Annotated in this window: 137 protein-coding genes, 1 other RNA gene, 3 pseudogenes and 2 other annotated features (2 of these 143 cut by a window edge); of the genes and pseudogenes, 20 read left to right on the top strand and 121 right to left on the bottom strand. The window is 38.1% G+C overall.

Annotation, left to right across the window (positions count from 1 at the left end; genetic code table 11):
• Positions 1-447, top strand: the 3' portion of a protein-coding gene (gene comER / locus GD441_RS02510; RefSeq protein ID WP_153123336.1) for a late competence protein ComER. Its footprint begins 381 nt before the window's first position; only the last 447 of its 828 coding nucleotides appear in the window; its start codon lies beyond the left edge, outside the window; its stop codon occupies positions 445-447.
• A gap of 137 nt (positions 448-584) precedes the next feature.
• Here comER and GD441_RS02505 read toward each other — a convergent pair whose 3' ends face one another.
• From GD441_RS02505 to GD441_RS02470, 8 genes are read right to left on the bottom strand one after another with little or no spacing between them, the layout of a single operon-like run.
• Positions 585-1,331: a class I SAM-dependent DNA methyltransferase gene (locus GD441_RS02505; RefSeq protein ID WP_153123333.1), complete on the bottom strand. Its 747-nt coding sequence runs from the start codon at positions 1,329-1,331 to the stop codon at positions 585-587.
• Positions 1,328-1,684 (bottom strand): ribosome silencing factor, encoded by a 357-nt coding sequence (gene rsfS, locus GD441_RS02500; RefSeq protein ID WP_153123331.1) that lies wholly within the window; start codon positions 1,682-1,684, stop codon positions 1,328-1,330. The genes GD441_RS02505 and rsfS overlap by 4 nt, the downstream gene beginning before the upstream one ends.
• Positions 1,681-2,256, bottom strand: a complete 576-nt coding sequence (gene yqeK / locus GD441_RS02495; protein WP_153123329.1) for a bis(5'-nucleosyl)-tetraphosphatase (symmetrical) YqeK — start codon at positions 2,254-2,256, stop codon at positions 1,681-1,683. Before yqeK ends, rsfS begins: the two co-directional genes overlap by 4 nt.
• Positions 2,257-2,280: 24 nt before the next feature.
• Positions 2,281-2,853 (bottom strand): nicotinate-nucleotide adenylyltransferase, encoded by a 573-nt coding sequence (locus GD441_RS02490; protein WP_153123327.1) that lies wholly within the window; start codon positions 2,851-2,853, stop codon positions 2,281-2,283.
• A gap of 12 nt (positions 2,854-2,865) precedes the next feature.
• Positions 2,866-3,156, bottom strand: a complete 291-nt coding sequence (gene yhbY, locus GD441_RS02485) for a ribosome assembly RNA-binding protein YhbY (protein ID WP_153123325.1) — start codon at positions 3,154-3,156, stop codon at positions 2,866-2,868.
• The gene (gene aroE, locus GD441_RS02480; protein ID WP_153123323.1) at positions 3,150-3,992 is read right to left on the bottom strand and encodes a shikimate dehydrogenase; all 843 of its coding nucleotides are present in this window, start codon (positions 3,990-3,992) and stop codon (positions 3,150-3,152) included. The genes yhbY and aroE overlap by 7 nt, the downstream gene beginning before the upstream one ends.
• A 17-nt stretch (positions 3,993-4,009) precedes the next feature.
• Entirely contained in the window at positions 4,010-5,116 is a 1,107-nt protein-coding gene (yqeH, locus tag GD441_RS02475; RefSeq protein ID WP_153123321.1) for a ribosome biogenesis GTPase YqeH, read from the bottom strand.
• A complete protein-coding gene (locus tag GD441_RS02470; protein WP_153123319.1) occupies positions 5,113-5,634 on the bottom strand; it encodes a YqeG family HAD IIIA-type phosphatase in 522 nt (173 codons plus the stop codon). The genes yqeH and GD441_RS02470 overlap by 4 nt, the downstream gene beginning before the upstream one ends.
• A gap of 379 nt (positions 5,635-6,013) precedes the next feature.
• Between GD441_RS02470 and sda the strand changes: the two genes are divergently transcribed.
• Positions 6,014-6,154: a sporulation histidine kinase inhibitor Sda gene (sda, locus tag GD441_RS02465; RefSeq protein ID WP_153123317.1), complete on the top strand. Its 141-nt coding sequence runs from the start codon at positions 6,014-6,016 to the stop codon at positions 6,152-6,154.
• A gap of 62 nt (positions 6,155-6,216) precedes the next feature.
• Here the strand turns inward: sda and GD441_RS02460 are convergent, their stop codons facing one another.
• The gene (locus GD441_RS02460; RefSeq protein WP_153123315.1) at positions 6,217-7,002 is read right to left on the bottom strand and encodes a phosphatidylserine decarboxylase; all 786 of its coding nucleotides are present in this window, start codon (positions 7,000-7,002) and stop codon (positions 6,217-6,219) included.
• A 120-nt stretch (positions 7,003-7,122) separates the two neighbouring features.
• On the opposite strand from GD441_RS02460, the gene pssA reads away from it, so the two are divergent.
• Positions 7,123-7,662 carry a CDP-diacylglycerol--serine O-phosphatidyltransferase gene (gene pssA / locus GD441_RS02455; protein ID WP_153123312.1) on the top strand — a complete coding sequence of 180 codons (540 nt, stop codon included), beginning with the start codon at positions 7,123-7,125 and terminating at the stop codon, positions 7,660-7,662.
• A 439-nt stretch (positions 7,663-8,101) separates the two neighbouring features.
• Here the strand turns inward: pssA and GD441_RS02450 are convergent.
• The 4 genes and pseudogenes from GD441_RS02450 to GD441_RS02435 form a co-directional block, all read right to left on the bottom strand.
• A pseudogene (locus tag GD441_RS02450) lies at positions 8,102-8,398 on the bottom strand (sigma-70 family RNA polymerase sigma factor); the annotation flags it as partial.
• A gap of 88 nt (positions 8,399-8,486) precedes the next feature.
• Complete coding sequence (locus GD441_RS02445; protein ID WP_153123310.1) at positions 8,487-9,134, bottom strand: hypothetical protein; 648 nt, start codon at positions 9,132-9,134, stop codon at positions 8,487-8,489.
• The gene (locus GD441_RS02440; protein WP_153123308.1) at positions 9,115-10,272 is read right to left on the bottom strand and encodes an FtsK/SpoIIIE domain-containing protein; all 1,158 of its coding nucleotides are present in this window, start codon (positions 10,270-10,272) and stop codon (positions 9,115-9,117) included. Before GD441_RS02440 ends, GD441_RS02445 begins: the two co-directional genes overlap by 20 nt.
• Positions 10,269-10,457 (bottom strand): hypothetical protein, encoded by a 189-nt coding sequence (locus GD441_RS02435; protein WP_153123305.1) that lies wholly within the window; start codon positions 10,455-10,457, stop codon positions 10,269-10,271. The genes GD441_RS02440 and GD441_RS02435 overlap by 4 nt, the downstream gene beginning before the upstream one ends.
• Before the next feature lie 363 nt (positions 10,458-10,820).
• Here GD441_RS02435 and GD441_RS02430 point away from each other — a divergent pair, with 363 nt between their 5' ends.
• The 3 genes from GD441_RS02430 (at position 10,821) to GD441_RS02420 (ending at position 12,067) form a co-directional block, all read left to right on the top strand.
• The gene (locus tag GD441_RS02430) at positions 10,821-11,030 is read left to right on the top strand and encodes a helix-turn-helix transcriptional regulator (protein WP_153123303.1); all 210 of its coding nucleotides are present in this window, start codon (positions 10,821-10,823) and stop codon (positions 11,028-11,030) included.
• The gene (locus tag GD441_RS02425) at positions 11,027-11,386 is read left to right on the top strand and encodes a hypothetical protein (protein ID WP_153123301.1); all 360 of its coding nucleotides are present in this window, start codon (positions 11,027-11,029) and stop codon (positions 11,384-11,386) included. The genes GD441_RS02430 and GD441_RS02425 overlap by 4 nt, the downstream gene beginning before the upstream one ends.
• Positions 11,387-11,821: 435 nt before the next feature.
• The gene (locus GD441_RS02420; protein ID WP_153123299.1) at positions 11,822-12,067 is read left to right on the top strand and encodes a hypothetical protein; all 246 of its coding nucleotides are present in this window, start codon (positions 11,822-11,824) and stop codon (positions 12,065-12,067) included.
• A gap of 16 nt (positions 12,068-12,083) precedes the next feature.
• Here the strand turns inward: GD441_RS02420 and GD441_RS02415 are convergent, their stop codons facing one another.
• The 23 genes from GD441_RS02415 to GD441_RS02310 all read right to left on the bottom strand — a co-directional run bounded on the left by GD441_RS02415 (position 12,084) and on the right by GD441_RS02310 (position 31,814).
• The gene (locus GD441_RS02415) at positions 12,084-12,776 is read right to left on the bottom strand and encodes an N-acetylmuramoyl-L-alanine amidase (RefSeq protein ID WP_153123297.1); all 693 of its coding nucleotides are present in this window, start codon (positions 12,774-12,776) and stop codon (positions 12,084-12,086) included.
• Entirely contained in the window at positions 12,776-13,186 is a 411-nt protein-coding gene (locus GD441_RS02410) for a phage holin family protein (RefSeq protein ID WP_191992079.1), read from the bottom strand. Before GD441_RS02410 ends, GD441_RS02415 begins: the two co-directional genes overlap by 1 nt.
• Before the next feature lie 80 nt (positions 13,187-13,266).
• Complete coding sequence (locus GD441_RS02405) at positions 13,267-13,962, bottom strand: hypothetical protein (protein WP_225434116.1); 696 nt, start codon at positions 13,960-13,962, stop codon at positions 13,267-13,269.
• Positions 13,963-14,423: 461 nt separating this feature from the next.
• A complete protein-coding gene (locus tag GD441_RS16955; RefSeq protein ID WP_191992078.1) occupies positions 14,424-14,573 on the bottom strand; it encodes a hypothetical protein in 150 nt (49 codons plus the stop codon).
• 16 nt (positions 14,574-14,589) lie between these two features.
• Entirely contained in the window at positions 14,590-14,982 is a 393-nt protein-coding gene (locus GD441_RS02400) for a hypothetical protein (RefSeq protein WP_153123291.1), read from the bottom strand.
• Between the two features lie 11 nt (positions 14,983-14,993).
• Positions 14,994-16,487, bottom strand: coding sequence for a hypothetical protein (locus tag GD441_RS02395; RefSeq protein WP_153123289.1), 1,494 nt, complete (start codon positions 16,485-16,487; stop codon positions 14,994-14,996).
• Between the two features lie 4 nt (positions 16,488-16,491).
• The gene (locus GD441_RS02390) at positions 16,492-17,637 is read right to left on the bottom strand and encodes a siphovirus ReqiPepy6 Gp37-like family protein (protein WP_153123287.1); all 1,146 of its coding nucleotides are present in this window, start codon (positions 17,635-17,637) and stop codon (positions 16,492-16,494) included.
• A gap of 3 nt (positions 17,638-17,640) precedes the next feature.
• The gene (locus tag GD441_RS02385) at positions 17,641-18,534 is read right to left on the bottom strand and encodes a phage tail family protein (protein WP_153123285.1); all 894 of its coding nucleotides are present in this window, start codon (positions 18,532-18,534) and stop codon (positions 17,641-17,643) included.
• Between the two features lie 4 nt (positions 18,535-18,538).
• Positions 18,539-22,951, bottom strand: a complete 4,413-nt coding sequence (locus GD441_RS02380; RefSeq protein ID WP_153123283.1) for a phage tail tape measure protein — start codon at positions 22,949-22,951, stop codon at positions 18,539-18,541.
• Positions 22,952-23,133: 182 nt separating this feature from the next.
• Entirely contained in the window at positions 23,134-23,586 is a 453-nt protein-coding gene (locus GD441_RS02375) for a hypothetical protein (RefSeq protein ID WP_153123282.1), read from the bottom strand.
• A gap of 75 nt (positions 23,587-23,661) precedes the next feature.
• Entirely contained in the window at positions 23,662-24,243 is a 582-nt protein-coding gene (locus GD441_RS02370) for a phage tail protein (protein ID WP_153123280.1), read from the bottom strand.
• On the bottom strand, positions 24,243-24,674 hold the full coding sequence (locus GD441_RS02365) for a hypothetical protein (protein ID WP_338091685.1): 432 nt from the start codon (positions 24,672-24,674) through the stop codon (positions 24,243-24,245). Before GD441_RS02365 ends, GD441_RS02370 begins: the two co-directional genes overlap by 1 nt.
• A complete protein-coding gene (locus tag GD441_RS02360) occupies positions 24,658-25,056 on the bottom strand; it encodes a hypothetical protein (RefSeq protein ID WP_225434115.1) in 399 nt (132 codons plus the stop codon). Before GD441_RS02360 ends, GD441_RS02365 begins: the two co-directional genes overlap by 17 nt.
• The gene (locus GD441_RS02355) at positions 25,049-25,399 is read right to left on the bottom strand and encodes a head-tail adaptor protein (RefSeq protein WP_153123278.1); all 351 of its coding nucleotides are present in this window, start codon (positions 25,397-25,399) and stop codon (positions 25,049-25,051) included. Before GD441_RS02355 ends, GD441_RS02360 begins: the two co-directional genes overlap by 8 nt.
• Positions 25,371-25,694 (bottom strand): head-tail connector protein, encoded by a 324-nt coding sequence (locus tag GD441_RS02350; protein ID WP_153123276.1) that lies wholly within the window; start codon positions 25,692-25,694, stop codon positions 25,371-25,373. The genes GD441_RS02355 and GD441_RS02350 overlap by 29 nt, the downstream gene beginning before the upstream one ends.
• 8 nt (positions 25,695-25,702) lie before the next feature.
• Complete coding sequence (locus GD441_RS02345; RefSeq protein ID WP_153123274.1) at positions 25,703-25,942, bottom strand: hypothetical protein; 240 nt, start codon at positions 25,940-25,942, stop codon at positions 25,703-25,705.
• 32 nt (positions 25,943-25,974) lie between these two features.
• Entirely contained in the window at positions 25,975-27,105 is a 1,131-nt protein-coding gene (locus tag GD441_RS02340) for a phage major capsid protein (protein ID WP_153123272.1), read from the bottom strand.
• 33 nt (positions 27,106-27,138) lie between these two features.
• Complete coding sequence (locus GD441_RS02335; protein ID WP_225434114.1) at positions 27,139-27,912, bottom strand: head maturation protease, ClpP-related; 774 nt, start codon at positions 27,910-27,912, stop codon at positions 27,139-27,141.
• Positions 27,912-29,075, bottom strand: a complete 1,164-nt coding sequence (locus GD441_RS02330) for a phage portal protein (protein WP_153123270.1) — start codon at positions 29,073-29,075, stop codon at positions 27,912-27,914. The genes GD441_RS02335 and GD441_RS02330 overlap by 1 nt, the downstream gene beginning before the upstream one ends.
• Before the next feature lie 15 nt (positions 29,076-29,090).
• The gene (locus GD441_RS02325) at positions 29,091-30,746 is read right to left on the bottom strand and encodes a terminase TerL endonuclease subunit (protein WP_153123268.1); all 1,656 of its coding nucleotides are present in this window, start codon (positions 30,744-30,746) and stop codon (positions 29,091-29,093) included.
• Positions 30,721-31,071, bottom strand: a complete 351-nt coding sequence (locus tag GD441_RS02320; protein ID WP_153123266.1) for a hypothetical protein — start codon at positions 31,069-31,071, stop codon at positions 30,721-30,723. Before GD441_RS02320 ends, GD441_RS02325 begins: the two co-directional genes overlap by 26 nt.
• A 112-nt stretch (positions 31,072-31,183) precedes the next feature.
• Positions 31,184-31,531: an HNH endonuclease gene (locus GD441_RS02315; RefSeq protein WP_153123264.1), complete on the bottom strand. Its 348-nt coding sequence runs from the start codon at positions 31,529-31,531 to the stop codon at positions 31,184-31,186.
• 43 nt (positions 31,532-31,574) lie between these two features.
• Positions 31,575-31,814 (bottom strand): hypothetical protein, encoded by a 240-nt coding sequence (locus GD441_RS02310; RefSeq protein ID WP_153123262.1) that lies wholly within the window; start codon positions 31,812-31,814, stop codon positions 31,575-31,577.
• A 138-nt stretch (positions 31,815-31,952) separates the two neighbouring features.
• Here GD441_RS02310 and GD441_RS16950 point away from each other — a divergent pair, with 138 nt between their 5' ends.
• The gene (locus GD441_RS16950) at positions 31,953-32,117 is read left to right on the top strand and encodes a hypothetical protein (RefSeq protein WP_191992077.1); all 165 of its coding nucleotides are present in this window, start codon (positions 31,953-31,955) and stop codon (positions 32,115-32,117) included.
• A 331-nt stretch (positions 32,118-32,448) separates the two neighbouring features.
• Here GD441_RS16950 and GD441_RS02305 read toward each other — a convergent pair whose 3' ends face one another.
• From GD441_RS02305 to GD441_RS02205, 25 genes are all read right to left on the bottom strand, one after another.
• Entirely contained in the window at positions 32,449-33,228 is a 780-nt protein-coding gene (locus GD441_RS02305; RefSeq protein ID WP_153123261.1) for a hypothetical protein, read from the bottom strand.
• A 169-nt stretch (positions 33,229-33,397) separates the two neighbouring features.
• Positions 33,398-33,604, bottom strand: a complete 207-nt coding sequence (locus GD441_RS02300) for a hypothetical protein (protein ID WP_153123259.1) — start codon at positions 33,602-33,604, stop codon at positions 33,398-33,400.
• Between the two features lie 87 nt (positions 33,605-33,691).
• Positions 33,692-34,234, bottom strand: a complete 543-nt coding sequence (locus GD441_RS02295; protein WP_153123257.1) for a site-specific integrase — start codon at positions 34,232-34,234, stop codon at positions 33,692-33,694.
• Positions 34,231-34,689 (bottom strand): ArpU family phage packaging/lysis transcriptional regulator, encoded by a 459-nt coding sequence (locus tag GD441_RS02290; RefSeq protein WP_153123255.1) that lies wholly within the window; start codon positions 34,687-34,689, stop codon positions 34,231-34,233. Before GD441_RS02290 ends, GD441_RS02295 begins: the two co-directional genes overlap by 4 nt.
• A 17-nt stretch (positions 34,690-34,706) precedes the next feature.
• Positions 34,707-34,871 (bottom strand): hypothetical protein, encoded by a 165-nt coding sequence (locus tag GD441_RS16945; protein ID WP_191992076.1) that lies wholly within the window; start codon positions 34,869-34,871, stop codon positions 34,707-34,709.
• A gap of 94 nt (positions 34,872-34,965) precedes the next feature.
• Complete coding sequence (locus GD441_RS02285) at positions 34,966-35,697, bottom strand: BRO family protein (RefSeq protein ID WP_153123253.1); 732 nt, start codon at positions 35,695-35,697, stop codon at positions 34,966-34,968.
• Positions 35,698-35,870: 173 nt separating this feature from the next.
• Entirely contained in the window at positions 35,871-36,071 is a 201-nt protein-coding gene (locus GD441_RS02280) for a hypothetical protein (RefSeq protein WP_153123251.1), read from the bottom strand.
• Positions 36,072-36,209: 138 nt separating this feature from the next.
• Positions 36,210-36,473, bottom strand: coding sequence for a hypothetical protein (locus tag GD441_RS02275; protein ID WP_153123249.1), 264 nt, complete (start codon positions 36,471-36,473; stop codon positions 36,210-36,212).
• Positions 36,474-36,743: 270 nt separating this feature from the next.
• A complete protein-coding gene (locus GD441_RS02270; protein WP_153123247.1) occupies positions 36,744-37,115 on the bottom strand; it encodes a hypothetical protein in 372 nt (123 codons plus the stop codon).
• 19 nt (positions 37,116-37,134) lie between these two features.
• Positions 37,135-37,299 (bottom strand): hypothetical protein, encoded by a 165-nt coding sequence (locus GD441_RS16940; protein ID WP_191992075.1) that lies wholly within the window; start codon positions 37,297-37,299, stop codon positions 37,135-37,137.
• A 186-nt stretch (positions 37,300-37,485) separates the two neighbouring features.
• Positions 37,486-37,695, bottom strand: a complete 210-nt coding sequence (locus tag GD441_RS02265) for an XtrA/YqaO family protein (RefSeq protein WP_153123245.1) — start codon at positions 37,693-37,695, stop codon at positions 37,486-37,488.
• 200 nt (positions 37,696-37,895) lie between these two features.
• Entirely contained in the window at positions 37,896-38,072 is a 177-nt protein-coding gene (locus GD441_RS02260) for an FmdB family zinc ribbon protein (RefSeq protein ID WP_153123243.1), read from the bottom strand.
• A gap of 16 nt (positions 38,073-38,088) precedes the next feature.
• A complete protein-coding gene (locus tag GD441_RS02255) occupies positions 38,089-38,277 on the bottom strand; it encodes a Fur-regulated basic protein FbpA (RefSeq protein WP_153123241.1) in 189 nt (62 codons plus the stop codon).
• Complete coding sequence (locus GD441_RS02250; RefSeq protein WP_153123239.1) at positions 38,274-38,468, bottom strand: hypothetical protein; 195 nt, start codon at positions 38,466-38,468, stop codon at positions 38,274-38,276. Before GD441_RS02250 ends, GD441_RS02255 begins: the two co-directional genes overlap by 4 nt.
• Before the next feature lie 16 nt (positions 38,469-38,484).
• Positions 38,485-39,180 carry a DnaA ATPase domain-containing protein gene (locus tag GD441_RS02245; protein ID WP_191992074.1) on the bottom strand — a complete coding sequence of 232 codons (696 nt, stop codon included), beginning with the start codon at positions 39,178-39,180 and terminating at the stop codon, positions 38,485-38,487.
• Positions 39,181-39,253: 73 nt separating this feature from the next.
• Positions 39,254-40,336: a hypothetical protein gene (locus GD441_RS16935; protein ID WP_191992073.1), complete on the bottom strand. Its 1,083-nt coding sequence runs from the start codon at positions 40,334-40,336 to the stop codon at positions 39,254-39,256.
• Positions 40,333-40,539, bottom strand: a complete 207-nt coding sequence (locus tag GD441_RS02240; RefSeq protein WP_153123235.1) for a hypothetical protein — start codon at positions 40,537-40,539, stop codon at positions 40,333-40,335. Before GD441_RS02240 ends, GD441_RS16935 begins: the two co-directional genes overlap by 4 nt.
• Positions 40,540-40,543: 4 nt before the next feature.
• Positions 40,544-40,714, bottom strand: coding sequence for a hypothetical protein (locus GD441_RS02235; RefSeq protein WP_153123233.1), 171 nt, complete (start codon positions 40,712-40,714; stop codon positions 40,544-40,546).
• Positions 40,715-40,743: 29 nt separating this feature from the next.
• Positions 40,744-41,130 (bottom strand): hypothetical protein, encoded by a 387-nt coding sequence (locus GD441_RS02230; protein ID WP_153123231.1) that lies wholly within the window; start codon positions 41,128-41,130, stop codon positions 40,744-40,746.
• A gap of 166 nt (positions 41,131-41,296) precedes the next feature.
• A complete protein-coding gene (locus GD441_RS16930; protein WP_191992072.1) occupies positions 41,297-41,464 on the bottom strand; it encodes a hypothetical protein in 168 nt (55 codons plus the stop codon).
• A gap of 41 nt (positions 41,465-41,505) precedes the next feature.
• Positions 41,506-41,748 carry a hypothetical protein gene (locus GD441_RS02225; RefSeq protein ID WP_153123229.1) on the bottom strand — a complete coding sequence of 81 codons (243 nt, stop codon included), beginning with the start codon at positions 41,746-41,748 and terminating at the stop codon, positions 41,506-41,508.
• A 16-nt stretch (positions 41,749-41,764) separates the two neighbouring features.
• Positions 41,765-42,277, bottom strand: a complete 513-nt coding sequence (locus GD441_RS02220; protein ID WP_153123227.1) for a helix-turn-helix domain-containing protein — start codon at positions 42,275-42,277, stop codon at positions 41,765-41,767.
• Between the two features lie 71 nt (positions 42,278-42,348).
• Positions 42,349-42,699 (bottom strand): hypothetical protein, encoded by a 351-nt coding sequence (locus GD441_RS02215; protein ID WP_153123225.1) that lies wholly within the window; start codon positions 42,697-42,699, stop codon positions 42,349-42,351.
• 26 nt (positions 42,700-42,725) lie between these two features.
• Positions 42,726-42,890 (bottom strand): hypothetical protein, encoded by a 165-nt coding sequence (locus GD441_RS02210; RefSeq protein WP_153123222.1) that lies wholly within the window; start codon positions 42,888-42,890, stop codon positions 42,726-42,728.
• 24 nt (positions 42,891-42,914) lie between these two features.
• Positions 42,915-43,133 (bottom strand): helix-turn-helix transcriptional regulator, encoded by a 219-nt coding sequence (locus tag GD441_RS02205; RefSeq protein ID WP_153123221.1) that lies wholly within the window; start codon positions 43,131-43,133, stop codon positions 42,915-42,917.
• A gap of 156 nt (positions 43,134-43,289) precedes the next feature.
• Between GD441_RS02205 and GD441_RS02200 the strand changes: the two genes are divergently transcribed.
• The 6 genes from GD441_RS02200 (at position 43,290) to GD441_RS02175 (ending at position 48,731) form a co-directional block, all read left to right on the top strand.
• Positions 43,290-43,631: a helix-turn-helix domain-containing protein gene (locus GD441_RS02200; RefSeq protein WP_153123219.1), complete on the top strand. Its 342-nt coding sequence runs from the start codon at positions 43,290-43,292 to the stop codon at positions 43,629-43,631.
• 180 nt (positions 43,632-43,811) lie between these two features.
• Positions 43,812-44,726, top strand: a complete 915-nt coding sequence (locus tag GD441_RS02195; protein ID WP_153123217.1) for a BRCT domain-containing protein — start codon at positions 43,812-43,814, stop codon at positions 44,724-44,726.
• Positions 44,727-44,947: 221 nt separating this feature from the next.
• On the top strand, positions 44,948-45,745 hold the full coding sequence (gene tcmP / locus GD441_RS02190) for a three-Cys-motif partner protein TcmP (RefSeq protein WP_153123215.1): 798 nt from the start codon (positions 44,948-44,950) through the stop codon (positions 45,743-45,745).
• A 58-nt stretch (positions 45,746-45,803) separates the two neighbouring features.
• Positions 45,804-46,526 carry a DUF5131 family protein gene (locus GD441_RS02185; RefSeq protein WP_153123213.1) on the top strand — a complete coding sequence of 241 codons (723 nt, stop codon included), beginning with the start codon at positions 45,804-45,806 and terminating at the stop codon, positions 46,524-46,526.
• A gap of 66 nt (positions 46,527-46,592) precedes the next feature.
• A complete protein-coding gene (locus GD441_RS02180; protein WP_225434113.1) occupies positions 46,593-47,120 on the top strand; it encodes an ImmA/IrrE family metallo-endopeptidase in 528 nt (175 codons plus the stop codon).
• Positions 47,121-47,189: 69 nt separating this feature from the next.
• Complete coding sequence (locus GD441_RS02175) at positions 47,190-48,731, top strand: recombinase family protein (protein WP_225434119.1); 1,542 nt, start codon at positions 47,190-47,192, stop codon at positions 48,729-48,731.
• A gap of 49 nt (positions 48,732-48,780) precedes the next feature.
• On the opposite strand, the pseudogene sigK reads toward GD441_RS02175, so the two are convergent.
• Positions 48,781-49,215, bottom strand: a pseudogene (sigK, locus tag GD441_RS02170) (RNA polymerase sporulation sigma factor SigK); the annotation flags it as partial.
• Between the two features lie 268 nt (positions 49,216-49,483).
• On the opposite strand from sigK, the gene GD441_RS16925 reads away from it, so the two are divergent.
• Positions 49,484-49,654 (top strand): hypothetical protein, encoded by a 171-nt coding sequence (locus GD441_RS16925; RefSeq protein WP_191992071.1) that lies wholly within the window; start codon positions 49,484-49,486, stop codon positions 49,652-49,654.
• 71 nt (positions 49,655-49,725) lie between these two features.
• Here GD441_RS16925 and GD441_RS17405 read toward each other — a convergent pair whose 3' ends face one another.
• From GD441_RS17405 to GD441_RS02140, 7 genes are all read right to left on the bottom strand, one after another.
• The gene (locus GD441_RS17405) at positions 49,726-49,851 is read right to left on the bottom strand and encodes a hypothetical protein (RefSeq protein ID WP_263862416.1); all 126 of its coding nucleotides are present in this window, start codon (positions 49,849-49,851) and stop codon (positions 49,726-49,728) included.
• 175 nt (positions 49,852-50,026) lie between these two features.
• Complete coding sequence (locus tag GD441_RS02165; protein WP_153123210.1) at positions 50,027-50,167, bottom strand: YrzI family small protein; 141 nt, start codon at positions 50,165-50,167, stop codon at positions 50,027-50,029.
• 564 nt (positions 50,168-50,731) lie between these two features.
• The gene (locus GD441_RS02160) at positions 50,732-50,986 is read right to left on the bottom strand and encodes a YrhC family protein (protein ID WP_153123208.1); all 255 of its coding nucleotides are present in this window, start codon (positions 50,984-50,986) and stop codon (positions 50,732-50,734) included.
• Positions 50,987-51,130: 144 nt separating this feature from the next.
• The gene (locus tag GD441_RS02155; protein ID WP_153123206.1) at positions 51,131-52,267 is read right to left on the bottom strand and encodes a bifunctional cystathionine gamma-lyase/homocysteine desulfhydrase; all 1,137 of its coding nucleotides are present in this window, start codon (positions 52,265-52,267) and stop codon (positions 51,131-51,133) included.
• 1 nt (position 52,268) lies between these two features.
• Positions 52,269-53,192: a cysteine synthase A gene (cysK, locus tag GD441_RS02150; RefSeq protein WP_153123204.1), complete on the bottom strand. Its 924-nt coding sequence runs from the start codon at positions 53,190-53,192 to the stop codon at positions 52,269-52,271.
• Positions 53,193-53,293: 101 nt separating this feature from the next.
• On the bottom strand, positions 53,294-53,992 hold the full coding sequence (gene mtnN / locus GD441_RS02145; protein WP_153123202.1) for a 5'-methylthioadenosine/S-adenosylhomocysteine nucleosidase: 699 nt from the start codon (positions 53,990-53,992) through the stop codon (positions 53,294-53,296).
• 18 nt (positions 53,993-54,010) lie between these two features.
• Positions 54,011-54,649 (bottom strand): class I SAM-dependent DNA methyltransferase, encoded by a 639-nt coding sequence (locus tag GD441_RS02140; protein WP_153123200.1) that lies wholly within the window; start codon positions 54,647-54,649, stop codon positions 54,011-54,013.
• Positions 54,650-54,809: 160 nt separating this feature from the next.
• On the opposite strand from GD441_RS02140, the gene GD441_RS02135 reads away from it, so the two are divergent.
• Complete coding sequence (locus tag GD441_RS02135) at positions 54,810-55,022, top strand: DUF2536 family protein (protein ID WP_153123198.1); 213 nt, start codon at positions 54,810-54,812, stop codon at positions 55,020-55,022.
• Positions 55,023-55,062: 40 nt separating this feature from the next.
• Here the strand turns inward: GD441_RS02135 and GD441_RS02130 are convergent, their stop codons facing one another.
• The 20 genes from GD441_RS02130 to cymR all read right to left on the bottom strand — a co-directional run bounded on the left by GD441_RS02130 (position 55,063) and on the right by cymR (position 75,934).
• The gene (locus GD441_RS02130; RefSeq protein ID WP_153123196.1) at positions 55,063-55,743 is read right to left on the bottom strand and encodes a DUF1510 family protein; all 681 of its coding nucleotides are present in this window, start codon (positions 55,741-55,743) and stop codon (positions 55,063-55,065) included.
• A gap of 75 nt (positions 55,744-55,818) precedes the next feature.
• Positions 55,819-57,570 carry a peptidoglycan D,D-transpeptidase FtsI family protein gene (locus tag GD441_RS02125; RefSeq protein WP_153123194.1) on the bottom strand — a complete coding sequence of 584 codons (1,752 nt, stop codon included), beginning with the start codon at positions 57,568-57,570 and terminating at the stop codon, positions 55,819-55,821.
• Positions 57,571-57,681: 111 nt separating this feature from the next.
• Positions 57,682-58,152 (bottom strand): transcription elongation factor GreA, encoded by a 471-nt coding sequence (gene greA / locus GD441_RS02120; protein WP_153123192.1) that lies wholly within the window; start codon positions 58,150-58,152, stop codon positions 57,682-57,684.
• A gap of 216 nt (positions 58,153-58,368) precedes the next feature.
• Positions 58,369-59,004, bottom strand: coding sequence for a uridine kinase (udk, locus tag GD441_RS02115; protein WP_153123190.1), 636 nt, complete (start codon positions 59,002-59,004; stop codon positions 58,369-58,371).
• Position 59,005: 1 nt separating this feature from the next.
• Positions 59,006-60,274 carry a peptidase U32 family protein gene (locus GD441_RS02110; protein WP_153123188.1) on the bottom strand — a complete coding sequence of 423 codons (1,269 nt, stop codon included), beginning with the start codon at positions 60,272-60,274 and terminating at the stop codon, positions 59,006-59,008.
• Between the two features lie 25 nt (positions 60,275-60,299).
• On the bottom strand, positions 60,300-61,229 hold the full coding sequence (locus GD441_RS02105; RefSeq protein WP_153123186.1) for a peptidase U32 family protein: 930 nt from the start codon (positions 61,227-61,229) through the stop codon (positions 60,300-60,302).
• Positions 61,230-61,239: 10 nt separating this feature from the next.
• Positions 61,240-61,881 carry an O-methyltransferase gene (locus GD441_RS02100; protein WP_153123184.1) on the bottom strand — a complete coding sequence of 214 codons (642 nt, stop codon included), beginning with the start codon at positions 61,879-61,881 and terminating at the stop codon, positions 61,240-61,242.
• Positions 61,882-62,152: 271 nt separating this feature from the next.
• Positions 62,153-63,280: an endolytic transglycosylase MltG gene (gene mltG / locus GD441_RS02095; RefSeq protein ID WP_153123182.1), complete on the bottom strand. Its 1,128-nt coding sequence runs from the start codon at positions 63,278-63,280 to the stop codon at positions 62,153-62,155.
• Between the two features lie 532 nt (positions 63,281-63,812).
• Entirely contained in the window at positions 63,813-64,100 is a 288-nt protein-coding gene (locus GD441_RS02090) for a DUF1292 domain-containing protein (protein ID WP_153123180.1), read from the bottom strand.
• Positions 64,101-64,116: 16 nt separating this feature from the next.
• Positions 64,117-64,536, bottom strand: a complete 420-nt coding sequence (ruvX, locus tag GD441_RS02085; RefSeq protein ID WP_191992070.1) for a Holliday junction resolvase RuvX — start codon at positions 64,534-64,536, stop codon at positions 64,117-64,119.
• Complete coding sequence (locus GD441_RS02080) at positions 64,536-64,805, bottom strand: IreB family regulatory phosphoprotein (protein ID WP_153123179.1); 270 nt, start codon at positions 64,803-64,805, stop codon at positions 64,536-64,538. The genes ruvX and GD441_RS02080 overlap by 1 nt, the downstream gene beginning before the upstream one ends.
• An 80-nt stretch (positions 64,806-64,885) precedes the next feature.
• Complete coding sequence (gene alaS, locus GD441_RS02075) at positions 64,886-67,522, bottom strand: alanine--tRNA ligase (protein WP_153123177.1); 2,637 nt, start codon at positions 67,520-67,522, stop codon at positions 64,886-64,888.
• Positions 67,523-67,871: 349 nt separating this feature from the next.
• Positions 67,872-68,951, bottom strand: coding sequence for an AI-2E family transporter (locus GD441_RS02070; protein WP_153123175.1), 1,080 nt, complete (start codon positions 68,949-68,951; stop codon positions 67,872-67,874).
• Between the two features lie 252 nt (positions 68,952-69,203).
• Positions 69,204-69,392 carry a hypothetical protein gene (locus tag GD441_RS02065; RefSeq protein ID WP_191992069.1) on the bottom strand — a complete coding sequence of 63 codons (189 nt, stop codon included), beginning with the start codon at positions 69,390-69,392 and terminating at the stop codon, positions 69,204-69,206.
• 14 nt (positions 69,393-69,406) lie between these two features.
• Complete coding sequence (locus GD441_RS02060) at positions 69,407-69,868, bottom strand: PRC-barrel domain-containing protein (RefSeq protein WP_191992068.1); 462 nt, start codon at positions 69,866-69,868, stop codon at positions 69,407-69,409.
• Positions 69,869-69,896: 28 nt separating this feature from the next.
• Positions 69,897-72,296, bottom strand: a complete 2,400-nt coding sequence (recD2, locus tag GD441_RS02055) for an SF1B family DNA helicase RecD2 (protein ID WP_153123612.1) — start codon at positions 72,294-72,296, stop codon at positions 69,897-69,899.
• Positions 72,297-72,346: 50 nt separating this feature from the next.
• Positions 72,347-73,009: a tetratricopeptide repeat protein gene (locus GD441_RS02050; RefSeq protein ID WP_153123609.1), complete on the bottom strand. Its 663-nt coding sequence runs from the start codon at positions 73,007-73,009 to the stop codon at positions 72,347-72,349.
• 202 nt (positions 73,010-73,211) lie between these two features.
• Positions 73,212-74,327, bottom strand: a complete 1,116-nt coding sequence (mnmA, locus tag GD441_RS02045; RefSeq protein WP_153123167.1) for a tRNA 2-thiouridine(34) synthase MnmA — start codon at positions 74,325-74,327, stop codon at positions 73,212-73,214.
• 22 nt (positions 74,328-74,349) lie between these two features.
• Entirely contained in the window at positions 74,350-75,492 is a 1,143-nt protein-coding gene (locus GD441_RS02040; RefSeq protein ID WP_153123166.1) for a cysteine desulfurase family protein, read from the bottom strand.
• Positions 75,493-75,514: 22 nt separating this feature from the next.
• Complete coding sequence (gene cymR / locus GD441_RS02035) at positions 75,515-75,934, bottom strand: cysteine metabolism transcriptional regulator CymR (protein ID WP_153123164.1); 420 nt, start codon at positions 75,932-75,934, stop codon at positions 75,515-75,517.
• 203 nt (positions 75,935-76,137) lie between these two features.
• Here cymR and GD441_RS02030 point away from each other — a divergent pair, with 203 nt between their 5' ends.
• On the top strand, positions 76,138-77,427 hold the full coding sequence (locus GD441_RS02030) for a replication-associated recombination protein A (RefSeq protein WP_153123162.1): 1,290 nt from the start codon (positions 76,138-76,140) through the stop codon (positions 77,425-77,427).
• Between the two features lie 171 nt (positions 77,428-77,598).
• On the opposite strand, the gene GD441_RS02025 is transcribed toward GD441_RS02030, so the two are convergent.
• The 5 genes and pseudogenes from GD441_RS02025 to GD441_RS17090 form a co-directional block, all read right to left on the bottom strand.
• The gene (locus GD441_RS02025; RefSeq protein ID WP_153123160.1) at positions 77,599-78,369 is read right to left on the bottom strand and encodes a tRNA threonylcarbamoyladenosine dehydratase; all 771 of its coding nucleotides are present in this window, start codon (positions 78,367-78,369) and stop codon (positions 77,599-77,601) included.
• Between the two features lie 189 nt (positions 78,370-78,558).
• A non-coding RNA gene (gene ssrS / locus GD441_RS02020) (6S RNA) lies at positions 78,559-78,747 on the bottom strand.
• Between the two features lie 62 nt (positions 78,748-78,809).
• The gene (gene aspS / locus GD441_RS02015) at positions 78,810-80,585 is read right to left on the bottom strand and encodes an aspartate--tRNA ligase (RefSeq protein ID WP_153123158.1); all 1,776 of its coding nucleotides are present in this window, start codon (positions 80,583-80,585) and stop codon (positions 78,810-78,812) included.
• Positions 80,586-80,601: 16 nt separating this feature from the next.
• Complete coding sequence (gene hisS / locus GD441_RS02010) at positions 80,602-81,870, bottom strand: histidine--tRNA ligase (RefSeq protein WP_153123156.1); 1,269 nt, start codon at positions 81,868-81,870, stop codon at positions 80,602-80,604.
• Positions 81,871-81,935: 65 nt separating this feature from the next.
• Positions 81,936-82,178, bottom strand: a binding site (T-box leader).
• Positions 82,179-82,247: 69 nt separating this feature from the next.
• Positions 82,248-82,431 (bottom strand): annotated as a pseudogene (locus GD441_RS17090) (hypothetical protein).
• 149 nt (positions 82,432-82,580) lie between these two features.
• Here GD441_RS17090 and GD441_RS02005 point away from each other — a divergent pair.
• Positions 82,581-84,341, top strand: coding sequence for an N-acetylmuramoyl-L-alanine amidase family protein (locus GD441_RS02005; RefSeq protein ID WP_153123154.1), 1,761 nt, complete (start codon positions 82,581-82,583; stop codon positions 84,339-84,341).
• Between the two features lie 90 nt (positions 84,342-84,431).
• Here GD441_RS02005 and dtd read toward each other — a convergent pair whose 3' ends face one another.
• The 7 genes from dtd to GD441_RS01970 all read right to left on the bottom strand — a co-directional run bounded on the left by dtd (position 84,432) and on the right by GD441_RS01970 (position 94,229).
• Positions 84,432-84,872 (bottom strand): D-aminoacyl-tRNA deacylase, encoded by a 441-nt coding sequence (gene dtd / locus GD441_RS02000; RefSeq protein WP_153123152.1) that lies wholly within the window; start codon positions 84,870-84,872, stop codon positions 84,432-84,434.
• Between the two features lie 10 nt (positions 84,873-84,882).
• Complete coding sequence (locus GD441_RS01995; RefSeq protein WP_153123150.1) at positions 84,883-87,081, bottom strand: RelA/SpoT family protein; 2,199 nt, start codon at positions 87,079-87,081, stop codon at positions 84,883-84,885.
• 387 nt (positions 87,082-87,468) lie between these two features.
• On the bottom strand, positions 87,469-87,981 hold the full coding sequence (locus tag GD441_RS01990; RefSeq protein WP_153123148.1) for an adenine phosphoribosyltransferase: 513 nt from the start codon (positions 87,979-87,981) through the stop codon (positions 87,469-87,471).
• Entirely contained in the window at positions 87,972-90,341 is a 2,370-nt protein-coding gene (gene recJ, locus GD441_RS01985; RefSeq protein WP_153123146.1) for a single-stranded-DNA-specific exonuclease RecJ, read from the bottom strand. Before recJ ends, GD441_RS01990 begins: the two co-directional genes overlap by 10 nt.
• A gap of 108 nt (positions 90,342-90,449) precedes the next feature.
• Positions 90,450-91,340 (bottom strand): cation diffusion facilitator family transporter, encoded by an 891-nt coding sequence (locus GD441_RS01980; RefSeq protein ID WP_153123144.1) that lies wholly within the window; start codon positions 91,338-91,340, stop codon positions 90,450-90,452.
• Positions 91,341-91,450: 110 nt separating this feature from the next.
• Entirely contained in the window at positions 91,451-93,706 is a 2,256-nt protein-coding gene (gene secDF, locus GD441_RS01975) for a protein translocase subunit SecDF (protein WP_153123142.1), read from the bottom strand.
• Positions 93,707-93,935: 229 nt separating this feature from the next.
• Entirely contained in the window at positions 93,936-94,229 is a 294-nt protein-coding gene (locus GD441_RS01970; RefSeq protein WP_153123140.1) for a post-transcriptional regulator, read from the bottom strand.
• A 151-nt stretch (positions 94,230-94,380) separates the two neighbouring features.
• On the opposite strand from GD441_RS01970, the gene spoVB reads away from it, so the two are divergent.
• On the top strand, positions 94,381-95,928 hold the full coding sequence (gene spoVB, locus GD441_RS01965; protein ID WP_153123138.1) for a stage V sporulation protein B: 1,548 nt from the start codon (positions 94,381-94,383) through the stop codon (positions 95,926-95,928).
• Here the strand turns inward: spoVB and GD441_RS01960 are convergent.
• Positions 95,925-96,575, bottom strand: coding sequence for a DUF421 domain-containing protein (locus GD441_RS01960; RefSeq protein WP_153123136.1), 651 nt, complete (start codon positions 96,573-96,575; stop codon positions 95,925-95,927). The two genes, spoVB and GD441_RS01960, sit on opposite strands and share 4 nt — an antisense overlap.
• A 203-nt stretch (positions 96,576-96,778) precedes the next feature.
• Between GD441_RS01960 and GD441_RS01955 the strand changes: the two genes are divergently transcribed.
• Positions 96,779-97,150: a TIGR04086 family membrane protein gene (locus GD441_RS01955; RefSeq protein WP_153123133.1), complete on the top strand. Its 372-nt coding sequence runs from the start codon at positions 96,779-96,781 to the stop codon at positions 97,148-97,150.
• Positions 97,151-97,222: 72 nt separating this feature from the next.
• Here GD441_RS01955 and yajC read toward each other — a convergent pair whose 3' ends face one another.
• The 11 genes from yajC to safA all read right to left on the bottom strand — a co-directional run bounded on the left by yajC (position 97,223) and on the right by safA (position 107,258).
• Positions 97,223-97,498, bottom strand: a complete 276-nt coding sequence (gene yajC, locus GD441_RS01950) for a preprotein translocase subunit YajC (RefSeq protein ID WP_153123131.1) — start codon at positions 97,496-97,498, stop codon at positions 97,223-97,225.
• A gap of 31 nt (positions 97,499-97,529) precedes the next feature.
• Positions 97,530-98,669, bottom strand: a complete 1,140-nt coding sequence (gene tgt / locus GD441_RS01945) for a tRNA guanosine(34) transglycosylase Tgt (RefSeq protein WP_153123129.1) — start codon at positions 98,667-98,669, stop codon at positions 97,530-97,532.
• Positions 98,670-98,702: 33 nt separating this feature from the next.
• Complete coding sequence (queA, locus tag GD441_RS01940; protein ID WP_153123127.1) at positions 98,703-99,731, bottom strand: tRNA preQ1(34) S-adenosylmethionine ribosyltransferase-isomerase QueA; 1,029 nt, start codon at positions 99,729-99,731, stop codon at positions 98,703-98,705.
• Positions 99,732-99,746: 15 nt separating this feature from the next.
• Complete coding sequence (locus GD441_RS01935) at positions 99,747-99,953, bottom strand: DUF2905 domain-containing protein (RefSeq protein ID WP_153123125.1); 207 nt, start codon at positions 99,951-99,953, stop codon at positions 99,747-99,749.
• Complete coding sequence (ruvB, locus tag GD441_RS01930) at positions 99,950-100,951, bottom strand: Holliday junction branch migration DNA helicase RuvB (RefSeq protein WP_153123123.1); 1,002 nt, start codon at positions 100,949-100,951, stop codon at positions 99,950-99,952. The genes GD441_RS01935 and ruvB overlap by 4 nt, the downstream gene beginning before the upstream one ends.
• 21 nt (positions 100,952-100,972) lie before the next feature.
• Positions 100,973-101,584 (bottom strand): Holliday junction branch migration protein RuvA, encoded by a 612-nt coding sequence (gene ruvA / locus GD441_RS01925; RefSeq protein WP_153123121.1) that lies wholly within the window; start codon positions 101,582-101,584, stop codon positions 100,973-100,975.
• 257 nt (positions 101,585-101,841) lie between these two features.
• Positions 101,842-102,414: a BofC C-terminal domain-containing protein gene (locus tag GD441_RS01920; RefSeq protein WP_225434112.1), complete on the bottom strand. Its 573-nt coding sequence runs from the start codon at positions 102,412-102,414 to the stop codon at positions 101,842-101,844.
• A gap of 195 nt (positions 102,415-102,609) precedes the next feature.
• Entirely contained in the window at positions 102,610-103,338 is a 729-nt protein-coding gene (locus tag GD441_RS01915; protein ID WP_153123119.1) for a YebC/PmpR family DNA-binding transcriptional regulator, read from the bottom strand.
• 135 nt (positions 103,339-103,473) lie between these two features.
• The gene (locus GD441_RS01910) at positions 103,474-104,175 is read right to left on the bottom strand and encodes a YhcN/YlaJ family sporulation lipoprotein (RefSeq protein ID WP_225434118.1); all 702 of its coding nucleotides are present in this window, start codon (positions 104,173-104,175) and stop codon (positions 103,474-103,476) included.
• 241 nt (positions 104,176-104,416) lie between these two features.
• Positions 104,417-105,391 (bottom strand): phosphotransferase, encoded by a 975-nt coding sequence (locus tag GD441_RS01905; protein ID WP_191992066.1) that lies wholly within the window; start codon positions 105,389-105,391, stop codon positions 104,417-104,419.
• The gene (gene safA / locus GD441_RS01900; protein ID WP_191992065.1) at positions 105,381-107,258 is read right to left on the bottom strand and encodes a SafA/ExsA family spore coat assembly protein; all 1,878 of its coding nucleotides are present in this window, start codon (positions 107,256-107,258) and stop codon (positions 105,381-105,383) included. Before safA ends, GD441_RS01905 begins: the two co-directional genes overlap by 11 nt.
• A 250-nt stretch (positions 107,259-107,508) precedes the next feature.
• On the opposite strand from safA, the gene GD441_RS01895 reads away from it, so the two are divergent.
• Positions 107,509-108,048: a transcription repressor NadR gene (locus GD441_RS01895; RefSeq protein ID WP_153123111.1), complete on the top strand. Its 540-nt coding sequence runs from the start codon at positions 107,509-107,511 to the stop codon at positions 108,046-108,048.
• Positions 108,049-108,098: 50 nt separating this feature from the next.
• Here GD441_RS01895 and pheA read toward each other — a convergent pair whose 3' ends face one another.
• The 8 genes from pheA to GD441_RS01855 all read right to left on the bottom strand — a co-directional run.
• Positions 108,099-108,977 carry a prephenate dehydratase gene (gene pheA / locus GD441_RS01890; RefSeq protein ID WP_153123110.1) on the bottom strand — a complete coding sequence of 293 codons (879 nt, stop codon included), beginning with the start codon at positions 108,975-108,977 and terminating at the stop codon, positions 108,099-108,101.
• A 318-nt stretch (positions 108,978-109,295) separates the two neighbouring features.
• Entirely contained in the window at positions 109,296-109,745 is a 450-nt protein-coding gene (locus GD441_RS01885) for an ACT domain-containing protein (protein ID WP_153123605.1), read from the bottom strand.
• Between the two features lie 78 nt (positions 109,746-109,823).
• Complete coding sequence (gene obgE / locus GD441_RS01880) at positions 109,824-111,113, bottom strand: GTPase ObgE (RefSeq protein WP_153123108.1); 1,290 nt, start codon at positions 111,111-111,113, stop codon at positions 109,824-109,826.
• 42 nt (positions 111,114-111,155) lie between these two features.
• Positions 111,156-111,704 (bottom strand): Spo0B C-terminal domain-containing protein, encoded by a 549-nt coding sequence (locus tag GD441_RS01875; protein ID WP_191992064.1) that lies wholly within the window; start codon positions 111,702-111,704, stop codon positions 111,156-111,158.
• A gap of 556 nt (positions 111,705-112,260) precedes the next feature.
• On the bottom strand, positions 112,261-112,551 hold the full coding sequence (gene rpmA / locus GD441_RS01870; RefSeq protein WP_153123103.1) for a 50S ribosomal protein L27: 291 nt from the start codon (positions 112,549-112,551) through the stop codon (positions 112,261-112,263).
• A 12-nt stretch (positions 112,552-112,563) separates the two neighbouring features.
• Positions 112,564-112,899, bottom strand: coding sequence for a ribosomal-processing cysteine protease Prp (locus GD441_RS01865; protein ID WP_153123101.1), 336 nt, complete (start codon positions 112,897-112,899; stop codon positions 112,564-112,566).
• 12 nt (positions 112,900-112,911) lie between these two features.
• Positions 112,912-113,220, bottom strand: a complete 309-nt coding sequence (gene rplU / locus GD441_RS01860) for a 50S ribosomal protein L21 (protein WP_153123099.1) — start codon at positions 113,218-113,220, stop codon at positions 112,912-112,914.
• A gap of 13 nt (positions 113,221-113,233) precedes the next feature.
• Positions 113,234-113,314: a sequence feature (ribosomal protein L21 leader region), on the bottom strand.
• A gap of 59 nt (positions 113,315-113,373) precedes the next feature.
• Positions 113,374-113,705, bottom strand: the end of a protein-coding gene (locus GD441_RS01855; protein WP_153123097.1) for an Rne/Rng family ribonuclease. It continues 1,105 nt past the right edge of the window; only the last 332 of its 1,437 coding nucleotides appear in the window; its start codon lies beyond the right edge, outside the window; it ends in the stop codon at positions 113,374-113,376.

Here is a 113,705-nt window from a genome sequence, read left to right as displayed (position 1 = left end):
TCATTATTAACATTTGGTGTAAATTGTAGCGAAGAGTGGAAATCAAAAGTTTTCGATCTTGCGGAAAAGATATCTGTTCCTTTGGAAATTGAGAATAAAATAACGCGTGTCTCATCAGATATTGTTAGTTGTGGACCTGCATTTTTTAGCTATTTGGCTCAAGCTTTTATTCAAGCAGCTACCAAAAGTACTGGCATTGATCAAAAAACTGCAACCATCCTAACAGAAAAAATGCTGGTTGGCTTAGGGGAATTATTAAAAAAAGAGTATTATTCTCTACCGACACTTCAGGAAAAAGTATGCGTCAAAGGTGGAATAACGGGAGAAGGAATCAAAGTAATGGAACAAGAGCTTGGGAATATGTTCATTCATCTTTTTGAAGCAACTCACAAAAAATTTGAGGATGAAATAAAAAGCATGGAGGGGCAGTTCGGAGTTCCGTATTAATGTATTCGTCGAACAAAAGTAAACTCCTTCTAATATTTTTAAAAAATTTCGAAGAAAATGGGGTTTTTATCTTAAGATAGACACTCTATCTTTTTACCATAAAAAAAAGCACATCCTAATGAAAGATGTGCCTTTTGTTATTTTTTCCGTGCAGCGAACAATATGCGTTCAGTCTTCTCATGAACCTCTTCATTTTCCAAATCTGAGAAGACCTCTAAAAGCTCAAAGCCGGTATTTTTTAACCAAGCCTCGTATTGCTCAATAGGAAAGGTGCGTTGATAATGAAGCTCGTCAAACCTTTCATAAAGGTCTTGGTCAGCTTTTTTCACAAAAAAAGTAAGCTCATGCTCCACACTTAAGGGTTCATCCCCTTGAAAACAATTCCAAATGTATGATACATGCTCTTCATTTATTGCATAGGTTTGATTATGGAATAAATGCTCCATTTTATAGACTGAATGGACATCGAACATGAATAAGCCGCCTGGCTTTAAATGCTTGAGAACGGATTGAAATGCGTTAACGACATCTTCTTCCTTTTTTAAATAATTGATGGAATCGCAAAAGATGACCACTGCATCAAAAGTACCCAATCCTTCAAGCTGTGTCATGTCTTGCTGGTAAAAAGGAATGTGATAGCCTTTTTGTTGTGCTTTCTCAGACGCGACCATCAACATTTCTTCAGAAAGATCCACCCCTGTAGGGTTAAATCCATTTTCCTTTAGGAGGATAGAGAACACCCCCGTGCCGCATGCAAGATCTAATACCTTCTCGCCTTCAATCCGGTACTTCTTTATCGTTTCAGAAAACCGCTCCAGCCACTTCTCGTATGGAACGTCTTTCATGAGTTCATCGTAAATAAAAGCGAATTTCTGATAGCTCATGAATTCAACTCATTTACGATGTTTTCGGTTGGGGCGTCACCCCATAATCTCTCTAGGTTGTAATAGCTTCTTTCATCTCGGTGGAAAATATGAGCCACTACATCCCCGAGGTCGACAAGCACCCATTTCGCCTCATCGAAGCCTTCCATTCTTTTTACCTCATAGCCTTTTTCTTCAACCTTTTCTTTTATTTCTCTCGCTATGGCTTGTACTTGTTTATCTGAATTCCCATGACAGATCATAAAATAATCCGCTACAAGGGAAATGCCTTTCATGTTTAAGACGATGATATCCTCTGCTTTTTTATCATCTGCCGCTTTCGCAGCCGTAATGAGCAAGTCTCTTTCACTCATGTATCAGATTCCTCCAGTTTCAGTAATAGATCATTATACGTATGAAAAGTATCAGGATAGATGCGCTGGTTTTTTTTCATTAAAAATAGGATGGTATTTTGCAACGACTTAATCAATGCTTTATCCAAGGATTGTTTAGCTAACTCCCTTACCTCTTCGACTCCAGGGAATTTTCTACCCGGTTCTATATAATCGGCTAAAAAAATAACTTTTTCAAGCAGGGTCATGTTTACTCTTCCAGAGGTGTGGTACCTGATAGCATCTAACACCTCAGGATCCTCAACGCCCGCTTCTTTTTCTACCAGATAGGCCCCGACAGGAGCATGCCATAATTCTTCATTATACTCCAATAAATCTTTGGGCATTTTCTCTCTAATGATGATTTCTTTCATTTCTTCCTTAGGACGAAATTTCGCATAATCATGAAAAATAGCAGCCAGTTCCGCCTTTTTTACGTCTGCTCCGTATTTTTCAGCCAGCCAGATTGACGTTTCAACCACGCCTAATGTGTGTTGATAACGATGCTCTGTTATTTGTTCTTTTACAAGCTGCAGTGCTTTTTCACGTTCCATAGAAAAAATACCTCCACAACTTCTTCATGTTCTGTATAATCGATTTTTCTCGATATAATCCAAGACCTTGTCATGAACGAGATATTTACAAGAAATCCCCTTTCGGATTCTTTCGCGTAATATGGACGATGAAAGAAAAATTTCAGGTGAATCTATTAGCTTTACATTGTAAGAAGTTTTTTCATTGTACGGAGGTCTTTTTACACCAACAAACTGAATGATTTTCATCAGCTCATCGATTCTATACCATTTCGGCAAATACTCAATCATGTCCGCTCCGATAATAAAGAAAAACTCATGATTAGGCTCTTGTTTTTTTAACAATTGGATTGTATCAAATGTGTATGACGGACCTTCCCGTTCGATCTCAATGGTTTCCAATTTAAAATGATCATGGTCTGAAATGGATCTCTTAATCATTTCAATACGATCCTCAATACTTGTACCGCTTTTTTTCTCTTTATGAGGAGGGACACGATTAGGCATAAACCTAACTTCATCTAAACAGAGTGCATGGAAAACTTCATTGGCAATAATTAAATGTCCTACATGAGGCGGGTCAAACGTACCCCCAAGAATTCCTACTCTTTTTTTCATAACACAATCCTATCAAGGAAGCTCAATTTGTTTATTTTCTTTAGATTCTTTATATAGCACAATGGTATTTCCAATAACTTGCACAAGCTCGGCATGCGTACCACTTGCTAATTCCTCAGCAACAGTATGCCGATCCTCTTCACAATTTTGTAAAACGCTAACCTTCATTAGTTCTCTTGCTTCTAATGCATCTGCTATTTGCTTGATCATATTTTCATTTACTCCACCTTTTCCGACCTGGAAAATCGGTGTCAGGTGATGTGCCTTAGAACGGAGAAATCTTTTTTGCTTTCCTGTTAACATATTGTACCTCCAAGTTTTTCCAGTACGATCTTTTTCATTCTCTTTGTATCAGGGAAGACCCCTGTCCAAATTTGAAAAGCCAGTGCTCCTTGATAAACAAACATCCCGATTCCGTTTTGGATTTTTGTCCCTCTTGTCTCCGCTTCCTGTAGAAAAGCGGTTTTGAGAGGGTTGTAAATAATGTCACTGACAAAAGCTTCCTGATTCACATTTTCAAGTGTCAACGGACTAGCATGAGTATTCGGGCTCATCCCTATTGACGTTGTTTGAATAATTAAATCATATTGTGACAGTTTTTCCGCTGCTGCATGCATGGATAATGCCGCAGATGTGGCTTTGTAAGGACAGTCATGAATCAGCTTTTCAGCTTTTTCTATTGTACGATTACAAATATCAATATGGCTTACTCCCTCATATACAAGTGAATAATAAATACCTCTAGCGGCTCCCCCGGCTCCGATTATGAGCGTTTTTTTGTCTCTAAGGGGAGAATTCATCTCTTCCTTTAATGCTGCAACATATCCTGGTCCATCCGTATTATAACCAATTAGCTTTCCGTTTTCATTTTTTACCGTGTTGACTGCTCCAATTGCTTCTGCAAGCTCGTCCATTTCATCTAAGAAAGGAATAATGGCAGTCTTATGAGGTACGGTGACGTTAAAACCGCTAATTCCAATTGCTTTAAAGCCTTTTACCGCATCCTCTAAATGCTGTTCTTTCACGTGAAATGCATGATAACTAGCCTGGATGTTTTGATGTGAAAAAGCATCATTATGAATGGCAGGTGACATGGAGTGTCCAATTGGATCACCTATAACACCGAATAATTTTTGCACATTTTTCACCATCTTTATTATATTAAGGATTTTCTTACCATAACCGAAACACCTTTTGGAACATGTGCACGAACGACAGCTCCCGGCTCGTTGATCGTGATCCAGCCCAAACCAGAAAATACGATATCCGTTTTCCCTTCTTTTATAGAGAACTCTTGGGCGGTTAAAGGCGGAAATTCTGTCAATTGTTCAGCTCTTGGAGGAGTCAAAAGGCTTCCCTTATGAGTTTCATACAATTCATCAGCTTTTTCAAGCTTTGTCCGATGTATTTTTAATTCGTTAGATAAATAGCACGTAAATGATTTTCTGCCACCAGATAAATAATCAAATCTAGCTAAGCCCCCAAAAAAGAGAGTTTGTTCTTCGTTTAATTGGTAAACTCTCGGCTTAATTTCTTTTTTTGGTGTGATGACTTTTAAATCCCGTTTATCTACATAGTGAGCCATTTGATGATGGTTGATAATACCTGGTGTATCAATCAATGCTTTGTTATCATCAAGAGGAATCTCAATGGTATCTAGAGTAGTCCCTGGAAAGTGGGAAGTGGTGATAACATCTCCTTCGCCAGACACTTCTTTAATTATCCGATTAATAAAAGTTGATTTACCAACGTTTGTACAGCCTACTACATACACATCTTTGCCATTTCGGTACTGTTCAATCGCTTGGACAGCTTCCTTCATGTTGTATCCTTTATGAGAGCTAACCAATAAAATATCAATCGGTCTAAGACCGAGCTCTTTGGAGGATTGCTTCATCCAATTAATTAATTTGTTGTGTTTAACTGATTTTGGAAGCAAATCCACTTTATTACCGATTAATAATACATCATTTTTCCCTACAAAGCGGTGAAGCCCTGGTAACCAGCTTCCGTTAAAATCAAAAATGTCGACAATCTTGACAATCAAAGCATCCCTATCCCCAACTTCATTCAGGATTTTAAGGAAATCATCATCCGTTAATGATACATCTTGCACTTCATTATAGTTTTTCAAGCGAAAGCAACGCTGACAAACAATGGCTTCTTTTTCCAATGCTGAAGCAGGTGTGTATCCTATTTGTTCAGGGTTTTCTGTTTGAATGGCTACACCACAGCCAATACAAGTATAGTCGTGATTGTTCATTTTTGATCCTCCCATTGAAGCATTCCTTTCTTTTTAAAAAATGAAAGAAGTCTTCTTTCAACTTTCCGATTAAATCGTGTAACAAAACCGTCTGTCTGGGCAACCGGAACAACTAAAATCGTATGAAATCCATTTCGATTTCCTCCCAATACATCCGTAAGAAGCTGATCTCCAATGACAACCGTTTCTTCACGTTTAAGTCCCATTTGTTCAATGGCTTTTCGAAATGCTCTTCCCATTGGCTTCCTAGCTTGGAAGATAAAAGGTATTCCTAGCGGATCTGAGAATGTTCGAACTCTTCTTTCGTTATTATTTGATACGATTGTCACTAAAATCCCGTGCGCTTTCATGTTATCAAACCACTCAATGAGCTTCGGCGTAGCGTTTGGCCGATCCCATTCAACCAATGTGTTATCAAGATCAGTAATAATGCCTTTTATGCCTTTCTCCTTAAGGCTTTCAGGAGTGATTTCAAACACACTTTTCACATGTTCACTCGGCAAAAACATTTTCAGCATGTCATAATCACCTCGAATAATCCCTTAAATTCCAATGTAAACATCATACCTAATTTTAACGCTCCTTTCAAAAAAACTATTTATACTATGTTTTCCTAGCTCTTTCAAGTTTAAAAATTTTTCGACAAACTTCACTTAGATAAAGCACTGTGGATAAACTTATGCACATAATCCATATTGATATTCTTCAAATAATGGTATTTATTAACATTTTACCCACAACTTATCCACCAAACACTGTGGATAACAGAACGATTGTTCTATATGCTTTTTTTTGTTAAAGTAAGGGTACAGAAAGACAAACTACCATAATATGTATGAATGTTCATGAATATTCCTATCTTTTTTATGGAGGTGAATCGCCAAAAGGCAATATAGTATGAATAAACTATCCGATGATTTATTGATTGAATCCTATTTTAAAGCACGTGAATTAAAATTAAGCCCAGAGTTTATTCGACTAATCGAAAAAGAAATTCACCGACGCTCCCTATCCAGTAGAATCAAAGTATCATCTTAAATGAATATAATCATGTTAAAACTTGGTCCTTCCGATTAACTCGGAAGAACCAAGTTTTTTGTTTATTTGTTAGAAAGATATCCAAGCACTTGTCCCATCAAGATCTCTTGTGGGACATGAAGATTTTCTTTAAAAGTAAAAGTATCTTTTTCAAAAAGGAGTACGACAGTAGAACCAAAGCTGAAATAGGCTATTTCCTCCCCTTTTTTAATGTCAGAGGAAGGATTTGTAATTTCGATGCTGTTCACGAACATCGCCCCAACCTTAACTAGTGCAAGATGTCCTGATTTATGTCTAATTTCAGAAATGACCCGGTAATTTTTAGAGAGCGGTTCTTTTCCATATTTCATACCTAGCTTGTTGACAGGAAATGATTTTCTTCCTAATGTCCACCTTTTCAATACTTTTCCGTTCACCGGAGAATGGATGCGGTGGTAATGGCTTGGGCTTAAATAAAGAACTGCATAATGGCCTCCTAAGTATTTTTTTATCGTTTCTTCATTTCCCAGCATATCAAGGATCGAGTATTCTTTTCCTTTCACATGAAAAGTATGATCGAGGCGAATATCGCCAAAATCATCTAACACGGCGTCTACAGGGCTGACTACAGAATACTCATTTTCATCAACCTGCCTTATTCCTTCTTTTAATCTTCTTGTAAATAACTCATGCAGAGTTTGATAATCACATAATTTTCCAACCATCTCATCCTGATTGATCTTATATAATTTACTATAAGAAGAAATGAATTTCTTACTGTAGGTAGACTGCGAAAACCTTCGCAATATTTCAGATGTATACCTACCATTTGTTAATTCAATAAACGTCCTATACAAAGGCTTCAGCACGAATAAACCTCCAAATGTTAAATAATTCTATTAACTCTTGCATAAAATGCACCTAATAAAATATTATTATATAATAAACCTGTGTTTCTGTTCTATCCGTTTTTTAAAGGAGTGAGAAGATTGTTTTTATCTGAAGTTATAGACCATACTATAAAAAAATTGAAAGCACAAACGGCAAACGTAATGACACTTACTAATCTATCTCTAGGTGGATTTGCCATATTAGCTATTACGAAAGGAAGCTTACATTTAGGGCTACTGCTTATTTTCGTTGCAGCCCTTGCTGACCGTTTTGATGGAATGATTGCCCGAAAGTTCAATTGCGAATCGGAGCTCGGGAAACAGCTAGATTCAATGAGTGACATCATATCCTTTGGAGTTGCGCCAGCTCTCTTGATTTATCAAGGAATTTTATTTGAATTCGGCGGTCCAGGGATGTTTTTCACTGTATTCTACATGGGCTGTGGAGCATTTCGTTTAGCTAAATTCAATATTACTGAAAACAATGGTTATTTTACTGGTCTACCGATTACAGCTGCAGGGTGTCTAGCCACATTAAGTTTTCTTGGTATTTCATATATTCCCCCTGTGTTTTATCCTTTCATGATGATGATTCTTGCATTCCTAATGGTAAGTCCATTTAAGCTTAAGAAGGTATAAAAAAAGCCCCCATCATCGGGGGCTTTTAGAGTGTAGACAAAGTATATTTCATGCACTTTCAGACTGATTGAAAACGCTTGTCAGTCGAGGAACGAACCCGTGCGAGGAGCGGAGTTACCATAGACGGTAATGAGCACCGGAGGAGGGTACGTGACGAAGAATGCGAGCGTTTGTCAACAGTCTGAAAGCCCCCATCATCGGGGGCTTTTTTATTTGTTTTGAGGATTTACAGAAAAATCGAACTGTATATTCATTCCTTAATAGGATCGGTTGTTTATAAAAAACTAAACAAGATAAGGGAAATAATCACCAATATACCTAATAAAAATAACCTATAATTAGGTTCACTTGGTTAACTTGTCTTATAGTTAGTGTAGTTACTCCTACACAAAATATGACGCCTTGATCCCCTATTATACTGTGGTTTAAGATACACTATTCATTTCCGTCTCTTCTCTTTTTCGGAACGATAAAACTCATGAAACATCTTCATAAGTGCTCTTTTTTCAATCCGTGAAACATAGCTTCTTGAAATTCCAAGCTCCTTAGCAATCTCCCTTTGAGTTCTTTCCTTTTGCAAGCCAAGCCCAAATCTCCCTATAATTACTTCTTTCTCCCGTTCATCCAAAACATCAATATACTTTTTTACTTTTTCAATTTCCATATTTAGCTGAATCAAGTCAATTACGTCCTCTGATTCTGATTTTAGGACATCAATAAGCGAGATTTCGTTTCCACTTGCATGGTATCTGTTTATATATCTTTTTGTATATAATATAGAAAGAATTATATTAATTTATCATTAGTTTATTTCCCTTCAATCCTTAATTTATCTTTATTTTAATCGCATCATTAGATTTAACCGGGATCTGTACAGCTTGCTGCTGAGGTTTTAGCGATTGAATGAATTGAGTGAACGATTCCGCCTGAAACACCCTAAAAGGATATTCCCCATCAATTGCATATCTTTGCTCACTCAAAATAATAACGTGAGGAAAAGGTTTCGCCATGATACCAGCATTAAAAAGGTCAACATAACGCGCCAGCTTATCAGACATTTGTTTCTCGCTGTACACAGTTTTTTGTACCTCGATAAAAAAGCCGGTCTTTCGGAACATGCAAAATATATCCGGTTCGGCTACTCCTTTACTTCCATACTTAGGCTCAACAAGAAAGGTTTCCAGATGTCCAAGTTTCCGAATCTCTTTATATACGTTAAGAATCGCAAGGAAATGGTTTATTTTTGCACTATTCTTTTTGATTTGAACATCAGGACCAAAGTAAACGTATGGAACAAATGAGGTTGATCGCTGTATCTCCCCATCACGTAGTAAGCGAAGTAAAACATTATTGGCTGCGTATTGTGGATTCTTAAGATTACTAAAATGTAACTCTGCAATAGAATCCCGATCCATTACGCGAAATTTATTTAAGTCCTTAATGATCGCTTTATCACGCTTGGTCAATGACATCGGCAAACACGTCCTTTTCAGTTATTAAGACAGGCTCTTTCTTTTTCGGATCCGCTTCTTTTACCGGTCTTTTCGTCACTATAAAAGGGTTTAAAAACTTTTTTGCATCCTCCAATTCAAGATATGGAGCTTGTAGGTCATAAAGTTTATCGCTATTCATTATGAATCGTCCACTTGTGTCAATAGCTTCTGCTCCTGGAGTATTAACGATACGAGCTTCAATTTTATCCCGTAATTTAAAACCCATGCTAACAGTCAAATTTGCTCTTATAGTTGTGTCTAATACTTGGGCATTAGGTCTCTGCATGGAAAGAATAGCAAACACACCAAGAGTCCTTCCAATGGCCACGATTTCCGTGAGAATATCCATAACTATTTCATCTTTTCGCAGCATGACAAACTCATCGATACACACTACAATGTATGGTCGCCGGTGCTCAGTCGGTAGGTCATCAATATGGCTAACTTCGAATGTCTCCGTCAGATCACTCCGCTCTTTCAGTTCTTTCTTGATATGTTTCAGCATTGAAGCAATCTGTTTTCCATCACTCAGCACACATTGGACATGTTCCACTTTACGGAAGATATGAAACTCTGACTTTTTACAATCGCCTAGGTACAGCTGCAGCTCTGATGGTTTTTTGTTTAAAATCAGAGTCGTTAAGATAGATCGCAATTGTGTTGATTTCCCGGATCCTGTTTCACCGGCAATGAGTATGTGAGGTTGTTTTAAAAGATCGAATGCAACATATTGGCCATTGCGGTCTTTTCCGCAGATGATTCCAAGTTTAAATGCAGCAACAAGTTCCGAGATTTTAGATTTGTTGTATTTGAGTAGACCAAATGAAGAACTTTTATAAATCGTTAAAACAAACTTTTTAATTTCTCCTTCGATCTCGACATTCTTTCCAAAGTGCTGCTGGAATACATAGAAATTCTTTTTAACCAGATCAGGATTGAGTCCGTTAGGCAAAGTAAAAATAATTGTAGTAGATTGACTAGTAATGTCTATCGCGTGGATTTTCGGGAAAACAAATCGTTCAGTATCTTCGTTAACCTTGTATGTTAAATGGATTTTACCTAACTTAAAAGCTTTTATTAGCTTTCTCCGTACTTTCAACTTCGCCCAAAAACTCATAAGAACCACCTCAAAATTGGATTAGTTTCAAGAAACCAAACTCCTGTAGCAATACCAGCAGCAGGTAAGAGTATTTTAATAGTTGTTCCAACCCATTGATACCCTAATTCCTCTGCTAATTTTTCAAGAAATGCAACGGTTAAGATACCCCCGCCAACGATTAAAACCATAGGTTCAAATAACATTTTTCTTTCCTCCTTGAAATTTTTTTGGTTCCCCCTCGTCGCTCCCCTCCCTTCCGTTCGCTTCACTCACTCTTAACAAGTTTTATTTTTGTTTTTAAAACTTGCTTTTTACTTGTACAAGTGGACTTGGAGTAAAATTTCGATAATGTTACTGAAAACTGATGATCTCCTTCCGTACATATTTTTCAAGTGTTTTGCTGCTGTTTTTCAACTGTGTATCTTTCATGTTTGTATAGTCTATTGCCTATACCGATAAATATTGCTTGTCCCTTCAAATTTTTTTGAAGAAAACTTCAAAATATTTTTAAGAGGAATTTGTCTATTTTGGGCGAATAGGTAATAAAAAGCTTAAGGAGATACATAATGTTTAAAAATAAGATTGGGTTTTGGACGAAGAAAAAAGGTATTAAACATAATCATCTAGCTAATTTATGTGCAGTCTCTCAGCAAACCTTTTCGAGCTGGGTAAAGAACACTACACAACCTGATCTCAAGCAAGCAGCAATTATTGCGAAAGTACTGTCGGTAAGTTTAGATGACTTAATTGAAATCGAATGGGAGGATGAAAAATGAAGAAGTTTTTTAAAGTATTCCTAGGAGTTTTTGGGGCATTTTTTCTTGTGGTAGCAATTTTGCTAATAACAGATATTTCAAATGACGTGGAGTATAAAGTTGTTGAAACAAAGAAACAACCAGATAGTGTACATCTGCGTGTAACGACAGAAGTAAAAGATGAAAAAAGCCTAAGAACAATCGCTGATGAAGTAAAAAAGGATAATAAAGGTGTAGATGCTGTGTGGTTATGGATCCACGATACAAGCGATGAGCCATTTGGAAAATTACTAGCTACCGTAAGGATTCCTTATAATAATAAAGGAAAAGCAATGGTTGGAGCAGAGAGTTTAGATTATGTATTTGAGTTGAAATAGTTTAAATCCCCTCTCATACGAGTAGGGGATTTTCTATTATTAATTAGCTAATTATTTTTCTTATAAAGTTTTATTTGCTGTATATTGGTGACGAACTACTTGTTAATATTAGCCTTTCTATTGATTGATCAAAAAGTTTTGGAATGCCGCAAAAATATCTAAAAAATAGCTAAAAACGGATTGATTTTTAAGTATGAAGTCACGGTAAAATTTGAGTTATCAACTCTTTTAAAATCTTGTCATATCAACGATTTTAGCGTGTTTAGCATCACTCCCCCTTGCGTGCATACAGTTGCGTGACCCTAGTTGCGTGACCCTTATTCCTAAAAAATGGAATAGAATTTTAATAATTTAAAAATACAAGTTGTAATGTACATTATTTTTAAGGTTGATTAAAAATTATTTTAAAATAGTAAAGTTAGAAGAGGTGATTGTATGAACGTTACGATTGAATTGCATTTATTCGCACGAGATACACGCTGGATGCAGCGTGGATCTTTTCCAGTGAATTTAAGAGCATATAAAGAAGATGCTAAAAAGGAATCGGTGAGAGTTGCTTACCAATGGTTTAGAAAGATTAACGGAGATTACAATTATGAGGCAATACTCGAAAAAGCTTTGTGCAATGAGGAAGATATAACGGAAGAATTGCTTAAGATGATAAAAGCCCCTCTCGACTGAGAAGGGGCTATTTTATTTATACAATTATTCCATCGAATCCAGCCTTTTTCAATCTTTTGACAAGCTCCTCCGCGTTCTTTCGATCCGAAAACGCCCCGACCTGGACCCGATGCAACTTCTTATCAATAAGTTTGGTGGCAGCCGGTGCCTTTTGCTTCGCTGGCAGACCCAAAAACTTTGCGATTCCTCGGGCATAGGCCGCAGCCATATCTCGAAGAAATGCATCTTTTTTCAATAGTGTCGCATCTTTGGAGTCGATAAAGCAAATCTCTGTCAGGATGGCAGGCATGTTGGTTTCCCGGACAACAGCTAGATTCCCGCGCTTATTAGCTACTCCATGTGCGCCTAGTCCATATTTTTTTGCAGTAGCCAGGGCCTCTGTGTTTAATAAGTTTTGGAGAGTTACGGATGTTGCGCTAGGCTTGTTGTAGACGAAGGATTCAAATCCGGATCCGCCGCCAGCGTTCACGTGATTGCTGATAAAAACATCTGCTTTATAGGCGTTTGCGATATCTGCACGCTTGGAAAGTTCAATAAAGACGTCTGTGCTGCGGGTCAGCTTCACTTCAAAACCGGTGTAGTGATCGTTTAAATAATCCTGCATGTACTTTGATAAAGTAAGAGTGATATTCTTTTCTAACAAGCCATTTGCTGCAGCGCCTGGATCTTTACCTCCGTGTCCTGCATCAATTACAATTCGTTTTGTCATTATTTATCCTCCCCATTACCTTTATCTTTAAGAACTGCGATGATATTTTGAACGGGCCCCAAAGGGACACCTAATCTTCCTGCATTTTCTGTTAAACTAATAAACTCAATAATGATATAGGCAATAGTGACACCATCACCTAAATGTTGCGTGCCAAAGATAACCTTTTCGAGCAAATACGTACACCCAATAATGATAAGAACATGTACTTTTTTGACAAAACCCTTTCTGCCTTTTGAGCTACTGAGTCCTTCATTTGCTGATCCGGCTAACAATCCCGATGCAAAATCAGCAGTCATCATGATAACCAGTGTCGGGAAAGCCCAACCTAATGCCCCTACGATAAAAGACCAAATTGAACCTATTACAGCTGAAATAGCTTTGATAGAATCGATGATTTTTGTGTCCAATATTTTTCCCTCCCAAATAAAAAGAGGACTCATAAGAGTCCCCCAAAGCATAAAAAATACACCTACAAAATAGGTGCAATCTAAATTTTTCTTTCTTTACGATCTATCGCTTCAATAAAGTGAAAAATCGAATCTACAACAGTATCGTATGCTATTTTTGCTTCTTCTTTTGTTGCAGTGCTTTTTCTTCCATGGGCAATATGATTACGTATTTGAAGAACATTGTCTTCCCATATTTTATTTAAAACTCTATTGTCCTTTAATTTTACATCGTACACATTTTTCATTAATGCATTAACTTTATCTGGAATGTTAGCAGAACGAAGAAATCTGGATATGCTATCCTCATCTAAACCAATCTTTCTATAGCCTTCAGATAAAGTTGTATCAATATAACTCTCAAATGCAATTTCAGAAAGTAAAATGCTTGTTACATACTCACCATCTCTATACTGTTGAAGTGCATACGACAACATATGCAACCATGGTATTGTATAATCTTCTGTTTTTGCATGAACCATAACCATTGCTTTTACATCTTCTCCAAATAAATCACAAGAACTTTCATCTGAAACAGATGTCATTAAGCGAAAACCATTATTTGTGATATCCACTGCCCCGGCATGAAAAGCACCAAAAGGAAAAATATTTATTTTAAATATTTTTCGTATGTTAGAAGGTAATTCGATGTCTTTAAAATAACCGATTTTCAAATCAACAATATCATGAAACATTTCATTAGCAAGGAAAGTATTTGGAGAGATATTCTCTTCCATTTTCAAACCATTTCTCAAACCTTCGTATACACTAAACTGACTTTGGCACTCCGGGTCACCGCAAGTTACGGTGACATTTTTAAAGTCCTCCTCTGAAACTGACCATGCCCTTGTACATTTGTTACATTTCAGTGAAAGTGAAACTAACCTTGAATGTTCCATATTTCCCCCTATGAACCTTAAGATTTAATCTCTAATTCATTGTTGCATTTAGTACAATAAATATCCAAAGAATAGAATGGATATTTCCCCAACACTGAATATCCAATACTAGAGCTATCCTTTTCTTTTGAATACTGGTCATTTAACTGAACAGATTCATTGCAATTAGAACATGTAATACTAAAACCATTTTTCATCTTAATCATCCTTTGCAATATTATATCATGGAGGGAAGATATAGGAAATCAAGCCATAAAAAATACACCTACTTTTCAGTGGTGTTATGTCGCATTATTGTCCTACTGCGCATTTAATAATTCAACTAACTCATTGTATTGCTCTTGTGTAATTCTGTTATTTAACAGAAAAACATCTAATTTCACTAGCATATCCTCTTTTGATGAATAAGTTTTGTTCTCAATCACTTTTTTACAGTAAGTATAAGTCATTTTACATTCCTCCTTTTTATAGTCCTAGTTCGATTGACGATAAACGAAAATCCAAGTCAATCATATAGTTAGCCGTTGAAACTTCTAACTCTTTAACCTGCTCCGTCAAGGGCTTCACGAAAACAGGCTCTTGCGGCTCGGTTGCGTTCGGATCGGGATAACTAAACTCTAATTCTAGCGTTTGTGGGTTTACTCGATACCCGTTGCATTGAGCAAAATCTGCCGCATATTGACCAAACTCCAATTCGATTACGTCAAACGTTTCTCGGTTGCGTTCAGATAGTGCGGTGAAGGTTGCGATGTCTTGGTCAACGGTTGTTGCGATTACTGAACCTTGACGTTCGCCTGTGTCCATTATGATGTTGCCGGTTGCTATATCATAATAAATTTTTCGACCTATTTGATTCATTTTATTCCTCCCTATTCGTATGCTATCCAATTATAAGTGCTTGAAGTTGCTTTTACAGGCAAACAAAAACCAGAAGAATTTACATACGCAGCCCCAGCATTAGCCTTCATATTGTATACTTCAATGGTGGTATACGAAGAGTTAATACTCCCTAAAACTTTTACTGATTCTGCAGATATTCCATCATTAGCTGCATTATAGACGATGTATTCAACTAAACCACCTCCAAACTTATACATCACAATGATGCTTGGTTTAAAAGTTAAACCTGACACAATTAAAGGGACAAGCGAATTAAAGTTGGCTCCAGTAGTATGTTGGAATGTGCTTGTAGTTGAGTTACTTGTCGCTGTTCCACTGGCGAACTTTTTGCCGTTCGGCACTGTCCCGCCACTATAATAGCCAGCAGGAACACTAGCCCCTAAAGGTAGATTAAACATTCCTCTGTTTGGCATAGTGCCAACTATATCCCCTGCGTCTGTAGTCGCTGTTTTGCCAGAGAGAAGGTCAGACGCAACTGCGTTTCCAGACGCTCCTTCACCCTGTAATATAAAATTTGTGCCGTTATATCTTAGGGTATAAATACTTCCTGTTTTTAAGTTTCCTGCTGATACATCATTTCCATTTGGTTTTTTAATTGATTTAGCACCAAGATTATTAATATTAATCGTTGAAGATCCTGTATTATCGACATTGATTTTTACTGAAACAGCCATACCTTCGACATAAGAAGTCGGAGCAGGGTTTAAAGTGACTGAATAAGAATTTGCCGAGCCACTTGCTACTCCATAAGCAGGATGTTGCACATAATCAGCCAAATGTGACGCTTGTGCTTGTTCCAGAGTAGCGACTTCTTGATCTAATTGTGTAATCTGATTCGCTAAGTTAGCAGCAATATCGCCTTCAAGCTGACCTTTAATAGAATCAAACCAGGTCTGAAATTCGTCCTCATGCATTTGAGATGTTTCGTTAAACCACTGCTGATATTGATTAAATATAGCTGTCGTATCTGGCTGAATTAGACTGCTTACTATACCGCACAAAGAAGTGTTTAAACGAAGATCTGTAACAAGTGATTGTTTTATGGATGTAATACCCTTATTCACCGAGATATCAGCAATTCCCAACTCATAAACATCTGCATCCCTTTGTAGTGTCGGTGCTACTGGCGAACTAGCAAACGTTCCTTTTTTAACCTTTGCTCGAATCTCACGATTGACATAACTCAATTGAATTACAATACGATCTATTCTATTTAGCACCCCATCAGCAACGTCGATTGGCAAGATTAAGTCGTCCGTGTTTTCATACATTCGCCCGTTAATCCACGCAGCTCCTGCTTTCAATCGCACAGTCATATCAGTTCCGTCAGCGATAACTTGTAAGTTTGATGCGATATTCGGAAAAACTCCATTTGTGATAAATTTGCTAAAATAATTCGTCCAATCTTCTGCTTTATATTTTCGATCACCATTTACACTGTCAAAAATAAAAGACTTTTCCACTTTATCACCTCATTCTCTGCCTCTGCTGGATTCGATCAATCAAAGTCGGGATGTTGCTCCCAAAATTCACACGGATATCGACTGTATCATTCTCATAAACTTCTTCAACTGTAGTGATTCGAGTATTTAAAACTACTCCCCATCTATCATTTTTGATTGTCACAATATCACCCAAGTCAAAGTCCTGTTTGTAAATCAAGTTTGAAGTGACAGAAATACCAGACTCAAAAGTTTTAATTGGTTGAACTTCAGCTAATCTACTATTTCCACGTTCAATAAGGAGTGCTTCATATTCAGCATCACTTAATGTTTGTTCTGTACCGTCATCATTCTGAATGGTATTTGATAGATCCTTGGCATCCACGAAAAGTTCTCTTCGTTCAAATCCCGAAAGATTGTTATTAATTAAAGCAAGTTTTCGAGCAGAACCTTCACCTTGTCCACCAACAAGAGCAAAATTTTTATAGCTGTTTTCACTGTCCGTATATTTTTGCTGAATAATATTTTCAAATTCTAGAGCAAAAATAGCCCGTGGATTCATGGACTGATTAACAGATAAATCTCTGCCTTCGTATACATCGAATACATATTTTTCATTAGTTAAATCAAAAAGAACTCGCCAGCCGATATCATATTTCAGCGCGAGTTCTTCTATTAATTCAGCTAAATTTCCATATGAATTCACTTCATTTGCTTGTTTAGAAATACCTCTATTTTCAGAAAGCGAAAGACCTGGAATGATACGATTAGGATCAGATGGATTGACGGCATTTTTATCAACAAAATATTTCATGACTTCTTCTACTGATCCACTTTTATGCTGCTCTCCCCATACAATCCGTTCTGATATAAAGTTTTCAATAAAATACCCACTGACGACACAAGTTTCACTTTCTTGATCATCTATAACGATATTCTCAATATAAGCAGCTTCTTCTAAACTACCTTCTTCTAAACTATTTTCTTTTGCTAAGATATTGCCCTTTCTTAATAAATTGATAAGTTCGAAGGCTTCTTGATCTGGCTCAGGCAAATTCAAATGAAATTCGAAAGTTCCAGTCTTGTAAAATTCACGCCGCCATATTAGAGATATGAATGTATCAACAATTCCCTGCATTTCAAAGTTCTTATTAAAAACAAAAATATTCATTTGCTACACCCCTATATATTGTGGAGTGAAATAGATAGCAACCTCGAGATTATCAACATTGCTATCTGCATCGTAACGAAACAAGTTATCACCAACAGCTAATTGCATGAACTTACTTTGATAATCAATCATGTTAAAAATATTAGATGTGACACCATTCAACGATGATTCCACCCGTTTTTTCCCTTGAAACGTATTGACCGTAATTACTTCACCAGCTGTCATTGTTTTGTTAATTTTGAAAAACTCACGAGTGTCCAGGTTAAACAGTGATGGATTCTCTACAGTCCCAAGCGCTTTAAATTGAATAACCATCCCCGAAGCAACTTGGCCGTCATTAAACACATTTACGATCAGCGATTGAGAGCGCCGTCCTATTTCCATTCCATCTTCCGGAATCTCTAAAGGAAACTCAAGCAAAGGCTCCCATACAGCTATCTCGACTTTTTGCTGTTCTGTATCTAAAAAGAAAGGACTGCCGGCCGAAAGTTGAACAAGTACATCATGCCATTCATCATTTACATTTTCGACGCCAGGACTGATAGATGGGGATAGTTCAACATTCGCATCGATGTATACGTTTCGAATTTCTGTCTTAATCTCAAGCCTTATTGGGTTGTAAACCGGATTGAATACTTTAAAAACCTCATCTCTCTTTTCCTGGATCCACTCCTCTTCTCTGCCATCTACATCAATATAGAACGACAACGATAAGTCTCTCTTATCCAACCTAGAAGCAACAGCCGTAGAACCGTGTGTACGATAATTAGAAACGTAAGTGACAATAGCCTTTACTCCAGTTGTGTCCATTTCTTCCTGAATTCTATAGATTCCAAAGTTAGAGATGAGCAAGCTATCGCCGTTTTTATTCGTACATAGGATCTCTTTGATACGCATTTGCTCACCTCCTCAATTGGAATGCAGCTTGTTGTAACGCCAAACGCGATTGCCTTGCTGTTTCTGCTGGTGACAGTGGTGTCGGGCTGTTAATCGTAATGTTTTGTTCTATTTTAGTCCCCGCTACTGCTCCAACACCTGCTCCAACAGATTTAGACTTACTTATTGATTGACTGACAGCACTAGCCATTTGTTGAGATATTTTTGCTGCCGTATTGATCGTCCCGGCTCCTGCTCCAGCCAATGCACCCAAAGAAGGTAAGCTAGAAGTATTATTTATTTCCAACGCGCTCTTAAGTGTCTGTGAAACTGAATCAGCGATTTGTTTTGCTTGCTCCAATAAAGGTCCAGTCATGTCTTTCATGCCATCAATTAAACCTTGTATTGCGTTCTTTCCGATCTGTGGAAGAGTCGCTGTCATGACGTTGAATTCACCTTCTGTGCCAGTTCGAATCTTATTGATTCTTGCAATGAAATCTGATTTTAAAAGTTCCAATTCATTGTTTGCGTTGGTGTGAAGCTCTTTAATTTTTTTGTCTGTTTCAATCTTTAAGTTTTCTAATTCCTTAGTTGCTTCTGCTTTAGCTAATGCGTTTTTGTCCTTCCAGAGAGTTACATATTGTTGAAGCTGTTCATCTGAAAGAGTGTTTAATGCAGCAATTTCTGCAGCAGCACTTGGACCCATTGCACGAAGTTCTGCAAGTAATCCTTCATCAATCCCTTTTGATGCAAGTGATGTTATGTTTTTTGACCACTCGGTGAAAATGTCAACCTGTGACTTAAGATTATCAATTAACTGTTGACCTGAAATTTCACTTTTCTTGGTCACCTCATCAAAAAGACTTGCGAAACTATATAGAGATTGAGTCCGCTGATCAACAGCCTGAGTATATGCATCATTTAGTCGTTGTTCTTCTTGAATCACACGCTCATTAACTTCTTTGACTTTTGCCAAATAATCATCACTAGCACTTTTCAATTCTTCATAAATTTGCACGCGAACATTGCGAGCGTTCTTTTCTGCTTCAAGACGCTCTTGTGAACCTTCTTTATATCGCTTTGCAACTTGTTCCCACATTGCCAATTCTTCAACAAGAGAAAGTTTATTCAGTTCCTTACGGCTTTCGATGTAAGATTTCTCTTTTTCAAAAGTTTCACGGTCAAGTGCTTCTTTTGCCTGTGTATAATTAATTTCAGCCTGGATTCGTTCTTCGGTACCTTTTTTAAATTCCTTAGTCGCTTGCTTCCAGAACTCGACTTCTTGTTCCGTAGTCATCGATTCGAGACCTTTTCGCTTGGAGACATAATCCTCAAGAGCCTTAAACTTCTCAGCATTTAACTGTTTCTGGATATCAGTAATTTTCTTTTTCTCATCTTCAGTGATCTTAGCTCGATTATCAGCCGCTTTTTTGTGAATCTGATTAATTTTGTTCTCTTCATTTTCCGTTAACTTCTGAATATCGTATTTTGCTTTTTGTTTTATTTCTTTGATTTCTCGCTCTTCTGCAGCTGTTAACTTTCGTTTCTTATCCTTAGCGCGAAGCCTAATTTCATTGATTTTTTGTTCTGCTTTATCCTCAATCTCTTCTTTGTCCCTTTTTGCTTTTAATTTTATTTCTTTGATGTCTTTTTCTTCCTGATCAGCAATTTTTTTTCGTTCTTTTGAAGAGTTTAGTTTGATCTGAGTAATTTCTTTTTCTACCTGTTTGACAACGGAAAGTAACACTTTATTGAGCTTATCAAGTTCTGATTTTGTGATAGCAATCTCCCCACTGAAACGTGGAACAGCAGCCTTTGCTAGTTTAGTAGCTGATACAATAACAGATTTAATATTTTCATCAATCCCTTTAGAAACGCCAGCTGGAATCCATCGACCAACTTCGTTAGCCATGACTCTAGAAGGAGAATGAATGCCTAATATTTTTTTCACAGTCGATGTAACAGAACTAGCTATATCCTTACAAGCATTGGTAACATCACTAATTTTGCTTTTTATCCCATTGATTAATCCTCTGACAATGTCCTGTCCAATGGATAGTAGATTAATTGCTTTCAGTGGGCTAGTAATAACAGATTTCAACGAATTGAAAATAGAACTTGTCTTCGTTTTGATAGCATTCCAGGCGGTAGATACGGCGTTTTTCATGCTGATGACAACGCTACTTAGAACGCTTTTAGCCCCGTTAATTGATGATTTAATAACGCTTTTTATCCCATTAAACACGTTTGAAGTGGTATTTTTTATCGAATCCCATACAGACGAAATCGTACTTTTTATACTTTTAATAACCGTACTAATTGTGGATTTTATTCCATTCCATATGGTTGTGATTGAACCCTTGATAGAATTAAAAACGGTACTTGTAGAAGTTTGTACCGCGTTCCACACATTTGTGACTGTATGCTTTATAGTGTTAACTACAGTTGATATTGCTGTTTTAATTCCATTCCATACGGTGGAAATAAAGCTTTTTATTGCGTTAAAGACCGTATTAGTAACATTTTTTATGCCATTCCACGCTGTTGTGAAAACAGTTTTGTAAACCGCTAAAATCGTAGTAAAGTAAGTCTTTATTCCATTCCATGTTGTAGAAATAAAAATTTTTATTTTGTTTAAAACTGTTTTTGTGACGGTCTCTATTGACTTCCAAGTGTTAGAAAGCCAGTTCTTAATAGCTCCCCATATTTCAATCGTTTTGGCTTTAATCGTATCCCAATTTTTATAGATTAGAACGGCTAAGGCAGTAACAGCAATTGAAACAATTGCGAAAATCGGATTAATTGCCATGAGTGTTGTTCGGATAGTAGTAAATGCAGGACCTAATTTTGATAGCCAACCAATAGCTTTGGTAATTGGTCCAATCAATGCACCAATACCTTGAACCATAAATCCCAGTAAAGTTAGTAACGGTCCAATGGCTATACCGATCGCCCCAAATAAAATTACAAGGTTTTGACCAATTGGAGAAAGTTTTGAAAACCAATTCGCTAGCTTTTCTGCAGCACTTGATATCGTTGGTAAAACAGATTCAGCGAAATCTAACAGGACATCACCGACTGGCAATAGAGCAGTTTGAAGATCACGCAAAGTTGATGCTAATTTCATCCCAAATGTTTCCTCTAGTGCCTTTCCAGCTCGCGCTGTAGAACCCTCAAAACCTTCGACATGATTTTTTGAGTTCGCCATCGCTGAAATAACATCTGCCTCTAAGTCTTCCCATTGAGTTCCAAAGAGGGCTACACCAGCTTGGTTTCTTTTAACCGGATCCTCAATCGCTGACAATGCTGCAACGGTCGCTTGGAATGCTTGTTCACCCTTTTTACCTCCTTCGGCAATGGCTGCGCCCATTTTTTCAGCATCTAAACCGATAGCTTGAAAACCCTCTCTAGTAGTTTTTGACCCATCTTTAGCACGGATGTTGAATTCTTTTACAGCATCCCCAACCTTATCTAGGTTAAAGGCACCGGCCTCAGCTCCACTGATAAGGATATTCATCATATCTTCAGCAGCATGCCCCATAGTTGCAAATTGTGGAGAATACTCTCTTAAGGTATCTAGGAGTTCGTCTGAAAAGTTACCGCCTTTTTGAAATCCAACAGTCATTAAATCAAAGGCCGTAGAAGCATCAATTCCAAAATTCTTCATCATGACAGAAGCAGTACGAGTTGACTCTGTAACTTCTGCACCAAAAGTTTTTTGCAAAATTAAAGCCTGTTCAGTTACTTTTGGTAAAGCTTCGTCGCTAATGTCTTGAATATTTTGTTTGACGATTGCAAGATAACCAGTGACTTCACCAATGTTTTCGCCAAAGCCTTTTTTCCAAACCGACTCGGCCATATCACGTAGCTTCTCAGCTTCTTCTGCTGTTAAACCAAGTTGTGCTTGTATTTGTCCTTGTGCGTTATCGAAATCAGCAGCAACTTTTGTTACTCCTGCTCCAACCCCTATGATTGCTGGTGTGACGGTTGCAGTAGCTGTCCCACCAATATCCTTTAATTTCTGGCTCGTTTCATTTAGAGATTCTGCAGTTTCCTTAGCTTTGGTGCTTTGCTCAGACAACTTACTATTCGTTTGAGCAATCTCATTTGCAAGGCGTTGTTCTGCCGTTTGAGCAGACAATAAATCCCGTGAAAGCTTATCTACTTCACGGGAATTTTCTCCAAATACTTGTTTAGCTTTTTGAAGTTGAGCTTCAGTAACCGCTACTTTTTGAGCAGCAATTTCTTGCGCCCGCTGTAAATAGTCTAATTTTGACTTGAGCTTATCTGTTTCAGATCCATTAAGCTTTAACTGTTCTTGCTGCAAATTAAATTCTTGTCGCAGCTTGGAACTTTCTGATTGCATTTCTTTTAGAGCTTTATTAAATTCCTGGTTAAACACTTTAAAGGTGACTTTCGCTTCTGAATTATTTGTCATGTTGTCACCTACCTTTCATCACTTAGGATTGTTCTTCCATGCATCAAGAGCGAGTTTTCCTTCTACGATTCTCTCCACCGACCAAAGTGGTTCGTGCCAAAATGTGTCACTATCAATTCCGTAAACTAGAACATATAGAACGTATAAATCCTCACAGCACTCAATGTTTAGCGTCGGCGGCTTTACTTCTTTTTTCCTTTTTTTGTACACTGTTGAAGGCCTTTAGCAAACTGGTTATGATCTTTAGAAATTACTCCTTTAACTAGATTCATGTAAATTTCAACTGTTTCAGCGAATGAATAATGATATTTTTCAAGAAAACTATCAAAGTCCATACCTAAATTTTTATTAGCTCCCAGACATGCCAAATAAATTGTTTTCTGCATAGCCACTTCATCTAGGCTATTTAGTGCATCACCATCAACGGAGCCGTTAGTTACTAATCCTTCCAACCCTTGCAATTTGAATAAATCAGCAACAAGTGATCCACTCAGAATCCCGAGGTCTTTTCCTCTTTTCAGGGCATAATTGGTGAGAAAACAAGGAACCCTTTTTTCATTTTTGAAAATCTGTTTGAACTCCCCTTCTACTTCCACAATCTCCATATCTTTCAAAACAATCGTTTCAATACTCATGTTCTAAATCTCCTAACATCTCAAATTTTTAAATAGCAAAAAAGCCCCTAAAAAGGAGCTTTTTCATGTTATTGGTTAAGGAGCTGGCACCTCTACTAATGATGGTGTGAACGTTGTATGCCATTGAGTAGCGATTGTCTGATCTTCGAGCTCATCCACTAATGCTTCATAGTAGAAGTTATTTAACTCATCAGCTAATGCAGTAAACTCGAGTTCAAGCATCGCTACTTCATCCGAACCGTTTTCAACAGCAATTTTGAAGCCGGATGAATTTGAGCAATTTGAAAAAGCAATCAGTTTCACAACGTCCTCAAACTCGTCAATGACATCTGCTGTAAAAACAAATCTTTTTCCTTTTGACAAACTTCCATAGGCCCATACACCAGGTTTTAAATTGTCATTGCTCAATCCAAAAAAGTCACGAGCTACTTGAACAGGGATATGACCACTTACTGTCAAGTTCATTTTGGTCGGTTTTGACTTTTTCTTGACTTCGATACCCTCAGCCTTTTTAACAATTTCGATAACCTCTGTTTCTCCTTCTATGGAACCTACTAAACCAAACTTTGTTCCAGGTTTCTGAGTTGCTCCATCAAAAAATTGAATACTAGCATTCTTTATCGATACCGCATCGAACTCTTGAATTACTGTTGGCATTACAATTCCTCCTCCAATACTCGATCAATATTTTCGTTTAATACTTCTAAAATCTTTGGAACTGCTTTTTCCAAACCTCTTTCCATAAATCGCTGTTCCACTAAATTGTGTGGTCCACGTCCTTCGTTTGGGAAAACTAGATAACCAAAACTACCATTTTTTTTAGCAGCTCCGCCTTTTGTTGTGATGGTGAATCCTAAATTATGTTTTTGGCTTTTAGACCAGGAACTCATTTTGGCGTGATTCTTATTTCTAACTCTGCCGTTTTGTCTTGAAACAGGAATCAATTTTGTAATCTCTTCTGTTGCAATTTTTATGCCTTGAACATGTAGCGTGTCATTAATGACAGCTTCCAACCGATCAGGAAGACGTGCCATTTTCTGTTCAAGTTCACTCAATTGCGCATAATCGAATTCAAATCGTACACTCAATTGGAATCACCCTTTTGAAAGTGAGAACAACACGATCAATAAACCTATCAGTATCTTTCACTTGAAGTCTCTCTTTACTGGATCCTAAGAAAGAAACGCCTTTTACAGCATTAATGACGGTTATAATGTCAATGGTCTGTTCATCCACATTATCTTGATTTTCAGAGTAATAATACACATTGATATTTTGTGAGAGCTTCCTTATGTCATTAGTAGGTTTGAATTCACTTGTTTCAAAAACAAAGCAGTTATAAACTTCAAGTGATGCTTCTTCATCTTCTGCAATTTCATCTTCAAATACTGGTAGACCAAAAGTATTTTGAAGATTATTCACGATTCCAGTTATCTGCTCATTCATGAGATTCTTTGTTTTCTCATTCACTGATTACACCAACTTCCTGCAAGTAAAAATACAAATAGCGTTTATCGGTATCTGTATCAACTTTGATCACATCGTATTCTGTTTGATCAATTACCACTTTCAATTTACTTTTATTGATTTTGCGAAATGAAGGAGGATAAAGAGTTTTTACTTTTAAATCCAGGCTCGCCCCCATAATGCCAGCCATTTGATAGTCACTATCTCGGCAGGACATTTCTTTGAAAGCAAGTCGCCCTTCTTCAGAGAAAACTTCCCCAATTCGCTTTCCAGTTGATGAGCGTTGCGTTTGTTTATGGCCATATGCTAAAAATCCGTCATTGAACGTCTCCCGATACGGTTCCATCCACAACACCTACTTTCCCAAGAGCCACCTGGAGAATCAGTCTTGAAAGTTCATGCTGAAAATTCTTTTCAAATTCATCTGCAGCGTTGTTATAGACATAGCGACAACGTTCAAGGAAAATTTCCTTTGGCCATTCCTCTTTACTAAAATCAAAAGACGCACCTGTCAAATTCGACAAGTACGCCTTTGCTCGATTGATAAGGTTTTCTAATTGTTCATCCTCATCATCCCAAGTGATCCGTAAACGACTTTTTAAGTCCTTTTTTAAGTCTTCTAGTAATTGCTGCTCATCCATAAAGATACCTACTTTTTAGCAGATGTTTTCTTCTTTTTTGTAGCGTCTTTGGTTTCATCAGTTTCTTCAACAGTTGTGGCCTTTAATTCAGGACCAAGAAAAGGTTTTTTATATTTATTCTTATTTGATTGTAGAAGAGACACTCTTTCTGGATCTGCTTGAAATCCTGCTTTCGGATAAGTCTCCCCCTTTTTGTAGAGCATGTTTCCATGCTCTTTTTCAATAAAGTCATGTAAGACATAATACATACTCACACTACCTCCTCATTAAATAAAATGTTTTAAGGCGCCGGTGTTTCACCAAGTGTAGAAATATCAAATACTAAGAAGCTTTCATTGTCCTTCGGACGGCCGTTAGCATATTGTTTTGTGACATATACTCGTTCATCCTCTAGGAAACGGTATTCATCGCTGTATTCAATCTTACGAGTTGAACCCACGCCCATAAAGTAATCTTTTGCAAGTCCTGCAACCATCTTACCCTCAGGCACAGACACAGATTGAATAATTGTCCCAGGAATCGGTAGTACGCCGTATACATACGTTCCACTCTGTGTTAAAACCGTTGTTAATTCAAAGATTTTAGCCCAATAATCAAGCGGATTGACAACTAAAATTACATTTGTTACTGAACGTTTACCGCCTTTAGTTAATGGAGCCATCACCATTCGACCTAAAGTACCTGGTTTAAAATCAGGAAGTACCTCTGCATCCTTATCTGGATATACTCCATCAACTACTGCACCAGCTAAGTCCTTTAACATACCGATAGGTTTGTTTTTACCATCCCCGTTCACAATTGCATCTTCTAGTGCAAGGGCAATGGATTCTGCTAATACAGTTCTTACAAAACGGTCTAACCATTGAGGGCCTAAGTCCAACATTGCTTTTGAAACAGGGATAAAAGCAGACAGTTTATATAAGTCTGTTTTCATCTTTTTGAACGTATGAGAAAGCTCCTTCTTGATCTCATCTGTTAGTGGACCCCACCAAGCACCTTGGACATCCTCACCACGCGTAATCCATTCTGTCACACCGGTAACATTTACAAATTCAATAGCTTTAAGCAAAGGTCGATCTTGAACCAAGTCTTCAAACACACGGTCAATGACCGTAGCTGGCATTAACTGTTCAGAACCAGCAAAACCACCGCTAGTAATGACTTCGTTATAGTACTTTCTTTCTTCACTTGTTAGAGGATTCAATCCTCGCTTAATCATGACTTGCTGATCGTTGAAATCCTCATTAACAGCAGCACGAGCTTCTTGTAAAATATTCGCTTCAACAGTTTTAGCAAAAGCCGTTAACGCTTCAGCTAATTCATTCTCATCACCGCTGTTCATAGCTTTAAGCAGATTCTCTTTCATTTCCGCTTCGTTCTTGGCTTGACGATCCAGATTTTTAATAGTCATACTTTTTACCTCCTAAAATTAATAAAAACACCATCAGTTTTCTGATCGTGTTTGATTAAATGAATCTAAAAATGTATAAAGGATGTTTGCATTATTCTTTACAGTTTTTTCTTGATGTCCAGGCTCTTTCGTTTCTTGCTGATTAGATTTATCCCCTGCATTTGATTTAGCAGCTACTTGCTTAGCATACTTATTAAGGATCTTCTCTTTTGCAGAGATTCCTTCTTCCTCTTCGTCATCCTCTTGAATTTCGATCTCATCCACAATTTCATCGCAAAAACCTAAAGCATTACATTCTTCAGCAGTCAACCAAGTTTCTTCATCAAGTAATTTTTCCAAATCTTCTCTTTCACCAACAAATCTGGATGTATAGCTTTCTGTTACAGCTGTATCAATCTTTTCCAAATCGTCTGCTACTTTTCTCAACTCTTTGGAATTACCTGCAGCAAAAGTCCAAGCTTTGTGAATCATCATCATTGTATTTTTTGGCATGATAATTTTATCTCCTGCCATTGCAATTACGCTGGCTCCTGATGCTGCTAAGCCATCAATATGGATAATGATAGTCGCTTTATGATTCTTTAAGAGATTGTGAATAGCTATTGATTCGAACACATCGCCGCCCGGACTATTGATATGAATGTTAATCGTTTTAGCTTTGATGTTGTTTAATTGGTAGCGTACATCTTTTGAGGATATATCGGAAAACCACCCGCTTCCGATTGAACCATACATATACATTACAGCTTCATCATTATCAGCCTTGTTAAGCACTTCAAATCTTTTAGCGATTTTTGGAATTTCCATCAACCGTCACCCCCTTTCATATTTTCGATGTTTTCAACAGACTCATAGTTTTTCGTGACAAATCGTGTGTCAGCCCATGCTTCATCAATCCGTTCACGTCCTAACATTCTTAAATTGTCATTAATGCTGTTTACACCAATTGCAAAGAATTTATCACAAGCAGTTGCAAGATCCACTACATCAAGAATTTTAATTCTAGTAGTGTCGAGCTTGAGATATGTTCGATTCAAGAATTCTTCCTTCGTGTACATTTTTCTATTGAATTCATCGGCAATTAACTCAGCAAGAGGGTTTATACAAAACATCAAAAAATTATCTGTCTGCTTTTCTATATCAGCCAAATCACCTTTTAGTAGTCCACGGGGGACGTGAAATGCCATTGCTACAAAATCAAAGATATCATCTGCTAATGCCCGAATATCCCGGCTATTTTGAGCAGCTGAACCGTTCTTACCATTGCCACTTAAATCATCAAGCTCATATCCTTTTTGTAGTTGAAAAACTGCCCCAGCTTTATCTGCTTCAAACCATGCTTTAAATTGATTGTCAAACATTTCATTAATCAATTTTTGCTCTTCATCTGTCTGGGGTCTGAGGAAATCTCCTTTTAGAACTACCCTTTTTGCATTTGACCGTTTATATATGTTCATTGCAGAAGTAATTAACTTACCGTAGCTTGAATATAAACCGTCAATAATGTTTGTAATATTACTATCATTAAGTTTCAAATGAATCACTTCTGATTCAAAAAATGGCTTGCTGAAAGTGAAATCTCCAACCTTAACATTTTCGTAACGATTTTCAAACATAGCGAATTTCACAGTATTGTAGTCATCAGCTACATACAGACTGTTATTCTGCATTATTACCAAACACTCATTATTCATGATCAAATGATTGACTAAACTATGCAGAAATTCACTAGCATTCTGATTTTGATTTGGAGATACGTTTAGCAAATAATAATTATCTCCTCGATACTCTTTCCCTTTGTCAAATGTAAGGAACTCGCAACGAACAAGCGTATTGGCGATTAAATCAACACAAGTTTCAACCGCTAACTTCTTAAAAAAGTAATCGATAGCCAATTCGTAATAACTATCAGTTAAAGTTATGGCGTCACGATCACCAAAAAAGCTTTTCACCCAATCTATTACTCCCAAAACCTCACCACCTCTCTAATATGTTCTAACTTTGAACATAGCTGGATTAATCTGCTGTCTTTCTACTAATTCGGAATCGAAATTCAGAGCATGCAAAAAGGCGAAAAATCCATCTGTTTTCCGCTTCTCTTTATCTATTTTTTTGTATTCAATATTGCCATTTGCTTTCTCTTCTTTGTAGACGTTCCCCACATACCAACGCATTAGTGGGTCATCACCAAATACAAGTAACCGTTTCACAAACATTTCTTCAACTAGTGGGGCCAACATGCTGTGCGTTGCTGGTCCACGTCGGACAATTTCAACATCAAAGCCTGCCTCTTCCAGTGTTTCTTTTAAAATTTTTGAACGATATAAGTCCATGCTAATTTTTAGAATCCTGAAAGTCTTACTCATTTCAGCAAACCAAGATAAAACATGCTCGGCACTGATAGATTCATCATACACGACCGTGAGCAAACCCTTTTCTTTCGCAAGTTCAATTATTTCAGAATTAATGTCTTGTAGTTTTGGCGCAGTGTGATGCATGAAAGTGTGCTGGATCCAGTATCGTTTTCCTTCATGTTTGAAAAGCAAACCTACTGAGCAGAAATCACGGATTTGTGCAAAGTCTACTGCTCCGATCGCTTCAATTCCTTTTAGATTTTCTGGGAGGGGTTGATTCGTTGCAAGTCGTTCCTCGTAGGTAGCCACTTCTTTTCTGACATCATCAACCGGACAATTCATGCGCTTGGTCATAAATTCAATTCGCATCTTGGCGTTTATCTGCATATCGTTATAGGCTTTTCTCATTTCAATCTGCAAGTTTTTGTTATAACGATAGGACGGATTTGCTTTTTCCCATTTGGACTCATCGTCTACTTCTTTCTCGTCATCCAATTTGCAAATGAAAGGGAATAGCGTAGAATTTGGTAACTCTTTGTTAAGGACCATCCTGGACTCTTCTTTTAAATCATCTAATACCCCACCACGGACATAACCATCCGTTGTGATGTAGAACGTTCGTGGATCTTTCTTTTTACCGAGACCTGACGTAAAAACTTTGATGTTATCATAATCGTCATACTCGTGTATCTCATCAAATATAACTACACCGCTTCGCTTACCATCTTTTGTTCGAGCATTCGATGTGTTGTATTCTAATTTCGATTTTGTTCCTCGATGCTGAATAAGTGTTTTGGATTTATAGAAAACTTTTTTCATTTTCGACCAATTAGAATCCAAAACATTGTATACATCCTCAAAAGAAGTCTTTGCTTGATCTTCTGCCGTAGCCACGATGTCAATGTCGTAATTATCAATTCCATGATGCCCGGTCATCATGTGAAATCCATTCCAAGCGATATAACCGTTCTTTCCTACACCACGTCCTGCTAAAATAAAAAAACGGTCAAACATTAATCGACCATCATCATAACGAACCCCGTATATAAATGCGTTAAGGAATTTTTGCCAAGGAAAAAGAGAAAACGGAAAATATTTTGCTGGAATTACCACCGACTTTTCAATTGCTTCATGGTCAATAACAACGTTAGGTTGATCAAGTTTCCATTGTAAAAATTCCATTAGCTTTTTTTGCTCATTACAAGTTTCAATTTCTCCTTTTTCAACCATCCTCATGTACTCATCAATATATGGATGATACTTATACGTCCTCGAAATCATCAGCATCACTATTCTTTTGATCAAGTTTATCCAGGAGATTGAACAGTTTATCATAAGCAGTTGTATACCGATTCATAGTCGTGTTGTACGATTTTTGGGCTGGGTTTTCAACTAACATTTTTTGAGAACCTTGTTGAAATAAATATGTCGGGCCTTTCGTTTTAATCGTATCTTCCAGAATTTCAAGTTGAATCGTCATAAATGCAATCCGTTCAATAAGTTCTTTTGCAACTTCCCTCTTATTCTCCGGTAAATCCAAGAAAATTGAATTCAAACGATCAATCTCCTTTTGAATCAATTCATCTTGTGCTTTTTTACTAAGCTTTGCCATTGAGTACCCCTCCCCTCACGTGAGAATTTCACAAAAATATTTTCTCCGATAGCCTCTCCCCGTTGAATGGTTCTCCACAAAATTGCAAAAGTTTTGACCGGGGGGTGTTATTTCACCATCGTTCTTCATTGACAAATTTCGGCTGAGCTTTATTTATCATTTCATTCTTACCGTCTGCGATGTTGTGACAGTCAATGCACAAGTACTCCAAGTTATCTAATTCTAAAGCCAGATGTGGATGTGTTCTAACTGGTTTGATATGGTTTACTTCCATTTTTGTTGGTTTACCATACTTATTAAGAGTCTTACGTGTAGTAACTTTGCCTTTGCGCTTACAGTGTTGACATTCATACTTGTCACGCTTTATTGCTTTCTGTCTTAGCTCTCTCCATTCTTTGGATTTATAGAACTTCATGAGGTTGTCTGTTCTAATTAATTGAATCAGTTCCTTTGTTTTCATTGTGTTTTCCCTCCAAATAAAAAAGCACCCCGAAGGATGCTTATTAATAATTTAATGTATCTTCAAATTCTTGTGCTTCTTCTAGTGATAGTGAGATACCTATACTAACTATTTCTTCTTTTTTAACTTGATACTTTACATATGATTTTGTAATAAAATGATACCATTCATTATCCTGCTGATTTGTAACCTCATTTACTATTTCTTCTTTACTTTGAGCATTCTTGAAAAATGTATAATTGTCACCATTTTTTAATGAAATATGAACCTCATATGTTTTCAATGTTTTCCCTCCTTTCTCCCTATAATTTCGACAAAAGGAGATATTTTCCTGCAATTTATTGTTATTTTAGCAGGAAAATCTACTTGTTTATAGAATTCTAAAAATCGCATGCAAAACCGATTAAAAGGAGATGGTAACATGGCAAAGAACACTGGAGAAGGTTATCGAAAGGGTGCAGTCAAAGATCGCACTCAAACATATAATCCTAAAACAGATACATGGGTAAAACGTGGAGAAGACGGCCGCTTCATGGACGTTAAAAGCGATGGTACTCCTTTTAAAGGTGTTACAAAAGAAAAATAACTTTTAAAGAGGATGTAAAAAGTTTTTTGATCGGTTTTGCATGCTTTTAAAAAACATTCTTACTTCCTCATAATCGCTCCTCTCACTCTCTTGTAAGTATCCCAATTTGTTCCCACGATCTTTAACGAATGAGCAAAAGAAATGCGCATCCATTTGGACGCCACAAATGAGAATAATGTATCATAATATGAAGGATTACCTTTCCGGCTGTTTCTGCAACCGAGAAGGATTTGGCAGATCAATATATTACCGCAATATCAGAGTACTATGTTTATTACAAAATGCTCGTTCTTTTTTCTGCCACAATCCTGCCATTTGTCTGCCACTTTTTCTATTTGCTAATTAATGTCCTTTTTTCTTTTGGAAATCTAATTGTAAAACCATTGAATAATTTATAAGTTGGTAGAATTGTAGTAAAACTAGAGATATCTCCAATATCCAAATTAAGTGGCTCCTCTATGTCTTTATTTAATATAACAATTCTATATTCTCTTTGATATTTAATGCTACAATCCTTCCAAAAATATAAATCAGGATCCAAGTTGTGATATATTTCTATACGTTCCTTATTATTTATTGAAAAATCATCATACCTAACAAATTTCGCTTTGAATGAATATCCAAGTTCCTTGAATTTCTCATTAATGATATCCATAAACTGTTTAGGAGAAATAACTAACACATGATCCCCAAATACTTGTTCTATAATTTTCTTTTCTTCCTCAGAAAAATTCAAGATAACTTCAACATATTCTTCTGTTTCATTTATAACCTTCATAGCAGATGCATTAATGCCTGTCATACAAAAAACAGGCTTATATATTAACTGATCAAAAGTAACGGTAATTCTTGATGCTGTTCCTTCCAATACAACTTCATTTGTTTCTGGATCAACTAATTTAACATCTAGGTCATTCATAACCTGTGTAGCTTCATATATATCACCAATTCCTTTTTTTCCTTCTCTTTTTTCCCAATCAATATAGGTCTTAAAATTTTTCATATGTAGTTTTCCTGACTGAAGTAATTCCAAGTATTCCTTTGCTGAGAACTTTAAAAACAGAAATGCACTATCATCAGTTAGACCATAATCAAGCAATGTCTTATCCACAATAATTACCCCCATAATATATTGTCCTTTTAATTACCCATATCTTATATTTTGTTGAACTCACCCAAAGGCTGAAAGCCTTGATATATCTATATATTTGATCACTTTAATAATGAGTTACACTCTCGTTTTTTTATGTGTAACTAATACTCAAAAAAAAAAAATCCGTTCAGTTAGAAAATGGTCCAATAGTAAATAAGCCTACAAATCCTAAAAATGCTCCTAAGCTTCCTGCTTCCTTGCTTTTGAATAACATATTAGCAACTATAGAAGGAATACTTATCCAAACTATAAATGGTACCAGGTATTGTCTTATTCCAGACCAAAGAACATCACTAAAAGCACTAAATAAAATAGAACTAAAATCCAATTCCATAAAAAAATCACCTCTATTCCGTCGTTTTAATCTTCCATAATTCGACAGAAAAAAGGTGATTCCTTCCATTACTACATATTATTATGTCTAAATTTTGAATTTAACCATGGCTTTGTCCATGCTGTCCTGGTTAACACCAATGTATCGTAGCGTGATATCTGGTGAAGAGTGGTTAAAAAGCTCCTGCAACATAGCAACATCCTTTGTCTGCTGGTAAAAGTGATATCCGAAAGTTTTTCTCATCGTATGGGTGCCAATATCTCTTAGCTTGAATTTTTCTGCTGCTCTTCTTAATATCTTATATGCCATGCTTCGGCCAATCGGCTTATTTACACCTTGCCTACTCTTAAAAATGTATTCATGATCCTGCATATCCTCAATATAAATCTTTATCTCTCTTTTTAAAGATGGAGTGATACGGATCCATTTCTGTTTATTAGTCTTTTGTTCTCTGATAATGATATGCTGCCCTTTCACATCAGCAACTTTAAGCTTTAAGATATCGGATATTCTTAAGCCGGTATTAATACCCATGATAAACAGTAAGTAATTCCTTGCGCTTTCAGCTTTAAAATATTCCTTAATTTCATCAATTTTTTCTTGGTCTCTTATTGGCTGAACAAAGTTCATGCACCTGTCACATCCTTGTTCTCATAGCTTTCAATACCAAGTGCAAATGCCAGTTTATAAAATGCCTTAGCTTTTATCCGATAATACTTTCTTTCTGACATTCCCATTTCGTTATAGAGTTCATAATCATATACATCATCCTCTAACATGTATCGCCTAATAATAATAGCTCTCTCCCAATAATTCAAACGATTTACTGCTGTAAAGATTCGCTTAATGTATTCACTTCTTTCTCTATCATAATCAGCATTACGAATAGCAGCATCTTCAGTAGATGAGCGAAATTTATTTGTATTTGTGGGAGGTACAATAGAAAAGGATTGAGTGACTTTAGGCTGGTTGTCTAATGATTGTGTAAGCAAATATATTCGATATTTTTCTAATGCTGCCTCAACTAGTTTTTTTGTTGTATCTCTGTCGATAACAGGCAATTCGAAACTTAACTGACTGCTCATTTTCATTCCTCCAATCCTTATTTTTGTCGGATGGCTCCGCCTTTTCCCCTTCTATATGTTGCCTTGTTTATTCCCATAAGATCTTCAATGTCTCTTCTTGATAATGTTTCAGGCTTTTTCTTTGGAACTTCTTTTTTATTTTTCTTTGCCCATTTTCTAATTTCAGATTCTAAACTCCTCACAGTCGTCAGCTCCTTATTCAATTAATAAAAAAAAGACACCAATCCAAGTAAAAATAACTTGAATCAGTGTCCGCACGCTTCCGGTCTTGGACGATTATGAAACTGCTTTTTTCATTAATAATCGAAAAGTCTCTTTTCCTTTTGGAGTTATAAGTGTTTGAACGTCTGCTTTGCCGTTCCTCTCCCACTCCTTCATTTTAAATAGATCTCCAACGTATTTAGCGTATGGCTTTAACTTTTTCTTTAAATCTCTATATAAAAAGCCTTTTTCCAGTAGCCAGTTAACGAATTGTCTTTCTCCAATTTCTAGTTCCTTTGCTGTGTCTCTTATATTGGTTAGTAAGTTCCGATCAACCAAAGCATCAAAATACTCTGCTTTTGGCTTCATGACGGCAATTTGCTCATTTTGCTTCCGGACTGTTTCTAAAGTTGCTTTAAAAAGTAATTTCGTTTGATCGTCAGCATGGGAGAGATAAGTCTGAATGAACAAATCCTCTTGAGCTACATACCCGCCTGTTTTACGAATTGTAGGTAAAACCTCTTCAGCTACCCAATCGCTAAATTTTTCTGCTTCTGGCTTGTTGCTTCTAAAAACCAATTTATAAACTGCAGATTCATTGATGACTGTAACATGCCTGATTTGGCTACCGTCGGAAATTCCGACACTAGCTTTCTGAGAGTCTTTTAATCTGCTAACAGCATCTCGACTATTTGAAATCTCCAACACGTCACATACATCTTTGGCTACAAACCAAACCTCATTATTCATTAAAACCGTACGGACCTCTGCTTTGCCGTAAGAGAAAACTTTTTGTAAATGATTCATCCTATCCCTCCTTAACAAAAAGAGGACACCAATTAACAGCATTCGCTCATTAATCAGTGTCCTCAGGCTTTCCGATCTTGGACTTATCTCGTTAGTTCCATTATACACCAATTTTGTCGAACTCAATATAATTTATATTATTATTTTGTTCCATATAATTTTCGTACTATGCATCACCATTTGCCTTTAAAACGCTCTTTTCTTCTCTTTTCAAATTCCTTATGCCCTTTGATTATTTTGATAAAAACAAATACAGTAAACGATAAAACTAAGATAAAAAATAATCCAAAAAATATTAGATAGCCTATTGCGAAAGGGCTTATAGCGTTCCACATATCGCTAATTGGTGTATCTAAAATATCTTTTATTGTCACTTTTACCACTCCTTTAATTTGTAAGAGTTACTTACGAGTTCAACTATTCGGTTATCCCGAAACGTTGAGATGTAAAGTTTTACTTGATAACTTAATGAACAGTATCGTTCAATTGCGTAATATTTTCGAAATGTGACACTATTCTTTCTCTGATCTAACATCAGCAACGTAATAATTTTCTATAACAACATCTGTACATCTTAAAGGGATGATATATTCAGCACTAATTCCTTCCAACGTACTAATACATGATTCGATTTTAATGTTTTCAACAATACAACCTTCTTTATAGTATTGTTCTTGTACAGCTTTAATAAATTCATCTGCGTTATTAAAATCGCTGGATTTTCCGTATGCTAAATCGCCATCTTCTGAAAAAGTTACATGTTTAATTTTCTCCATTCTAATCACCCTTCACGTTTCGTAATGTGACGCTAAAATAAAAATACGAGAAAAAAAACAATCGCAATTAAATTTACGCAAATACTGAATGCATACTTGTTAAAACCATTTATCTTAGCAACTTCATGCCATGACTTATTAACATTAACTCTACTTTGATTAATCAATACGAGTGGTCGAACTAAATCATATATACATACCACCAGTAAGAAAATCGCAATTAGCTTCACTCCCTGTCCTCCAATCTAATTATTACGCTTTATGTGTCTACTATAAAACTGTTTTCTTTCGGAGTTTCTGGATCCGTATATCTCTCATTCTTCCTTGTGAGCCAATTAGTAGCGTATTTTGATCAACATAGAAGAATGCATAATATATATTTCCTTCATAGTCATCTGGACTAAAAAGCAGCAGTTTATCTGTTTTTCCTACATACCGTAAATAATGCCCTTCCTGCATCTCAAACATGGTACGTTTTTTTTCACCAAACTTTTGAACAAATTCCCCTGGTCGTATGATTCCGTCGCCTAACTTTATTGGAGAAACAATAATTTCATCCTTTGGCACTTCTGCATACATAGCTCCTGCATGGTAAAAAGTCCTCTCGTAGTCAAGAGATTCAAAGATTGAAATTTGGTCCATATCCTCACCACCTTATTCATCAACCTCGTATTTTCGGAACCTCCGTTCCACCCAACTTCTTACAATCTGCTCCAACCCTGCTAGCACATTTTTTAAATAGAGAACAGCGTGTCATGCACGCCATTCTCCTATCCTCATCACGCATCCATTTGGGACGATCGTCTGCGATCACTACAGTTTGCATATAGCTCCTACCTCCTTTGAGCTGTAACTTTCATTAATTCACATCCTTTTTAATGAAACGCAATACAAATTCTGTAACCTACCACTAATTTTCCGTACCATTTTTAGGCTTAAAAAGGTACTCGTTATCGTTCATACTTGATGTATAGTCGTTGATTAGCATTCTAAGGGGTTTTTAATCCGTTTTTTAGATCAGCTCGCTTCCCTCGAATTTGATTCGAGTCGCTTTGCCCTTTGCTGTCTCAACAATTGTCTGACCGTGTTCGACAGCTTCACAAACTTTTGCTTTTCCTTGCACTCCGTCCAAAACGATTAATAAAACCTTTCCTTCTTGCATAGTGTGTGTAATAGACATATCTTGTATATTTATGTTTAAGTCGCGAATTCTTTTTTCCATCATTAACACCCCATATGCTATAATCTAGGTGTGTGTAATTAATTACCTGGTTGCTTCCAGGCTATTTTTTTTGTTTATTTTTCTTAGTTAATGGCCAGCGCCAATCAGTTCGCCTGGTCTCTTTTTTTGTCCCTCGTTGCTTGTAGGATTCTAGCTCCTCAGGGGATAATTGGGAAGTAGTCACTGAGTTATTAAAAGGCTTATTCATCAACTTCTGTACCGTATCTAACAACCAAAATACCTCCTCCAACATCCCTGATTGATTCTTCAGAATGGCATACAGGACATGTGACCGCGGTCTGATCTTCAAATTCTTGCTCAACTGCAAATGTCAGAATGCATTTCTCACATTCATACACATGAACGAATGTTTCCATGGTGCTTGACCTCCACTTAATAGATTTGCTCGACCGGCTCCTTACGTGCCTTTTTGCAACATTCTGAAATATAGAGGTACTCTAATTCAGAAAGGCTAATTTCGTAAAACTGCCTGCCATCACTGTTTTTCTTTAAGCCAAACTTCAAAAGGCGTCTGATTAAAAACGCTTTTCTTTTTTCAACTGCTTCTCGCAATAGTGTCATGAGTGTACCTCTCCTTCTGGTAGCCCGTAGAAATTAACATAAGCTTTTTCTATGGCCAATTTATGATCTTTCTTGCTTTTATCAGGAACGACCCGTTCAGGTCCATTACAAACCTCACAAGGACCGATTGAAAATAAACCAGCTCCGAGTATCTTAAAGACTCTCCCTTTTCCTTCACACACTGGACACATAAAATTCTCACCTCCTTTAACTGAACAAAATGTCTTGAAGCATTTCGTTTTCTTTTTTAGCCAAGTGACTTCTAACTCTCTCATCCGGCATGTAGATAGGAAATGCCATTTTCTCAATCCGGCTGCTAACCCTGCCTGCTTTATACTTCTCATCAAGCTCATCAACAGAAAGATTGGATGTAAAGATCGTCACTTTTTTGTTCGTCAATCGATGTTCCAGAATAGTTGTAAATATTTGCTCTACCCAATCTGTGACGTTTTCGACTCCAAGATCATCAATAACTAGAACATCAGCATTTTTGATACGTTCTATCAGGTCTGACGTACTAACTTTGCTGTCTTTCCCGAACGTCTTTCTGATTTCATCGAGCAAATTAACGGCTGAAGAATACAAGACTCGCAAGGGATTTTTGTCAGAATCATAGACTTTACAAAGTGCGTTCAGAATGCTTGCAGCAAGCCTGCTCTTTCCAGAACCCTTCTCATAGCTGTAGAGGTATAGCCCTTTCCCTTGTGTGCGCATTGCCTCGAAATTCTTTACGAAATTTGCTGCAGCCCTCTTCGCTGTTGCTGCTCTTTGCTTAGATTCAGGATCTTTGTATAAAGAGACATCAAACGAAGCGATCGTAACCCCTCGGAATTCTTCTGGAATGTTCGCTATAGTCAGTTTTTTGAAATGACTTTTATCTTGCCTACACTTACACTCCTGCATTTTTTCCTCGCCAGTACTCCAGTTTTTTAAATGGATTAGTCCTTCGCCATCACATTTAAGATAAGGGCACTTTTCAGAAATCGACGTCAATGTCTCGAACTGTCCCTGGCTGGATAAGACCTTTTTTTCTTGCCAATTCTTCAAGTCTTCGAGTCTCTTTCGAAGGTCCGGACGGTCTGCTGCAATTTGTTTTAGTGCTTCCTGAATGCTTATCACGGACTTTTCCCCCTTTCGTTTGGGTATGGGCATTCTTTCTTTGCTCTGACAAATAATGCTGATGAAGGATATATGTCTTGCAATATGCGAAACCATTAATCTTGTCACCTGGATACTTTGGTTCATACCGTTTAAAAGATTCCTCAAGATATTTCAAAACATCTTTTACAGGGATCCCTACGGCAACTACTTCCTGAATAGCCATAATGTCTTTAGGAGAAACGAATAAACCATTCCCTCGTAACTGAATATATTTCTGCTCAATAAGCATCGCTGCATTTTGGTATTCCGTTTCTGTCGTCCCTTCGAGTTCAGCTTCAAGTTCCGACTCCTTAGTAATAATGTCAGTAATATTATTTGTAGTAGTATTTGTAGTAATAATTGTATTTGTCCTACGTTCCAGCGTAGGAGTCTCCTCCGTTCCAGCGTAAGAGGGTGGTACGTCCGAACGTAGGAGGGTGGTACCTTCCAGCGTAGGAGGGGGTACGTCCGAACGTAGGAGGGTGATGTCCAGTTCTTCAAACGTAATTTTTTTTACATTTTCAACCACCGGCTCAACGAAAAGTACGTTATTCATCTTGGTTCCATTTGCTGTTGTGATTTCTCTAAATTCACGAGTGATAAGGCTGTGTTCTTCTAAATAATCCATCGCATCTTTGACTTGACGTTTTGTAAAGCCAAATTGATCCGCAAAGGCTTGATAGTTTCTTTGAAGTTTATCGGCTCTAAATTTCTTGTTAGCCCCAATGATTACACCCGATTGCTCATCTCTCACGACCGTTGGACGGTACCAATACAAGATCTCTGATAGAAGGGTAATAGCGATAAAGTGTGGTTTACCGTTACTGAAAGTGAGATTTCTAAACCAAATAGAGGGTATTACATTACCTTGAATGTTGAGTTGTCCTATTTCATCTACAGTGCTATATCCAGTGTTCATTTTCTTTTTCTTCCACCCTTCTTTTGAACTTCTAATCTTTCACATACGGCAAACGAATCAACCACATCTATCAATCTATAATTTGTATACTTTTCAAGATATTTCCGTACATCGTTTAAAAAAATTTGCTCCGGTATAGATTCTCTTGTGTTCAAGAGTGTTGTCGGCAGCAATACTTTGGTGATGATACCATTTGAAAGCATACGGTTAAGCCTCAATTGAGATAAAAATTTGATTTCCGTGTCTTGGCTCAAGACTTTTCTTAATTTCTTGAGCTTTGGCCATGCATTCTGAGACACTGCAGGCAAGAACAAACGCTGTATGGATTGTGCAGAATGAATCAGAAACTTTTACAGAAAAATCAACTTCGTATAGCATAGCTAGTCCATCTCCTGCATAAACTATTTTTAAATGACACGCTTCTTTCCTCGATCAGAATGAATCTGTATTATTTTCAATTTATGAAGTCTAAAAGCTTTGTTATAAACAGATGAAATATCCCGATTTAACTTTTCAGCTAGATGCTTTAATGGATATAGATGATAATGGTTTATCAAATATAAAACTTCATCATTCTCCCATCTGCCACTTTTTTTAGGTGTATCCATCTTTGGAATCGATTTAGGTTTTTCATCTTCAAGTAACTGCGAAGATAACATTTTCAACTTTTCACTTACTGGACAATTGGAGCATAGATTCTGTTTAGTTGATTTGATGCATGGGCAAACGTGGCAATGTGCATCTAGGACAACAGAAATCTGTTTTCTTATTTTCTTCTTGGCTTCACGGTCCAACGTTTCCAAACCTCCTTTAAAATGTTCGGTGCGCACCGTAAGAGTTAAGGATCCGGGGGCATTCTCACAATGTTAGCGTGAGAAAATCCTTAACCCTTACGGCAAGCCCGAAGCTTGCCTGTCTAATTTAGACATGATAAGATGTGAATAAGGAATTTTTCTTCTTTTAAGCAGTGAGTGTTCCAGCACTTGCTGCTTTTTCTTTTGCAAATAATTGTGATTTTATTTGTATTTCGGTTAAGAGTAGTTGACTGCGGTTCATACGCATTTCGGCACATAACTTCCTAACTTCCCCAGCTTTCATCAAAGAACTAACAGAAAATACATAACTCATTTCTATTCACCTCCTTATAAGGCTTGTCCATTCCACCAGGATTAATCCTGGCTTTGCTTTTGCTTCTCTTGCATTTCTTCTAATATTGACCATCCTACCAGGTGAAATTCTCTAAGGACTCGCTGAACTTGTTCTTCTGTAACCCCTTTGGGTTCTACAACATGAATGATGGTATTGCCTAATTTGTAAGTCTCAGCATATTTCTCGTTTTCCATGGATGCATCACCTCTTACACTATGTGTATGCATCTGTAATGAGTGGACATCCCTTGGAATTGCAGTCATTGTATTCCTCCTATTTTTATTTTCTTAATCTTCTGGTTTTTAAGCTTACTTGCCATGCTCTAAATACATCCTTCATGCTCAATCGATGCTCTTTGCATAAAACAGCAACTAAATTCACCATTGATGCTGCTGCATCTAATACTTCGAGCATTGCTCGCTTTACATTTTCGCGGTCTTCTTCGTTATGCACTTTTGCTGGCTTAGCCCAACAGATCTGCCTTAGATGTTCCAGAGCTTCTTCTGTTTCCTGTTTAACTAAATACCCCATACTTGCTGGATGTTGATCAACATGCTCCCCATCAAAATATGGAATGCTGACATGGCCCGTTGTAATACCCCATGTTTCAAAATAAAATTCCGGGTCATCAATTTTTTGTGTCACTTTTGCATACATTTCTCTTGGCAGTGTTCTCGTGCCAGCCTCGTATTTTGCAATGGCTTCACGAGAATAATTCACTTCTTGGCTTAAATCTAATTGCGTCATTCCCTGACGTTTCCTGGCTGCCGCCATCGCTTCACCGATTGCCACTTTCTAACCCTCCTCCACTTCTGTACCACTTATTTCCTGTTAATGTGACTTCATTTGTCCTATACTTGAAACTACAAATCTTTCAACATCGAATCGATTTTTTCAAGTTCTGTAGCAAATTGCTTTCTTCGTTTCAACAGGCTTTCTTTCACATGTGATAGTCCGCGAGAATCAATAAAAATCCATTGTTCAATACCATACTTAATCAATTTTATTTCTGGATGTTTCACTCTAAAGTAACCATGCCATTGTTCAGCAAGATACTCGTTTGCCATTTGAATGAAGCCTATAGATTGTAGTTCTTTTTCTGCGTGTTTAGCATGGTCTAAATCAAACACCATGTCACAAAGAGTGCATTCAAATAAACTAGGACTAATTTCTCTCATATTCATTACAGGACAATTACAATGAAAGCATTTCATTTATAACACTTCCTTTTTAATAAGACTTATGGACTTTTGACACTTTGAATTAGCTCATCCATATCTTTGATTAAGGCTGTGACGGATTCATGGACATCTGCTTTTTCGTAACAAGGATCTTCTAGGCTCATTATGAGTAAATGCAACTCGCTTAACACCTTGTATGCTAAACTCACTGAAGCATGATCCATTCACTGTCACCGCCTTTAATAATTTCATTTTTCGCAACTAGAATCGCAAAAAAATTTTTCATATGGTTCATTGAACAAGGTAGCTAGAGTAAATATTTCTTCAGCTGTAAAAGGCTGTTGACCTGTTTCTTTTCTATGATAGGGATAAACAGTGTTAAATCCTAATTTCTTTGCCATTTCTTCTTGAGATAAATTATGTGATTTCCTGATGCCTCTTATAAACTCAAGGTTTAATTTAATCATTTCACACCTCCTGTTGCATTATTTGCAACAACCTTAATCTAATAATAAATTGCATTAATCGCAATGTCAAATATTTTTTTTCGTTTTTTGCAACTTTATTTTGCATATATAGCAATTATGATAGAATTTCTATAATAACACTGAGGAAGTGGCAGTATGAAAACATTGGGGGAACGACTTAAAAAGTTACGTGAGGAAAAAAATTTAACTCAAGAACAAGCTGGAGAAATTTTTGATTTAACAAAATATCAAATCCACAGATATGAAACAGGAGCAAGTAACCCTGATCCTGCAACAATAAAAAGGTTTGCTGACTATTATGACGTTTCGACTGATTATTTACTCGGTAGAACAGATAATCCTAAAGGGAATTTTGTAGAGGAAGAAATCCTGGATCCAGAGTTAGGATTGTTTTTCAAGGAATTAAAAGAGGAATCACCAGAACGCCGTGAACAGCTCCGTAAAATATGGGAAATCATCAAGAGTGAAAAAAGATAACGCAACTTAGACACGCTGATTAATTTGGCGTGTTTTATTTTTGTTTATGTTTGTAAATTTTTTCTTTTATTTCATAATCATTACATTTTTTAAAAATGAAAATTATATTCTTAGAGAGGTATTCCTTAAAAATAATTTTCAAAACATTTTAAAAAAATCATAAATAAATGGAGGATAAATATGAAAAAAAAATTACCTGAAATCGATGAATACCGAAAATTTACATCTAAAGCCGAAGTACATAAGGCTGTTAATTTACTCATTGGTATGATCAAAGGAATTGAATTAGACGGTGTTATAAATGCAAATGAACTTTCCGAAATTACAAATTGGTGTAATTTGCATAGACATTTAAAAAATAAATCACCATTTTCAGAAATTATTCCTATAATTGACAATGCTTTAATGGATGACCATCTAGAGTATGATGAAATTCAAGATATTTTATGGCTTTGTAATCGTGTTATTAAAAGTGATGAATTTGATGAATATTACAACATGATCACATCTTCTATTCAACAGTTAGAAGGTATTCTCCATGGTACATTAGCTGATAATGTTCTTTCAGATACAGAAATTGAGCAATTATCAAAATGGATGGAAGATCACGATTTTTTAAGGGGGACATATCCATTTGATGAGATTGATAGCCTTCTAGTAAGTGTTAGACATGACGGTATTATTAGCAATGATGAAAAAAACATGCTCACTGCTTTTTTTGCTAATTTCATTGATACTAGAATGTCGTACAACATTAACGAATTCGAAATAAAAGCATTACAAAGTAAATATACTATTAGTGGTATTTGCGCGGTATGCCCAGAAATAACATTTGAAAATAAAACTTTTTGTTTTACAGGTACGTCAAAACGAGCAAAACGTAGTGAAATAGCTGAAATCATATTAAGAAAAGGTGGTTGTTTTAATAATAACGTGACCAAAAATACAGATTATTTAATAGTTGGAGGGGATGGAAATCCTTGTTGGGCATTTTCTTGTTATGGCCGTAAGGTTGAAAAAGCTGTTCAACTAAGAAAAGAAGGCTCTCAAATCATTATCATACACGAAAATGATTTTTGGGATGAAATATACTAAATCGTAAATATACACTGCTCTTTTATGAGAGTTATTGTTGGGGATGATGGTCTGAGCACCAAAGAAGAAAAAGCTTACGACCTCATTGAAAAAGGACATGATATAAAAATCATAAATGAAGATGAATTTTTGAGTTTGATAGATTCGAAAATTCATATTTCTAGTTAAACAACAAATAGGAAGTAGTTTTACAATCTTTTCAGAATAAGAGGGGGATAATAATGGCTTATGGGGAACATTATGATGAAATTGGTCAGTGGTCAGTTGATAAATTAAAATTTATTGAAGATTATTTACCTCACTATCTAAGAGCAACCAAAAAGGCTTACCATAGATATTACATAGATTGTTTTGCTGGGAAAGGTAAATGGATTCATAAAGACACAAAACAAATTATTGATGGTTCTCCTGCTATCAGTATGAAGTATAAAGATCAATTTACAAAACTATTTTATATAGAAATGGATACTGATCGATGCAAGTCTCTTGAAGAGTTGGTAAAAGAGAATAATTGTATAAATGCTGAAATTATTAATGGAGACTGTAATATTGAAATAGAGGGAATTCTCAATAGAATTCATCCAAGAGCTCCGACGTTTGTTTTTGTTGATCCATCTGCAGACCAAGTAAGTTTTTTAATGATGGAAAAATTATCAAAATGGAAAACAGAGCTATTCATTTTATTTCCCTATCAGATGACAATTAGAAGATATTTACCTGTAAATATAAAAAGTTTAACTGATTGGGGGGTTGAAAGACTTAACAAGTTCTTTGGTACAAATGAGTGGATTAATATTTATAAAACCACTTCAAGGAACTATTTACTCGATAAAATGCTTAAATTCTATACAAATCGACTTAAGGATTTAGGTTATGAGTATATACATATCTCTGATGTATTTAAGGTTCATGGTGGACCTGACCTATATATGATGATTTGGGTTGGTAAGCACCCAGTTGGAGAAAAAATAATGAGAAAGGTATACGAAAATCAAAAAGAACAACTGTCATTATTTTAAAACAAAAATAACACAAACAAGCGTTCTGTGATATACTACCCTCAAAGGAGGGGATTTTTTGGCTGGTAATTCAAGTATTGAATGGACTGAAGCGACATGGAATCCTGTGACCGGTTGTACCAAAGTTTCAGAAGGTTGTAGACATTGTTATGCTGAACGAATGGCAAAAAGATTATATGCTATGGGTAATCCGAGATATACGAATGGGTTTGAAGTAACTCTTCATCATGATTTAATAGATACTCCAAGAAAATGGGTAAAGCCTCGAAAAATTTTTGTTAACTCTATGTCTGATTTATTTCATGATCAAATACCTTTAGATTTTATCCAGAAAGTTTTTATCACTATGAATGAAACGCCTCAACATACTTATCAGATATTAACTAAGCGACCACATAGAGCATTAGAACTTTCTAATAATCTTTCATTTACTCCAAATATTTGGATGGGAACAAGTGTAGAAAACGAATCTGTATTAAATCGAATTCACTTTCTTAGACAAATTCCTTCTATGATTAGATTTCTTTCATGTGAACCTTTATTAGGTCCGTTAAGTAATCTTGATTTAACTGACATTCATTGGGTAATTGTTGGAGGTGAATCTGGTCCAGGTGCAAGACCTATGGAGGCAGATTGGGTCAGAGAAATTAGAGATCAGTGTTTCGAGCAGAATGTAGCTTTCTTCTTTAAACAATGGGGTGGCGTTCAAAAGCATCGTTATGGAAGAGAGCTAGATAACAAGATTTATAATGAATATCCAATAAGCCCAGCTAATTTTTAGCAGGGTTATTTTTTTATATTGTTTATACGAACATACGTTTGTATAATTTAGTTGAGGTGACTTCCAGTGAATTACATATACACCACATTAGAGGACTATATTACAAAATTGTACCAAGAGTTAGATATTCATGTGCCTAATCAACTCGATATGATTGACATATCTGTAAAATTAAATATTTTTTTACACTTTGAGGATGTAAATAGTGCTGCAGTTGATAGGAACGGTCTTTACAGCATGATTATTGATCGGAGGTTATCTAAACAAAAACAATGGCAAGATTTCGGTCATGAATTATGTCATATTCTACTACATGCTGGTAATCAGTTGGCAATGCCAAGAGATTTTGTTAAGCTCCAAGAAGCAAAAGCCAATAACTTCGCCCTCCATTTTTGTGTACCGACTTTTATGCTTTTGAATATACCTTTGCCCAAAACAAGAAATGAGTTTATTTATATCATCTCAGAGACGTTTAATGTAGAATACAATTTTGCTATGAGAAGACTCGAGCATTTTGAAAAGCAACTTTTTGGAATGAAATTTTTTAAAGAGTTGTACCCAGTAAAAGATAAGGTTCGTATCAAACAAGCTTAATCATAAACTTTTGTCATAACTATTTATAAAGTACTTTTTTATTGAGGTGATACTGTGAAAAGAGTCGCCATGTATTTACGTAAATCCAGGGCCGATATTGAAGCTGAAGCTCGGGGCGAAGGTGAGACTCTAGCAAAACATAAGAAAGCCTTATTGAAGCTTGCGAATGAGCAGAAATTAAATATTATAAAAATTTACGAAGAAATTGTGTCTGGTGAGAGTCTCATACATCGTCCTGAGATGTTAAAGCTTTTAAAAGAAATAGAGAATGGAGCATATGATGCTGTTCTTTGCATGGATATGGACCGTCTCGGCCGTGGTGGGATGAGAGAGCAAGGTTTAATATTAGAAACGTTTAAAAGCGCTAAAACGAAGATTATTACTCTTAGAAAGACATATGACCTTGAGGATGAATGGGACGAAGAATACAGCGAATTTGAAGCGTTTATGGCAAGAAAAGAATTAAAGATTATTACGAGACGATTGCAGCGTGGTCGGATAGCAAGTGTAGAAGCTGGCAACTATATTGCAACCAATCCCCCTTTTGGTTATGTCATTAAAGAACTTCCTGACGGACGAACGCTAGAACCTCATCCAGAACAAGCAAAAATAGTTCGTCTAATATTTGAATGGTATACGCATGAAAATGCTTCAAAACGGATAGGTGCTTCTGAAATCGCTAATCGATTAAATAGCATGGGATACGTATCACAAACCGGCATCAAGTGGAAAAATTCTTCTGTTCTCACAATTATTAAGAATGCTGTTTATAAAGGACGGATCCAGTGGGGTAAGAAAGAAATTAAAAAATCTTTGGATCCTCAGAAAGTAAAAGATGTAAAGACTCGCCCTCAAGAAGATTGGATTGACGTAAAAGGGAAGCATGAACCTCTAGTGAGCGAAGAAATTTGGGATCGGGCCCAAGAGATATTAAAATCCAGATATCATGTTCCATACCAGCTAATTAATGGTATAACCAATCCACTTGCTGGTGTCATTGTTTGCGATAAGTGCGGTGCGAAAATGGTTTACAGACCTTATAAAAAGCAGAAACCACATTTAAAGTGTACCAATAACCCTCGGTGCAACAACAAAGCTTCTAATTTCGAGCTGGTAGAAGAAAAATTACTGCAATCATTAAAGCAATGGTTGGAAGCTTACAAATCTCAATTTCAGCTTTATACGCATGACGATCAACAATTAAATAACAATATCCTCGAAGTTTCATTGCAAGCCGTTAAAAAAATTAAAATGGAAATTGCTGAGACAGAAAAACAAAGATTCAAGCTTCACGATCTATTAGAGAGAGGCATTTATTCGGAAGAAATCTTTTTGGAACGCTCTAACACGCTTGCAAAACGGTTAGCTGAGCTTGAGGATGCTCTAGTTACTGCTGAAAAAAATCTTGAGAAAGAAAAAGAACGTCAAAATGCTAAAGATAAAATAATTCCAGAAGTAGAACGAGTATTGGACCTTTATTCCAAAACAGACGACCCTAAAAAGAAAAACAGCCTCATCAAGTCAGTCCTTGAAAAAGCTGTCTATCGAAAAGAAAAGCATCAATTTCGTGATGATTTTAAACTTGTGCTTTATCCTAAAATTCCAAAGTAGTGTCTAAAACCCTTATTTCACAAGGGTTTTTCTTTTACAGATAACATGCAAGTGGGAACTCGTTTCCTTCCTTGTCTTGCCCAATCGGGTCATGCAAAGATACATCCTTTTTTGTTTTTTTCGTAGCTCTTAAATGCATAAGAATTTCGTTTTCAATACACCGAGCCGCATATGTTGCAAGCTTTGTTCCTTTACCATCCGAATAGCTTTCAATGGCTTTAATTAACCCGATTGTTCCAATGGATATGAGATCTTCCGTGTCCTCCCCAGTGTTTTCAAATTTCTTGACGATATGAGCTACAAGTCGCAAATTATGTTCAATGAGCAAATTGCGTGCCTCTTGATCACCCTTTGCCATCAAACTTAAATATTTCTGTTCCTCTTTCGAAGACAAAGGCTGTGGAAAAGCGTTATTCTTAACGTATGATACGAGAAAAAATAGTTCCTTAATTAAATAACCGAGCGCCGTGAAAATATCTGCCATCAGTCCACCCCCATCGTGTCTAGACATTCGCCTATTATTAATGAGTATGTTTCCTGATTGGGCTTTGTGTCTGTACACTAACATTTTCTTTAGGATTATTTTTAAAATAGGCTTGTCATCATGAAACGAGAGAGATGTGGACAAAGCTCATAGGTGCACAATCGGTCATTCTTTTACATAAATTATTGTAGAGAAGGTATATTTGTAGAAATGGGATTTTTAGTATTACTACTAGATTTGACTTTTGAAGAAGGGAGGATCACACGTTATGGGTTTTGGTTATGGTCCTTATGGTTATCCTGCCCCTTATCCTTATCCAGTCCCTTGCTATGGTGGAGCTGGTGCTGCCTATGCACTTTTTATCGTATTATTAATTATTGTACTTATTTTTGGTGGTTGGTGGTTTTTTAACGGAGGATGGGGTAAGGGTTGTTGTTAAAATAGAAAAGCTTATGCAGGCGCATAAGCTTTTTTGTTGATTTACATACTGACTGAATGAACAGTAATTCTTTATTTAGCATCCACACTAACTTCTGTTGCAATGACAAGAGCAATGGTAGCAGTTACAATTAGTGAAATAACGATAGAAAACATGGCAAATCCCCCTTTTTTCTTCTTGTAAGTCGAATTTACCATTTTTCCACCATTTCCAACTTAATATTATTTGAACGTTTTATAAAGAAAAATTTACAAAATTGTGAACAACTGAATTTAGCCGGTATCCATATGACCCCACACGCCTAACTTTCTTTTTATTATAAAAATAATCATATTCATCTCCACCTTTCAAGAATTTTATTTAGCTTAACAATTACAGCATAACCCTATACTCTAACACCTTATTAACATTTTCCTCGTGAATTTTGTTTATGAATTCTTGATGTAATGCTTCCTCAACAGTCATTTTCTTAGGTTTAATTGTGATGGTAAAAAACAATAAATTTAGTGTCATACTTTATCACCTCCTTCAAGTGAGAAAACCAGATTTTTTCCACAAAAAAAACCGCAGATACGATTATGCATACCTACGGCTTTTGACAAAAATGGCACAAAAAACCGCAGGACACAAAATTCTTCCTGCGGTGTTAGTGGTCTAATTAACAGAATGTTAAGACTAGCTAGCTTAACAATTTGCACCGGATCGGTCGAATTTGTGTGGATTTAAATATGCTATTGTTACGTTGATTCCATAAACTTTTGTCATTTTCTTCGACCTCCTTATTACAAATTGTGTTTACATTGGTAAGTATATCCAAAGTAAAACAAAAAGTAAACCATTTATTTGCCTAATTTTTCAAACAAGTTTCGACATATGTAATAAATAATGAGCGGCTTATGAAAAGCCGCTCTCAGACTGTTGACAAACGCTCGCATTCTTCGTCACGAACCCTCCTCCGGTGCTCATTACCGTCTATGGTAACTCCGCTCCTCGCACGGGTTCGTTCCTCGACTGACAAGCGTTTTCAATCAGTCTGAAAGTGCATGAAATATACTTTGTCTACACTCTATGAGCGGCTTATGAAAAGCCGCTCTCATCGGAAAACTCCGCCAATGCTTTTTTACATTGATTAGATAAATAGAAAAAAAGAGAAGCACCTGCCAAAAAGACAATGGTTGCTCCCATCATTAAGAAATTGTTCAAGTCTTCTTTACCTGGAGAAGGAATGAGAACCCCCAAATAAAAAAATACGCTGACGCACACCAATGTAAAGGCGAAACGTTTATAATCAATCATTTTTTCACGCAAAACTGCATATTTTTTTTCTTTCATGGAGTCTTTCACCTGCTCTCGATTAAGAATATCTTTCTATCTATCACTCTAACATATTTTGTAAGATGATAGGTGATGTAATAGATGGGAATACAGGAAAGAGACTGAACCTAAAATGAGTGATTAACAAAATCTTACCGTACGTTATTGATCAAGTGCCTGCGCCAGATCTTCTACGAGGTCATCTCCATCCTCAAGACCGACAGAAATACGAATTAAGCCATCCGTAATCCCAAGCTCTCGACGTCTTTCAGCAGGAATGGAAGCATGCGTCATTTTTGCAGGAACGGAAACTAAGCTTTCCACTGCCCCAAGACTTTCCGCAAGTGTGAAATATTTTAGCTTGCTTAAAACGGTCTCAGCTCTTTCTGCGCTGCCTACATCAAATGAAACCATACCGCCAAATCCACCTGCTTGTTTTTTTGCCACTTCATGATTTGGATGATTTTCAAGTCCAGGATAATAAACCTTTTCTACAGCAGGATGAGAGGTTAGAAATTCCACAATCTTTTTGGTATTTGCTTCTATTTCCTCCATGCGAACTCCTAGCGTCTTAATCCCTCTCATTAGCAGCCATGAGTCTTGTGGACCGAGAACTCCACCGGTAGAATTTTGAACGAAATGGAGATCTTCCCCTAGCTTCTCATCGTTCACGACAACTAAACCAGCCACGACATCACTATGTCCTCCTAGATATTTAGTTGCACTATGAAGGACAATGTCTGCTCCCAATTCAATTGGGTTTTGCCAATATGGAGTAGCAAAAGTATTATCTACCATCAGCAATAAGGAGTTTGCTTTTGTTATTTTCGCAACCTCTTTAATATCCGTAATTTTTAATAACGGGTTTGTTGGAGTCTCAAGAAATACGGCTTTTGTATTTTCACGGATTTCCTTTTGGATGGAAGCCGCGTTACTTGTATCTACAAAAGATGCCTCAATTCCAAAACGGTTCAAGACCTTGCTCATCACACGGAATGTTCCACCATATACGTCATCTGTTAGAATAACGTGATCTCCTTGATTGAATAGCATCATAACAGCGGTAATGGCAGCCATGCCGGATGCAAAAGCAAATCCGCGCTTTCCACCTTCTAAATCTTTCATTAATTCTTCCAATGCGTGTCGTGTAGGATTCCCCGTTCTAGAATATTCAAATCCTTTGTGGTTACCGATCCCGTCTTGCTTATATGTGCTTACTTGATAAATGGGAGTGGAAACAGCTCCAGTTGTTGCATCCCCAAAAATCCCACCATGAATCAACATTGTTTTTTTTCTCATCCTACATACCTCCTTGATAAATCTGTTTGCTTAAATAACGTTCACTTGAATCAGGGAAAATGACGACGATATTTGTTCCAGGTTTTGCAATCTCTGCTTCCTTCATTGCAGCATAAAAAGCTGCGCCAGAAGAACTGCCTACGAGCAAGCCTTCTTTTTGTGCAAGCTCCTTTACTAGGCGAAACGCATCTTCATCCAAAACAGTGTGAATGGCGTTAAAATACTCTTGATCCATATAAGGCGGCAAAAACTCCATCCCAATCCCCTCTGTTTTATGAGGACCCGGTTCACCACCATTTAATATAGATCCCTCAGGCTCTACAATAACCGTTTTTATTACCGGGTTTTGTTCTTTCAAAAATCTTGCTGTACCCATAAACGTTCCACCTGTTCCCGCTCCGGCAACAAATACATCTATTTTTCCATCAAGCTGCTTCCATAACTCTGGTCCAAGTGTTTTGTAATAGGCTTCAGGGTTTGATGGATTTGCAAACTGCTGAGGACAATAGGAACCTGGTATTTCGTTTAGAAGCTGTTTTGCTTTAGCAATAGCGCCCTGCATACCTTCTGAAGTCGGAGTATTGACAACTTTTGCTCCTAGCGCTTTCATGAGCTCCTGTTTTTCTTTACTGAACTTTTCAGGAACGCAGAAAATGACGTTGATTCCTTTGTTAACAGCTGCTAAAGCCAAACCGATGCCAGTATTTCCTGCGGTCGGTTCAATGATTGTTCCTCCGGGCTTTAATTTTCCACTCTTCAGAGCTGCTTCCAAAAGCTCGATCCCTAGGCGGTCTTTTACACTTCCACCAGGGTTAAAATACTCGAGCTTCGCAAAAATTTTCACACCTTTAGGTACCGGGAAATTTTTTATTTCAAGCAATGGAGTGTTACCGATTAACTCGTGAATACTGCTGTAAACATTCATCCTTGCTCTCCCTTTCGATTCATAGATAATCCGATAAATTTACTTGGTATAAAAACCAAAAAACAGGACGATCCAAGCTGATTTGGATCATCCCTACTTCCTTAATCTTTTAGAGCTGCTACAATTTTCACTACTAACTGTGCTGAATGCAATGCGGCCTTCTCTAAAAAGTTCTCAAACGAAACATTTGATTCTTTGCCTGCAATATCAGACAAGGCGCGGATAATGACAAACGGCACTTTAAACTGATAGGACACCTGCGCAATAGCTGCAGCCTCCATTTCTACCGCCTGAAGATTACTGAATTTACCACGAATAAATTCAACTCTTTCCGGATCATTCATAAATGAATCACCTGTGGCAATTAAACCTTTTGCAACTGCGATCCCTTGAATTTCTTTGGCAGCCTCAACAGCTGTTGCAACTAGCTTTTCATCCGCATTAAAAGAAGCTGGTAGCTGTGGAACTTGACCGTATTCATAGCCAAAAGCTGTAACATCCACATCATGATGGCGAACTTCAGTAGAAATCACGATATCCCCTACATTCAATTCAGGTGAAAATCCACCAGCTGATCCTGTGTTAATTACGGCATCCGGCTTGTATTTTTCAAGCAGAATAGCAGTTGACATAGCTGCATTCACTTTTCCAATTCCAGATTTTAAAAGGACAACGTCAACTCCGTTTAATTTTCCAATATTGAATTCACAGCCTGCAATCGTTTCCTGTTCTAGGCCTTCAAGCTGCTCCCTTAAAATTGTAACTTCCTCTTCCATTGCTCCGATGATTGCAACTCTCATTTGTAAAACTCCTTACATTTATTGTTTGGTGGCTTCCAAAATCCAAACAAAATCATTGCAGCGAGAAAAAGTAACTGTAAAACCATATTTTTCGAAAATTTCTTTTAAGAAAGGAATGGTTGAGTAGTATTCGGTTTGCAAATCTTTTGCCAGATTATAAAAGCCTTCGCGTTCTGCTTTTTCAATTGCGTTAAGATGTGCTTGTTTAGATTCATACATCGTGTCCGCAAACACTATTTTACCACCTTGTCTTAACAGGTTTCCATAAAGTTTCACAGCTTTTTCTTTTTCATCATCAGTCAAATGATGGAACGCATACGTACTGACAATGGTATCGATCTTTTTATCTACCGAAAACTCGAGAAAATCACCATCATGAAGCTTTACTTCTTTCGGAAGTTTCTTTTCCGCTATCTCTCTCATTGGCCGGGATGGCTCAATACCAGTAACCTCCAGTCCTCTATTTAATAGCTCTTTCGTTAGGTTGCCTGTTCCTACTCCAAATTCCAAAACATGTCCAAAGGAACGATCGGCAACTTCACTCAAAATTTCTTCATAGCCTCTAAAAACCTCTTTGTATTCCAAGTCATGACCAACTACCGTATCATCGTATGAATCTGCCCAATTCTCAAATATATCAAGAAATTCTCTTCCCATTTTTATCACCCGTTACAATGTTTATAATTCCTATAAATATACTATGGATTTATTTTAAAACTGTTCTAAATTTACCATACTTATTTACGACTCTTCAAGTATGAAACATTCGCGTAATTTGGTAATATATCACTGCAATTCATTTAAGGAGGTTGTTAGAATGAATATTTCTTTTGATTTAATTGAGGACAAAGTGGAATGTTTCGAAGCGGACAGCATAAATAAATTAGAGGAAAAAATCCAATCACAAATTGAGGTCAATAAGTCGATCCTGCTAAGTGTCCATTCCGTTTCACATCAAATGCACGTTACCGAAGATGGAAGAAGATTTTATAGTGCTGTGGTGCATTTCAAAAGAACAAATAAAGCTTAATGACTAGAGATAAAAAAAGCGAGCTCGATGCTCGCTTTTTTTATCTTTTATCATTTACCTTTAATTCTTCAACCTTAACCGGTTTCCATCCGCCGCCATCAACCCATTCAATATAAACACGATAGGTTTTACTGTTGTCTTTAGTCGAAACGGTCCCAATAGCTCGATAAGGTGATCCACCGTTTTCAAGCCACCAGAGCGTATAAGGACTGTCATCCAAACCTGCACCGTAAGCAACGGCCTTCTCCATTTCATTCCAATCCACTGAGCCTTTTGTGAAATCAGTGATGTGTTCACCGGTTTGATCTGTACCGACTGGCTCCCACCCTTCATTCACATACACTTTTACAACATTAGAATCATTGCTGTCATATATCTCTTGGAGTTGGGAATCATCGACCTCATCTGTTACATCCTCTTGGTCGTTTTCTTCTTCTGTATCCGCAGTGTCATCTTGTTTAGACTCTACCAATGAATCGTCATTTTTTTCTTCTTTTTGTTCTTCATTGTTTTGTTGGACTGCAGGTGTCTTTTCTTGCTTCTTGTTCTGATCAGAGGCTTGTTCACTTTCATTCCCTCCCAAGAAGATGGATGCACTTACAATGATAATAAGAGTAATGACGATACTAAGCAGAATATTATAGATTCTATTAGCCTTTCTCTTTTTTTCTTTCATGCTAAAACGAGAAGTATTACCTGATGGTTCGAAGCTTTTCCCCATTTACTTCTACTCCCCCTTACTTAAAAACTTCAGAGCTTATTTTATCATGTAATACTAAATCAATAAAACGATATTCTATTCCTTCATGTCCTGTTTATATATTTCCTTTACCATATCTGCATATAACCCAGTGACGCCTCCTTGATCCTCGGTTGCATCTAATCTAACCACTACAAGGGCATATTTCGGCTTATTATATGGAAAGTAACCAGCAAACCATCTATTTAACAGACCTTTCTCTTTATTGGTTTGTGCTGTACCTGATTTTCCCGCCACTTGGTATGGAAGGTTTTGCAAGGCTCTTCCTGTTCCTTCTTCGTCCTCTACCACTTTTTTTAATAATTCCTGAAGCTTTATGCTTGTAAGCTTGGAAATCTGTTCATCACCTAGAAGACTATCATAAAATTTTGCCTCTGTTGTACCGTTTGCAAATTCAACCCTACTGACGGCTTTTACCATTTTTCTTTGCCCCCCACGGGCGATTGTTGCCATCATGTTAGCAATTGCAAGGGGGGAGGCTTGGACATCCTGTTGACCAATCGCCGTATGAGCAACAAGCTTCTGGTCTTTACTATATGCTTTTTTTAACCAAACTTGACCGGGATCCTCTTGATACAACTGCTTGAAATTTTGATGATAAAGTGTGTTGTTCCAGCCATTTGTTCCGGTTATATTTAACAATTCAGCATATTTTTCAAGCAGACCTGGATCTTTGTGTGCCAATTCCTTAGCCAGTTCACCAAAGGTTCGGTTACAGCTTTGTGCAAAGCTTTTCTCAAAATCCAGCATTCCTAACCTTCGATTCTTATCCTCTTTTCCGTCTACTGTTAGATTACAATTATAAAGTTTATTCCTTTCGATTATGCCTGTTTCGATTGCAGCAGCCGCTACGACCGTTTTAAATACAGAACCAGGAGTAGAACGTCGGAACATCATATTGACTGCTCCTTCTCCTTTGTTCGGATCTTTTTGGTTTACGTTTGGTCTTGAAACTAATGCCCTTATTTCAGATGTTTCAATATCCAGGAGGACAAGCCCTCCTTTATCAATCCCATGCTGATCCACTAATTTTTCTGCTTGTTTCTGAAGATCAAGGTCTATAGTTGTTATCACTTTTACTGGATACATGGGATTGGCCGGAGAATGGAATTTCACATCCAGTCCAAATAAGGGTCCTCCTGTACCATCAACATGAAACACAAGCCGTGTATCCCCATCTGAAAGTAAAAATTCATCAAATTGGTACTGCAATCCTCTGTCACCGAAAACTGTGTTCATGGAAAATTCCCGGTCTGGATATCGTTTTCTCTTTATTTGAGGATCTTTTGTCAAACCTCCGATTAATTGCTGAGCAGGCATATTATTGAGATAAAAATTTTGCTTGACGGCAAAAACCCCAGGTATTTTCAACTTATTGATTTGATCCATTTGCCATTGGGAAAGAGAAATCGGCTTACCATCTAATTGAAATGCGAATGGCTCCTTGGCGTTTTTTAAAGCGTTTATTAAAGATTCCTCACTCACTCCAATGATCCCTGCGACGGTCTTAATTGGCCAATTCATTTTGGATAGAAACGGAAATAAAATAAGGGTTGGTATTTCCTGATGCCCTAACGGCTTTTCAAAACGATCATAAAATTTTCCTCTTCCATCATCTATTGTAAATACTTGTGTTCTTTGTTTTACAGCCGCTTCCAAAAGGTTGATTTCATGCTTAGAGAAAGACTCAGTTCCAACTAATTGAATGTACACGAGCCTTGATAGTAACGTGACCATGATTAACATTTGGACAACTGCCAATGAAATCAATCTCTTTTTTTTTAGCATGAAAAAACACCTCGTCTACGGTTTAAGTGGGAATCAGATTGGCAAAAATCGGCCGATTGACTCCTCACTCACAGTTTTGACGAGGTGCTCATTATTTAAAACATCTAACGATTATTTAACGGCGATGATTTTTACGTTCATCTCTCCGCCTGGTGTTTGAACAACCACTTCATCTCCTACAGTCTTACCTAAAAGACTTTTTGCTATTGGAGAGTCATTGGAAATTTTTCCTTCAAACGGGTCTGCTTCCGCACTACCAACAATTGTGTAAGTTTCCTCATCACCTTCTGGAAGCTCTATAAATGTAACAGATTTTCCAAGTGAGACCACATCTGAATCATTATCTTCAATAATTTTTGCATTACGGATCATATTTTCAAGAGTCGTAATACGCCCTTCCACGAATGCCTGCTCTTCTTTAGCAGAATCGTATTCTGAGTTCTCTGATAAATCACCGAAACTGCGGGCAATCTTAATTCGCTCCACTACTTCTTTTCTTTTTACAGTTTTAAGGTGCTCAAGCTCCTGTTCAAGCTTCAGTTTACCTTCTTTTGTCATAGGATATTCTTTTTCTGTTGCCAAAACCCTTCACTCCTTCTATCTTGATAAAACGGATGCATTACAATAGATCCGCCTCTTTCTATGTAAGCGGATTCTTTATAGAATCCATATGTAAGTGCGCGTCCTATAAAAGGGCGCGCATAGTTCTTCTTTTTGGTAGCGTAAGTCATTTTACAGCTTTTGTAAAGAGAAAATGTCTACAATCATAATTTTATATTCCGTATCTATGTCATGTTATTACAAAAATGCTTTTTGTTCAAGGATTGTTTTAATTTTTGTTACCATCAGATCGATCGCTACATAGTTATGACCGCCTTCTGGGATGATGATATCTGCATATCGTTTGGTAGGTTCAATGAACTGATTATGCATCGGGCGAACGACGTTTACATATTGTTCAATAACAGAATCCATTGTACGTCCACGCTCTTTAATATCACGCAGCAAGCGGCGAATAATGCGTAAATCTGCATCGGTATCTACGAAAACCTTTATATCCATCAAATTGCGCAGTCTTTCATCCTCTAAAATTAATATGCCCTCAAGAATGATGACGTCCTTTGGCTCAACTAGAATGACTTGGTCAGAGCGCGTATGAATCGTATAATCATAAACGGGTTTTTCAATGCTCTCATATTGTAAAAGCCTGTTTAAATGCTCGATCAGTAGGTCATTATCGAAAGCTAAAGGATGGTCATAGTTGGTTTTTAACCGTTCTTCAAAAGGTAAGTGGCTTTGATCCTTGTAGTAAAAATCCTGTTCTAACATGAGAATCGAATGCCCTTTAAAACTTTCATAAATTGCACGGGTGACACTCGTTTTTCCGGATCCCGATCCACCCGCAACCCCAATGACAACGGGTTTTTTCTTCATGCTAGTTCTCCTTTCGCATCATGTTGTACGGATACACACGCTTGTCCATTTTGAACTTCACGATTTGAAGAGGGTGACGGGCTGCATCGAGCTCGTTTCCATCCTCATCCCAAATTTTGTCGATTTTATAGGTGAAATTCTCTATTTCAGGACCAAAGAACTCTACTTCATCACCAGGCTTAAAGTAGTTTCTTTGTTGGAGAGTAACCATTTGGGTGTCTTCGTCATATGCAAGGACAAGTCCTACAAAGTCAAATCTTGTCTTTTTGCTATGATTCCCAAACATTTGCTCCTTATACCCTGGTATACCTTCAAAGAAAGCAGGAGCTGTATCACGATTTGCGCATTTATCAAGCTCATCTAGCCATTCTTTCTTGATTTTGAAATTGTCCGGGTCTGCACAATAAGCATCAATAACCTTACGATAAACACTTACTACTGTAGCTACATAGTGGATAGATTTCATGCGCCCTTCAATTTTTAAGCTATCGATCCCAAGCTCAATCATACGAGGAATGGATTCGATCAATTTCAAATCCTTTGGACTCATAGCAAATGGTGCATCATTCTCATCAAATAGAGCCAATTCTTTATCATCTGTCATTCTGTAAAGGTCATAGTCCCAACGGCATGACTGGCAGCAGCCACCGCGGTTTGAGTCACGAGCTGTCATATGGTTTGACAATGTACAGCGTCCAGAGTATGCAATACACATCGCTCCGTGAACAAAGGTTTCGATTTCAATATCCACCTTTTCTTTAATTTCACGAATCTCTTCTGCACTTGTTTCGCGTGCCAATACAACACGGTCCAACCCTTCTTCTTTCCAGTATTGGACGGCTTTCCAGTTTGTCAAAGACTGCTGCGTACTTAAATGCACTTCTACATTTGGTGCTACACGACGGCAAGTCTCGATAATAAGAGGATCGGCTACAATGATTCCTGTGACACCAGCTTCTTGAAGACCTTTTAAGTAGTCCTCAAGACCGTCGATGTTTTCGTTATGAGCATAAATATTGGTTGTAACATAGATTTTGGCTCCATATTTCTTAGCAAATTCCACGCCTTCCTTCATTTCTTCAAATGTGAAGTTATCAGCGTTAGAACGTAACCCATACTCTTGACCGCCAATATACACAGCATCCGCACCGTAGCGGACTGCAATTTTCAGTTTTTCTAGATTACCGGCCGGGGCTAATAGCTCCGGTTTTTTCACAATGACACGTTTTCCATCAACAATGGCAGAAATTTTATCAGTAATAGCTTTCAAGGCTATTCCTCCTATTTCATTGGTATTAATATACAGTTTCTTTAAAGAAGAATCCTGTATCGAGCGGACGATTCTTCGGTTGAATCGCATCAATCTCTTTCAATAGCTCGTCCTTTACTTCCTCGTATTGATCAGGATCCTCTACACATAAATCAATAGCTTTACGATATAGTTTCGTTACTTCTTTAATATATTCAGGTGACTTTAAAATCCCATCTATTTTAAATGAATCAATTCCAGCTTTCACCATATCCTGTAGCTCATCAATAATACAGATATCATTAGGACTCATAATATGCGTTCCGTTTTCGTCCTCAAAGATTGGGTATTTATTATCCCGTTCTTTATCGTACAGGAACATGTCTTTTTCCAAGCGGCGGTTTCCAATTTCCATCGCTTTTCCTTGATACTCGAAATAGTTTCCGAGAAGGGAACGTTTTGATTGGAACATGCACGTCATACCATGAACCTGTACTTCAATTTCCACTTCAGCATTCTCTTTCGTCTCAATAATTGCATCCATATTAATTTCACGGGCAAGAACCGCTCTCTTTGCACCTTTTCTGCCCCAATAGTTGCAGGTATAGTAGTTTGTAGCGGTTGTTTCGGTGTTCCAATGAAGCTTCATATCTGGGGCAACTTCACGTACTGTCATTAATACTGCAGGGTCTCCGAAAACAATTGCATCTACTTTAACATCTCTTAAGAAAGCTATATAATCAGCCAAAGCATCCACTTTTTCATTATGAAAAATAGCATTCATTGCAACATATACTTTTTTGCCAGCGGCATGGGCAATTTCAACTGCCTTTTTTACATCTTCTCGGGAGAATTCGCCAGCAAGACGAAGGCCAAATTTTTGTTCCCCGATTATAAAAGCATCAGCACCTGCATGAATTAATTCTTGGATATCATTGACGCTAGTCGGCGTTACTAGTAATTCTGGCTTTTTCAATGTTTTCACCTCATTTTTTTACTGAAATAGCTACTCCGTCGCCAATAGGCAAAATAACGGTATGATAATCATTGTGACTCATAAGCCATTTATTATAATTCCGAATTTTGTTTACAAGGCTTCTCAATCTTTTTTGCTCAATTTCTTCATTCGAAACAGCAACTAAGCCTTTGAATAATACATTATCTGTCACAATCATTCCTTGTTCATTTAACAGGGGAGAATACAGTTCAAAAAATTTTTGGTATTGGCCTTTGGCTGCATCGATAAAAATAGCATCATACGGGCCATGTTCTTTGACAGCATCAAATAGCTCTAAAGCATCCCCTTCTAGTATGGTTATGGCTGCTTCCTTCTTTGCAGCTTTAATATATTCACGCGCCTTTTGAAGTCGCTCTTCGTCTCGTTCTAGTGTTACAATGGTCGCTTGCGGTAATGCTTCGGATATGCGTAACGCAGAATATCCAATCGCTGTACCTATTTCGAGGATCTTCTTTGGCCTATGAAGCCTTAACATTCCAATCAACGCCTCCATGCCAATAAGATCCATTATCGGAACCTTATGTTCCAAAGCATAGGCTTCCATTTCGTTAAATAACTGATTACGCTGTGGAATAATTGAAGTCAGATAGTTTTCTATAGCTTGGTTCATGTAAGGTTCCTCCATAGAAAGGATGATCATAATAGATATGATATGTTTTACCAAGAAAAAACTCGGCCAAAGCCGAGAAGATCAAAACGTCATTCTAAGAAATATTATAAATGTGAAAGAACCCATTCATCAATCTAGCTCCAAACAACTCGGAACGTCCTTGTATCCATTGGAATTTTAATGGACGATTGATGGGATAAAATCACTCGAATTATTTTAACATAAAAACAGGGAGAAAGTGAAATAAAACTTCTCCCAATTCATACAGGTTCTAGTTATTGGATATGTGCTTTTCCTTTTCTCTGTTATGCTCTTGAAGAGTCTTTGTAAAAATCACGTCTCCCGTAGAAGTTGCAAGGAAATAGAGGAAATCTGTGTCTTCAGGCTCCAACGCTGCTTCAATAGAAGTGATACCTGCATTTGCAATTGGACCTGGCGGAAGCCCTTTAACTTTGTAAGTGTTATAAGGTGAATTCACTTCCAAATCTTTGTACATTACTCGGTCCTTATGTTCCCCAAGGGCATACAGTACAGTCGGATCCGTTTGTAACGGCATTCCCTTTTCCAACCGGTTGTAGAAGACAGATGAAATTTTGTTTCTGTCGACTTTTTCTGTTGCTTCCTCTTCAATAAGAGATGCAATTGTAAGAAGCTTGTGAGGACTTAATCCCTTTTCCTCCATGGCCCCTTGATACTCAGTCAGCACCTCATCTGTTTTCTTCACCATAACTGATACGATCTCTTCAAGTTTTGGATTTTCCTCATAAAATTCATATGTTGCAGGAAAAAGATACCCCTCTAATGGGTACATAACATTCTTACCGTACACTTCATTCGTGATTAGGTTTGGAAATTGAGCTTTCATTTTGTCGACAAATGTTTTGCTGTTTAATGTCTTAAAAACCGTATCAGCATCTTGGCCTGTTTTTTCTGCGATAATCCCTGCTATTTGCTTTAGTTGTTTTCCTTCTGGAATCGTCATTTTGAAAACAGCTTCTTTTGCGATTTTTCCTGATTTAATACTTTCCACAATTTCAGGAAAGGTCATAGAAGGTGATAGTTTGTATTCACCGGCCATAAATCCTGATTCGTTTTTAAGTTTAACATAATATTTAAATACTTTAGCATCTTTAATAATTCCGTTTTGTTCTAGAATATTGGCAATACCACTAACGGAAGAGCCGATTGGTATCTCAACCGTTCTTAGCTTCTCATCATCAGGATTTACAGGCTTCAAAGCGGATGTTATATAGAAATACACGCTAGTTCCAGCTATTCCTACAATAAGAAAAATAATGAGTGATGTGATTAGTACAATCTTACGGACTACTTTAGCTTCGCTTTGCCTCTCCAACAATTTCTGAAGCATGTATTCCTTTTTTGAATACTTGTCTGTCATGAATCTTCCCCTTCTCGAAATTAAACTTTCACAGTTTCCGCAGATTAATGGGAGTTAAATCCTATTATTTTTATCGATCATGAATACTTACATATCCCCCTTAGGATACGGGAAAAACGGAAATTTTTTTCAAAACTCCCCATCTTGAATCATTATACCTAAAAAAATCCAGAAAAACTGATTTTCCAACAAAATATGTTCTAGTTTTGTCGATTTATTTTCTCTTTTATTTATCGCAAAACCTTTACTTGCTTGTCAACCTCTAACATGAATGGAGATTAATTAACTTTCATGTAGGAATCAACTTCTTCACCTAACATATTACTCATAGGGGAAGAGATGAAATGGAGAAAAATGGAGTAGTGAGGAATTTCTTATGGAACGCAATGAAGTGACTTTTCACGGAGTTTTTGTTTTTATATCAGAGTAATACGAATTTGTAATCGTTCATAAAAAAGGGCGCCTTCCAGTGGCTAGTATACAGGATATACCTGCACTTTAGCCGCTAAAAGGTCACCCTTTTTCATTTGGTTTATTCTTCTTCTCCCTCTTCTTCCAAGAAGGTATTTAGCATCTCTTCAATAAGGTCCCACTCTTCTTCTGTCTCAATCGGTTGAAGCTCTCCGTCCTGATCATCTTCACTTGGTGTGAAGGAAGAAGCATGGATTTCAATTTCACCGTTTTCATCTTCTTCTCCAACAGGGTAATAAAGAACGTAAGATTTTCCAAATTCCTCAGAGTCGAAAGTAAAAAGGACTTCGCAAAGCTGTTCGTTTCCTTTTTCATCAATGATTGTAATATGGTTTTGACCGTGTTCCATTTGTTTCACCTCGTTTTTATTTGGGCTGACTGTCCAGATAGCCTTGCAAAATCATGACTGCTGCCATTTTATCAATGACTTTTTTCCGTTTTGCTCTACTCATATCAGCTTCTAGCAGCACCCGTTCGGCAGCCATGGTCGATAGCCGCTCATCCCATAATACTACAGGAATATGGAGCCTCTTTTCAATAGCTTCCGCATACGCCTTGCTTGCTTCTCCTCGTGGTCCGATTGTGCCGTTCATATTCTTTGGAAGTCCAACAACAATTTTTGAAACCTCATATTCCTTAACAAGCTGTTCAATTCGATCAAAACCGAATTGTTTTTCGTCTTCGTTGATTTTTATTGTTTCGATCCCTTGAGCTGTCCACCCCATCGCATCGCTTATCGCAACGCCGACAGTCTTAGAACCGACATCCAAACCCATAGTGCGCATTACATGTCCTCACGATTATGCTTTAAGTAAGATTTGACCAGCTCTTCAATAATCTCGTCCCTTTCAAGCTTACGAATTAGATTTCTAGCATCTTGGTGACGAGGAATGTAAGCTGGATCTCCTGATAAAAGGTACCCCACAATTTGGTTAATCGGGTTATACCCTTTTTCCTGTAGAGCTTCGTGAACCTTAAACAGAACCTCTTTTACATCTCTTTCAAAAGGCTCCTCAGGAAAGTTGAACTTCATCGTTTTATCAAAGGAACTCATATGTGCACCTCGCTTTAAGAGTTCGTTTTTGCCTTCCCATGCTTGTCCTACTGTTTACATTGTACACTAAATAAACCGTATTATGAAATGGATTTTACCCATTCTTCGGCAAAATTAAGCGCTGAATCTAATTGAGCAGGGTTTTTGCCGCCTGCCTGAGCCATGTCAGGACGACCGCCACCTCCGCCACCGCAGCGTGTAGCGACTTCTTTGATCAGCTTTCCTGCATGATAGCCTTTTGCAATTAAATCCTCTGTAACACCGGCAATTAAGTTCACTTTTTCCCCTTGAACAGAACCTAGGACAATAACAGCAGAACCAAGCTTTTTCTTTAGATCATCTACCATATTGCGCAGGTTATTCATATCGGTCGCTTGAACTTTTGCGGCAAGCAGTTTAACGCCATTCATCTCTTTCACTTCGTTCACGAGATTTCCTGCTTCAATGTTACCAAGCTTTGCTTTTAATGATTCGTTTTCCCTTTGAAGCTCTTTCATTTCACCAAGCAATCCTTCAATTCTCACAGGAAGATCTTTTGGATTTGCTTTTATTTTTTCAGCCGCATCCTTCAATATGGCAATTTGGTCTGTTAAAAGCTTGTATGCTGCAGCTCCCGTTACTGCTTCAATACGGCGTGTACCTGCTCCGATTCCGCTCTCAGAAACAATCTTAAAGAGACCGATCTCGGAAGTATTTGAAACATGACATCCTCCACAAAGTTCAATGCTGTAGTTGCCAACCTGTACAACACGAACAATTTCTCCGTATTTTTCACCGAAAAGAGCCATAGCCCCCATCGCTTTGGCTTCATCAATCTTTTTGTTTTCAATAACAACCGGAATGCTTTTCCAAATTTTTTCGTTGACGATTTCTTCAATTTTATCAAGTTCTTCAGGCTTCACTTGACCAAAATGGGAAAAGTCAAATCGTAAACGATCTCCTTGAACGAGTGAACCAGCTTGATTCACGTGCTCGCCTAATACATCCTTTAATGCACGATGTAAAAGATGCGTCGCTGTATGGTTTTTTACGATATGGCTACGGGATTGTGCATCCACAACTGAAACGACGCTTGCTCCTGTTTTAAGAATTCCTTTTTCCACCAGAACAGTGTGCAGGTTTTGACCGTTTGGTGCTTTTTGGACATCTTTTACTACAAGCTTCACATCTTCATTAACCATCGTTCCTTGGTCAGCGATCTGACCTCCGCTTTCCGCATAAAAAGGAGTTTGACTAAGAATGACATGAACTTCTTCTCCTTCATGTGCTTCCTCAACGAGCTCACTGTTTTTCACGATTGCTTCTACTGTACCTTCAGCTTCTAATTGATCATAGCCGACAAATGTGCTGGATACTTTTATATCACCAAGCACTCCACCTTGTATTTGCATAGAGTCCACATCCTGACGGGCTTTTCGTGCACGTTCACGTTGAGCTTCCATTTCCTTTTCAAAGCCGTCATGATCGACTGTCATGCCTTCTTCTTCAGCGTACTCTTCCGTTAATTCAACTGGGAAGCCGTATGTGTCATATAAGCGGAATACATCTTCCCCTTTAATCATTGAGCTTCCACTGGCTTTTTCCTTTTTGATGACTTCTGAAAGAATTTGAAGACCTTCGTTTAAAGTTTCGTGGAAACGTTCTTCTTCGTTTTTCACAACTTTTGCAATGAATTCTTGCTTTTCTTTTACTTCAGGATAGAAGTCATGCATGATTTCTCCTACAACTGGGACGAGCTCATACATAAACGGACGATGGATATTGATTTGTTTTGCATAACGAACTGCGCGACGTAATAGTCTTCTTAAAACATATCCACGACCTTCGTTTGAAGGAAGTGCTCCGTCACCAACTGCAAAGGTCACTGTACGAATGTGGTCAGCTATTACCTTGAATGCCACATCTTTTTCTTTGTCTACACGATATTTTTCTCCTGATATTTGTTCAGTGGCTTGAATGATTGGCATAAAAAGATCTGTGTCAAAGTTTGTTGGAACGTTTTGTACGACAGAAGCCATACGCTCAAGTCCCATCCCTGTATCAATGTTTTTCTTAGGAAGCGGTGTATAAGAACCGTCCGGATTATGGTTGAATTGGGAGAACACTAGGTTCCAAACTTCCAAATAACGTTCGTTTTCTCCACCAGGATATAGTTCTGGATCATTTGGGTCATCCCCGTATTCAGGACCTCTATCATAGAAAATTTCTGTATTAGGACCACTTGGACCTTCCCCAATATCCCAGAAGTTTCCTTCAAGACGAATAATTCGATCTTCAGGTATTCCGATTTTTTTATTCCAAATCTCAAAAGCTTCTTCATCTTCAGGGTGAATGGTTACAGAAAGCTTGTCTTTTTCAAAGCCAATCCATTTTTCATCGGTTAAAAATTCCCAGGCCCATGTAATAGCTTCTTCCTTAAAGTAATCTCCGATGGAAAAGTTACCGAGCATTTCAAAAAATGTGTGATGGCGTGCTGTTTTCCCTACGTTTTCGATATCATTTGTACGAATAGATTTTTGCGCATTTGTAATCCGTGGATTATCCGGGATTACACGACCATCAAAGTATTTTTTTAATGTAGCCACACCAGAGTTAATCCATAAAAGCGATGGATCGTCATGCGGAATGAGTGACGCACTTGGTTCAACACTATGTCCTTTTTCTTTAAAGAAATCGAGAAACATTTGGCGGATTTGAGCACCTGTTAGCTTCTTCATCATTTTTCCCTCCTAGTTTATGTAAGATTATGTAAAATCAACATAAAAAAATCTCCCATCCCCAAACAGGGACGAGAGACAAACTCGCGGTACCACCCTGATTATGGGCATAATTCTGCCCATCACCTCAAGATAACCTTAACGCGGTCAACGGCAGGTTTTGGCTGCACTCCGGATTAGCTTTCTGTTATCCTTCATCTAGGATTTCTTTCAGCCTGCGGAAATCCCTCTCTTGCGTGCTTAAGCACTCAGATGGACTATAACATACTCGATCCTTCAACGATTTGAAATATTTTGCTTATAAAATGGATTATAGGCAGAACAAATGCATTTGTCAATGTTTGTAGGATTATGGAGTTTTATTATAAGCATGCTTTTTTATAAAGTGTGCTTTTGCATGAACAATGGCAACCTTTAATATGGCTAAAAAAGGAACTGCAATGATTAATCCGATCACTCCGCCTATTTCTCCTCCAACGAGCAACGCAAATATAATGAAAAGCGGATGCATGTGAAGACTTTTTCCTACGATTAGAGGTGATAATATGTTTCCTTCCAAAAATTGAAGTCCAAAAACAATGATCGTTACCAACAGGACCATTTTTCCTGAAGTAGCTGCTGCAATGATGACAGCTGGAATCGCACCGATAATCGGACCAAAATAAGGAATCACGTTGGTAATGCCAATGATGATACCGAGCAGCAGCGGATATTTCAAATGAATAAACCAAAACAGCAACGTGGATAGGATGGCTATTGCTGTACATACCAGAAGCTGCCCTCGAATATAACTACCTAATGACTTTTCGACATCATGAAGGAATAAACCGATCTGCTTTCTCCAGCTTGCTGGAGTAATATACCAAGCACCCCGTTTTAAGTCTTTTAAATCCTTTAATATATAAAAGGCAATAAACGGAATGATTGCAATGAGAAAGATAAAATCCAGCACACCAGTAAGAGAACTCATCAGCTTTGAAAATAGTTGATCCATTCTTTGCTCGAAAAACACGATGCCGTCATCCAACTTTTTCTTAACACCTATCGGCCAGGAAGAGGTTCTTTCATCAAGCTTCACCCATAGCTCTCTATATTTCTCTGCAAAAACCGGTGCATTTTCGGATAAATCTTTCACTTGTTCAATCATAATCGGAATGCCCTTGTAAACTGCAAAACCAATGCTTCCAAAAAAAATCACGTATATGATGATAATAGCAAGTGATCGTTTCACACCCTTGTTATGTAAACTTTCTACCACCGGATGCAGTAAATAACTGATAAAGGCTGCAATCAAAAATGGTAAAAGGATGGTCATAGAGACTTGGAGGACAGGCAACCATAATGGTTTAAGCTTTAGGAAAACAAATACCACAACAAATAACAAAAGCAAAAATCCGAGTCGATAAAACCATTTCATCCGAATATCCAAAACGACGGCCTCCTTGTGCCGTTAGTGTTTGTGGAATAGATGCATTTCATTCAATTATTTTCCAAAAAAGAAGCTGACCCCAAAAAGAACTCTTTTTGTTTGGATCAGCCTCTTACTTTAAAATAGTGATTTTAATTTTCTAAGGATTTTCTAGAAAATTTCTTTGATGACATATAAGAAGCTGACATTGCACCAGCCCCAAAGCTCATCAGGGAAGATATGGACATTCTTTTCATTGTTCCATCCTCCATTTTACATGGGGAAGCGGCGATCTTCCTCAGTGAACAGATCATCAAGTGAGCTGAGACTACCATCCTCTTCCACTTGATGGGTGTGTATGATTCCGTTTGAAACAGACAATTCAATAAAACAATTCCAGCAGTAAAACTGGTTAACGCCTATCTTTCCAATATGCTTGCTAGAACAATTCGGACACTTCATCACAGTCGGACACCTCACTGAATTTCTTCAGAAATGACAATGGCATCCTTTCCTAGTGATGCAGGATTGTACATTGGAATTCTTTGCGTTCCATCCATTATATCGGAGAAGAAACCATTGGAAATTTCATATGCTACAATCGTGCCCAAATTTTCGTTGAAATATACATCCTCTAACATTCCGATTGTTTTACCTGAATGAGTCAGGACCATTTTGCCTGCTAAAGAATCGTTATGATGAAGTGTATATTTTATATCATTGTCCCATTCCTCGGATTGTAAATAGACACCGTTTTCCCCTATAGATGTAATACTTTGTAAAGGAATGACAACTGTTCTCTTGAAGATTGTAGGTCTTGTTAGGAGCAAACCCACCACTTTTCCGTCATCCGAAATGGAAAGATCACATATCTCCCCCATTTTTTTGCCGTCTTTAGAAAAGACAGGCAGTCCTTTTAATAATGAGAATGTTCGCAAAGTACACCACCCTTTCCGAACATTCTTATTATGCGTTTTCCTCCATGAAATCATAAGGTGTAACGTTTTCCATGCCAATCATCGGGTCCGTGTTAAATAACATGGCAAAATATTGTTCTGAAGGATCATCGGATTCTTCCATGTTAAGGGGTTCCTCATTTTTAAAGGTTGCTTTCAGCTTTTCTACAAGTGTTGTTTTCCTTGTGAGTTCGTTATTTCTCTCAACTCCTAAACGGAGTGCCTCTTCTTCGCCACAAAGAATTAAGAATTTTTTGCTGCGGGTAATGGCGGTATAAATTAAGTTCCTACGAAGCATACGGTAATAGCTTTTTACAGTCGGCAAAATGACAATTGGAAATTCACTTCCTTGAGATTTGTGAATGGAGCAGCAATAGGCATGCGTGATTTGTGAAAGATCCTGCTTTGTATAGGTTACCTCTATTCCGTCAAACGAAACGATGACCATATCTTGCTTTTCCGTGTTTTCTTTTGCGTATAGAATGGAAATCACTTCACCTATGTCACCATTATATACGCCACTTTCAGGCTGATTGACCAACTGAAGAACTTTATCACCGACACGATAGACAACATCTCCGTATGTCAACTCTCTTCTTTTGCCATCTGAGTTCGGATTAAAAATCTCTTGTAATAGCTTATTCAAATGATCAATGCCTGCTGGCCCACGGTACATGGGTGCGAGCACCTGTATATCCTTGGCTGTGTACCCCTTTTTCTTCGCGTTTTTCACGACCTTCTCAACAACTTCGGCTATTTGCGATGTACTGCAAGAAAAGAAGGAACGGTCTTTTTGCTGTTCTTTAATATTAGCTGGGAGACGACCTTTTTTGATTTCATGCGCTAATTCAATAATAGAGGAGCTTTCAGCTTGACGATAAATATGCTCCAATCTGACAGTTGGAATAACCTGTGAAACTAATAAATCCTTCAATACTTGGCCGGGTCCTACAGATGGCAGCTGGTCTTCGTCTCCCACCATAATTAACTGTATTTCGTCCGGCAAAGCTTTGAACAGCTGATTAGCTAAGTAGGTATCGACCATCGACATTTCATCAATAATGACAATTTTTCCTTCAATTGGATTGTCTTCATTCCGGCTAAAGCCTTCACTTCCGTTCCAGCCTAACAGACGGTGAATCGTGACAGCTGGCAATCCAGTTGATTCGCTCATCCGTTTTGCCGCCCGACCAGTAGGTGCAGCTAAAACGAAGGGAAAAGGATCGTCATTTTTATACGAATGGATATCAAGCGATACACCGTGAAGCTCCGCATAAAGCTCAACAATCCCTTTAATGACCGTTGTTTTTCCTGTCCCTGGTCCACCAGTCAAAATCATCACCGGCGACATTAATGCCGTTTGGATCGCTTCTTTCTGTGCAGGAGCATACTCTACATTCAGTCGTTCTTCAAGTTTTCCTAACGCCAGTAAAAATTCAGACTCAGGGAATTGATCTTTATATTGGGTTTGTGACAAAATTCTTTTTAAATTTGAAACGATTCCTTTTTCAGAAAAATAAAGAGAAGGTGAATAGATTCGTCTTTCCTCTATGATGACTTTCCCTTCTTCTTCAAGCTTTACAAGCTCTGCAGAAATCTCTGTGAATTCGATCGTGTCCCGTTTATTTTCCTCAAGTAACGCTTTCACCATAACAAGAAGCTCTTTTGCTTCTATGTATACATGGCCTTCTTGCATGCAATAGGTTTCGAGCGTATACAGACAAGCTGCTTTAATTCTGTCCGGATGACTGCCGCTAATTCCTAACTGAAAGCCTAACTCATCAGCTCTTCCAAACCCAATTCCCTCAATATCCTCTACCAGCTTATACGGGTTGGATTGAATAATACTAAGAGTATCTTGCTTATATACTTGATAAATTTTCAAAGAAAGCTGAGGTCCGAATCCATATTGATTAAGTCCAATCATGATTTGCTCTAATCCCTGATGCTCAACGAGAGTATCATATAAACTCTTTGCTTTTTCAGGAGCTAGCTTCGGAACAGAATCCAGGATCGAAGGGTTTTCCAAAATTTTCGAAATAGCGTTATCACCGATTGTCTCCACAATGGTTTCAGCCGTTTTTTTACCGATTCCTTTAAAAAGGGAGCTAGATAAATAGTTGATAATCCCGTCTTTCGTTTGGGGAAGATCTTTTTGAAAACGCTCAACATGAAACTGAAGCCCGAATCTCGGATGTTCTTTCAGCTTCCCGTAAAATATGTAGGTTTCATGCTCATAAATAGGAGGGAAGTATCCTGTAACAACGGCTTCTTTTTCGTCATATACCGCATTTGTTTCCTCTACCCTTATCCGAACAACGGAATAAAGGTTTTGCTCATTGTGGAAAATTGTAACGATATGCCGCCCTTTCATATAAATGTTATGTTGCTCTTCCTGAAACAGGTTCATAGAATGTTGCTGCAAGGTACTCCCTCCTCTCTGACATGACCTGAATTGGTTTACTCTTGAAGTGCTGCTTCAACCGTTTTCTTGCCGTTAGCAGCTAAGATATGGTCAGGCTGTATTTCTAGGGCCTTATTAAAATATTCTAAAGCTGTCTGCAGGTCTTCTTTATATCCTGCGTACGCCACGCCTAGATTATAATAAGCGTCTGAATGATTAGGATCTAATTTGATTACTTCGTTTAATTCTTGTATCAATTCTTCATAAAGCTCAGCATAGGCTAGACTCATTGCATACTGAAATCTTGCGTCCACATCATTAGGATTGAGCTCAACGCTTCTTTGTAGATAGGGCATGGCTAGCTTTGGCTGATCTAACGTTTGCAGCGTCATACCAAGCATGAAAAACGTATCGCTGTTTTCAAGTCCAGCCCGCAATGCTTTTTCAAACATATCCTTTGCTTCGATATATTTTTCCGATTCATATAAGAGATTACCAAGTGAGTAATATGCTGTACCTGCTTTTTCATCAAGAGAAATAGCCTTATTGAAAAAATTGATCGCCTTTTCTCTCTCTCCAACAGCTGTTAAAACGTTACCAAAATTTATATAAGCAACGGGATCATTCGGATTTTCCTCTATGGCTTCAGAAAACACTTTGACAGCGTCTTCCCATTTTCCTTCTTTCATATATTGAATACCTTGTTGGTTTTTATCCATAATCACTTCACACTCCAAAATTTCTACATAGAAGTATAACACAAATAATGATAAATCTGCATGAGGGCAAGAGGCTACCATTCGATCATTCAAGCTCGTTTAATTCCAGATTTTAACCCTTAACCTGCTATTCCGTGAAACAGTATAACAGAAAAAAGAGTGACTGGGGCATTTTGCCCTATAAAGTCACTCTTTCCCACCATTAGCCAACATATGTCAATTTTTCACCATTGCGGAAAATTTCATCGATTGTTCCGCCTCCAAGACACTCTTCTCCGTTATAAAATACAACAGCTTGTCCAGGAGTTACCGCACGGATTGGCTCATCAAAAACGACTTCTGCTTCACCGTTTTCAAGCACTTTTACAGTGACTTTGTTATCCTCCTGGCGATATCTGAATTTGGCCGTACAAGAAAATTCTTTTGGTTTCGGTTTATTGGATACCCAGCTAATATTTACTGCACGAATTGCATCAGAATACAGCTTTTCATTATGGAAGCCTTGTTCAACATATAATATATTTTTCTCTAAATCTTTTCCGACAACAAACCAAGGCTCTCCGCTTCCGCCAATACCAAGACCTTGGCGTTGTCCGATTGTATAATACATTAATCCATCGTGCTTTCCTTTTACTTCCCCAGCAAGTGTTTGCATAACACCTGGTTGTGCAGGCAAATAATTACTTAAAAACTCTTTAAAGTTGCGTTCACCGATAAAGCAAATGCCCGTTGAATCTTTTTTAGTTGCAGTCGCGAGTCCTGCTTCCTTAGCAATTTCACGAACCTTTGCTTTTTCAATGCCTCCGAGTGGGAACATGACCTTTTCAAGCTGATCTTGCGTCAGTTGATTTAAAAAATACGTTTGGTCTTTTTTTTCATCAACTCCGCGAAGCATTTTATATTCGCCATCACGGTATTCTACTCGTGCATAATGACCTGTCGCCAAATAGTCGGCCCCAAGGCTCATTGCATGCTCCAAGAAAGCTTTAAATTTAATTTCCTTATTACACATAACATCAGGGTTTGGTGTTCTCCCTGCTTTATATTCATCTAAAAAGTATGTGAACACCTTGTCCCAATATTGCTTTTCAAAGTTTACCGCATAATAGGGAATTCCAATTTGGTTGCACACTTTGATGACATCTTCATAATCCTCAGTGGCTGTACAGACGCCATTCTCATCTGTATCATCCCAATTTTTCATAAAAATACCTACAACATCATAGCCTTGCTGTTTAAGAAGTAAGGCAGCAACAGAAGAGTCGACCCCTCCTGACATACCTACGACGACACGGGTGTCTTGTGGTGCTTTTTTCATGTTTTCACCCACTTTCCTTCTTTTAGTTTGTTAATCGTTTTACAATTTTAGCAGTCTCACGAGCTGCTTTTTCAACATCTTCTAATGTATTATTTAGTCCAAAGCTAAATCGGATCGAATTTTTCCCACGGTCACTATCTGCTCCATACATGGCAACAAGTACATGGGAAGGATCAATGGAACCTGCTGTGCAAGCAGAACCACTTGAAGCAGCGATTCCAGCTAAGTCTAAATTCACAAGCATTGCTTCTACGTTTGTTCCAGGGAAGCTTACATTCAGAACGTGAGCCAGAGATTCTTCAAGCGTTCCATTAATACGGAATTCAATATTTTCTTCTTGAAAAACTTCTATCATTTTCTTTTTAAAAGAAACATATAAATCTTTTCGAGCTTCTATTGTTGACTGAGCAATGGAAACAGCCTTTGCAAACCCTGCTACTCCAGGAATATTTTCAGTACCGGCACGTCTTTTTCGTTCCTGCTCACCACCAAATAAAATCGGTGTAAGCTTAATTCCTTCCTTTGCAAAAAGAAAGCCGATTCCTTTAGGACCATTAATTTTATGAGCTGAAACAGATAAAAGGTCAATGTTTAACTCCTTAACATCGATCGAAACAATACCGTATGCTTGAACTGCATCGGTGTGAAAGACCGCTTGGTGCTCAGCAACGATCTTTCCAATTTCAGCGATATCCTGAATAGTACCAACCTCGTTATTCCCAAACATAATCGTTACAAGAATCGTGTCATCTCGTAATGCATTTTTCAAGTCCTGTAAGGAGATTTTTCCTTTTTCATTTACAGGCAAATACGTCACTTCGTAACCTCTGCGTTCAAGATGCTTACAAGCATTAAGTACTGCGTGGTGCTCTATAGAAGTAGTAATGATGTGTTTGCCTTTTTCTTTATATGCATCTGCTACGCCGAATATCGCGTAGTTATCTGCTTCTGTTCCGCCACTTGTTATAATGATTTCATTTGGTTTTGCTCCGATGCTTTTGGCAAGCGTTACTCTCGAATCGTCCAAAAGTTTCCTAGATTCTCTCCCGAAGAAATGAATGCTTGAAGCATTCCCAAAATTTTGTTCCATCACCCGAACCATTTCTTCAATGACCTGTGGATGCATGGGAGTTGTAGCAGCATGGTCGAGATAGATTCTTTCCACTATCTCTCCTCCTTTAATGAATTTAAATATAAAACATATATGAATCGCTATTTCCGTCATCGGAATAGCTTGCTAAGTCTTGTAAAGTTGTACTATCCAATACTTCTTTTACTGCGTCACGAATACGAATCCAAAGCTCACGTTTTGCCGGTTCCTCATCTTCAATTCCTTCCACAGGACTAATTGGGCCCTCTAAAACCCGAATGATATCCCCTGCAGTAATAGCATTTGGCTCTTTAGCTAAAACATACCCTCCATAGGCACCTCTTATACTTTTTACAAGTCCTGCATTTCTTAGCGGAGCAATCAATTGCTCCAAATAATGCTCCGACAAATCATGGGTTTGGGCGATTACTTTAAGCGAAGTTGGGCCTTCACCATGCTTTTTCGCTAGCTCAATCATAATCGTCAAGCCATAACGTCCTTTTGTCGATATTTTCATGAATTAAGCACCCCTATACGTATGAATTACAATTATATATAAAAATCCTCATGGATAAAAGTTAAAAGACTTGCAGACTTTTGGATTATAGCATACAACCAAGTGTATTGCATTTTCTCTATATTATACAATATGTTAAAGTATAGAAAACCGATTGTAATAGATAGATTTGTTACATTATATCATATTGGTGGAGATGAAAGATGACCATTAAACCACTTGCATATAGAATGCGACCAACCTCTATAGATGAAATCATTGGACAACAGCACTTAGTTGGTGAAGGAAAAATCATTCGGCGGATGGTAAAAGCTAAACAGCTCTCGAGTATGATTTTATATGGTCCGCCTGGAGTTGGAAAAACTTCCATCGCAAGCGCCATTGCCGGCAGTACAAAGTATGCCTTCCGTACTTTGAACGCAGTTACCAATCATAAAAAGGATTTGGAAATTGTAGCAGCAGAAGCAAAAATGTCAGGTAAGGTTATACTTCTCCTAGATGAGGTCCACAGACTTGACAAAGGCAAGCAGGATTTTCTTTTACCATACCTGGAAAATGGAAGTATTACGCTGATTGGCGCTACGACAAGCAATCCATATCATGCAATTAATCCAGCTATTCGAAGCAGGTGTCAAATTTTCGAATTAAAGCCTCTTACAATAGACGAAATTTATTTCGCTTTGGAAAGAGCTCTGCATGATGAAGAGCGTGGACTTGGAACCATAAAAACAGAGGTGAGCCATGAGGCACTTCTCCATTTAGCCACTGCTTCAAACGGTGACGTAAGAAGTGCATTAAATGCGTTAGAGCTGGCTGTTTCATCTACTGAACCAAATAATGAAGGCGTTATTGTTGTTGGTTTAAAAGATGCCGAAGAATGTATCCAAAAGAAAAGCTTTTCTCATGATAAGGACGGAGATGCCCACTATGATGTATTATCTGCGTTACAAAAATCCATTCGTGGCAGTGATGTCCATGCAGCTTTGCATTATATGGGAAGATTGATTGAAGCTGGCGATTTAGTGAGTATTGCTCGAAGATTAGTCGTTATCGCCTATGAGGACATCGGGCTAGCCAATCCGCAAGCTGGGCCGAGAACCTTAGCTGCTGTTGAAGCAGCGGAGCGCCTCGGGTTTCCGGAAGCACGTATTCCTCTAGCTAATGCAGTTATAGAGCTTTGCTTATCTCCAAAATCTAATTCGGCCTATCTTGCCATTGATGCAGCTCTGGCTGATATACGAAAAGGAATAAGCGGAGAGGTGCCTGATCATTTAAAGGATGCCCATTATCAAGGTGCACAAGACCTTGGTAGAGGCATTGACTATAAGTATCCTCACGATTATGAAAACGGATGGGTCGCACAGCAATATTTACCCGACTCAATAAAAAACAAAAAGTATTATCATCCAAAAACAACTGGCAAATTTGAACAAGCACTCGCAAGCGTTTACGAGAAAATTGAAAACGCCAGTGAAAAGGCTCGCAAAAAATAAACCAACTCCACCCGTTCCTCCATATGGGTGAAGTTTTTATCCCTCGGTTGAATCATTTTGAGATCGGGTTGAATTATTTTGAAAATCGGTTGAATTCTTTTCAGAACGGGTGGAATTCGAAATAAGAAAAATAAAAAAACCGGATAGAGGGATCCGGTTTTTTTAGCTTAATTATTTATTTTCATCGCTTACACGCATGATTTTCACGTCTTTTAAGATTTCCCGTACAACCCAGCTTGCTGCAATTAAGCCAACTACTGATGGTACAAAAGCGTTGGATGATGGAGGCATTTTCGCTTTACGAATGACTGCATTGTCTTTTCCAACTTCTTTTCTCACATCTTCACGAATGACAATTGGGCTTTCGTCAGAGAAAATAACAGGGATGCCTTTTTTAATGCCTTCTTTACGGAGCTTTGTGCGAATGACCTTAGCAATAGGATCTGTGTGTGTTTTTGAAATATCAGCAATTTGAAACCGTGTCGGATCCATTTTATTAGCAGCACCCATGCTTGAAATAATCGGGATGTTACGCTTTAGACACTCTTTCATTAAATGGATTTTATACGAAATGGTGTCAGATGCGTCAATGACATAATCAGGTTTATAGCTAAAAAATTCCTCGTATGTTTCCTCTGTATAAAACATTTTTAGTGAAATAACTTCACATTCTGGGTTAATATCTGCAATTCTTTCCTTCATTAAGTCGGCTTTAAATTTTCCAACTGTTGATAATAAAGCATGAAGCTGGCGGTTAATGTTTGTGATATCAACGTCATCTTTGTCCACAAGGATTAAACGCCCTATACCTGAACGAGCAAGGGCTTCTACAGCAAATGATCCCACTCCACCGATTCCTAAAATGGCAACACTTGTATTCTTTAACTTTTCAAGACCTTCTTTCCCTATGGCCAATTCATTACGAGAAAATTGATGCAACATGGTATTCAACTCCATTTATTTTTTCCAATACGTAATATATCACATCTACTTATTAATACAAGTATATCTATAAGAATTAAGTAAATTAAATAGCCTCTTTTTATTTTACCCTAATTGAATCGACTCTTTACAAAAATAAAAAAACCTGCGCAGCTATCTGCACAGGATCATTTACTCATATTAGGCGAGAAGAGTCCCAATCGTGCCGTTCTTCCTTCGTTTTGAACCCGCTCTCCGCAGGTGGGTGCCTTGTTCAGTACATTTTGTAAGTCCTCTATTATAGAGAGGCATGTACGCAGCACCGAAACGCGAGGCTCCCGTAACTATAAGTGTTCGGTCAAAACTTATAGGTAAGGTTGTCGTACACATCAGGACTCTTACTTGTTGTTTGTATAATATCACATGTAAAGCTTGATTTTCAAGAAATACAAGCTGGTAAATTACTCACTTTTTTCTAGGACTAATGCGAGATGAAGCTCATCTAACTGGGACTTACTTACTTCTCCAGGAGCACCCGTCAACAAACAGCTTGCACTTGCAGTCTTCGGGAACGCAATGGTATCACGGAGATTTGTCCGACCTGCCAATAACATAACCAGACGGTCCAACCCTAGAGCGATTCCACCATGAGGAGGTGTTCCATATTCAAATGCTTCCAAAAGGAAACCGAACTGAGCTTTTGCTTCTTCCGGCGTGAAGCCCAGCACTTCAAACATCTTCTCTTGAACGTTTCTTTCAAAAATACGAAGAGAACCTCCACCTAGCTCATAGCCATTCAAAACTAAGTCGTATGCGTATGCACGCACGCTGCCTGGATCAGTGTCAAGTTTTTCTAAATCTTCACGAACAGGCATTGTGAATGGATGGTGCGCGGCAAAATATCGGCCCGCTTCCTCATCATACTCTAACAACGGCCAGTCTGTAATCCATAGATAATTAAATTTACTGTAGTCGATTAAATCTAGCTCTTTACCAAGTTTTAAGCGAAGTGCACCTAATGCATCGGCTACAATCTTCTTCTTATCTGCTACAAACAGTAATAAATCTCCTTCTGTAGCTTCCAAGGTTGAGATAAGTTGTTCAGCTATGCTGCCTTCAAAGAATTTAGCAATTGGACCCTTCAAACCATCTGCTTCCACTTTCAGCCAGGCAAGTCCTTTTGCTCCATACACAGCAGCAAATTCTCCTAATGCGTCAATATCTTTTCGGGAATATTTATTGGCTGCACCCTTAACATTAATCGCCTTGACTTCTCCCCCATCGGCAACTGCACCAGAGAATACTTTAAAGCTTGAATCCTTCACAATTTCAGAAACGTTCACAAGCTCTAAACCAAAGCGTGTATCAGGCTTATCAGAACCAAAACGGCTCATGGCCTCATCGTAAGTCATTCGCGGAAACGGCAAAGTAACCTCGATATTCTTCACTTCCTTCATGACCTTCGCCATCATTTTTTCTGTCATGGACATAATCTCTTCTTGGTCCATGAAGCTTGTCTCAATATCGATTTGCGTAAATTCAGGCTGTCTGTCAGCTCGCAAGTCTTCATCTCGGAAGCAACGAGCAATTTGATAATAACGCTCAAATCCTGATACCATTAACAGCTGCTTAAAAATTTGCGGAGATTGCGGCAGTGCGAAAAATTCACCTTCATGTACACGGCTAGGTACTAGATAATCTCTAGCTCCTTCTGGCGTACTTTTCGTTAAGATTGGGGTTTCAATGTCCAAAAAGCCTTCACTGTCTAAATAATCGCGAATCGCTTTTGTAATTTGATGACGCATTTTAAACGTTTCAAACATTACCGGGCGTCGCAAATCTAAATAACGATACTTCAAACGTACATCTTCAGATACTTCTGTTTTGTTATCAATTGTAAACGGAGGTGTCTTCGCTTCATTGATGATGTTGACTTCATGAGCTTGAATTTCAATTTTACCTGTTTTCAGGTTGTTATTTACTGTACCCTCTTCACGGGCTACTACGATCCCTTTCACATCAAGCACATATTCACTGCGAATTTTCTCTGCAAGCTCCAGTGCCTCTTTTGAAACGTCAGGATTAAATACGACCTGGACAATACCTGTTCTATCGCGAAGGTCAATAAAAATTAAACCGCCTAAATCTCTTCGCTTTTGAACCCATCCTTTAAGAGTGACACTTTCTCCTATTGCCTGCTCTGTTACTTCTCCACAAAAATACGTTCTGCCATACATCCCTTTTTCCTCCCTATCACTGCATTTTTCTAAAGTGTTCGATGAAGTTTTGAAGGTCGACTTCTACTTGATCACCAGTTTTCATGTTTTTCACATTAATTTTATTTTTACTTAATTCATCATCGCCTAATATCGCTACAAACCGAGCTTGTAAACGATCAGCTGCTTTAAATTGTGCCTTTGCTTTTCTGTCGTTATAATCCTTTTCTGCAGAGAAACCTGCTTTTCGTAAATCATGCAATAGCTTCACTGAGTAATCTTTTGCCGCATCTCCTAAGCTGACAACATAGCAGTCAATACCTTCATCAAATCCTAAGTCTACTTTTTCAGCTGCTAATGCTGCGATCAAACGTTCAACACTTAGGGCAAACCCGATACCTGGAGTTTCCGGTCCGCCGATCTCTTCGACAAGGCCATTGTAGCGCCCTCCGCCACATAAAGTTGTTATAGCGCCAAATCCTTCTGCACTGCTCATGATTTCAAATGCGGTATGATTATAATAGTCCAATCCGCGGACTAACGTTGGATCAACCGTAAATTCAATATCCAATGCCTTTAAGTACTTTTGAACCATTTCAAAATATTTACGAGAATCATCATTTAAATAGTCAATAATGGATGGTGCTGTTTTCATTAGCTCGTGATCACGGTCTTTCTTACAGTCAAGAATGCGTAATGGATTTTTTTCCAACCGGCTTTGACAGTCTTCGCAAAATTCCCCGATCCGTGGCTTGAAGTGGTTAACAAGAGCTTCACGGTGATTCGTACGGCTCTCTTTATCACCTAAGCTATTGATGACAAGCTTTAAGCTTTTTAACCCCATACCCTTATAAAAATCCATTGCAAGCGCTAATACTTCTGCATCAATGGCTGGATCTGCGCTTCCTAAAGCCTCAACGCCAAACTGGACAAACTGACGGAAACGGCCTGCTTGAGGACGCTCGTATCGAAACATTGGTCCAAAATAGAAGAGCTTGACAGGCTGGTTAGCCCATCCAAACATTTTATTTTCGACATACGATCTTACAACAGCAGCTGTCCCTTCAGGACGTAGGGTAATGTCTCTTCCACCACGATCGGTAAAGGAGTACATTTCCTTTTGAACAATGTCCGTTGTGTCGCCGACACCTCTTAAAAACAATTCGGTATGCTCAAAAATCGGTGTCCGAATTTCTTTATATTGATATCTTTTGCACAATTCGCGAGCTTGCATTTCGATATATTGCCAAAGCTCAGACTGTCCAGGAAGAATATCCTGCGTTCCTCTTGGAATTTGAATAACCATGCTAAAGTCCTCCTTCGTACTTCTTTATCAAAAATAAAAAACTCCCATCTCTTGTAATCAACATTACAAGGGACGAGAGTATGTTTTTCCCGTGGTGCCACCCTAATTGAAGCACAATCGTCTGTACTTCCACTTTTAACAGTTAACGCCTGTATACGTTCATCTCCTACTAAAAGACATCCTTTTTTCAGAGAGAAGCCTACGGAGTGTTCGTTCGTTAAGTCATCAAGCAGGAAAGCTTTCAGCCCGGGGCTTTCCCTCTCTTTTCCTTGTGTTTCTTAACTACTTATCTCCCTCATCGGTTTATACGTTTATGTATTTTCATTTTATTAATAATAATGGGCTGAAAGTGTATTGTCAAGGCACTCACAAAAAACTCAAGCTCTTTCTAATTTCTTTTTTAATTTTTTAACATCACGCAGGTTTAGGCCAAATTCTGAAGCTAACTCGATCATATTTGAACTTTGTTCCTTTTGAATAAAATCATGAAAATCCACTCCAAAAAAAAAAAAGCTGATTTTCGCCGTTATGACTCAAATTTCCCTTATCGCTGAATCTCATCTCAATTGCCCCCTAGTATTTTTTGCTCTTTTAATAGGGTTTCCTTTTTTTATAAAATAATTTCGTAAAACGGACAGGGAATTTTTTTTATAGAGAGAATTTATATAAAACTCACGCTTACACCCTCCTAAGAAAGGCAGGTAGTTGTTTTGAAGTTTGTATGGAAGATCATTCTAGTATTGCTTCTCGGAATTGCTCCCACCTCTCTTGTCTCCATTCACTCTCAGGCTAAAACCTACGAAGTGATGATTCATAAAAAAGTAGTAAACATACGCCAAGGACCCGGACTTAGCTATTCGATTCTAAAACAAGCCAAACAGGGCGAGATCTATGAGGTTTTAGGTAAAGAAGGTGAATGGCTAAAAATTAAAATAGATGGTCAAGAAGGCTGGATCGCTGAATGGCTTGTGGATGAAAAAAGCAATCCAAAAATGGAAGAGTCTTCATATGGCAAGGTGACTGTCAGATCTTTACGGGTGAGATCAGGACCTGGTATCCATTTCCAAACGATTGACTCACTCGCTAAAGATGAGAAAGTAAAAATACTGGAAATAAACGGAAACTGGTTACATATTACCTCTGGTATGATTGAGGGATGGGTATCAGCCGAGTTTGTAGCGCTTTCTAAACCTGAAACAAACTCTATTTCTAAATCAGAACAGACATTGCACGATGGACGAGTTATTGTAGAATCCTTAAACGTGAGAAACGAACCTTCCTTAGAAGCAGAGATTATCGGAAAACTAAAAAAAGACGAAGTCATTTCCATTGTATCTGAAGATGGAGATTGGCTGCAGTTCGATTACAAAGGGACGAAAGGTTTTATACATAGAAATTTTATAGAATTACTTAAATCCGAACATAAAAGAAAGCATATAAGCCCTGACTTAGAAAATAAAGAATCCCAAAAAGGAAATGCTGTCACACTTCAAGTCACTAGCTTAAATGTAAGAAATGAGCCTTCTTTTAGCGGAAAAATCATAGGCAAAGTTAAAAAAGGAGACTCTTTTATCATTCTGAACGAAAAAAATAACTGGGTTCAGTTTTCATACACATCCAAACAAAAAGGATGGATTCCTTCTTGGTATGTCAGTCAAAATGAAGAAAGTAAACAAAAATATTCGCATAGTAAATTAACGAATGCTGCTTCGATCATTCTTTATGATGGAACGGTTCTTAGAGCCAAGCCAGATGCTTATTCACCAATCGTAAAGAGAACCAATGAAGGGGATCAATACAAGATTACTGCCATTCAAGGAGATTGGTATGAACTAGAGATAGACAAAGGAAAACGAGCCTATGTTGCAGGATGGTTGGTTGGAACACATGGAGATGTACCTCAAATTGAAAATAGAGGTATAGAAAAATATTTTTCCGGAAAAACCATTGTCATTGATCCTGGCCACGGTGGACGTGACCAAGGAGCTACGGGGACTAAAGGTTCGCTTGAAAAGACTTTAACATTACGAACCGCAAAGCTGCTAAATGATAAAATTAGAACAGCAGGCGGAAAAACAATTATGACAAGAACCGGTGATACTTATGTTAATCTGCTTACAAGGGTGGCCTTATCAAATGCACGAAATGCCGATGCTTTTATCAGTATCCATTACGATTCGACGATTGATCCCGATGTGAATGGTATAACAACTTATTATTACCACAATTATCAGAAGCCCCTTGCTTCTTCGATCCATTCATTCTTGATCGAAGAAACTAGTTTGTACGATCGAGGAACTCGTATAGGTGATTATCGTGTAATCCGCGAAAACCGCTCTCCTTCGGTTTTGCTCGAGCTCGGCTATATGAGCAATCCGAATGAAGAAATGACAATTGTAAGCGAGTCTTATCAAGAAACAGTAACTGAAGCGATATTTAAAGGACTAACTGAATATTTTAGTAAAAATTAATCTATACAAAAAAGCTCGCAGACGATCGTCTCAAGGCTGCGAGCTTTTTGAAGGTTAGGTGAATCTTAATTATCGGCGATAACAACTTCCTTATTTGCTTTCCACTATTAACGTTACAGGGCCATCATTGATTAGTGAAACATCCATCATGGCACCAAATATGCCAGTTTCTACTGAAATGCCTTTTTTTCTGAGCTCCTCATTAAAGAACTCGTAAAGCTTCTCAGCTTGTTCAGGCTTTGCCGCTTCCATAAAATTCGGTCTTCTCCCCTTGCGGCAATCTCCATATAGCGTAAATTGGGAAACAGATAGAATTTGTCCTCCCGTGTCAAGCAGGGAATGGTTCATCTTTCCGTTTTCATCCTCGAAAATCCTCAAATTTACAACCTTATCAGCTAGATACACGGCATCTTCTTCTCCATCTTCATGGGTAACTCCCACAAGGAGCACAAGACCACTTTCAATCTCGCCGACAATTTCTCCATTCACTGTTACTTTTGCGTTTTTGGAACGCTGTAAAACAATACGCATTTTAGACCCCTCAGTTCATAATTCTTCGTACTGAATAAATATCTGATATTTGTTTAATCCGATCTACTACTTTTTGCAAATGGTTTAAATTATGGATCGCAATGGACATATTAATAGTGGCTACTTTATTCCGGTCAGATTTTCCTGAAACAGCAGAAATGTTTGTTTTTGTCTCGTTTACTGCCTGTAGGACCTCATTTAATAAGCCCCTTCTGTCAAAACCGCTAATTTCAATATCGACATTGTATTCTTTTCGATCATTCAACCTGCTTTCCCATTCAACTGGAATGAGCCTTGCTTCTGCATCATCCCCCACAATATTAGGACAATCTTTTCTGTGGACGGATACACCGCGCCCTTTCGTAATATAACCGACGATATCATCACCAGGAACAGGGTTACAGCAGCGCGATAATCGAATAAGGAGGTTATCGATTCCTTGAACTCGAACGCCTGAATCCCGTTTTTTGACGGAAGGAAACGACTTTAATTCTGATACTGCTGCTTGAATGCTCGCTTCTTGCTGTTCCTGCTCTTTTTTCTTACGCCATTTTTCAGTCAATCGATTAGCGATTTGAAGAGCTGTGATTCCGTTATAGCCAACAGCAGCAAACATGTCTTCTTCATTCGAAAAATTGAATTTTTCAGCTACTCTCTTAAGATTTTCAGCAGTTAAAACCTCTTTTACATCAAAATCCATATTCTTTATTTCTTTCTCAACAAGCTCTCGTCCCTTTTCTACATTTTCATCACGACGCTGCTTTTTGAAAAATTGGCGGATTTTGTTTTTTGCCTGTGAGGTTTGCGCAAGCTTCAACCAGTCCTGACTAGGACCATAGGAATGCTTGGAGGTCAGGATTTCAATAATGTCTCCTGTTTTCAGCTTATAATCAAGCGGAACCATTTTTCCGTTTACTTTAGCTCCAATCGTTTTATTACCGATTTCAGAATGAATCCTATATGCAAAGTCAATTGGGACTGATCCAGCAGGGAGTTCGATGACATCGCCCTTTGGTGTAAAAATAAAGACCATATCAGAGAAAAGATCTATTTTCAGTGATTCCATGAATTCTTCTGCGTTTGTTGCATCATCCTGGAATTCAAGTATTTCTCTAAACCACGTAAGCTTTTCTTCAAGTGAAGAGGCATCTGACGCATCTTTTCCTTCTTTATAGGCCCAATGGGCAGCAATCCCGTATTCCGCTATCCTATGCATTTCAAATGTTCGTATTTGTACTTCAAGCGGGTCTCCCTTTGGACCAATTACCGTCGTATGGAGAGACTGATACATGTTCGGTTTTGGCATGGCGATATAGTCTTTAAACCTGCCAGGCATTGGCTTCCAGCATGTATGGATAATTCCTAGCACCGCATAGCAATCTTTTATGCTGTTCACCTGAATTCTTACAGCAAGTAAATCATAAATTTCGCTGAATTGTTTATTTTGTAGGACCATCTTTCGGTAAATACTATAAATATGCTTTGGTCTACCTGATATTTCTGCTTTAATATTAACCTCTTTCAAACGTTCCCGAACTTCCTCAATGACTTCATTTAAGTATTGCTCTCGTTCTGCACGTTTCTTTTTCATGAGGTTCACAATACGGTAATATTGTTGTGGATTTAAATAGCGGAGCGCTGTATCCTCAAGCTCCCATTTAATTGTAGAAATCCCAAGTCTGTGTGCAAGCGGAGCAAAGATTTCCAATGTCTCGTTCGATATTCTTCTTTGTTTTTCAAGCGGCAAATGCTTAAGCGTACGCATATTATGCAGTCTGTCTGCGAGCTTGATTAAGATGACACGGATATCCTGTGCCATAGCCACGAACATTTTTCGGTGGTTTTCCGCCTGCTGCTCTTCTTGTGATTTATATTTAATTTTCCCAAGCTTCGTAACCCCATCAACCAGCATCGCAATTTCTTCATTGAATGCTTCTTCTATTTCTTTTAATGTGACGTTCGTATCTTCGACCACATCATGAAGAAAGCCGGCAGCAACCGTTGAAGCATCAAGCTCCAGGTCGGCTAATATGCCCGCTACTTGAATAGGATGAATGATATAAGGTTCCCCAGATTTCCGAAATTGCTCTTTATGAGCCTCCTCGGCAAACAAAAAAGCTTTCTGTACGAGTGCAACATCTTCTTCTTCAAGATAACCTTTTACTTTTTCGATGACCTGCTCAGCACTTAATATTTGTTCGTTAGCCATGAAACCACCTTTAACGTGTTTACAAGAATTTTGTATATAGAAAACGATTCAAACAGGGGATTCCCCTTCTGCTTTCAACCGGTAGTATTTTACTTATCGGCTATTTTCGGATAGAATGTTGTTCTTTACGAAAACAGCCATCAAATTAAACTTATAAATAAATAATATTGTAACTATTATTAATAAAATTAACCATAATGTAAAGAGTTTCAGATTGGTTTTCTATTGTAAATTTGCTTCCTATCCATATTATAGGTGAAAAAGTCATGTATGTTAGTAACTTCCAGAACATAAAGCACATGGGAGATTTTAAGATAAGAAAAATGCCGGGTAGCATAGACAAAAAAATTCTTTTGTCTAAGTAACCCAGGCATTTCATTCAATGAATTAATAAGTCATCAATGTTAAAATGTCATAGCCTTCCAGCTTAGATCTTCCTTCTAAATAAGAAAGCTCAATTAAAAAGGCAATGCCCGCTACAATTCCGCCAAGCTCTTCAACAAGCTTGATTGTAGCCTCAATCGTTCCGCCAGTTGCCAAAAGATCATCCGTAATAAGAACACGCTGACCCGGTTTGATTGCATCTTTATGAATGGTCAAAACGTCTTTACCGTATTCTAAGCCGTATTCTACTTTGATGGTTTCACGCGGAAGTTTTCCTTCTTTTCTAACTGGCGCAAAGCCTACTCCAAGAGAGTATGCCACCGGACAACCGATAATAAATCCACGCGCTTCAGGTCCTACAACGATATCAATCTTTTTTTCTTTTGCATATTTTACAATTTGATCGGTTGCATAGCGATATGCTTCACCGTTATCCATCAAAGTTGTGATATCCTTAAATTTAATACCCGGCTTTGGCCAGTCAGGAACAATTGTTACGTATTGTTTTAAATCCATTGCTTTATTTCCTCCTCAAACTGAGCACTTTCTGACAAAATCGTCTGAATACGTTTATAAAGTTCTCCATATGAAGAATAAAGAAGCTCGTTCTCAAGTTGGAACTGCTCTTTCTTTTTCCTGTAGGATGGAGATTCATCAAAATCTCTTTTTGAAGCTTTTTCGTTTATAGAAATAACACCATTCTCTATTGTAACAAAATTTAATTCAAAAAACACCTGTACAAGAAAATTAATACTATCACGTGACCAGCCTTTATATTTTACAATATCATCGCCATGCTTGTTTAAATCAAGCTTGCCTTTTTTCTTAATGAATCCATATAACCATTTAAAATGCTCCCGTGTTGGCATCGTACTGAAAAAGGTTTGATTTTCTTGATAAAAATGTGAATAAATCCGACTTGGTTTTTTATTTTTTAACAGGGCATTCAGGATCGTAAAAGACGATGGAAGATCTACTAGCACCACGTTTGAATTCTGTAAGTCAGCGTTCTGAGCATCCTCGATTGAACGGATGATTACTATTTCATTTTTATATTCTTTAAGGCCGAGCTTTTCAACATTTTTGTCTTGAAACACAATGAGCTTGAGGCTTTCTTTCGGCAATTGCTTCAAAGTAGAGGTAAGCTTTCTTGTTCCACGGATGTCGAACAATTGCCAATGGCTTACTGAAATGTCCTGCAAGAATATTTGTGGCTTACGCATATTATTCCATTCATTAATGGCAAGCTCGCCAATAACTGAGATCGTAGCAAGCGGAGATATATGGTCAGCAAGCTCTCCTAAACCAAATCCAACTCCATCAAGTGTATACCCCTTATCTTCAAGCATCAGTTTCATATGATTTTGGTCCGCCCCTATTTTTCGGATGGAGTGGATTTTTACATCCTGAATCATAATTTTTGGTTTAGGATTCCCTATACCAAAAGGCGATAATCGTTCCATTTCTTCAATGCTTTGAAGTGTGACGTCTTCTAATGGAGTGACTAGGTCAAGCTTTGAAATAGGAACAAAATCCTCTTCGGTTAGGCATTTTTTTGCTAAATCATTTAAGCGACTTCTCAACTCATCCACATCTTCAAGCTTCAGCGTCATACCTGCAGCCATTGGATGCCCACCGAAATGTGGAAGAAGTTCTTTACATAAAGATAAATTTTTATAAAGATCAAAGCCTTCAATGCTTCTTGCCGAGCCTTTCGCAACGCCTTTTTCTTGATCAAAACTAAGCACGATTGCCGGACGATAAAATTTTTCCACAAGTTTTGAAGCTACAATCCCTATTACTCCAGAGTTCCAGCCTTCCTTGCCTACGACAATAACACTGTTTTCTTCAATTGGATATTTATCCTCTACTTCCTTGATGGCTTCTTCGGCAATTTCGCTGACTAAGATTTGCCTTTCTTTGTTCATGGCATCTATTTCAGCAGCAATCTCCTTGGCTGTTTCAAAGTCTTCCGTCAAAAGCAATTCAACTGCGGGGGAAGCATCTCCAAGACGCCCAGCAGCGTTAATACGAGGACCAATTCCAAACCCAATTGAATCCTCATTTAAAGAAGTAATATCCAAACCAGCTACTTTAAAGAGAGAAAGCAATCCTGGTCTTGAGGTGGATCTCATTTTTTGGATACCTCTCGCCGCTATTAGCCTGTTTTCTCCATGAAGGGGAACTAAATCAGCAATTGTTCCGATTGCTGCAATCTCCAGCAAATCTTCCGGAACTTCTCCCAGTAGAGCATGAGCAAGCTTAAAAGCAACACCAACCCCAGCAAGATCTCTAAAAGGGTACGTACTATCTTCTAACTTAGGATGTATGATTGCATATGCATTGGGGAGTTGAGGTCCTGGTTCGTGGTGATCTGTAATGATGTAGTCCATCCCAAGCTCCATCGCTACTTCCGCTTCATGAAGGGCTGATATCCCTGTATCAACGGAAATAATAAGAGATGCCCCTGTTTCTTTTAAATGACGGAAAGCCTGTTCATTCGGTCCATACCCTTCTGTAAAGCGATTTGGAATGTAATAAAAGCAATCTGCTGAGAGTTTTTTCAATGTTTCCATCAAGACGGTAGTACTGCTAACCCCGTCTGCATCGTAATCCCCATAAATCGCAATTTTTTCATGATCATCAATCGCTTGATGAATCCGTTTCACTGCTTTTTCCATATCCTTCATAAGAAAAGGGTCATAGAAATCGTTCTCTTCTATAAATAAAAAGGACCGTGCTGATTCTACAGTATAGATGCCACGGTTCACTAATAGCTTCGCTACCAAAGGTGTGATATTTAATTGCTTACTTAGCTCAATGGCCAGTTCTTCAGCCGGCTGTTCCACACGCCAGCGAGTTCTTGATTTTAACATACATTCACCCCTCAACCTTCCCTATTATACAAGAGGAGATGAGGGGTTTCAATTTAATTATTTACGAAATCAATGGGTTGAACTATAGGATTAAAATAATGATTAGCACTACTGATAATAAGGATTAATATGTACAAACACATCTTGTACATTTTTCATTGTCATTAATTTTTCTTTTACTTTTTTTCCTACCCTATGCCCTTCTTCCACAGTCAAATAAGGATCAACTGAAATTTTTATATCAATAATGACATAATGACCGTGTTCACGTGCATAAAAAGAGGAGATTTTTTTCACTTCTGGAATCGTCAGCACTATTTCTTTATATTCGCCTGTATCTTCTTCATGAAGCACATGATCAAGCGAATTGTGAATCGATTCCTTGCCTAGATCATACGCCATTTTCAATACTAGGATTGACACAAATAAACCAGCAAGCGGATCCCCGTATTCGAGCCAATCAATTCTTAATTTATCACCAAGAACTGCCATACCAACTCCGACAAGAGCAGCAATGGATGAATATACGTCCGAACGGTGCTCGTAGGCATTTACAATCAGTGCATCACTTTTCAGCTTCTTTCCTAAATGATACTTATACCTGAACATTGCCTCTTTTACCACGATTGATACAATGATGGCATAAATGGCAATTGTCTTTGGGGCTTCGATCGGTTGAAAAAAAGCTTCAATAGAGGATTTTCCAATTTCAATACCAACTAGAAATAATAATACCGCAACAATAATTGCTGCAATCGATTCAGCTTTTCCGTGACCGTATGGATGATCCTCATCTGGCGGCTGCTTTACTGCTTTCAAACCGATAAATACTGCAAAGGATCCAGCAACATCGGATGCAGAATGGACAGCGTCTGCCACAAGTGCTTTACTATTAGCCTGTACACCAATGACCCATTTAACTATGGCCAGAACGATATTCCCAACAATTCCGACCATCGCTGCAAACTCTGCTTGTTTAAAACGGTCTTTCTTTTTCAATGTCAACTTCCTTCCAAACAGCATTACAAAAATCTTTATTTTTAGTTTCCCCAAAACAATACAAAAACCTGCAGGAACTTTTTCAGTTCGTGCAGGTTTTAATTACTCATTTATACTTGAGCTTCGTCATTGGTCTTTTTCTTTTCTACATACGTTTTTAATGTACCTTTTTGTTTTAGCTCTTTTGCTTTTAAATCAAGCCATAGCTGTGAAGCTATAAAAATGGAAGAATACGCACCGCATGTTAAGCCGATTAGTAACGCGATCGAGAAGTTACGGATCGATTCACTTCCAAATAACAGAAGGGCAATAACTGTAATAACAACAGTTAAAACCGTATTAACGGAGCGGGTAAACGTTTGTCGGATACTGATATTCACAATGTCTTCAAGTTCAGATACTTCTTTAATTCGTCTCTTTAATCGCATGTTTTCACGGATACGGTCAAATGTAACAATCGTGTCATTAATAGAATATCCGACAATTGTCAGAACAGCCGCGATGAATGTCAAGTCCACTTCTAATCTAAGCAGGCTAAAGAGTGTGATGATAAAGAAAACATCATGCAACAAGGCGATAACAGCAGGAAGTGCCATTCGCCACTCAAAGCGGATTGTCACGTATAAAATAATACCTACTGATGCAATTACTACAGAAATTAAAGCATTTTTGGCAAGTTCCTTCCCGACTGTAGGAGAGACAGTACTTACGTTTGGTTCTTGTCCAAACTCTTTTTTCATCTCTTTCTTCAGATCAGTAATCTCGTTTTTGTCAAGAACCCCTTTTAAACGAGCAACTGCGATTTCATTTTTTGTACCAGACAATACAATATCGTCTGTTTCAATTTTTAGCTCTTTTAGCTCCGCTTTCACTTGTTCAATCGTCAAAGGCTTGTCAGAAGAAATTTCAATTCTTGTACCACTGCTGAAATCAATACCTAGGTTCAGTTTGAATAGGATCAAGAATAGAATTCCTAAAATCGTTACAGCAATTGAGAAGTAGTAAAAGATTTTTCTCTTCTTCACGAAATCGAATTTGTCGAAACGGGTCGGCACGTCCATCGTACTTTGCGTTTCAGCCAAATCATGAATATCAGATTTTTTGACACCGAACCAACCCGTTTTTTTGTTAAGGAATCCACTTTTCACCCAAAGTCCTAAGAATATGCGGGTACCATAAACAGCTGTCAAAAAGCTCATTAAAATACTAATAATGAGCATTGTAGCAAAACCCTTTACTGAGCTTGTCCCGTAATAGAACAATACACCAGCTGCAAGAATCGTAGTCAAGTTGGCATCAAGGATCGTCGATAGTGAGTGCTTATTTCCTGCTTCATAAGCCGATTTAATCGAACGGCCAATTTTGATTTCATCCTTTATTCTTTCATATGTGATGATATTGGCGTCAACAGCCATACCTACTCCAAGAATCAAGGCAGCAACACCCGGAAGCGTCAACACACCATTCATCCAGTCAAATACAAGAAGAATCAAATAGATGTAAATCGATAAAGTAATGGTTGCAATAAAACCTGGAAAACGATAATAAGCAATCATGAATAAATAAATGATCGCTATACCAATGATACCTGCGATAATGGTTTTTTCTAACGCCTGTTCACCGAATTTGGCTCCAACACTTGTTGAATAGATTTCCTTTAATTCAACAGGAAGCGCCCCTGCATTCAATAGGTTTGCTAGCTCTTTTGCTTCCTCAATCTCAAAGTTTCCTGTAATTAAGACCTTATTTTGGTTAAATACTTCTCGAACAGAAGGTGCAGAAATCATATTATCCTGTGTTTCAGGCTTTTTGATCGAATCTTTTCCTTCTTCAAAATCGAGCCAAATCGCTAAAACATTTGTTGGTTCCGGCATAGAGGAAATTTTCTGGGTAATTTCCTTGAATTTATTGGCATCCTTAAGTGTAACTTCTACAACTGGCTTATTTTCAAGGAAGGTCTGAGAAGCTCCGCCTTCTTTTAAATCTGCACCAGTCATCATTTCTTTATCATTGTAATCACGGAAAGACAGCTTCGCCTGAGTAGAAAGAATTCTTCTTGCTTCAGACTGGTCGTCAACCCCTGCAAGCTGAACACGAATTCGGTCTTTCCCTTCAATTTGGATATTTGGTTCGCTGACACCGAGCACGTTAATGCGTCGATCTAAAGCACTGACCGTACTTTTTAACGTCTCAGCATCTACTTGTTTACCATCTTCAGTTCGTACTTCGTATAATACCTCAAAGCCTCCCTGAAGGTCCAAGCCTAGCTTAATTCTTTCTAAAATACCTGATGTTGTCGTACCCATCATAGCAAAAATGGCAGCAACCAGCATGATGAAAACGACGATTCTTGATCTTTTAACCATTATGTATATGCCTCCTTAAACTTTAGGCCTTATCTCACAATATGAAACGGGGCAAGAATGATAGTAAAAACAAACCAAAAAACGGTGAAATATCCCGAATAAAATTGAACAAGAAAAAACCCGGCAATTCCTTATTTCAAATAAAATTTTTTCCTTCTTAGATCATCCTTCCAAGCACCATCATTATTATGATTCAATTTGCAAGTACTGTCAATTTCACTTTATAGGATCATAAATCTTTTAATAATTCCCTAACATCTTCAACGCTATTAGAAGATTGTTTAAATGCCTCAATCGTCGCATAATGCATATACTCACTCACATTTAAAGACAATATATCATTTACGATGAGGTGCAAAGGTGCATCTTCTTTCGGTTTTCTCCATTTCTTCTTCACAAGATACTCCCAAATTTGATCTATGGAAACCTCACCATAGCCAAGAAGCAAAAATTCTTCTTGCTTACTTTTTAATGCTGGAGTAACTACCAATCTTACTCGATCATATGGATGACCTTTCTTCATCAAATCACGCCTCTCTCGCAGCTTTGTCAATATCCTATTATGCAACCGAGACCGATCTTAAGAGGTAAATACCTTGTCATGCTTTGTCCACATGCATGCATATAGTTAATTGTATAAGAATTGATTCTTTTTGAGAAGGCGGGTTTTTTGAATGTCAAAGTTTATTCAAGGGGCATTAATATTACTTGTGGCCGGATTAATCACAAGGGTGCTTGGCTTTATTAATAGAATCGTAGTAGCAAGGATCATTGGGGAGGAAGGCGTAGGCCTATACATGATGGCACTTCCGACATTATTCCTAGTCATTACCATCACACAATTTGGGCTCCCTGTGGCGATTTCAAAGTTTGTCGCAGAGGCCAGTGCAATAGGTGATCAAAAAAAAATTAAAAAAATTCTTGTTGTATCTTTAAGTGTTACACTTGGATTGTCTATGATATTCACACCTGCTTTACTGCTATTAGCTCCTCTTCTTTCCCAAACCATTTTTACGGACGAGCGTACGATTTGGCCATTGATTGCGATCGCACCCATTATACCCATCATAGCAGTATCCTCAGTTCTAAGAGGTTATTTTCAAGGCAAACAAAACATGAAGCCTGCTGCATATTCACAAATTCTTGAGCAGGTTGTCCGCATTACGCTCATTGCTGTCATGACCAAAATGTTTTTGCCTTATGGAATAGAATATGCTGCTGCAGGCGCCATGTTTTCTTCTGTGATCGGAGAACTCGTTTCATTACTTTACTTGATGACGATGTTTAAAATAAAAAAACATTTCAAACTCCGCAGAAAGTTTTTTCAATCTGTTAAAAGCGGTAAAAACACCTTCAAGGAACTTATGAGCATTGCAGTCCCAACAACTGGAAGCAGAATGATTGGATCTTTTGCTTGGTTCCTTGAACCTATTGTAGTAGCACAAAGTCTTGCCATTGCAGGGATTACTGCTAGCGTAGCCACAAAGCAGTACGGTGAATTGACTGGCTATGCATTACCCTTACTGATGCTACCATCTTTTATTACTTATTCATTATCTACTTCCCTAGTACCAGCCATAAGCGAAGCTAATGCAGCCGGTAATCATAAACTGGTGCAATATAGGTTACTTCAGACTCTTCGTATTACATTTATTTCAGGCTGTCTATCGGTTATTGCTCTTTATATTTTTGCCGAACCACTTATGATCGCCATGTACGGTTCATCCAGTTCCGCAGTATTTCTTAAATTCATGGCTCCATTTTTTATTTTCTTTTATTACCAGATGCCTTTACAGTCTGTCTTACAAGCTTTAAATTTAGCGAAGGCTGCTATGATTAATAGCTTACTTGGATCTGCTGCTAAAATTGCCGTTATCTTTCTCTTGGCTTCAAGAGAGGAGTTCGGAATTATGGGAGCTGCACTTGGAATAGCAGTTGGTTTTGTTTTAGTTACGCTGCTTCATTTTTTTACAATTGCAAAGAAAATTTCCATTACTATTGAAGCAAGACAGTATTTTATCACCCTTTTAGCGGCATTGTTTGCAGGCTGGATCAGCCATCTATCGTATCAATATTGGCTTAAAGCTTTACCATCTATCATGAATTTAATTGGATCATTGAGCGTATTAACCATTCTTTTCTTGTTCGTATTAATCCTAGCAAACGTTATAAAAAAAGAAGAACTAAGAAGGTTACCCATTTTTAAAAATTGGGTACGTTAATCTTTTACATCAACAAAAAAATACCCATTCTCGTAACTGCAATAAGATATTTTTTTAATGTCGGGATACCCCCGTTTTTTCAATTGCTGTCTTAACCAAAGATTTGTTCTATTCATTTCAGCTAAGTGATCTTCTTGAATGATTCCATCCAGCACCAGTGGCAATGCCAGGATCGATTGATTATGACGCATATTATTTTCTTTTTTTATGACTGACAACTTACCGGATGGCTCCAAGATAGCAAATTCAACATCTGCTACATTTTTGATTTCCTTTTCTCTCAGTTGTAACAATAGGTCGTTGAAGTTGTATCGCTGTTTTCTCATTGCAGCTTCATCAATTTTTCCTTTGTTAATAACGACTGTAGGCTTTCCATCAACGATTTCCCTAAATTTCTGGCTTTTAAGAGAGATGATCGCCATTAAAATTTGTATAACCATTAATAAGACCATTGGCAGAATCGTATCCCATAATGAACTTTCTGTATCTTCAATTGCAACAACAGCCATTTCGGCAATCATAATAAAAACAACAAGATCCAGAATACTTAATTCACCGATTTCTCTTTTTCCCATGAGACGGAAAATAAGTAGGATCAGTACATACATAATAACGGTACGGATGCAAATTAGCAGAATATTTTCCATCCTAGTCACTCCTTTACCTTTAACAAGACATTCAATATTAATGTATCTAGATCGAACAAAATTATGGTGCCCTTTTCTTTCCAAACGAAATTATCTAAACCCATATTCTTTTGATTCTAAATATTAGGTCGTTTGAATATGCTTGTACTAGCAAATGTAACTATGATCCAAGGAAGGGGAGAAAGAAAATCGAAACAAAAAAAATGGGTACCGCCATTTTATATGGTGTGAGCAGCATATTTATTTTAGCCATTGTATCAAGCTTGATTTTTTCCATACTTTTAAGATTTTCATCTTTGAATGAGTCTTCTCTCAAATATGTAGTAATGGCAATTTCCTTCTTGTCTATTTTCATCGGTGGGTTTATTTCAGGCGGAAAAGGAAAGAAACAGGGATGGCTGCTCGGTGGAGGGACAGGTTTATTGTATACAGCCATTGTTTTCTTATTTCAGTATCTTGGACATGACCATTTATTTTCATTAAAGGATTGGATTTATTATGCCTGCTTTATCCTAACGAGTATGATGGGTGGCATTCTCGGGGTGAATCTAAGCGGAGGAAATAAGGCATCTTGATGGAGGAAGTTTTCTATACTAGCGTAAAAAATCGAAAAAATCCTTGCCTACTTTGGCAAGGATTTTTTTGATTTATACACCTGTACTCTTTTCTACAACCTCTCGCACTGCTGCACGATCGTATGTAAGACGGCTGCCATCTCCACATTTTATAATAATCTTGTTTTCATCAAGAGAATCTACAATTCCGTGAAGGCCTCCAATTGTAATAATTTTATCCCCTTTTTTCAATTCGTTCTGCATCGTTTGAATAGCCTTTTGGCGTTTTTGCTGAGGACGAATTAATAGGAAATAAAATAGGACAAACATTAACAAAAGAGGACCAATTGTACCTAACATATCTGCCATGTTGCTTCACTCCTTTCACCTTTTATATCTTTTAGAAATTTTTCGCATCCGGCTTGTTAAAACCGTATTGCTCAAAAAATTCCTCACGGAAATCACCAAGTCGATCTTCTCGGATCGCTTGTCTGACTTGCTCCATTAATTTTAACAGAAAATATAGATTATGATAAGTCGTAAGTCGAATTCCGAATGTTTCGTCACAACGAATCAAGTGGCGGATGTAAGCTCTGGAATAGTTTTTGCACACATGGCAGTCACAATTTTCATCCAATGGACCAAAATCTCGAGCATATTTCGCATTTTTTACAACCAGTCTTCCCGTGCTCGTCATCAGTGTACCGTTGCGGGCAATACGCGTCGGAAGCACACAGTCAAACATGTCCACTCCTCGGATCGCACCATCAATTAATGAATCTGGTGAACCTACTCCCATTAAGTAACGAGGTTTATTTTGTGGGAGTAAAGGAGTCGTAAATTCAAGCACCCTATTCATGACATCCTTTGGTTCACCAACTGACAGCCCTCCGATTGCATAGCCCGGGAAATCTAATGAAACTAAATCAGCTGCACTTTGCTTTCTTAGCTCTTCATATTCTCCACCTTGAACAATTCCAAACAACCCTTGATCCTGTGGTCGCTTATGCGCTTTCAAGCAGCGTTCTGCCCAACGGGATGTGCGCTCCACCGATTTTTTCATATAGTCGAAGGTGGCAGGATAAGGAGGACATTCGTCAAATGCCATCATAATATCAGAGCCTAGCGCATTTTGGATTTCAGTTGCTTTTTCCGGTGATAAAAACAGCTTGTCGCCGTTTAAATGATTGCGGAAATGTACACCTTCTTCTTCAATTTGGCGGAATTCACTGAGACTAAATACTTGGAAGCCGCCAGAATCAGTCAAAATAGCGCGGTCCCAATTCATAAACTTGTGTAGCCCGCCAGCTTCTTTTATAATTTCGTGGCCAGGTCGAAGCCATAAATGATAGGTATTACTTAAAATGATCCCGGCTCCAAGTTCCTTTAATTCTTCCGGTGACATGGTCTTAACCGTTGCTAATGTTCCAACGGGCATAAAAACAGGCGTCTCAAAAGAACCGTGCGGAGTGTGCACTCGTCCTAATCTTGCACCGGTTTGTTTACATGTTTTTATTAATTCATAACGAATCGCAGTCAAATTGCTTTCTCCTTTCGAACATACAGCATCCAATTAAATAATAAGCATCGCATCGCCAAAGCTAAAGAAACGATATTTTTGATTGACGGCTTCTTCATACGCTTTTAATACATTTTCTCTTCCAGCTAACGCACTGATGAGCATGATTAATGTAGATTTCGGTAAATGGAAATTGGTGATCATACCGTCTATAGCTTTAAATTCGTAGCCTGGATATATGAAAATATCTGTCCAGCCGCTCTCTTCCTGAAAACGTCCATCATATTTCTGGGCAATCGTTTCCAAAGTCCGCGTCGAAGTAGTGCCAACAGTAATGATTCTTCCTCCGCGTTCCCTTACTTCATTCAACAGTCTCGCGGTTCCTTCTGTCATTTGATAAAACTCGGCATGCATTTCATGCTCATTGATATCTTCCACACTAACAGGCCGAAATGTTCCAAGCCCAACGTGAAGAGTGATAAAAGCAAGTGAAACACCCATTTCCTTGATTTCTTCAAGAAGTGCTTCTGTAAAATGCAGTCCGGCAGTCGGAGCTGCAGCTGAACCACGTTCACGGGCATATACCGTTTGGTAGCGGTCTTTTTCCTCAAGCTGCTCTTTGATGTATGGAGGAAGAGGCATATGTCCCAGTTCATCCAATACCTCGTAAAAAATTCCTTCATATTCAAATTCCATAATCCGGCCGCCATGGTCCATTTCTTTTTTGCAGGTCGCCTTAAGCTTGCCATTTCCAAACTCTAAGACCGTTCCAATTTTCACACGCTTAGCAGGCTTAACTAGCGCTTCCCAAATGTCTCCCTTTTCCTGCTTTAATAACAAGAGCTCTACTTTGGCACCTGTATCTTGCTTTACGCCAAACAAGCGAGCTGGAAGCACCTTCGTATCGTTAAGCACCAAGCAATCACCTGGTTTTAAATATTGTTTTATATTTTTAAAAATATCGTGCTTCGTCTCTCCGGTTTCTTTATTTAAAACCATGAGGCGGCTTTCTTCCCTTTTTTCCAAAGGGGTCTGAGCAATCAGCTCCTCTGGTAAGAAGAAATCGAATAAATCCACCTTCATTCTATTCACATCCTGTTATTTAAATCTACTGATTACATACATAATGAAAGAAAGGACTATACTTAATAAAATTGAAGTCATCACTGGAAAATAGAAGGTTGTATTTCCTTTCTTGATGAGTATATCTCCTGGTAGTTTCCCGATTTTGATAAACTGCATCAGAAATCCGATCAGAAAAATAATCCCACCAATGGTCATAAGCAGTTTAGACATCCCTGTCATTTTACCGGAACCTCCATTCCAAAATGCTTATACACTTCATGTGTGACCATCCTGCCACGGGGAGTTCGCTGCAAAAATCCGATCTGCAGTAAATAGGGCTCGTATACATCTTCAATCGTATGCGCTTCTTCACCTATTGTTGCTGCTATTGTATCAATCCCCACCGGACCCCCCCGGAATTTTTCAATGATCCCTTTTAATAGTTTATGATCTATATGATCAAGTCCAAGCCTGTCTACCTGCATGAGCTCCAGCGCATATTGCGCTAATTCGAATGTAATGACCCCAGTACCTCTTACTTGAGCAAAATCTCGTACCCTTCTGAGAAGCCGATTGGCTATACGTGGAGTTCCTCTCGAACGTTTTGCTAGTTCAGTAGCTGCTTCATCATGAAGTTCAGTTTCCAATATATCTGCTGTCCGCATGACAATGCTCTTTAATTGCTCCTCATTATAATATTCTAACCGGCATAATACACCGAATCGGTCCCTTAAAGGTGCAGTCAAAGAGCCTGCACGTGTTGTGGCTCCCACTAAAGTAAAAGGAGGCAAGTCCAATCGTACTGAGCGGGCGGAAGGACCTTTTCCAATCACGATATCCAAACAGAAATCTTCCATCGCCGGATAGAGTACTTCTTCCACTGTACGAGGAATACGGTGAATTTCATCAATAAATAATACGTCACCTGGCTGCAAGGTACTTAAAATGGCTGCCAAGTCTCCCGGACGTTCAATGGCTGGTCCACTTGTAGTCCTTAAATTGACGCCCATTTCATTGGCAATGATCGCTGCTAAAGTCGTTTTTCCAAGCCCTGGTGGTCCATATAAAAGAACATGATCAAGTGTTTCTTGTCTCATTTTTGCTGCTTCAATAAAGACTTGTAAATTGGCTTTTACTTTATCTTGACCAATATATTGAAATAAATTTTGGGGTCTCAATGACTGCTCAAAGGACCATTCACCTGAGTCGGCTTCGCCATTCACAATACGATCTTCCATCAAATTCCCTCCTTTATTTCATTATTTCAACATAAGCTGGAGAGCTTTTTTGATATATTCCTCCGTTGTTAATATTTCCTTTTGCAAAGCCTTAGCCGCTTTCTGAACTTCTTTATCTGAATAACCCAGTGCTTTTAAAGCCTCCATCGCTTCTTCAAGCTGACTGCTGGCAGAAGAATAGCCGGCTGTTTCAAGCTTATCGTTAAAAAGATTTGGGAAATAGTCCGGGACAATATTTTCAAGCTTCCCTTTTAAATCCAGTATCATTTGTCTCGCGGTTTTCTTACCAACTCCTGGGAATTTCAATAAAAATTTCTCATCTTCGTTTTCGATTGCTTGTACTACCTGTTCAACCTGGCCGGAAGCCAATATGGCTAGGGCACCCTTAGGCCCAATTCCGGTTACATTCAACAATTTATTAAACAGTGCTTTTTCCTCACGGGTACGAAATCCATATAACGCCTGCACATCTTCCCTTACATAAAGATGTGTGAAAATCGTTTCAACTTTACCATTTCCTGCAGAAAAAACAAAAGGATTAGGCGTCATTATTTGATACCCGATCCCCCCGTTATCGACAACTATGTACTCAGGACTAACGAACTCAACCGTTCCTTTAATATAATCGAACAAATCTCTCTCTCCTAAAGTTTGCTGTACACCATTGTAACATACAATACGAAAAGCGGAAAGCGCCCGCTTAGCTCTGACGGGAAAATGTTCTTCACCCGAAGAAGTCCCAAAGACTTCGCAGGGGGAAGGTTATTTTACCCGAAGAGCTGGCGCTTGGAGCTAGACAATACGAAAAGCGGAAAGCGCCCGCTTAGCTCTATTTAAACGTAGAAGTTGAAAAAACATTCAAAAGGCCGGAAAGATTATGGACTTCCCGGCTATCTTTTCGACTTGACGGTAGAATAAGGCTTAAATGCTTCAATGACTTCTACATAATGGTTTTTATTTAAAACTCTTATTCCTTCTTTGAGTTCTTCATGCTTCTTGCTTTCTAGCTTACCAATGTCAATTTGAAAAAAAGATTGAATGACTTGGGATTGATCGGGTTTTCCATTAAAGATTGACAATGTTCCATCTTCGGTAATTCCAAAATAGCCGTTCGTTTTAAGCATTGGGGAAATATCATTCACTTTTCGTTTGAAAACCATTCTGCCTTCGTTCTGATCGATTAGCTGCCAATCTTTATATTGAGCCCAAAAATCCTCCATAGCCAAAATTTCTTCCACAATGCTCTCCTCGCTAACTTCTCCATCCAAATACTCTCTTTGCAGGATGATGTATCGTTTTAAAGGGGCCGTAACAAGCTGAACTTGTTTGTCCGAATTAGCATCTTCCATGTCTAGTTGTTTTTTGGCTTGCAAATCTGGACGAATGATTAAACATACTAAAGCAATGAAGGATAGTAAAAACAAACTATACACCTTTTTTCCAACTTTTCTTCTGTCGTACATATACTCACCTCGTTGGCAGTTCAGTGCTTTTTTATAGTTTGTCCTCTCCTTCCTTTTTTAACCCAATTATTAGCAGAATACAAAAAGCGATAAGAATTCTGCAATATTTTCTAAAAATGAAAAATACCACAAAACAGAATTCTGTGGTATTTTCCATTTCAATGTTATTTTGTAAGTCTGGATGCTTTTTTAAAATTATTCCTCATCCCAATTATGGTAAATGTCTTGGACGTCATCGTCTTCTTCCAGCATGTCGAGCATTTTTTCCATTTTGGCTTTTATATCATCAGATAGTTGAGTATAAGTTTGCGGGAACATGGTAATTTCGGCATCTGTAAGAGTAATCCCGTTCGCTTCTAATGCTTCCTTCACTTGCTCAAAGCTGTTAGGATCTGTGTATATTTCATATGCTTCTTCACTTGTTTCAATCTCTTCTGCTCCAGCTTCAATTGCTAGAAGCATCAAATCATCTTCATCGATATTGACTTCCTCGCGGTCGATAGCAAGGTATCCTTTACGGTCAAACATATAGGAAACACAGCCTGACTCTCCCAAGTTTCCACCATTTTTAGAAAACGCTAATCTTACGTTTGACGCTGTTCTATTTTTATTATTGGTTAAACATAAGACCATAACTGCAACTCCGCCAGGTCCATATCCTTCATATATAATTTCCTCGTAATTTCCGCCCTCTAAACCGCCAGTAGCCTTTTTAATTGCACGTTCAATGTTTTCGTTAGGCATGTTTGCTGCTTTTGCTTTTTCAATGACAGAGCGCAAAGCTGCGTTTGTTGACACATCCCCACCACCGTTTTTAGCGGCAAGATAAATGTCTTTTGCTAACTTCATAAAAATTTTTCCGCGTTTTGCATCTTGAGCATTTTTGCGGTGCTGAATATTTTTCCATTTAGAATGTCCTGCCATTCTAAAACACCTCTCGAGCAAAAAAATTTCATCATAACTATAACATATTGTGTTTTATAAGGTAAACAACATGAATCCTTAAGATGTTATCCCCTTCAAAAAGCCGGCGCTTCATTCACTCGCCGGCTAGAACGTTTATTCCATATGATTCATATGAGTATGCAGATTCTTAAAAAGGTCACTTGCATCCATTTTGATTCGATCACGTGGCCCACCGTCACGCAGAGTGTTATCCAGCGAAAGTACTCGGTGATAGACACCAGAATCAGTTAAGACGTACACCTTTTTATTTTCAACTAGAGGAGAAACGGCTTTTTGAACCGATTTTTTTATTTCGTCAGCATCATTATAGTTGTTAATCAGTAATGAAATAACAGCTTGGTCATTATATATGAGGACTCTTGCATCTTTGACACCTTCTTGTTTTGATGCTTTAGCTGCAAGCTTTTCTGCTAGCTGCCCTTCATAGCTCGTGTAATAAGAGGAGCGTGCTGCTCGGGTCATTTCAATATGGTTATGGTAATTATAATCTGCCCTGCTATAATCTCCATCCTGCAGAAATGGTCCTCTATCTCGGTCTGATATTGGAATCGTAGGATTGCCACCATGATTATTCACGATTTCTTTCCTTTTAATTGCATTATCCCTGTAGTCATTCATCATATGAGGGATTGGAGCAGCCTGATTATCTAACAGTATGGCATTTCCACCATTAGATGTTTCGGTGGAATAATAACCGACTTGATTAGCCATATTTCTCATATCTGTTTTTGCTTCATGGGCTGAACATGCACTCATACTTAAAATCATGACAGCTGCAGGCAATATGAAAGCCATTTTTCGCAATAGAATAACCTCCTTCGTTGAACAATACGAGCACATAGATGCTCAATTTTAGTGTTCAGCCGAAAAGAGGTTCTTAAACTGACGTATTTCAGGTAAACCTTAAAAATTTTGGCGGTAGAGCAGCCAAATGACGCTTATGTTCAGTACGAACATTCATATGACCTCTTCTTTCCAGGAATCTTTCCACCTTTAAATCCCTATCGATCATGTCATAGTGGTACACATTTCCTTCTCATCCGTTCGCTTGTTGATTTACCATAAAAGCTAAGGACTTATTAAATTCCATGCGCTTAGAAAAATCCTCGACGGTCAGCTTCCATATCGAGTGCAAGTATGAGTGGTTATGCACTAGGTTTTCTCTAACTATTCTGTTCCATTCCCTAAAAATATCCGCAGGAAATGCCAAAGCATACAAAAATGCTCGATTATTCTTATATTGTTTGAATTGTGGATACTCCCACAGTTCTTGTTCGTTCTGTATATGAGGTAGAATACGGTTGCCATATTGTAAATAATCAAATAGTGCTGGTCCGTAAGATATTAAATCAAAATCGATTAAATATAAATCACCATTGGCTTTTCGTAAGAAATTATGATGGGCCACATCTCCATGTGTGACAGTATGAAAATCTTCACATAAGAAGTGTTCGTATTTTTCCATCCCTTCAATCGCCCAATATCCCCAATATAGCCATGTCGATAATATTTTTTGAGACACGTATTTTTCAAGAACTAGGATATTTTTTTCAAAAAGTGACAGTCGTTCCTTCCATTTTTTTATTTGGTTGTAGGTTGTATTGGTATGGTGTTCAAAATTAGCTGCTGCTAAATGATATTTTGTTAACAATTGTAAACCTTGCAGCCGATCGTCTAATTGATTATACGAAAATTTTTCCGAGCTAGGGTGAATATATTCAATCCATGCGAAATAACTATTGTTATGCTTAAAATGAGCCGGTTCATCATTAAAAATATAAGACTGAGTAAAACCCGTTTCACGAAGATAGTTCGTAAAGTTTTTCTGGAGTAACAATCGATTCTTATTCGTAAAACCTTTCAAAATGAAAATGTCTTTGTTTGAATAGACGAGATATACGTTTTCTCTTAACTTCATGATTTTTTTCAAAGAAATCCCCGCATGGTTTAAACAATGAAGGAGACGAGTGCGGAATACACTGTCTCCTCCTTTATCAAAATTACTGTTCACTACTTTCATCCGCAAATCGAGGCATTTGAAAAGTTTCAAGATTTCCTTGAGATTGCGGATCTCCATTTACTGGCATGTTAAATGGCTGTTGCATTGGAGGTAGTCCATACGGGTGTTGTATTTGTCGTTGCGGGAACATTGGCATTTGATACATTTGCTGCATCATACTTGAATCCATTGGCTGCATTTGACCTTGACCCATTGGTTGCATCGGTCCTTGGCCCATTGGCTGCATTTGACCTTGACCCATTGGTTGCATCGGCCCTTGGCCCATTGGCTGCATTTGACCTTGGCCCATTGGCTGCATTTGACCTTGACCCATTGGCTGCATTTGACCTTGGCCCATTGGCTGCATTTGACCTTGCCACATCATCTGTTGCATCGGTCCTTGACCCATTGACTGCGTTTGCCCTGGACTCATTGGTTGATAGGGCTGTTGGCTTGAAGGCTGCATGGATTGCTGATAACCATCGGTTCCATTATACATGTGCAAATGCTGCTTTGGAACATTTTGCATGGATGACATATTTGGACCACCCATATGCTCCTGCATATAGTGTGAAGGAACAGATTGTTTTTGGTAATATAAAGGCGCATTCATCTGCTGACCGTAAGGCATCTGGATCGGCGCATTCATTTGCTGACCTGTTCCCGGCATCATAGACTTAGGAGATTTAGGCATTTCTCCAGCGTCGCATCCACAATCCTGTCCCTTAGCAACAGGTGCTTGATATGGAACTCCCATATGAGCTTCCATCGGCATCATAGATGAGGGTTGTTGTCCATAACCCATAGGGTACATTTGTGAACTTGAAAGCTCACCTACACTGGAGGATTCCATTGCTTGCATTCCTTGTACTTGGCCCATAAATGCATGAGGATAGGTGTAAACAGGTTGAGGCTGCATCATCCCTTGCATCATCGGTTGAGCCTGCTGCATTCCATTCATATGTGAATATGGATAGTATCCTTGTGCAGGATAAGCCATACAGCTTGAGCTTTCTTCCATCATTGGCATTGGTGCGACCATCGACCCATGAACCTGAGGATACGCCCATGGATGGAATGGTGGACAAAAACCTGTTCCAGGCATTAATGGTGTGACAGGTACACATTCTTGTGCAAGTAGTTGTTGAACAGGAGATTCCGGTGATTCTGGGCTTTCTTCTTTCATGAAAATCGGCAACACTGGCTTCTCTGGCATCACTGGCTGACTAGGTTTTGGAGCAGGCACCTGTAATTTTGCCATATTCGACATATAGTAATGATTCATATCGATATCAGGTACGACAGGTTGAGGCATTTTGGGTGCCATCTGTTTTCCTATCAGTGGCTGCTTTGGCTCCTCTTTTACGATAGGCATGGGTGCTATTTTGGGTTCTACTTTGATCGGTGCTGCTTTTGGCTCCACCTTGATCGGCGCTGCTTTTGGTTCTACTTTTATTGGTGCTGCTTTTGGCTCTACTTTGATCGACGCTGCTTTTGGTTCTACTTTTATTGGTGCTGCTTTTGGTTCTACTTTGATCGGTGCAGCTTTTGGTTCTACTTTTGGCACTTCTTTTAACGGTGCTTCCTTTGCTTTTGGTGCAATAATGGGAGCTTCTTTTACCGGCTTTTCTTTTTTAGCTTCTGCTACCGCTTTAGGCGCTTCTTTTTTTGATCCAAAACTCACTTTTGTTTCTGCTTTAGCGACTGTTTCTTTTTTACCGGCTGTATCAGTACCCGGAATCTTTATTTTCATGCCGGGCATGATCATATCCGGGTTACTAAGCTGTGAATTCAGTTTTTTCAACTCTTCAAAATTTACGCCATACTTTTTGGCTAGTTTCCAAAGAGTATCACCTTTTTGGACGATATGAATCTTCACGCTGTTTTTCCCTCCTATGCATATGTCCTTATATACTATGAAGAAATGGGCAAAGTGCTAACATATTTCATGAAAACTTATGCATAAAACCTAGCAAATATGATGAGGCAGGTGAATTTTTTACAATCCAAAAGCCTAATTCCTTTAGGACTGGTTATCCTTTATGAAGCTCTTTCCAACCAAACATGAATATTGAAAATAAAGAGAGAAAATTTTACAATAACAATAACTTAAGAAAAGGAGTCGAGCGATGACAGAGAAAAAAAAGCTTCTAGGAGAGGAAAGAAGAGAAAAACTTCTGGCTTTGTTAAAAGAAAGTGATAGCCCTCTTACAGGGACTCAATTAGCCGCGATGGCAAACGTCAGCCGTCAGGTAATTGTCGGAGATATAACATTATTAAAGGCAAAAAACGAACCGATCGTTGCGACAAGCCAAGGCTATCTGTATCTTCATTCACCAAGCTCTTCTATGCGTTATGAAAAGACCGTTGCCTGCTTTCATTCTCCAGAAAGGGCAGAGGAAGAATTACAATTACTCGTTGACCTAGGCGTAACGGTAAAGGATGTAAAAATTGAGCATCCAGTGTATGGTGATTTAACGGCCTCCATCATGGTTTCAAATCGAAAAGAGGTTAGACAATTTTTTGAGAAAATCAGAAAAACAAATGCCTCTTTTTTATCAGAGCTAACAGATGGCATTCATCTTCATACACTCCAAGCCTCCTCTAAGGCTGTCCTTGAAGAAGCAGAAAAAGCCCTAAAAAATGCTGGTTTCTTGATCAATGAATAAAGCTGTTCACGGCATAAATGGATTGCCATGAACAGCTTTTTATTTACAATTTATTTTTTAACAATCGCTTTATTTCCAATTAAAAAGCTTCGGTAGCTTCCTAAAACCGACACCTTACACCCTAAAGCTTCTAATTCTTGGATGGCTCCAGGTATTAAAACATCATCCAGCTCATGCTCGATATCAATAATAAAGAAGTAGTTGCCAAGACCTGTTTTCATCGGCCGCGATTCAATTTTTGAGAGGTTCAGCCTTCTCCAGGAAAAGGCAGAAAGAACCTGATGGAGTGCACCTGCATGATCATCTGGTAAAATAATCATTAAAGTCGTCTTCACCCCGTGCTCCTGTGCCGCGTAGTTCTGAAAAGTCACTTTATGTTTTGAAACGACAATAAAACGAGTATGGTTGTGGTGATAATCATGAATATCTTCTTTTACAATCGTTAATCCGTATTCCTTTGCAGCTAGCTCATTTGCGATCGCAGCGATCTTCCTTTTAGGAGAGTCTTTTACTAACTTTGCTGCTGCGGCAGTAGACGTCAAATTTTCGCACGGAATCCCTTTCAGCTCCTTATGCAAAAATTTATGACATTGTGCGATTGCATGAGAATGGGAAAAAATCATTTCAACCTCTTTCCAGTTTTCGGCATGATTCGGATGAACCATCAAATGCTGTCGAATAGGAGCATTGATTTCTCCCTGAATAGGCAGACCTACTTCATGTATCAAATAATCAAGAGTGATGTTTACTGAACCTTCTAGTGCATTTTCAAGTGGTACAACAGCTATTTCTGCTATTCCCTCATAAACTGCATCTAAGCATTCAGGAATTGTAAGCATAGGTAATTTTTCATCCTCCGAAAACATGGCACTAACAGCCAAATCAGTAAACGTTGCTTTCGGTCCCAAAAACGCAATTTTTCTTTTCATACAAACAGCTCCTCTATTTATGTAACCCCAGCTTAAAAATTTACTGTTTATCATATTCTATTTTTTGAAAATTTACAATACTTGTAGTGCGGATCTTTATTTTTTCACATATATTTTCTTGATGAAGATCGAAAATTTTACAAAAAAAGGATGACACCATGGTCATCCTTTAGGTTTTGGACTAACTCTCAAACTATTTTTGTCTGCTCCCTATCTATTTTCCCTAGGTTAAAAGCAGCTATTTCATATAAAAATCACTAGACGGCCGATATATCCTGCTTAACGCTGATATGCTAAAGCGAAAAGAATAAGATTGAATTATGCACCTGAACTTAGAACTTCCACTTTGTCTACAAATTCCAATTTTCTAAGACTAGAAAGAAGGCTGTCCATATCCTTCGTCATGTCGCTGACGTTCAAAGACAGTGTGACATTGGCACGACCTTGTAATGGAATCGTTTGGTGAATGGTCAACACGTTACAGCCAGCCGCGGCAACTACTCCAAGAAGCTGGGAAAGCGTTCCGGATCTGTCTTCTAAATGAAAAAATAATGTAATAATTTTTTCCTTTACGATCGTATGGAAAGGGAAAACCGTATCACGGTATTTATAAAAAGCACTTCTGCTTAGATCTACCTTCTGAACAGCATCCCATACAGACTCTGCCTTGCCTCGCTCAAGCATTTCCTTCGCTTCAAGTGTTTTTTGCATAGCTTCTGGAAGTACATCTTCCCGTACTAAATAAAATTTTTTATCAATTTTCTTCACAATCACTCACCTCTTATCCCCCTGCAATTATTAAGAGAGGGGGTAATACAGGTTCATATTCAATAATATCTACTTATTTTACTCAACAAATTCAAACTCAAAATTAAGCAGCTTTACGGTATCGCCGTTTTGAGCTCCTCGCTTTCTCAAAGCATCATCCACCCCTAGGGAACGAAGCTGTCTCGCGAATCTCTTTACTGATTCATCACGGTTGAAGTTAGTCATCTTGAAAAGCTTTTCAATTTTTTCCCCTGAAACAACAAAACTTCCATCAGGGTCACGTGTAATGGTAAATTCGTCTTGTGGAGCTTCATGCTTATACAATACGCGGTGTACGCCTGTCTCTTCCACGGCGTGCTCAAGTGGAAACTCAGGTGTTTCCTCCAGTTTGTCCGCGACTGCAAACAGCAATTCTCGAACACCTTCTCGAGTCAAAGAGGAAATAGGGAAAATCTGTACATCCTCTCCGACTTTTTCTTTGAATTTTTTTAAATTCTCTTCTGCATCGGGCATATCCATCTTGTTAGCAGCCACAATTTGAGGACGCTCCGTCAAACGCAAATTGTATTCCTTTAATTCATTATTGATTGTTACATAATCCTCATACGGGTCGCGACCTTCTATTCCAGACATATCCACCACATGAACGATTACTCGTGTTCTTTCAATATGTCGTAAAAACTGATGGCCCAATCCAACTCCTTGATGTGCCCCTTCAATTAAACCTGGTAGGTCAGCCATTACAAAGCTTCTGCCGTCATCTGTCTCGACCACTCCAAGATTCGGAACAATGGTCGTAAAATGGTATTCTGCGATTTTCGGCTTCGCAGCAGAAACGATCGAGAGCAGCGTCGATTTCCCTACGCTTGGAAAACCAACCAACCCCACGTCAGCCAAAAGCTTTAGCTCAAGCACAACATTGCGTTCTTGACCAGGCTCGCCATTCTCAGCAATTTCCGGTGCTGGGTTTGCTGGAGTAGCAAAACGAATGTTCCCTCTGCCTCCTCTACCACCTTTAGCAATCACCGCTCTTTGACCATGTTCCGTTAAATCAGCAATAATTTCACCTGTATCAGCATCTTTTACAACTGTTCCAGGTGGTACTTTCACAACCATGTCGGTTGCATTTTTTCCATGCTGTCCCTTAGACATTCCGTGCTCGCCACGAGGTGCCTTAAAATGCCTTTGATATCGAAAATCGATCAGAGTTCGTAGGCCTTCTTCCACTTCAAAGATCACATCAGCTCCTTTACCTCCATCTCCTCCAGCCGGACCTCCATTCGGGACATATTTTTCACGACGGAAAGCAACCATTCCGTTACCGCCGTCGCCACCTTTCACATAGATCTTCACTTGATCGACAAACATGTAATCACTTCCCTTGTCTTATCTTTCGATGTAACCCCCATGCTAAATAGAATTTGTACAGGAGATTTCAATATCAAAAATCCATTCATTTTCATTTTTTTCTTCGATCCATAACTTGAAATTTTCATGATATTTTTTTTCAAGGAAATGGATCATTTCCTTCTCTTCTTCTATCTTTCCCTGCAGATCAAAGGAAAAACAGATTTTCCCTTCATTTTGCAAAATACTAATCTTCAACGAATTCTCTGTTAAAAGGCTTAACGAGCCAGATAACAATTGAAAGAATTCCTTTAGCCAGTTTGATATTATTTCATCAGCTTCTTTACAGCCTTCTTCAACCTGCAAAATTTCATATTCTAATGTGTATGAATACCCCATCCAATTTGCCGTTAACAACAATTCTGCCAGCTTTGGCATATGTAAAGTAGATAATTTCGCCTCATTTTGCGCTTCTAATATAATTTCTTCAATGATTCCCTTGGCCTGCTCTGGCTTGTCCAGTTCTAGGTTGCTTTTGATCAGCTGCATCTTGTTCAGCCAATCGTGCCTGGAATATCTTAACAACTCAATGGTTGACCAATCTTTTTTCATTTTCATTCTCCCAGTATAAATAATAAATGAACGGAACTGATATAAATTATCCTCAATAAGTATACCAAAAAGAAAATCACGATAATATAGAAAAGCGGAAAGCGCCTGGTTAGCTCTGTTTAAAGGAACGTCGACTAAAACCTGCCACGTCCTGTGGCAAACGTCGACGCCACGACGTCCTGTCGAAGTAATGTTCTTCACCCGAAGAAGTCCTAAAGACTTCGCAGGGGGAAGGTTATCCCGCATTAACGGGCAGTAATCCCCAACATTCATTTCGTTATAGAAGTGAAGAGCTTAAATGGGGATAACTGCCCGTAAAAGCCCGATTCGTTCAACTAACCATCAGTGGGAGATTCATATACTTAAAACATAACATCCATCCTGTAATAGTAATTACATAAATACGTCTTGTACATTGACCCACTGATGGAAGTTTCACCTTATTTTACCCGAAGAGCTGGCGCTTGCAGCTAGACAATAGAAAAGCGGAAAGCGACATTCCCGTAACAATAAGAAAACCCTAACCAATCCGGTTAGAGTTTTCAAAGATGCAATCTTAAGCTTCTTGAGCTACTGGATATACGCTAACTTTTTTGCGGTCACGGCCGAAACGCTCGAAACGTACTACGCCATCAACCTTAGCGAATAGAGTATCATCTCCACCACGGCCTACGTTTTCACCTGGATAAATCTTTGTACCGCGTTGACGGTATAGGATAGAACCACCAGTTACGAACTCTCCATCGCCTGCTTTAGCACCAAGGCGCTTCGCGATAGAGTCACGTCCGTTCTTCGTAGAACCTACTCCCTTTTTGGAAGCGAAGAACTGAAGATCTAATCTTAACATCTGTTCCACCTCCTACTTATTGAGGGTAATTTTAATATATTTTCCATAGTCACGTTCAATCGTTTGAAGCGAAACGAGCATTGATTCGAGAATCAGCTGTACCTTTTCTTGAGATTCTTCCGAGATTTCATCAGGAATTTCACAAGAAAGATATCCACCGTCTCCACCTTGCTCGATTTTTGGCTTAACATCTGTTAGTGCAAAAATGCTGTTCACAGCTCCAAAGGAAACCGCTGAAGCTCCTGCACAAACAATATCTTGACCACGCTTAGCAAAATTGGCATGTCCGCTCATGGTAAAGGATTTAATCCTTCCATCGGAACGATACTTTACATTTACGGTAATCATTCAAACTACACCTTAAGCGTTGATCTTTTCGATCACAACTTTAGTGTATGGCTGACGATGACCTTGCTTTTTGCGGTTGTTTTTCTTCGCTTTGTATTTGAAAACGATGATCTTCTTTTGACGACCATGCTTTTCAACTTTACCAGTAACAGATACTCCGTCAACTAGTGGGCTACCAACTTTTACGTTGTCACCACCAACGAATAAAACCTTGTCAAATGTAACTGTTTCGCCAGCTTCTACATCTAATTTTTCAACGTAGATTACATCGCCTTCAGCTACTTTTAGTTGCTTTCCGCCAGTTTCGATAATTGCGTACATATTTGCACCTCCTCATATGACTAAGACTCGCCAATCACAGGCGTTTTGCTAATAGCAAAAACTTAAAACCTGTTCTGAGCGGTTGTAGCACGGGTGCGCTACAAACATAACATAAAAATACTATCATACCTTTAGAAAAAGTGTCAATGCTTTTCACAATTTAATTTTATAGGATGGAATTTCCTTTTCCATTCTTTCAAACAGCAATAGAAATCCTAATTCTTTTTCCAATCTTTCTTTAAATATTTTATTGACTCCAGAAAAGAGGGCAATCACATCATCGGTCGCTTCTACTACCACTGTTTCAAAATCAAGACCACGCCATTGAAACAGTTCTCTTTCTAGTTTAAAAGCCAGAGATTCTGCACTTAACACTCTTCCAGTGCCGCTGCAAACTTTACACGAGGTCGTTTTTTTCTCCAATAGCGTCGGAGCTTGTCTTTTTCTCGTCATTTGCAGGAACCCTAGTTCAGTAAACCCGAGAA

The sequence above is a fragment of the Peribacillus tepidiphilus genome, assembly GCF_009466385.1.
Classification (GTDB): Bacteria; Bacillota; Bacilli; order Bacillales; family DSM-1321; genus Bacillus_BN; species Bacillus_BN tepidiphilus.
The sequence above is the reverse complement of the archived record's forward strand: the minus strand, read 5'-3'. Positions and strand labels throughout refer to the sequence as shown.

Excerpts from the sequence above, each read along its gene's own strand:
- GD441_RS02505 (WP_153123333.1), bottom strand. The coding sequence starts at position 1,331 with ATGAGCTATCAGAAATTCGCTTTTATTTACGATGAACTCATGAAAGAC.
- rsfS (WP_153123331.1), bottom strand. The coding sequence starts at position 1,684 with ATGAGTGAAAGAGACTTGCTCATTACGGCTGCGAAAGCGGCAGATGAT.
- yqeK (WP_153123329.1), bottom strand. The coding sequence starts at position 2,256 with ATGGAACGTGAAAAAGCACTGCAGCTTGTAAAAGAACAAATAACAGAG.
- GD441_RS02490 (WP_153123327.1), bottom strand. The coding sequence starts at position 2,853 with ATGAAAAAAAGAGTAGGAATTCTTGGGGGTACGTTTGACCCGCCTCAT.
- yhbY (WP_153123325.1), bottom strand. The coding sequence starts at position 3,156 with ATGTTAACAGGAAAGCAAAAAAGATTTCTCCGTTCTAAGGCACATCAC.
- yqeH (WP_153123321.1), bottom strand. The coding sequence starts at position 5,116 with ATGAACAATCACGACTATACTTGTATTGGCTGTGGTGTAGCCATTCAA.
- GD441_RS02470 (WP_153123319.1), bottom strand. The coding sequence starts at position 5,634 with ATGCTGAAAATGTTTTTGCCGAGTGAACATGTGAAAAGTGTGTTTGAA.
- sda (WP_153123317.1), top strand. The coding sequence starts at position 6,014 with ATGAATAAACTATCCGATGATTTATTGATTGAATCCTATTTTAAAGCA.
- GD441_RS02445 (WP_153123310.1), bottom strand. The coding sequence starts at position 9,134 with ATGTCATTGACCAAGCGTGATAAAGCGATCATTAAGGACTTAAATAAA.
- GD441_RS02440 (WP_153123308.1), bottom strand. The coding sequence starts at position 10,272 with ATGAGTTTTTGGGCGAAGTTGAAAGTACGGAGAAAGCTAATAAAAGCT.
- GD441_RS02435 (WP_153123305.1), bottom strand. The coding sequence starts at position 10,457 with ATGTTATTTGAACCTATGGTTTTAATCGTTGGCGGGGGTATCTTAACC.
- GD441_RS02430 (WP_153123303.1), top strand. The coding sequence starts at position 10,821 with ATGTTTAAAAATAAGATTGGGTTTTGGACGAAGAAAAAAGGTATTAAA.
- GD441_RS02425 (WP_153123301.1), top strand. The coding sequence starts at position 11,027 with ATGAAGAAGTTTTTTAAAGTATTCCTAGGAGTTTTTGGGGCATTTTTT.
- GD441_RS02420 (WP_153123299.1), top strand. The coding sequence starts at position 11,822 with ATGAACGTTACGATTGAATTGCATTTATTCGCACGAGATACACGCTGG.
- GD441_RS02415 (WP_153123297.1), bottom strand. The coding sequence starts at position 12,776 with ATGACAAAACGAATTGTAATTGATGCAGGACACGGAGGTAAAGATCCA.
- GD441_RS02405 (WP_225434116.1), bottom strand. The coding sequence starts at position 13,962 with ATGGAAGAGAATATCTCTCCAAATACTTTCCTTGCTAATGAAATGTTT.
- GD441_RS16955 (WP_191992078.1), bottom strand. The coding sequence starts at position 14,573 with ATGACTTATACTTACTGTAAAAAAGTGATTGAGAACAAAACTTATTCA.
- GD441_RS02400 (WP_153123291.1), bottom strand. The coding sequence starts at position 14,982 with ATGAATCAAATAGGTCGAAAAATTTATTATGATATAGCAACCGGCAAC.
- GD441_RS02390 (WP_153123287.1), bottom strand. The coding sequence starts at position 17,637 with ATGAATATTTTTGTTTTTAATAAGAACTTTGAAATGCAGGGAATTGTT.
- GD441_RS02385 (WP_153123285.1), bottom strand. The coding sequence starts at position 18,534 with ATGCGTATCAAAGAGATCCTATGTACGAATAAAAACGGCGATAGCTTG.
- GD441_RS02380 (WP_153123283.1), bottom strand. The coding sequence starts at position 22,951 with ATGACAAATAATTCAGAAGCGAAAGTCACCTTTAAAGTGTTTAACCAG.
- GD441_RS02375 (WP_153123282.1), bottom strand. The coding sequence starts at position 23,586 with ATGAGTATTGAAACGATTGTTTTGAAAGATATGGAGATTGTGGAAGTA.
- GD441_RS02370 (WP_153123280.1), bottom strand. The coding sequence starts at position 24,243 with ATGCCAACAGTAATTCAAGAGTTCGATGCGGTATCGATAAAGAATGCT.
- GD441_RS02355 (WP_153123278.1), bottom strand. The coding sequence starts at position 25,399 with ATGGAACCGTATCGGGAGACGTTCAATGACGGATTTTTAGCATATGGC.
- GD441_RS02350 (WP_153123276.1), bottom strand. The coding sequence starts at position 25,694 with ATGGATGAGCAGCAATTACTAGAAGACTTAAAAAAGGACTTAAAAAGT.
- GD441_RS02345 (WP_153123274.1), bottom strand. The coding sequence starts at position 25,942 with ATGTATTATGTCTTACATGACTTTATTGAAAAAGAGCATGGAAACATG.
- GD441_RS02340 (WP_153123272.1), bottom strand. The coding sequence starts at position 27,105 with ATGACTATTAAAAATCTGGATCGTCAAGCCAAGAACGAAGCGGAAATG.
- GD441_RS02335 (WP_225434114.1), bottom strand. The coding sequence starts at position 27,912 with ATGGAAATTCCAAAAATCGCTAAAAGATTTGAAGTGCTTAACAAGGCT.
- GD441_RS02325 (WP_153123268.1), bottom strand. The coding sequence starts at position 30,746 with ATGCTGATGATTTCGAGGACGTATAAGTATCATCCATATATTGATGAG.
- GD441_RS02320 (WP_153123266.1), bottom strand. The coding sequence starts at position 31,071 with ATGGCAAAGCTTAGTAAAAAAGCACAAGATGAATTGATTCAAAAGGAG.
- GD441_RS02315 (WP_153123264.1), bottom strand. The coding sequence starts at position 31,531 with ATGAAAACAAAGGAACTGATTCAATTAATTAGAACAGACAACCTCATG.
- GD441_RS16950 (WP_191992077.1), top strand. The coding sequence starts at position 31,953 with ATGGCAAAGAACACTGGAGAAGGTTATCGAAAGGGTGCAGTCAAAGAT.
- GD441_RS02300 (WP_153123259.1), bottom strand. The coding sequence starts at position 33,604 with ATGGAATTGGATTTTAGTTCTATTTTATTTAGTGCTTTTAGTGATGTT.
- GD441_RS02295 (WP_153123257.1), bottom strand. The coding sequence starts at position 34,234 with ATGAACTTTGTTCAGCCAATAAGAGACCAAGAAAAAATTGATGAAATT.
- GD441_RS02290 (WP_153123255.1), bottom strand. The coding sequence starts at position 34,689 with ATGAGCAGTCAGTTAAGTTTCGAATTGCCTGTTATCGACAGAGATACA.
- GD441_RS02285 (WP_153123253.1), bottom strand. The coding sequence starts at position 35,697 with ATGAATCATTTACAAAAAGTTTTCTCTTACGGCAAAGCAGAGGTCCGT.
- GD441_RS02275 (WP_153123249.1), bottom strand. The coding sequence starts at position 36,473 with ATGGAGAAAATTAAACATGTAACTTTTTCAGAAGATGGCGATTTAGCA.
- GD441_RS02270 (WP_153123247.1), bottom strand. The coding sequence starts at position 37,115 with ATGGACCAAATTTCAATCTTTGAATCTCTTGACTACGAGAGGACTTTT.
- GD441_RS16940 (WP_191992075.1), bottom strand. The coding sequence starts at position 37,299 with ATGCAAACTGTAGTGATCGCAGACGATCGTCCCAAATGGATGCGTGAT.
- GD441_RS02265 (WP_153123245.1), bottom strand. The coding sequence starts at position 37,695 with ATGGAAAAAAGAATTCGCGACTTAAACATAAATATACAAGATATGTCT.
- GD441_RS02260 (WP_153123243.1), bottom strand. The coding sequence starts at position 38,072 with ATGGAAACATTCGTTCATGTGTATGAATGTGAGAAATGCATTCTGACA.
- GD441_RS02255 (WP_153123241.1), bottom strand. The coding sequence starts at position 38,277 with ATGACACTATTGCGAGAAGCAGTTGAAAAAAGAAAAGCGTTTTTAATC.
- GD441_RS02250 (WP_153123239.1), bottom strand. The coding sequence starts at position 38,468 with ATGTGTCCAGTGTGTGAAGGAAAAGGGAGAGTCTTTAAGATACTCGGA.
- GD441_RS02245 (WP_191992074.1), bottom strand. The coding sequence starts at position 39,180 with ATGCAGGAGTGTAAGTGTAGGCAAGATAAAAGTCATTTCAAAAAACTG.
- GD441_RS16935 (WP_191992073.1), bottom strand. The coding sequence starts at position 40,336 with ATGAACACTGGATATAGCACTGTAGATGAAATAGGACAACTCAACATT.
- GD441_RS02240 (WP_153123235.1), bottom strand. The coding sequence starts at position 40,539 with ATGCTTTCAAATGGTATCATCACCAAAGTATTGCTGCCGACAACACTC.
- GD441_RS02235 (WP_153123233.1), bottom strand. The coding sequence starts at position 40,714 with ATGCTATACGAAGTTGATTTTTCTGTAAAAGTTTCTGATTCATTCTGC.
- GD441_RS16930 (WP_191992072.1), bottom strand. The coding sequence starts at position 41,464 with ATGAGTTATGTATTTTCTGTTAGTTCTTTGATGAAAGCTGGGGAAGTT.
- GD441_RS02225 (WP_153123229.1), bottom strand. The coding sequence starts at position 41,748 with ATGACTGCAATTCCAAGGGATGTCCACTCATTACAGATGCATACACAT.
- GD441_RS02215 (WP_153123225.1), bottom strand. The coding sequence starts at position 42,699 with ATGAAATGCTTTCATTGTAATTGTCCTGTAATGAATATGAGAGAAATT.
- GD441_RS02210 (WP_153123222.1), bottom strand. The coding sequence starts at position 42,890 with ATGGATCATGCTTCAGTGAGTTTAGCATACAAGGTGTTAAGCGAGTTG.
- GD441_RS02205 (WP_153123221.1), bottom strand. The coding sequence starts at position 43,133 with ATGATTAAATTAAACCTTGAGTTTATAAGAGGCATCAGGAAATCACAT.
- GD441_RS02200 (WP_153123219.1), top strand. The coding sequence starts at position 43,290 with ATGAAAACATTGGGGGAACGACTTAAAAAGTTACGTGAGGAAAAAAAT.
- GD441_RS02195 (WP_153123217.1), top strand. The coding sequence starts at position 43,812 with ATGAAAAAAAAATTACCTGAAATCGATGAATACCGAAAATTTACATCT.
- tcmP (WP_153123215.1), top strand. The coding sequence starts at position 44,948 with ATGGCTTATGGGGAACATTATGATGAAATTGGTCAGTGGTCAGTTGAT.
- GD441_RS02175 (WP_225434119.1), top strand. The coding sequence starts at position 47,190 with ATGTATTTACGTAAATCCAGGGCCGATATTGAAGCTGAAGCTCGGGGC.
- GD441_RS16925 (WP_191992071.1), top strand. The coding sequence starts at position 49,484 with ATGGGTTTTGGTTATGGTCCTTATGGTTATCCTGCCCCTTATCCTTAT.
- GD441_RS17405 (WP_263862416.1), bottom strand. The coding sequence starts at position 49,851 with ATGGTAAATTCGACTTACAAGAAGAAAAAAGGGGGATTTGCCATGTTT.
- GD441_RS02165 (WP_153123210.1), bottom strand. The coding sequence starts at position 50,167 with ATGACACTAAATTTATTGTTTTTTACCATCACAATTAAACCTAAGAAA.
- GD441_RS02160 (WP_153123208.1), bottom strand. The coding sequence starts at position 50,986 with ATGAAAGAAAAAAAATATGCAGTTTTGCGTGAAAAAATGATTGATTAT.
- GD441_RS02155 (WP_153123206.1), bottom strand. The coding sequence starts at position 52,267 with ATGAGAAAAAAAACAATGTTGATTCATGGTGGGATTTTTGGGGATGCA.
- cysK (WP_153123204.1), bottom strand. The coding sequence starts at position 53,192 with ATGAATGTTTACAGCAGTATTCACGAGTTAATCGGTAACACTCCATTG.
- mtnN (WP_153123202.1), bottom strand. The coding sequence starts at position 53,992 with ATGAGAGTTGCAATCATCGGAGCAATGGAAGAGGAAGTTACAATTTTA.
- GD441_RS02140 (WP_153123200.1), bottom strand. The coding sequence starts at position 54,649 with ATGGGAAGAGAATTTCTTGATATATTTGAGAATTGGGCAGATTCATAC.
- GD441_RS02135 (WP_153123198.1), top strand. The coding sequence starts at position 54,810 with ATGAATATTTCTTTTGATTTAATTGAGGACAAAGTGGAATGTTTCGAA.
- GD441_RS02130 (WP_153123196.1), bottom strand. The coding sequence starts at position 55,743 with ATGGGGAAAAGCTTCGAACCATCAGGTAATACTTCTCGTTTTAGCATG.
- GD441_RS02125 (WP_153123194.1), bottom strand. The coding sequence starts at position 57,570 with ATGCTAAAAAAAAAGAGATTGATTTCATTGGCAGTTGTCCAAATGTTA.
- udk (WP_153123190.1), bottom strand. The coding sequence starts at position 59,004 with ATGAAGAAAAAACCCGTTGTCATTGGGGTTGCGGGTGGATCGGGATCC.
- GD441_RS02100 (WP_153123184.1), bottom strand. The coding sequence starts at position 61,881 with ATGAACCAAGCTATAGAAAACTATCTGACTTCAATTATTCCACAGCGT.
- mltG (WP_153123182.1), bottom strand. The coding sequence starts at position 63,280 with ATGACAGACAAGTATTCAAAAAAGGAATACATGCTTCAGAAATTGTTG.
- GD441_RS02090 (WP_153123180.1), bottom strand. The coding sequence starts at position 64,100 with ATGGAACACGGTCAAAACCATATTACAATCATTGATGAAAAAGGAAAC.
- ruvX (WP_191992070.1), bottom strand. The coding sequence starts at position 64,536 with ATGCGCACTATGGGTTTGGATGTCGGTTCTAAGACTGTCGGCGTTGCG.
- GD441_RS02080 (WP_153123179.1), bottom strand. The coding sequence starts at position 64,805 with ATGAGTTCCTTTGATAAAACGATGAAGTTCAACTTTCCTGAGGAGCCT.
- alaS (WP_153123177.1), bottom strand. The coding sequence starts at position 67,522 with ATGAAGAAGCTAACAGGTGCTCAAATCCGCCAAATGTTTCTCGATTTC.
- GD441_RS02065 (WP_191992069.1), bottom strand. The coding sequence starts at position 69,392 with ATGAAGTGTCCGAATTGTTCTAGCAAGCATATTGGAAAGATAGGCGTT.
- recD2 (WP_153123612.1), bottom strand. The coding sequence starts at position 72,296 with ATGAACCTGTTTCAGGAAGAGCAACATAACATTTATATGAAAGGGCGG.
- GD441_RS02050 (WP_153123609.1), bottom strand. The coding sequence starts at position 73,009 with ATGGATAAAAACCAACAAGGTATTCAATATATGAAAGAAGGAAAATGG.
- mnmA (WP_153123167.1), bottom strand. The coding sequence starts at position 74,327 with ATGAAAAAAGCACCACAAGACACCCGTGTCGTCGTAGGTATGTCAGGA.
- cymR (WP_153123164.1), bottom strand. The coding sequence starts at position 75,934 with ATGAAAATATCGACAAAAGGACGTTATGGCTTGACGATTATGATTGAG.
- GD441_RS02030 (WP_153123162.1), top strand. The coding sequence starts at position 76,138 with ATGACCATTAAACCACTTGCATATAGAATGCGACCAACCTCTATAGAT.
- GD441_RS02025 (WP_153123160.1), bottom strand. The coding sequence starts at position 78,369 with ATGTTGCATCAATTTTCTCGTAATGAATTGGCCATAGGGAAAGAAGGT.
- aspS (WP_153123158.1), bottom strand. The coding sequence starts at position 80,585 with ATGTATGGCAGAACGTATTTTTGTGGAGAAGTAACAGAGCAGGCAATA.
- hisS (WP_153123156.1), bottom strand. The coding sequence starts at position 81,870 with ATGGTTATTCAAATTCCAAGAGGAACGCAGGATATTCTTCCTGGACAG.
- dtd (WP_153123152.1), bottom strand. The coding sequence starts at position 84,872 with ATGCGTATTGTTTTACAGCGTTCCAAAAACGCAAAAGTAACAGTGAAT.
- GD441_RS01995 (WP_153123150.1), bottom strand. The coding sequence starts at position 87,081 with ATGGCTAACGAACAAATATTAAGTGCTGAGCAGGTCATCGAAAAAGTA.
- GD441_RS01990 (WP_153123148.1), bottom strand. The coding sequence starts at position 87,981 with ATGGATTTAAAACAATACGTAACAATTGTTCCTGACTGGCCAAAGCCG.
- recJ (WP_153123146.1), bottom strand. The coding sequence starts at position 90,341 with ATGTTAAAATCAAGAACTCGCTGGCGTGTGGAACAGCCGGCTGAAGAA.
- secDF (WP_153123142.1), bottom strand. The coding sequence starts at position 93,706 with ATGGTTAAAAGATCAAGAATCGTCGTTTTCATCATGCTGGTTGCTGCC.
- GD441_RS01970 (WP_153123140.1), bottom strand. The coding sequence starts at position 94,229 with ATGAAGAAAGGTCATCCATATGATCGAGTAAGATTGGTAGTTACTCCA.
- spoVB (WP_153123138.1), top strand. The coding sequence starts at position 94,381 with ATGTCAAAGTTTATTCAAGGGGCATTAATATTACTTGTGGCCGGATTA.
- GD441_RS01960 (WP_153123136.1), bottom strand. The coding sequence starts at position 96,575 with ATGGAAAATATTCTGCTAATTTGCATCCGTACCGTTATTATGTATGTA.
- GD441_RS01955 (WP_153123133.1), top strand. The coding sequence starts at position 96,779 with ATGGGTACCGCCATTTTATATGGTGTGAGCAGCATATTTATTTTAGCC.
- yajC (WP_153123131.1), bottom strand. The coding sequence starts at position 97,498 with ATGGCAGATATGTTAGGTACAATTGGTCCTCTTTTGTTAATGTTTGTC.
- queA (WP_153123127.1), bottom strand. The coding sequence starts at position 99,731 with ATGAAGGTGGATTTATTCGATTTCTTCTTACCAGAGGAGCTGATTGCT.
- GD441_RS01935 (WP_153123125.1), bottom strand. The coding sequence starts at position 99,953 with ATGACAGGGATGTCTAAACTGCTTATGACCATTGGTGGGATTATTTTT.
- ruvB (WP_153123123.1), bottom strand. The coding sequence starts at position 100,951 with ATGGAAGATCGTATTGTGAATGGCGAAGCCGACTCAGGTGAATGGTCC.
- GD441_RS01920 (WP_225434112.1), bottom strand. The coding sequence starts at position 102,414 with ATGTACGACAGAAGAAAAGTTGGAAAAAAGGTGTATAGTTTGTTTTTA.
- GD441_RS01915 (WP_153123119.1), bottom strand. The coding sequence starts at position 103,338 with ATGGCAGGACATTCTAAATGGAAAAATATTCAGCACCGCAAAAATGCT.
- GD441_RS01910 (WP_225434118.1), bottom strand. The coding sequence starts at position 104,175 with ATGGCTTTCATATTGCCTGCAGCTGTCATGATTTTAAGTATGAGTGCA.
- GD441_RS01895 (WP_153123111.1), top strand. The coding sequence starts at position 107,509 with ATGACAGAGAAAAAAAAGCTTCTAGGAGAGGAAAGAAGAGAAAAACTT.
- pheA (WP_153123110.1), bottom strand. The coding sequence starts at position 108,977 with ATGAAAAGAAAAATTGCGTTTTTGGGACCGAAAGCAACGTTTACTGAT.
- obgE (WP_153123108.1), bottom strand. The coding sequence starts at position 111,113 with ATGTTTGTCGATCAAGTGAAGATCTATGTGAAAGGTGGCGACGGCGGT.
- GD441_RS01875 (WP_191992064.1), bottom strand. The coding sequence starts at position 111,704 with ATGAAAAAAGATTGGTCAACCATTGAGTTGTTAAGATATTCCAGGCAC.
- rpmA (WP_153123103.1), bottom strand. The coding sequence starts at position 112,551 with ATGTTAAGATTAGATCTTCAGTTCTTCGCTTCCAAAAAGGGAGTAGGT.
- GD441_RS01865 (WP_153123101.1), bottom strand. The coding sequence starts at position 112,899 with ATGATTACCGTAAATGTAAAGTATCGTTCCGATGGAAGGATTAAATCC.
- rplU (WP_153123099.1), bottom strand. The coding sequence starts at position 113,220 with ATGTACGCAATTATCGAAACTGGCGGAAAGCAACTAAAAGTAGCTGAA.